Below are 115,343 nucleotides of genomic sequence, written 5' to 3'. Positions count from 1 at the left end.
TGACGCATGAATAGCGCCAGAACGATAGCCAGAACCAAGAACGGAACCATGTACATGAACACGGGAGCCAGCGAGTCGGCGTAAGCGTCCACGACGCCCTGCTTCATCTGCGCGGGCATGTCGCCCATTGCGGACGGCGTGACGTTCGCAGAAGCCTCAGCAATCTGCTCAGGTGTCAGGCCAGCAGAGGCGAAGACGTCGCCCAGGCGCTCGCCCAGGCGGTTGGTGAACAGCGTTCCAAAGATGGCCACGCCAAGTGCGGCGCCAACCTCGCGGAAGTAGTTGTTCGTGGCGGTCGCGGCACCGAGGTCGTGAGCATCAACCGAGTTCTGCACAACCAGAACCACAACCTGCTGGACCAAACCAAGGCCGGCACCAAAGAAGAACAGGTAGATGCTGAGCAGCCACAGCGGGGTGGAACCGGTCAGGGTCGACATCGTGACAAGCACAATCGTGGTGAGGATGGTGCCCACGATTGGGTAGACGCGGTACTTGCCGGTCTTGGTGATACGCAGACCGGACCAGATGGACGTGCCCATCACACCGACCATCATCGGAAGCATGAGCAGGCCGGAGGTTGCGGCGGACGCGCCGGACGACATCTGCATGAACGTTGGCAGGAATGCGAGGGCCGCGAACATGCCCAGACCAAGGACAAATCCGATTGCGGTCGCGTTGACGAAGATCGAGTTCTTGAAGAACTTGAGCGGGATGATTGGGTCCGCAGCGCGGGACTCGACCAGCACGAACAGAGCTGCGGCGACGATCAGACCAGCGCCCCACAGCCAGGTGTAGGTGGCGCCCCAACCGTGCTCGGCGGAGGATCCGGCGTCGGTGAAGAAGATGAGCGAGGTCGTAGCGATCGACAGCAGCACAACGCCCAAGAAGTCGATCTTCTTTTCGGCCCGGTGGCTAGGCAGCTTCAGCGTGAACCAAGCGATCGTGAACGCGGCGATACCCACAGGAATGTTGATCCAGAACGCCCAGTGCCAGGTCAGGTGGTCCACAAAGAATCCACCAAGAAGTGGGCCTGCAACTGCGGCAATACCGAACACGGCGCCCATAGGACCCATGTACTTTCCACGCTCGGACGCGGGAGTAATGTCCGCAACGATGGCCTGCGACAGAATCATCAGACCACCACCACCGATACCCTGCACGGCACGGAAGATGACAAAGCCCCAGAAGCTCGTGGTTAGCGCCAGAGCGAGCGACGCAAACGTGAAGATCGCAATCGCGGCCAGGAACAGGTTCCTGCGCCCGAGCACGTCACCAAACTTGCCGTAAATCGGCATCACAATCGTGGTCGCCAGCAGGTATGCAGTGGTGATCCACGCCTGGTGCTGAACCCCGCCAAGGTCGCCAACAATGGTCGGCATGGCCGTTGAGACGATCGTCTGGTCGAGGGAAGACAGGAACATTGATGCGAGCAGCGCCGCAAAAATGACCCAAATGGTGCGCTGTGTCAGAACCAGTTTCGGTTCGTCCACCGCGGCACCTGCAGGTGCGTGTGACATGTTGATCCTTAGTTACTTGTGGTCCCGTTCGCGGGAACGGGCAGTTCGTGGGGCGCTTCCGCTGCGTGGTTTCGGCGCTTTCGCGCCGTGGTGCGGGGCGCTTTCGCGCCGTGATTCACGACGACTGACTCGCCTTGGCTGGTGGGTCTCACGCCCGTGGGTGGTGCGGCGGGCAGGTTACTTCTCCGCACCAGATGGAGTGAAGAACAAGGTGAGGTGCTCGAAGTTGCGCTTGAGCGCCTCGCTGTAGACGGCGGTCTGTAACGTGCAGCTGGCATTGTGAAGGGCAGTGCGCGGTGCGTGCTGCGGAGTGTGGGACTTGTTGAGGTCGATGAACGTGGCCATCGTGAGTTGGTGGCAGGTCAGGGCCACGGTGTGCGCAAAGCTACTCGGGGTTGCGAGTTCCTCGCGTTCTACGATGAGGCTCTCCAACTGGCGTACCAGTCCAAATGCGTGCTCGTGGAGTCGGTCGATGAGAGTTGGCTGCTCAACCAGAACGCGGGACATGATGTCAGGCGTGAAATCCTCGGTCACCATGGACTGGAACGACCGGTCGAGCAAGACTCGGATTGCATCCACAAGCGCGAGAGTGCCCCGCGACGCGAGGAACTCCTCTCGGTGTTCCTCGTAAGGCGACTGGAGAGGAATGCCCAGTACCGCATCGTCCTTGGAAGCGAAGTAGTTGAAGAACGTGCGCCTCGAAACGCCAACCTGAGTGCAGAGCTCGTCTAGGGTGAAGCCGCCCAGACCCTTGTCCAGAGTGAGTGCGCGTGCCTGCGCGATCAGCGAGCTTTGGGTTCGGGCCTTGCGGGCCGCACGGAGTGAGCCGGAACCTTGCGTGGCTTCGGCGGGTGCAGCCTCAGCCGGTGCTGCACCAGCTGGTGCGCCCTTTGTTGCGGCGTTTCCGGCCGCTGCCGTACCAGCGGGTGCGTCCCCGATCGCTGTGTTTCCGGCCGCTGCGCCTCCAAAAGTTGGCGCCGGCAAAACCCTAATTGCACTCTCGCTCATATAGTGCATTCTTGCACTCTTGCTGTCAAAGTGCAAACACGTGTCGCGCCGCACCCTACCTCGCACTCGCCCCACCTCACCAATGTGTGACCGGGCGTCATGCATCGGTGAGATAGCCATACATCGACGGGGGAAGAGGAGCGGGAGGGGGAGGAGGAGCGGGAGGAGGAGTGGATGGCCAGGAAGATCTGGAGGGTCAGGAGGCAGGCGCCACATTTGGCGTCGCTCACGTTTCCCGCGTGTGCCCGCCGCGCGTGAAACAATGGAAAAGATGTCTGCTTCCAAGAACGCCCCAAATAAGCCTGAGTCGTCTCAGCCGCTCGAGCGCGCCACCTCTGGCCAGCGCTCGCGGTCGAACACGCCCGCAATCTCGTCGATCAAGTCCGCTGGCGCGGCCTCGCGCCCAGCCGGCACCACCGGACGCCCCGTTCGTGACGTGATCCGCGGCAACACGGCCCGCCGCAACGCGCGCTCGAACTCCGGCTATGAGGACCGCACCCAGCGCTCGGACCGCAACGACCGCACGATTGCGTGGATCGAGACCAAGGACGCCGAGCGTCGCCTAGCCGAGGAGCGCAAACTCACGCAGGAGGGCCGTGTCTCAGAGCTGCGCGCACGCCGCGAGGGCCGTGAGCAGGTCCGCCCGACCGCAGAGGGGTGGAAGCAGGCCATGGGCGCCGATGGGCGCCCGGAACTCCAGTTCGCCACCAAGAAGCGCGTTACCCAGCCGCCCACACACTTCGCCGACCTCACGCTTGAGGAGCGCCAAGCCAAGCTCAAGGAACTCGGCCTTCCGAGCTTCCGCGCCAAGCAGCTTTCGGTGCACTACTTCCAGCACTACACCACGGACCCAGCCCTCATGAGCGACCTGCCTAAGAATCGCCGCGAGGAGCTCGCCGAGGCTGCTTTCCCAACGCTGCTCACAGAGGTCAAGCGCCTGACCACAGACGATGGCGCGACCATCAAGTTCCTGTGGCGCCTGTTCGATGGCTCCACCGTGGAGTCGGTCCTCATGCGCTATCCCGGACGCATCACGCTGTGTGTGTCATCCCAGTGCGGCTGTGGCATGAACTGCCCGTTCTGCGCGACCGGCCAGTCGGGTCTGACCCGCAACATGTCCACGGCCGAGATCCTCGACCAGATCGTCCAGGCCAACCGCGTCATCGCGGAGGGTGGCCTCGGCGGCCTGCGCCCCGGCGATCACGCTCCTGAGCGCGTCACCAACATCGTGTTCATGGGTATGGGCGAGCCCCTTGCCAACTACAAGCGCGTCATGCGCGCCGTGCACCGCATGGTCGATGAGGCCCCTGAGGGCCTCGGCATGTCCGCCCGCAACATCACCGTCTCCACGGTTGGCCTGGTCCCAGCGATCCGCAAGCTCGCTGACGAGAACCTTCCGTTCACCTTCGCGCTGTCGCTCCACGCCCCTGACGACGAGCTCCGCGACGAGCTCATCCCCGTCAACTCGCGCTGGAAGGCCGACGAGGCCATCGACGCCGCCTACGAGTACTACGCCAAGACCGGCCGCCGCGTGTCGATCGAATATGCCCTTATCAAGGACATGAACGACCACGCTTGGCGCGCTGACCTCCTTGCGGACAAGCTCAACGCTCGCGGCAAGGGCTGGGTCCACGTCAACCCGATCCCGCTGAACCCGACCCCGGGTTCCGTGTGGACGAGCTCCGAACCCGCCGTCACGCGCATGTGGATCGATCGCCTGGAAGCCAAGGGCATCCCGACCACGCTGCGCGACACTCGCGGCAAGGAAATTGACGGTGCCTGCGGCCAGCTCGCAGCCTCCGAGGCCTGATAGACACACAGAAGCGGCTCACCCTGAAGGGTGGGCCGCTTTTGATTTACGACGATTCACCTGCGTTCCGTCCGTGCTGCGGCTTCTCAGCGTGGTGCGAAAGCCACGTCGCTCAAGTGCGCCGTGCGAGAGCCTCAGGTGGTGGGCCCATCCACGGGGAGCAGGATCACGCCGCTACGGACGCCGATGAGTTGAAGTTCCCTGATCGCCTCGTCCTTGGTCTGACCGGTGTATCGAACCACTAGAACACCATCTTCGAACGTGGCTCCAGCCCACTTATCAGGGCTGTGTAGGAACAATGAGCCCACGAGGAGTTGGTAGTTGTGGCTGGCTAAGTCAATGGGAGACATCTGGCTATGGGCGTTGAGGAAAGCAACGCCAGGAATGGAATCACTGTTGTCTGCGCGTCTTATCTGCCCGATGACAAGAGCACTGAGGAGCAGCGCCGCGCAGATCGCAAGGAGAAGGAACGAGCGTTGTGCTGTCCGCGCGTCTTTCACGATGCTTCCCTTCGTTAGGTTTGTTTCCTACTCTCTACTGTTCCCGGTGGGCTGATTGTTACACGATGGATAAGGGGACCCGTACCCAAGCGGGCAAAGCGCGACGAGATGGCTGGGACTTCCCGGCCATCTCGTCGTTAATCAGGTTTTAGCAGTCCCGCGTAGCGGGGCGGCCCACTACGAAGCGGACTCCGTGTCCAGGCCCAAGTTGGCGCGCTCAGCGAGGCGGGCGGCTTCGCGTTCCTCAGCCTTGCGGGTGCGGCGCTGCTCGCGTGAACCCTCGATCAGTTCGTATAGAACGGGGACAAGAACGAGCGTGAGAAGCGTCGAGGAGAACAGGCCGCCGATGACCACGATGGCGAGGTCCTTGGAGATGAACCCGGTACCGCCCGTGACGCCCAGCGCCATGGGCATGAGCGCAAAGATCGTCGCCGCAGCGGTCATGAGGATCGGGCGCAAACGTTGGCGAGCGCCGTGGAAGATTGCGTCAGGCACGTTCATGCCCTGCTCGCGGTACTGGTTGATCAGGTCGATCAGCACGATCGCGTTGGTCACCACAATTCCGATGAGCATGAGAGCACCGATGAGGGGCGCTACGCCGAGCGGAGTACCCGTGATGAGCAGTGCGACGATCGCTCCGATCGCGGCGAACGGGATCGAGACCAGCAGGATGAGCGGCTGCACCAGCGAACGGAATGTGGCCACCATCAGCGCATACACAATGAGGATTGCGATGAGCATCGCAAGGCCAAGCTGACTGAATGCCTCGGACTGCTGCTGGCTGACACCACCGATTGTGGTGGTCACACCCTTGGGTAGATCGAGACCATCGAGCGCGTCCGTGATCTCGGCGGTTGCCTTGGACAACTCACCGGCCGCAGGCGTCACCGAGATCGTGGCGGAGTACTTGCCCTGAACGCGGCGGACGGTGGTCGGGCTCTTCACGATGTCGATCGAGGCCACGTCAGTCAGAGGGAGGCTCGTGAACCCGAGCGGAAGTTGGGTGCTCTTGAGCTGGTTGAGGGTCTTAATTGTAACGCCGTTATCGATGTAGATCTTGGTGTCGATGTTGTCCATGCGGATGGATCCGGTGGCCTGCGGGCTCAGGAGCGACGCCACGATTCCGGACACCTGGATCTCGCTCAGTCCATACATGGCTGCCATCTCACGGTTCACGGTGACCTCGACGTGAGGCTCAACGGTGGACCGGTCGTTCTCAACATCGCCCGAGTACTTGAGGGAGGAGACCTTTTCGGCAACGGCGTCAGCAGCCGGTGCTAGAGCCTTGGGGTCCTCCGCCGAGTCAACCCGAATGTCGATCGTGGACCCAGACATGCCCATTGCTTCGGCGCCGACCTTGATGGTGTCAGCTGCCTCGAGTTTGGCAAGTTCCTGCTCGAGTGTTGCTACGACCTCCGCGGAATCTGCGTCATCCTCCGTGGTGATCTGGAAAGTGGCCTGAGTGGTTCCAGTTCCCATGAGCATGGCCATGGAGTTGGCGCCCGTGGACACAGTGAAGAGCGAGGTCTTGACGCCGTCGGTGTCGGCGATGACCTGCTCAGTTTCTGCTGCGACCTTAGAAATGTTGGCGAGTGATTCGCCTGAGGAGAAGTCCTGAGTTACCGAGATCGTGTCCTGGCCGGTGTCGCCCAGGAAGTCGGTCTTGAGTTGGGTCGCCAAAGCGACCGTTCCGGCGAGAAGCGCCACTGCGGTGGCTACCGTGATGACGGGGTGCTTCTGGGTCTGCCGTAGGACGGGAACGTAGGTGCGTTGGAGCCAGGACTTCTGCTCCTTGGCCTGCGCCTCTGCCTCGATCTGTTCGCGGTCCAGGACACCCTTCTGTTCCGGAAGGAACCAGTAAGCGAGGACAGGAACGATGGTCAGCGAGACCAAAAGCGAGGACAGCATTGCGATGGCAACGGTTAGTCCGAACGGCCGGAAGAGTTCCCCAACCATGCCGCCAACGATGATGATCGGCACAAACACCATGATGGTGGTCAAGGTGGACGCGGTGATCGCTCCAGCGACCTCGCGAACACCTGTGAGAATGGCTTCCTTCTTGGGGGTGCCGTAGGACAGGTGGCGCTTGATGTTCTCGATGACCACAATCGAGTCGTCAACCACGCGGCCAATAGTGATGGTCAGCGCGGAGAGCGTCAGGAGGTTCAGAGAGTAGCCGGAGACGTACAGGCCGATGAAGGCCATGAGGATCGAGAGGGGGATCGATAGCGCAGTTACCAGGGTCGAGCGTACGGAGAGCAGGAACACTAGGATCACGAGGACAGCGAAGAACAGGCCGAGGACACCCTCGATTGCGAGGTGCTTGATCGAGTCGGCAATGAACGGTGCTTGGTCGAACACGACCGTGAACTCGGTGCCTGCGCCGGCCTTGGTCGCGATTCCGGGCAGAGCGTCCTGGATGGCCTGCGAGAGCGCGACGATGTCTGCGTCCTTGGTTGCGGTCACGGAAACCGACAGGGAAGGTTCCCCATTGGTGCGTGTGATGGAGGTGGGGTCCTCGTCCTTGAGCTTGACCGTAGCGACATCGCCGATGGTGGCGGTGGATGTGCCTTCGACGATGAGGGGGAGTGACTCAATGTCCTTGACGGACGTGATGAGGGATCCGGTCTGAACGGCAAGTGCACCATCAACGGAGGTCACCGTTCCGGCAGGGAAGGCGGTGCCATTGGCTTCGAGAGCGTCCTTGATGTCCTGGCTCGTGGCATTGGCCCCTGCGAGCAGGGTCTGGTCAGGGGTGATGACAATGCGCTGGGTCAGTCCACCCTGAGCTGTGACGTCGCGAACTCCGTCGATACGGGAGATCTCTGGGACCACGACCGTGTTCAGGGTTGATGTGAGAGCGGCGATGTCCTCGTCGGCTGTGACGGTGAGCGCAAGCACAGGAAGGTCCGTTGAGGAGCCAAAGAAGATGTTCGGAGTGGTTGCGGACTCCGGGAGGGTCGTGACCGTGTCAATCGCGGCCTTCAGATCGGCGCGCAGGGTGCTCTGGTTGATTCCGTACTCGGTGGTGAGTGATATCGAGGACAGGTTGGTGGCTGAGGTCGTGGCGACTTCGGTGACGCCGTCCACGTTCTCTAGTGCCTTGGCGAGGGGAGCAGAGACCTGGGCATCAATCACCTCGGGGCTGCCGCCGGGCAGTGCGGTGACCACGGATGCGATCGGAAGGGAGATGCTTGGGATGAGCTCTTGTTTGAGCTTGCTCATGGAGAGCAGGCCGCCGAGAGCGATGATTATTGTGAACAGCGCGATTGCGGCGCGGTTCGCGAGGCTTAGGTTGGCTAGTTTGCTCACGCGGGGTCCCTAGTGCTCTTTTTTCGGTGGGTCGTCGACTGGGGTGAGTGCGGCGGTCGATTGCTGGTCACGAGGCAATGCCCGATTGAGGCGTGCCGTGTGGTGCACTGTGTGTTGCATTCCGTGGTGCGGGAACGAGCGCACCATCTCTCAGTGGATGCGTTCCCACAGTAGGAGGAACCGTGTCTAGCGCGCAAAAGTTCCCTGCTTCCAGGTTTTGCGCTGTGTGCCAGCCTACATTGTTTTGCAGTTGTGCAAACTTGCACAACTGCATAAAGTGAAACGGTGGAAAAGTCAGACTTAACTCGCCGTGAGCAAAACCGGATCGACGCATACCGTGCGATTCACCGGGCGGCGTACCGCATGACGGTCATTGAAGATTCGGAACCCACGGTGGAAGAGATCGCCGCCGAAGCTGGCGTCTCACAACGTACGTTCTTCAACTACTTTCGGAGCAAGGAAGATGCAGTTTTTGGGCTGCGCTCCCCTCGGCTCACTGCCACACAGGCTGAGTGCCTCACGCAACAGGAAGTCGAGAATCAACTCGACACGGTCGTTGTTGTACTTTTTGGCGTGATCAGGGAATCCATCGTTGATCGCTCGGCTTTCCTTGAGCGGGCCAAACTCCTCAAGGCGCATGCGTCATTTCGGCTCAACATCTCGAGGCATATTGGTGCGTGCGAGGGCGTTGTGATTGAAAGTATGGCTGTGGAGAAGGGGTTAGACCCCCAAGGCCCTCACTATTACTCCAGCCTCGATGAGCGTACGCGCGCGATGATCATCCTTGCTGGCTCAGTTGCCCGATACACGTTCATCACGCACCCAGACGCAATAACCAAGGAGTCTTCGGAGCATGTCCGCGCTGCTCTCGAGGTGTTCCGACAGGTAATGAAGGAAACTAAGTGACCAAACAAAAGAACTCCATCAAGCTGCTGTTTGCGGGCTTGATGGTGACGCAATTTATGTCCTCGCTGGGGCAGACTGTTCTGTCGAGTGCGCTTCCCACCATTGTGGGCGAGCTTAACGGCGTTGAGCACATGACCTGGGTCATTACAGCCTTCATCCTTGCACTGACGATCATGATGCCTATCTACGGCAAGTTGTCAGACCTCATGGGTCGCAAACCGCTGCTGCTGTTTGCGATTACCCTCTTCATCATTGGTTCAGTCCTTGGTGGCCTGTCTGATTCGATGAATGAACTCATTGCCGCGCGTGCCGTGCAGGGTATCGGTGGTGGTGGCCTCATGATCCTTTCTCAGGCTGCAATCGCTGACGTGATTCCTGCGCGTGAGCGCGGCAAGTACATGGGAATCATGGGTGCCGCGTTCGCTGTGTCGTCCGTGGCTGGACCGCTTCTCGGTGGCTGGTTCACTGAGGGGCCAGGCTGGCGTTGGGCATTCTGGATGAACCTGCCGCTCGGTATTCTCGCGATGATCGCCACGATCTTGTTCCTACACATTCCAAAGCGCACCTATGACCAGCGTCCAAAGATTGACTACGCAGGCATGATGCTCATGGCAGTTGCGACTGCGTCTCTCGTCCTTGCTCTTACGTGGGGCGGTAACACGTACGCGTGGTCCTCGGTCCAAGTGCTCGGCCTCTTCGCGGTTGCGGTTGTTTCGGGCGCTGCATTTTTGTTTGCAGAGTCCAAGGCTGCAGAGCCAATCATGCCGCTCTACCTGTTCCGGGACCGCAACTTCAACTTGGTTACGCTCGCGGCACTCTTCACGTCCATAGCCATGTTTGGTGCGGTCGGGTATATGCCTACTTACCTCCAGATGGCGGGTGGGTACTCGGCCTCGGTGGCAGGTCTGCTGATGGCGCCGATGATGATGGTTCTGCTCGTGGTTGCTACGGCATCCGGAGTGTTCGTATCCAAGACTGGCAAGTACAAGCCGCTGCCCATCATTGGTTCCCTGATTGTGGCGCTCTCGCTGTTCCTGTTGTCCACCATCAAGGTGGACACTCCTGTGTGGCTCATTGCTACGTACCTTTCGGTTCTCGGGCTGGGCCTTGGTACTTCGATGCAGCTCCTTACTCTGATCGTGCAGAACTCCTTCCCTGTGCGCGTCGTGGGAACGGCTACTGCGGCCACGAACTACTTCCGTCAGGTTGGTTCCACGCTGGGCTCCGCGATTGTCGGATCGGTATTTGCCTCCCGGCTCATCGACTATGCCAACAAGAACCTTGCGCAGTTTGGGGACGCCGCAGTGGGATCTGGTGGTGCGAACTCGTTCACCCCTGCGCTCGTCCATGGGCTTCCTGAACCGGTGCGTGAGGCCGTAGTCCTCTCGTACAACCAGGCGCTCATCCCGATCTTCCTCCGGTTCATCCCGCTGCTGCTGATTGCTGCGGTACTTCTCTGCTTCATCCGGCCGAAGGCTCTTGCTACCTCGGTGGAGGACGTTATCTCAACAGCAGATGAGAGCGCGAGCGGTCAGGTCGATTCTCGCCTTGAAAGCGCTCCACATGTGGTGGCGCATGAACGCTCGGTCTGAGCGAAAACCTCAGCAATAAACTGAACAACAAGCCGGAGCATCCGCGTGTGGCATGGGCCACATTTGCGGAGGCTCCGGCTTCTTTTCTGCAGGCCACCGGCATTTCCCCGCAGTGACGTTTCAACACTGTGTTGCAGGTCATTGGCCTTTTGTTATCGATATGTGACACTAGTCGAGGCTCAAAGGGCACTGCATACCGGATAGAACTCCCCATGGAGTCCGACGGGCAGGGCCACTGAACCACCAAAGTTTGACCAACCTGTGCGCACCAAAGCCTGGACAGCCTTGCGGCCGCACTCCACGGGACCCAGCGTTACCATCGCGTTGCTGTGCCGTGTGCCCCAACCCCCAGGGCGGATCTCCGCCGCAAGGACCAAGGTGATATTTGATGGCTGCAGTACGAGGAAAGCGCGTTGCGCCTAAATCGAGTCGTAGCGCCGTGAGTGCTCCGTCTCCGCTTTCAATGGTCGACGCACCCGAGGGCGCTTACCGTGCCAGCTCCCGCAAGGCTCCAGTGGAGTCCAAGCCCGGCGTGCTGCGGAAGCCAGCGGCTGCCGCGGGCGTTGCGCTCGCGGGAATCATCGGTGCCGGCATTGCACAGGGCGCGAGCGCCACATTCGCTGATTCCGCAATTGCTGACGGTGCTTCGGAAGAGGCTCGCGCACTGCCAGATCAGGCAGAGATTGTCGTTGCCGAATCCGCTGCAGACGAAGCCGTCATGCGCGCCGCTGAGGTCCTGAACAACGCGGACACCATGAACGTCAGCGACAGCCCGAAGGTTGCAGCTGCCACAAAGGAACTCAAAGCCCTGCTGGCTGGTATAGAGCAGGAAGCTGAGATTGTCAGTGGCCGCAGCCAGGACAAGGCGTCGCGTTCGGCATCCTCGTAGCGCTCCGCGCTCCCCGCCACTGATGACAAGACTTCCGACGATTCTGGTGCGTCCACCAACAAGTCCAGTTCCGCGGATGAGGACGTTGAGAAGGCTTCAGATGAAGCCACTGCAGCAGCGATCGAGACGCTCACTGCTGACGAGCCTAATGGCGCAGACGAAAGCACGGGCGAGCCGGCGAGTGCGACCGCAGCCCTCATCCTTGTTGGCAACGAGCCGGTTTCTGTTGAACTCGAAGAGTCCGATCTGGACCGGGTTGTTGCAGCCACCGCTCGGCTCGAGAAACTCCTCCAGGGCGGCGCCCTCAAGGTGACCGCAGTCAAGGAGGTCGAGGAAGCTCGCTTCCGTTCCGCGTGGGAAAGGGCTCTCTCGGCAAACCTGAGTTCCTCGGACTTCCAGAACGGTCGCATCCCGATGTCGAAGATGACCGAGATCGCGACGGCAAAGGGCCACTACCTCCGCAACGATGCCGCGATCATGTTCGCCGAAATGAGCAAGGCCTTCAAGGAGCAGTTCGGTCGTCACATTACGATGACTGACTCCTATCGCTCGTATGCATCGCAGGTTTCAACCAAGGCTGCAAAGGGCTGGCTCGCAGCCCCTCCGGGATACTCCAACCACGGGTGGGGACTTGCACTCGACCTCAGGGGACCTGAAGCTCAGTGGAACACCGCAGAGCGTAACTGGCTCGTTAAGCACGGTCCGGAGTACGGGTGGATCTCTCCTGATTGGGCTCAGCGTGAGAAGCCTGAGCCATGGCACTTTGAGTTTGCAGGGGCAGAGGTTTCCAAGACCGCCAAGGCGGCAAAGTAATCCCGCGTGGGATGAACTTCCACCACCGAAACTAGTTTCTTGGCACGAGGCTGAAAGTAAAGTTGACCTTTACCTTCAGTCGCGTGAGTGGTTGTGGAACCTGCCGTGAGGCGCTTTCCAACGCGAAAACTTGGCACGTGGTCAGAAATGACAACAGCGTCAAAACTTAGTAAAGTGAGTGCCAAATGTGGCGGGCGTCATGTGGCTCCCGCACCAACATCACGATGCAATGACGCATGCACAGCTGAAAGCACTGGTCAGGGCATCACGGTAAACTTCGGAGAACTCAATGTCCACGTTGGGAATGGCATGAACAAGGCACTAATGCTTGTTATCGCCATTGTCATGACATGCGGGATGGCACTCGCGGCCGGCCTCGGCATTTTCTCAGCGTCCTCCTCGGACATCGTCGCAGTCCAAGAAGACACATCAAGTGACGCAACTACGAGCAAACTTGTTGAGCTCGAGCTTGAAGTCTCCGATTCCGCTACGCAGGCGGCACAATCCGAGGCAGAATCGCAAGAGAGCGAAGCCCGTCAACGGCAGAGGCACCTTGAACTCACAGAAGACCTCAAGCTGCAAGAAGTTCGCGATACCTACCTAGCCTTCCCGGCTGCGTTCGATTCCGTCATCGTGAACTACTCAGACGAAGCCCTGTGCGAGGAGCAAAACACCTGCGCCGTGGTCGAATCTGACGGCGAGATTTCGGTGGATCGAGCATGGGTCGTGGACGCAAGCTACCAAGAGATTGAGTACGCCCTTGCGAGAGCCCACGCTGAACTAGCTATCCGCCGCTCTTGGCCTTCAAAGAGTGCAGCCCAAATTGATCTCGAACACGTGATTTCATCGTGTGAGGTCGGACAGGGCAGGAGCCTTCTCAACAGCGTCGCTGCCGCACTCGGCACCTCCCCACAGGCTCGCACTACGTCCTATGACGCTGTTGAGGCCATGGAGGACGTCATCGTTTACACGATGGTCGGGGCCGAGGCTCCGTCAAGGATTTACCCGAGCGCCCTGTACACCAAGGTGCAGGAGCGCATTGCGGAAGAAATCGCGTTTGGAAAGGTGCCAGAGATCGTCGTTCAGGTCTCCGACGCGAACTGCAACTGAGTCTCCGCGTAGAGCCCACGAGCCAACAACGCGAAGACTTAGCAAAGAATACGGAACGTGGTACGCACGCCCCCAAATTAGTGAGAGACTCGAACCATGTTCGAACTCGATCAGGACCTCGATGAAGCCCACATCATTCCGATGTACATCGCGCTTGCCCCACGGGATCCGCGAGATAGCGCACCACGGACCGCGGACGCGGTTCCATACATTGATCCAGTTGCCCCGGACGAGCTTGCCGAACAACTCCTCAACATGTCCATCCCCGCCCAAGTCATTGACGGCAAACTCATTGGGTCACCGGGCTGGGTTATCGCGCGTACTCTCGGCTTTGATGACGGGCGCGCCCTGCGGTGGGCTCCAGAGGAGAACACAACCAAGGGCAGGCTTCCTTCGATCGGGTTCGAGGACGTCGCGTCGCAGTTGGCAAACACCCTGAACACGCACTGCCACATCTCCGATTCTCCGGCTGTCCCGTCCGTCAAAGCTCACGTGGGCGATGTTGTACTCGACCTTGACCGGCGTGCAGAGGCTGTGATTGGTCGCTTCCAGTCGATCGACGGACCACTCCTCGCACACACTGCGGGAGTGAACCTGTGGTTCGCTCACCGCAGCGAGTGGTCGATTGTTGCTGGCGCGGCTGAAGACGGCCCCGAAGGTGGTGACCTCGACGTAGACATGCTTCTGACGTGGCCCAATGTCCAACCAACTGTCGCCTTTGAGCGGGACGGACAATATCGTCGAGTGTCAGTAGCCGTGCACGGCACCATTGTGGTTACACACGAGTGGGGGCCACTGTGGGACATGGTCGATCCGAGGATCGTGGCTGGGGAGGAACTCACCAGCCTGATCGATCTCGGTGAAGAGAACGCAGCCGATATGGTAATCGACTACTTTGAGTCAGCGACCGCCCGCGCGCGCGACTTCGCGCCGTACTTCGACCTCGACGAGGTCGCGCTGGACAGGCTGGACCTCGTGCTGGATTCCCCAGACATGGACGACCCGCTCACCGCTTTTGCGCGGATCCTGGGGCTTCCGGAGGAAGCCGCAGAGGTAGCCGAAGGATGGCGCAGTGGCGCCTCCCTCGAGGGCGCGGCACTGGTTGAGTCCAAGCCGCTGCCACAGGCTATGTGGAACGCGGTAACGACTCTCCCCACGGAGTCGACCTGGACCGCTCGGATGACCCGGCTGTGGCTGACCCGACCCATGTCCTACTACGTGATCAACGGGGCCGAGGTGGCGGCGCTCGCCGCCGGAGCCCGTATGGCTAACCAGCGCGGACACAGGAAGACCGCGATATCGTTGGGTGTCCTTGCGGCAGTTACATGTGCGGACTTCTTTGTTCCAAAGAAGTGGCGCGGCCAGGGGCCGCGCTAGGACCAATCGGCCCGGTTCTCGCGACCCACAGGGGCTTAGACTCAACCGTGATGTTGGTCTGGCCTTTTGGCACCAGCGCACGGCAGTTGACCGTGCACGACACTCGAGAGATAGAGTCACAACCATGAATCCGCATCTCCCTCCCTTCAGCCTCCAGGGACACAACCTTGAGAGTTTGAACGTCGAGGAGTCCGTGGTGTCTGCGCTGTCGCAGTTGCAGGTGGACACCATCGCGCAGATGCCTTGGCTGCACGCGGTTGACGGCATGCTTCCGCCCACGAACCGGTGGTTCTCGCCGCTTGCGTTTGGCTCGCCTGACCCGGTCTTCCCCATGCCGCTGTCCTACATTCAGACGAACCAGGGGTTCGTTTTTGGGCTCCCGCGGGTCACGAGCTCGCGCCACACAGTGTCGAGCCCCGCCGCCCCCGATATCGACGTGAATGTTGGTGCGAGCTCGTACCGCATTGCCCGCCACGATCTGGGGTCCATTACGGTTGAGTTCCTCAACTCCGTGGGCCGCGTGCTGGGCCATGCCGTGATCGCCGAGGGCGTCCCCTACGTGTCGTACACGGCAGACGTGGCACATGATGTCTCGCTGTCGGTTCCGTTCACCATGAAGTACGAATCGTGCGCGATCGCCGAGGTCGAGGGCCAGTCCTACGGACTGGTCACTTCCGGTGCCTACTCGTCACGGTCCATCCGCTTGGTTGCGGGCCAGTTCCTGTCCCTCATCGCATTCCCACGGTTGGCTGATTCGGCCACGCCGGCTGAGGTTGAGCGGTCGGTGCTGCGCCTTGCGCAGCACGCCTCGTTCCCTGTGTCTCACGTGAGTGTCGCGGCTGGTTCGATTTCCGACGATATTGTCACCACAGTCCGTTACGTTGCGGCAGAGAATGGCCCTGTGGCGGTGGTTCGGATGCCGCACCATTTCGGCGCTGCGGGTGACATTCTGGGGGAGTACGAGACGGTCGACGGCACACTACCGTTGATCTCGGCCAAGGTCTTGGAGTGGCGTACACCGCGAGTCTCTCCGGCAGCGGGGCTGGACTTGGACGGGGTTCCTGCGGATGTGTTGGAGGAGATCCGTGCGCAGGTTGTGCTCGATCTCGCGGTTCCGGAGCGCGCCCCTGTTGATTCTTACTTTGGCGGTAAGGCACTTGTGCGCGATGCACAGCTTGCTCGCCTTGCGGACCAGCTTGGGGTTGCCGGTGCTGACGAGTTTCGTGCCGGGTTTGAACGCCGGCTCACGGCCTGGGCTGCCACGGATATGGACTCTAGAACCTTCTTCTTTGATGACGTGTGGATGGGCGTTGTGGGACGCGAGCCGTCGTTCGGCGCCGAGGAGTTCAACGATCACCACACCCAGTACGGGTACTTCATGTACGCGGCGGCGCTCGCCGTCGAGGCCAATGCGGCTCTCCTTGAGGTGCTTGAGAGCCGTATTGATGCCCTTGCGTTCGACGTGGCCTCTCCGGTGCTCACGGATTCTGTTCCCCAGCTCAGGGTGTTCGATCCGTACAAGGGCCACTCGTGGGCCAGCGGACGTGCTCCATTTGACGAGGGTAACAACCAGGAGTCGATCTCCGAGGCGGTTAACTCCTGGAACGGCCTCGCGCTGTGGGCGAAGGTAACCGGGCGGGAGTGGCTAGCGGACCTCGCGCAGTGGCTCCTGTCCCTCGAAGCGGCTTCCGCCCAGTCCTACTGGCTCAACTTCGACCGGAAGGATCCGGTTCGCTTGGCATACAAGCACTCGATCGCTCCGCTGGTGTGGGGAGCCAAGCACGACTACGCCACGTGGTTCTCGGGGGAGAAGTCCGCGATGCTCGGCATCCTTCTCCTTCCGATGTCTCCCGTATCGGTGTACCTCGCGCAGGACGCCGAGCGTATCCTCGACAACCTTGAGGAGGTCGTGGGTTACTACGACAACTATGCGGTGACCTACGGCGACTACCTTGTCATGTACGCCGCGCTCGCCGGCGGGGCTACGGCAGAGAAGGCCTGGCAGATTGCGCGGGACTTCGAGCCGGAACTGGTGGATGACGGTAACTCCAAGGCCTACATGATGGCGTGGGTGGCCTCCCGTCGCTCTTACTGACGCGCCTCGGCTGAACCTGCATATTCGCGCAACGTGACGTAAATCTATGCCCCACGTTATCCGTTTTTAGTAGGTTTTCCCATCCGCATATTGAGATGACTTCGTTTACCTCAGTGATTCTATGCGGCTCCTAAGAGTATTCTCCCCTAGGGCCTGTTCGGGCTGCCCCCGCATCAGGGGCGCATTACGCGGGGCACACGCGCACAAAAACATAGGAGAAACTGTGAGTTTCGGTTGGAAGCTGTTCGGCGATGGCAAGACCATCGGGCCGAAGGACGTTGTTGGCCCAGGAGAGCGCCTGACGTGGCCTCGCACCATCGGAATCGGTCTGCAGCACATCGTCGCGATGTTCGGTGCAACCTTCCTTGTTCCACTGCTTACGGGATTCCCTCCAGCAACCACGCTGTTCTTCTCCGCAATCGGAACCATGCTGTTCCTGCTCATCACGGGCAACCGGCTCCCTAGCTACCTGGGATCGTCCTTCGCGTTCATCGCACCGCTCGCTGCCGCAACCAGCAGCCACGGCCACGCCGGCGCAATCTTCGGTGTGTTGTCCGCCGGTATCCTCCTCGCGATCATCGGTGTCATTGTGCACTTTGCGGGTGTGCGTTGGATCGAGGTGACCATGCCTCCTGTCGTGACAGGTACCATCGTGGCCCTGATCGGCTTCAACCTTGCGCCAGCTGCATGGGGTGGCACCGCCCTCCTAAAGGACGAGAACGGCAACGTCATCCTCAACGAAGCTGGCCAAGTTACTGAGATCGTCACCGGTGGTTTCCGCGCAGCGCCAGTCACTGCATTTGTCACCCTCGCCGCGATCATCCTGATCACCGTTCTGTTCCGCGGCTTGATCGGCCGCCTTGCCATCCTCCTCGGCGTGCTCGTCGGATATGCATTCGCTGCATTCCGTGGAGAGGTCAACTTCCAGGCGATCTCGGACGCTGCCTGGGTCGGTCTGCCTGAGTTCACCACCCCGGAGTTCTCGCCCGCGGTCCTTGGCTTGTTCCTCCCCGTTGTGTTCGTCCTCGTTGCTGAGAACATCGGTCACGTGAAGTCCGTGTCCGCGATGACCGGCCAGAACCTCGACAAGGTCACCGGCCGCGCACTCATGGCTGACGGCCTGGCAACCACCCTCGCGGGAATCGGCGGTGGTTCCGGTACGACCACGTATGCCGAGAACATCGGTGTCATGGCTGCAACCCGCGTGTACTCGACCGCCGCATACTGGGTGGCCGGCGTGGGTGCGCTCTTCCTCAGCCTCTCGCCAAAGTTCGGCGCTGCGATCTCGACTGTTCCAGCCGGAGTCCTCGGCGGAGCGGCAACCCTGCTCTACGGAATGATCGGAATGCTCGGTATCCGTATCTGGATGCAGAACCGCGTTGACTTCTCCAACCCAATCAACCTGACCTCCGCCGCAGTGCCGCTCATTATCGGCATGGCAAACTTCACGTACGCCAACGGAGACCTCAAGTTCGAGGGCATCGCAATCGGCTGCGCGGCAGCACTCGTGATCTTCCACGTGATGACGCTGCTCGCAAAGTGGCGCGGCACCTACGCCGAGCCAGCTTCGCCAGCATCGGCACCTGCGGGCTCGGAGCTTGAAGGTAAGTAGTCTTCGGCAGGTAGTGCGGTGGCCCGCTAGAGCAGGCTCTGGCCTGCTTTAGCGCGACTGAACTTGGTGCCAGTGGCACGCGGTGCGTGACGGAACGCGGTGCGTGACGGAACGCGGTGCGTGACGGAACGCGGTGCGTGACGGAACGCGGTGCGTGACGGAACGCGGTGCCTGACGCACACAATGCAACACGCACGCATCGCAAGACGCACGCAAAGGGCGGTGTGGTTCCTGTGGGAACCACACCGCCCTTTGCGTGTTTGGTAACTGGGCGACCGGGGGCTGACTACGCGCCAGTGTCCTCTTCGGTCGCCTTGTCGTCGGGGGCATTCTCTTCAGCGCCCTTGTCGGTTGTGGAAGTGTCTTCTTCCTCGTCCTTGGCTTCAGGGGCTTCGACCTTGTCAGTGAGCTCCCAGAGGTCCTTGCAGCCTTCACGGGTAATCATCGGGGTCTCTGCCTCAAGTTCCACGTTCTCGGTTGCCACAAGCCCGCTGAAGCTTTCGCCAATGTTGACCGTAATGGTCTTGTTCTCGATGGTGTCATCCAGAATGATGGCGGAGGTTTGGAAGTGCGCGGCGAGCGTATATGCGCGCGAAAGCGCTCCTGGACCATAAACGATCGAGGTGACCATTCGTGGAGAGGTGGAGTTGCCTGTCTTTCCAATCTTCATGCCACGGTTGGAGAGTTCCTTGGCCACGGCAGCAGCGACGCCGCCTTGCTCCGAGGCGTTTAGGACGTTGACCTTAATCTTTCCTGCGGCCACGGGCATGGTCTTGGCTGGAAGGCAGGCTACGTCAGTAACCGGGTCCACGACCTTCTGCTTTGAACTGAATCCAGAGTCAAACGGCAATGCGATCGCGCCGTTGTACACGCCTATTGCCCACAGCCCGATGATTCCGAGTATTGCGGCGAGCACGCCAAAGACAATCGCCTGACGTTCACGTACACGGCGCCGGCGAATCGACCGGGCTCGTGCGATGTTTTCCTGACTCACGTGGACTGCTACCTCGGAAATGTTTTGGGATATTGAGACCAGATTAACGGACTTTCCCCGCGAATCTGGGCCTATTCCGGTGTGGGTTTGGTCTGGCGTAGTTAACTAGGCTCTACGGTATGAACGCGCGCGTGCAGCATGAGTCGTTGCTGCAGGGCTGCGCGCACTGCACGGTGCAGGCCATCCTCGAGGTAGAGGACACCCTGGTACTCGATCACGTGGGCAAACAAATCGCCATAGAACGTGGAGTCGTCAGTAAGCAGTGTGTCCAAGTCGAGGGTCCGCTTTGTGGTGACCAGATCCGCGAGTCGCACCTGGCGCGGCGGTACAGATGCCCAGTCGCGCGGGGTCTTGAGCGCGTGCTCTGGGTATGGGCGGCCGTCGCCTACGCGTTTGAAGATCATGGGGACAGTCTACTAATCCGCACCTTTCTTTGGTGTCCGCGGGAACGGGAGCCTCGTGAGGTTACGTAGGTGAAATCGTGAAGGCGCCCATCGGCGCCACAAATTTAGATTGCGCTGCCCGCTTTCGCGGGCGAGCATTGTCGTACGACTCCCGTGGAAAGGCTTTACCTGTGATGACCTCGACTTTTGTGGAAACGTGGCGTGGTCCGTTTACGTCTGGTGACTACCTTATTAACGACGATTCACTGACCCTCGTGGTGAACACCAGTCTGCGGGAAGGCCGTAGCGCCGCGATCCTCGTCGAAAGTTCAGGAACTACTCGCGTTGTAGTGCGCCCTGAGGTCGCCCGGTCCTGCGGGTGGGACGCGGCGAATGTGCCCTCCAGCCTCGATCAGGTACGGGAGGGCCTCATGGCAAACGGAGTGATTCTCAACGATCCTGACTGCATCTTTGGATTCGCAGGATTGGACCTCTCGAGCCGAGCTGGTGAGGCGGGAGGGATCATCATCCGAGAGTTGAACGAGAACGACGCAGCAGCCTTCTCACAGTTCGTTTCGCATTCTAGTGAGGATGATGTGGACGAGGCGTATGTCGAGCTCGACCACTGGCTTGTGATGGGCCTCTTCGCGGGGGATCAACTCGCGAGCGCCTCGAGCGCCTATCCATGGGGCGAGACCAAGGCCGCAGACATCGGAATCTTGACTTCGGAAGATCAGCGCGGCAAGGGCTACGGAACACTCCTGGTGAATGCGATCTCCCATGCAATCCGGCAACGTGGCTACGAGCCGCAGTACCGCTGCCAGCTGGAGAACGTGGCCTCGGCGGGGACCGCGAGGGCATCCGGCTTCGAGCTGTTCGGTATGTGGGAGATCGCTGAGTTGGCACAAAACGACTGAGGGGTGGATGGCCGTTGCCACATGCTTCCCCTCAGGGCAGGGCCCGGCGGTGCAGTTTGAGCGCAGCACAAGGCTGGCTGTTTGTGGAATGCAGAACTATCGGCATCGTGCACGGCACGCAATCCGCTGTATCGGGAGCACAGCACAGGGGGTCCTGATGCAACGCAAAAGCCCCGCTCTGTTGAGCGGGGCTTTTGCTTTGTGGCGGAGGATGGGGGATTCGAACCCCCGAGGGCTTGCACCCAACCGCCTTTCCAAGACGGCGCCATAGGCCACTAGGCGAATCCTCCTAGTCGGAAGCTTCCGGAACAGGTTCCAGTAACTTGCCAGCCAGAAAAGAGTATCGAACTTTTTCCGAAATACCGAATCCAGAGCCCCAAGGTGATGCACCCCACGTTGGTGCTGTATGCCTGAGGCGAACTGGTTTGGGTTTGGCGCGGTCGGTGGGTTAATCTGGAGACCGACTCCTCGTGTGGCGTCATCTCACTGAATCCCCAGGGCAGGAATGCAGCAAGGGCAGGTGAGCTCTGGCGGGTGCACGAGGAGTCTTTTTTGTCCCTTGGCGCTGGCGCTGTGGGATACCGAGTTTCGGGTTTCGGGATGGCCTGTGCCCCAGTTCCCCTCCCATTTTCCGTGAGTGCCGTGTTTCTGCATCGAGTGCCGTCGCGCGGGGACGGCACTCGATGCTGTTGAGCGGCACTCGCGAGAGGTGCAGCACGACCAAGGCGGGATACCGAGTTTCGGGTTTCGGGATGGCCTGTGCCCCAGTTCCCCTTCCGTTTTCCTTGAGCGTCCAGAATGGGGATCGCCCGACGTCCGCAATGTGGAACGATGGGACCTTGTTCTGAGGGTTGCATCCACTTTTGCACCATTTAGCAATCCAAGAATTGTCCGAAATTCGAGACGATCGCTATCTCGCTGGTGCCGGGGGAGTCGAACCCCCATGATGGATACATGATCAGTTCACAGCACTCAGAGATTTCGCGCCAGGCATTCATGCCCCGTGCGATGTGCTGTGGCATGCGCTCGATGCTCTGCGGGTGTAACCGCTAACAAGCGGTTCGCCCGAATCGAGGAATCACTCGATACGAGCTGTAGGGACAGGAGTCGACGTCCTTACACACAGGTTGCGCTGTGACTGCCCAGGTCTTGGGAGTCACTGACTAGAATCCCCGTTGTTTTCCGCCTTTGGCGAGCCCCTGTGCTCGAAAGGCATGCGAAGAACCAGGCAACGAGGGTTCGCATGGCTGGTAAGCCATTCAACGTTCCGAGGGCTCACGCCCAGCAGGTGACCCCTGCAATCCTCATGGAGAAAACACAATGTCACGCAAGTCCGTACTTAAGTCCGTAGCTGCAGCAGCACTCACCGCCACCCTCGCTTTCTCGCTCTCCGCTTGCGGCGCAGACGACAAGGGTTCCGCCGAAGAAGGCGCGGACACTAAGGGCACCAAGGAAAACCCCGTCACTATCGGTGTCGTTGGTGCAGAAGACTACTGGGCCACTTTCGAGACCGAGGCTGAAAAGCAGGGTCTGTTCGTGGATATCAAGGATCTTGGTGACTACCAGCTCCCGAACAAGGCTGTGACCGCAGGCGAACTCGACCTGAACCAGTTCCAGCACCTGCTCTTCCTCGCCAACTACAACGTTGATGCAAATGAGGACCTCACCCCAATCGCCGGAACCGCCGTGTATCCGCTGGGTGTGTACTCCAAGAAGCACACCTCCGTTGACTCGATTACGGGCGGCGAAGTTGCTGTTCCAAACGACCCAACTAACCTGTCCCGCGCACTCCTCGTGCTCCAGGACGCTGGCCTGATTAAGCTCAAGGATGGCGGCTCCGCGTTCTCCACCGAGCTTGACGTCCTCCCTGAGTCCAAGGTCAAGGTCACCCCGGTTGACGCCACCCAGACCGTGCTCGCTCTCGACTCCGTTGAGGCTTCCGTGGTGAACAACGACTTCCTCGCAGACGCAGGGCTGAAGGCGACGGACGCGATCTACAAGGACTCCGCTGAGGCTGAAGGCGCTCGCCCTTACATCAACATCTGGGTAACGCGTGCCGAGGACAAGGACAACGCGGTGTACAAGAAGGTCATCGACGTCTACAAGTCCCAGACTGTTCAGGACGGCGTTCTCGCAGCTTCCGGTGGAACCGCAGCTTTTGCAAACCAGAGCGGCGAGGAGCTTACTGGCTTCCTCAAGGACATCGAAGAGCAGATCAAGGCTTCGAAGTAACACACGTACATCAGGCGAGGCGGCTACCGCGCAATCTAGGATTGCGGGTAGTCGCCTTGCGGCGTAGCGGGGCACCAGGCACGCCCCACGAAGCTGCGTTCCACAGCAACCGTTCTGATGATCGGAGCCACTCATGAGCCAGTCCACAGCACCCATTGTGGAATTTCGAGGTGCCAGCAAGCGCTTCAAGGCTAAGAACAGCGATGTCAAAGCTGTCGACAACGTAAGCCTGTCCATCAACGCAGGCGAGATTTTTGGTGTCATCGGATACTCGGGGGCGGGCAAGTCCACGCTCGTGCGCATGATTAATGCGCTCGAACCGGCATCCAGCGGAACTGTGATCGTCGATGGACACGACCTGTCCACTCTCGGTGAGCCGGGTCTGCGAACGCTGCGCCAGGAGATCGGAATGATCTTCCAGCAGTTCAATCTGTTGCAGTCGCGCACCGTTGCACGCAACGTGGAGTACCCGCTCGAGGTAGCGGGTGTGGCTAAGCAGGAGCGCAAACGCCGCGTGGCCGAGTTGCTCGAGTTCGTTGGCCTATCTGACAAGGCCAAGTCGTTCCCCTCCCAACTTTCGGGTGGACAGAAGCAACGCGTCGGCATCGCCCGCGCGCTCGCCACCAATCCCAAGATCCTGCTTGCGGACGAGTCGACCTCGGCGCTGGACCCTGAAACCACCCGTGACGTCCTCGAGCTGTTGGCCAAGGTCAATCGGGAGCGTGGCATCACCATCGTGGTCATCACGCACGAGATGGACGTAGTGAAGCACATCTGCGACCGCGTCGCAGTCATGGAACTAGGCAAGGTCGTGGAGGAGGGCACCGTATTCCAGGTGTTCTCCCACCCTGAGCACCCCGCCACCAAGAAGTTCGTCTCAACCGCGATCAAGGACAAGCCGGACCCCGAAACCCTCGCCCGGTTGCGCGGGCGTCACACCGAGCGCCTCATCACCGTGTTCGTGCACGAGGACGGAGGCTACGGACGCCGCATCACGGATGTCTTGCACGACCACAATGTCCGCGGCGGAATCGTGTACGGCGGTATCTCCGAAATCAAGCAGCGTCCGTTCGGCTCACTGACCTGGGGCCTTGAGGGAACTGACGCAGACATTGCCGCAGTGATTGCGGAGCTGAGCCAGTACACCCAGGTTGTTGACCTGGGGACGTCTGCGAATCCGCTCGATGGGTTCGGCTATGACATCTTCACCCAGGAAGGTGAACCCGCCGACTATGTAGACCACTACGCGCAGGCAGAGAACCAAGACTCAGCGAACCCGTTCTCGCGCTTCTTTGGAGGTAAGAAGAAATGATCACCTTCCAAGGCGGGCTCGCCGCCGCAACGGACTGGTCGCAGATGGGTCCGAAACTCATCGAGGAGTTGGGCACCACCCTGTACATGGTGGGTGCTTCTCTGCTTATTGGTGGGCTCCTAGGTCTCGCGATGGGCCTAGCGCTTTACCTGACTCGGCGTGGAAATCTCTTTGAGAACGCGTTCGTGTTCAATCTACTCAACGTGATCGTGAACTTTATTCGCCCGATCCCGTTCATCATCTTCATCACCGCGATGGGCCCAATTACGCAGGCGCTTACCGGCACGATTCTTGGACCCAAGCCCGCGATTGTGGCGATGTCGGTTATGACGATGATGGCGTTCTCGCGATTGGTCGAGCAGAACCTCGTCTCTCTGGACCCCGGTGTCATCGAAGCGTCTCGTGCGATGGGTGCGTCCCGGTGGAGGGTCATTCGCACCGTCATCATTCCCGAGGCACTCGGCCCGCTGATCCTCGGCTTCACATTCCTGTTCATCGGCGTTGTGGACATGTCCGCGATGGCTGGCGCCGTGGGTGCCGGCGGCCTCGGTGACTTGGCGCTGCGTTGGGGCTACCAGCGCATGAACTGGGAGATCACGTTCGTTACTCTGTTGGTGATCGTCGCTATCGTGCAGGCCGCCCAGTTCCTGGGCAACTGGCTCGCACGCCGCGTCATGCGCCGCTGAAACCTCACAAAATTATCGACGATCGAGGCCGGTACCTGCGCAGGTACCGGCCTCGATCGTCGATAATAAGTAAAAGCGCGAGATTTCTCGCAGCGGACCGAGCCCACAGTGTCAGTGATCTCCACTAAGGTTGCTGTGTGAGCACAGCACTTTATCGCAGGTACCGCCCGGACACTTTCGGGGACATGATCGGGCAGGAGCACGTGACTGAGCCTCTTATGCAGGCTCTCCGCTCCAACCGGGTCAACCATGCCTACCTGTTTTCGGGTCCGCGAGGCTGCGGTAAGACCACCTCGGCGCGCATCCTCGCACGCATTTTGAACTGTGCCGAGAACACTGAGGCAAACCCCACGGACACTCCGTGCGGCGTGTGCCCATCGTGCTTGGAGTTGGCGACCGGCGGCTCTGGGTCGCTCGACGTGGTCGAGATCGACGCTGCGTCCCACGGTGGTGTGGATGACGCCCGTGATCTGCGTGAACGCGCCACGTTCAGCCCAACTCGTGATCGCTTCAAGATCTTCATTCTCGACGAGGCCCACATGGTCACCGCGCAGGGCTTCAATGCTCTGCTCAAGATCGTGGAGGAGCCGCCACCCTACCTGAAGTTCATCTTTGCTACGACCGAGCCCGAGAAGGTCATTGGGACGATCCGCTCGCGCACCCACCACTATCCATTCAAGTTGGTCGCGCCGGACACGATGCACCGCTACCTCGAGCAGTTGTGCCAGGCCGAGGGCATCAGCGCAGGAGAGGGCGTGCTTCCGCTGGTCGTGCGCGCCGGTGGCGGCTCGGTCCGTGACACCCTGTCGGTCCTGGACCAGCTCATCGCTGGCGCCCAGGGCGGCCAGCTCCAGTACGATTCGGCCGTTGCGTTGCTCGGATTTACCCCTTCAACGCTTCTCGATGATGTGGCTCAGTCTCTTGTGTCACGTGACGGTGCCGCTCTGTTCGGTGTGATCGAGCAGATCATCAACACCGGTCATGAGCCTCGCAGGTTTATTGAGGACTTGCTCGAGCGCTTGCGTGACCTCGTGGTCATCTCCCTGTCGGGCGACGGTGCGCGGTCGATCTTCTCTACGGTGCCTGCCGACCAGTTCGAGCGCATGGTGGCGCAGGCCCAGTCGTTGGGCTCTGCGGAGCTTTCGCGATCCGCGGACGTAGTCAACAGCGCGTTGTCCGAGATGAGCGGGGCGACCTCGCCTCGCCTGCACCTCGAACTGCTGTGCGCACGCCTACTCTTGCCCGCAGCAGACGGATCGGCATCCGGTCTCGGCGCGCGAATCGATGGGATTGAGCGTGCGCTTGCTGGCGGCGCTGTACCTAGTGGTGCGGTACCTAGTGGCGGGGTGTCCGGCGGCGCTGTTTCCCGTGGCGTGAGCGGCCCAACGGTTGCAGGATCTGCGGATGGGGGACTTGGTGGTCACACACCGGTAGAGCCTTCCCAAGCGACCCCGGTTTCCTCCGCCCCCGTTGCGTCAAGCGATGGCACCCGCAGGGTTTCGCTGCGCCCAGAGTCGACTCGCCGCAAGCCTGCTGATGCTCCCGCCTCGGCGCGTCCACAGCAGACCGAAGCCTCGAGCGTCCCCACCGGGCTTGGCCAATCCACTGCGCCGACGGGCATCTTTGCGCAGTCCGCGCCGTCGCCAGAACGAGCCGCACCTCGCGTTCAGGAGACTGTTTCACAAACCCAGTCCGAGCCAGTTGCTGCTGCACCGCAGGCGGAGCGCGTAGCGGAGTCGGCACAGCGCGTAGCGGAGCCGGCACCGCGCGAGCCCGCGGTGGCTCCTGTGCCAGTGTCCGAGCAGGTCGCGCAGGCGGTTCCCGCAGCCCAGCCGGCAACTGCCATGCCAGCAGCACCCACGGTTGAAGCTCAGCGTCCCGAGCCTGCTGCTCCAGTGACCCAAGCCGAGCAGCCTGACCCACGTGCGGCGGCTACTGCGAGTGCAGCGCCGGCGCAGGCTTCAGCCCCTGCCCAGGCGCAGCCGTCGGCAAGTGCTTCTTCCGCAGAGTCCGAGGCGTTCAAGGCACGTTGGCCGGAGGTCCTTGAAGCGCTTGCCGGCCACTCCCGTGCACTCTGGGCCCTTGTGAACCAGTACGCCAAGGTTGAAGGTCTGGACGCCAACGCCGCGTACATCTCGATGCCCAACGCGCAGCTACTAGGAACTCTTGCGCAGCGCTCGGGAGACCAGCAGATCTCGGCGGCAATCAAGGAGACACTCGGGTTCGACGTCCAGGTGGTCATCGACCTGGAGGGCTCACCCAAGTTCCCAAAAGCAGGTAGCAGCCCTGCACCAGCAGCGGCTGCGCCAGGAAATGCCAAAGCACACCCTGTAGCGCACACCGCACCGCACACCAACGAACCCGCCCGAGTGCAGGCGCCTGCGGCACTATCTGAGCCTGTGACGCCTTCGGAGCCTGTGTTGCCTCACGCGCCGGCGGCTACCCAAACGGGCCCAGGTGCACCGGAGGCGCACCTTTCGCCGCTCGCGCAGACGCCGGAAGGCTCACAATCACCCGCAACTGCACACTCTCCAGCAGACGCCCACAACCCAGCGGCAGCCCAGAATGCCGACGGTTCTCACTCGCCTGCTGGCCACCACGACCTCGCCGGTTCCGAATACATCCCGGAACCTGAGTTCGATGGCGCGCACTACGAGGAACCTGCCGGTTACCCTCAAGAGCCGCAACACCCGGCCGAGGAGACACCAGAACCGGAGCCGGCACCCCGCAAACCATTCGATGCGTCCTCCGCCGTCGGCGTGTTCGGCGGTGCGATCGGGGCGCTCGCGCAGGCGCGCAAGGTCAACACATCGAACATCTCGAGCCTCAGCAACGCCACGCAGGCTGTGGTGTCCAAGCTCAGTTCGCGGGATACATCGGGCGCTAGCGCCTCGTCCGGGTCGTCAACCCGCTCGCCGATCTCGGCCGCGACCCCGCACGAGTACTCGAACTCCGGGCATCAGCCCGTGCACGCGCCAAACGGACCGGTGGACGACCACCATGCTCCCGAGCCGCCGTCGGACTACGGTGATCCGTACCCGCACGACGACTACAACACCTACGATGCTGGCCACAACCGCACGTCCACGGGCGCACCGACCACGGTCCCACCGTGGGAGGAAGCTCCGCAGGGAAGCGCCGTACCAACAGCGGTGAGCCCGGCAACGGATACCGCGGCCTCCGCGCACCCCGTTGCGCCACGCCCAAGCTACTCGTCGAGCCAAGCCACGCCGGTAGCCCCAAGCGGCCAGGATTTCGCGGCCGGCGCTGTTCGGGAAACCCCGCGCCAAGCCGCACAAAGGCGAGCACTCGAGCAGGCGAACAGGGAAGCGGAACGTCGCAAAATCGTCGATGATCCGCAGCCTGATGATGAAGACCTCGAGTCCACCGGACTCGTTGGGGTTCCTCTGGTCGTCGCTATGCTCGGCGGGGTCATCATCGAGGAAATCACCGACGAAGTCTAGGCACCCACTCAATGCAGGAAGGCCGCGCGTCACACCGACGGGCGGCCTTTCTTGTGCCCCGAACCAGTAGGCTAGAGGCGTGTATGAAGGCGCAGTCCAAGACTTAATCGATGAACTCGGACGACTCCCAGGAGTCGGCCCCAAGAGTGCCCAACGCATTGCGTTCCACATCCTTGCCTCGGACAAGGATGACGTGATGCGGCTAGTTTCGGCGTTGACGGAAGTCAAAGCACGCGTGCGCTTCTGCGAGGTCTGCGGAAACGTCTCCGAGGAGGAACGCTGCCGAATCTGCATGGACGCACGCCGCTCGGACGTGGTCATCTGTGTGGTCGAGGAAGCTAAGGACGTCGTTGCCATTGAGCGGACCAGGGAGTTCCGCGGGCGCTACCACGTGCTCGGCGGAGCGATCAATCCGATGGACAACGTCGGGCCGGACGATCTGCGCATCAAGGAACTCCTCGTACGCCTCTCGGATGGGGTGGTCCAGGAGATCATTCTCGCCATGGACCCGAACGTCGAGGGCGAAGCAACCGCAACCTACCTCGCACGCCTACTCGGACCTATGGGGATTCGGGTGACTCGCCTAGCGTCCGGCCTGCCCGTTGGGGGAGACTTGGAGTACGCCGACGAGGTCACGCTAGGCCGAGCCTTCGAGGGCCGCCGACTCATGGGAAGCTGAACATGGACAAGGACCACGCAGTAGTAGACGACACGGAGACCCCACTCATCTCAATTGAGGCGCTGGGGGAGCTCTCAAAACTTGTTGTGCCACGAGTGCGGGGATTCATTCAGACGGTTGTAGACGTTGCCACAGCCGGCGACCCGGAGGCGTCGATTTCTCTTTTGGTCCTCGCGCTCTCCGACGTCCTCAATGCGGGCGCCCACCTCGGCGCAACCACGGACATCATCCCGCCCAAGCGGTTCGAGCCCGACCTCGGGGACGACCTGGACCTCGACCCTCTGCGTGAGGCGTTGAGCCGGTTGTTTGAGGGGCTCGACACCTACCCGGAGGTCATCGACCCGGTGGTTGGCCCGGAACTCGGGGCGGCAGAGATCTCCTCCGACTTTGCATCGATCATTGAGAGCCTGACGCACGGTCTCCACCACTACGATTCCGGGCATGAGATTGAGGCCCTGTGGTGGTGGCAGTACTCGTACATCGCTTCATGGGGTGAGCGCGCTTCCGCGGTCCTGCGTGTGCTTCAACTGATCCTCATGCACCTTCGTCTTGACATCCCGGATGATGTTGCACAAGCCGCGACGTTTGACGCGCTCTTCGGAGACGAAAACTAGTTCACACAACGACTTGGGGCCCACGTTCAAAAGAACGTGGGCCCCAAGTCGTTGTGTGGTGGTTGCGCACCAAACAATGCGTCACGAGCATCAGGCGATGCGGACGCCCTTGGCGAGTTGCTTGTAAGGCACGTTGAGGCGCCTGTAGGTGCCGTAGACAGCGGCGCCACCAATGAGAATGTTCAGCGCGATACCCCACGGCCATACTGGTCCGCCGAGTTCCGGATTGGACATAAGCCTGTTGGCCTCTTCCGCGCTGCGGGTAGTGCCGTCTTCCCTGCACCAGGCTTCGTTGTACGAGAGATTATCGCCGCTGCGGGCTACCCGCACTGCAGAAGAGACTGCCATGAGCGGGTCCTCTGAAGAGAACCCATCGGTGACGTGTTGGCCGATCATGGAGCTATCTGCCACGATCACAAACGGGTTGGGCGCGAGTAGCCACCACAACTTGTCGAGGTTGGAATCGCTCCTGTATGAATCCTGCACGGTGCACGCGATGGGATCGCCAGTGGTTTCGCTGTACTGGCTCGGCGACATCTCCAGAACTTGATTATCCTCGTAGAGGACAGCAGCGCCTAGACCGACGAGCAGAACCGTGATGCCGGAAATGAACGCCACGTAGAGGTAGCTCATCACCGTCGATGCGGAGGTTTTGGTCATGCGGGCGGACATGTAGAGGCTGACCGCGCAGACAACCAGCAGCACGAACGACATGCTGAGTAGTACCCACAGGATCGAAGCGAGGCTCACTCCTCCGGCGGCAAGCGACCAGATGATGAACGGGATCGAGACCACCAGGAAGGCCATTGCCGACGTCCAGCTGGCAAGGAGCTTACCCAGCGTGATGTCCATTGGGCTCAGGAGGCTTGCCTGCAGGATCGCCAGCGTGCCCTGGTTGCGGTCCCCGTTGATCGAGGTTGACGCCAGTGTGGGTGTAATCAGCAGACCCATGAACAGGATGAAGTACACGTTCATGCCGAACATGACCGGGCCGAGCGGCGTGGTGCTGACGTAGCCGTAGGAGGTTGTGAGCGCACCCGAGATGAGCAGGCAGATCGCGCCAACCCCGAGGAACCAGAGCACGAGCGCGATCTTCCAACGTGATGACCTCAGGCGCTGGATGAGTTCGAGTCGCGCAACTGTCTTGACACCGTGCCACGTGACGAACTTGCCGTGTGGGGCCGGCTGGGGGTTTGCGTCGGGTCCTAGCGTTTCCGCTGTGATGTGTGTAGCCATTAGCGGCGCTCCTCGTTCAACGACAGGTAGGTGCTCTCGAGCGCTCCACCCTGGGGCCTAAACTCAACAACTGGGACACCCGCTGCGACTGCGTCCGTGAGGAAGCGTGAAGCGTTCGGCTCGCCGGCAATGTTGACGAGTACCGAGCCGTCGGTGTTCTGTGCAAAGGGGACGTGAACTTGGTCGAGCCACGCGATCAAAGGCTGACGCTCAAGAGCGCGCATCTGCCAGGTGGTGCGGGCTGCGCGCGCCTCATCAACGGTTTCGCGGGCGACAGTTCGACCGCCCGAGATGAATATTGCGTCATCAACCATCTCGTCGAGCTCTGCGAGCACGTGGCTTGAGATCAGGATCGTGGTGCCTTGTGCGGCGAGTTCGCGGATGATTGCGCGCAACTCGATGCGTGAGCGTGGGTCCAGGCCGTTCGCAGGCTCGTCAAGGATCAGGAGGCGTGGCTTGTGCATGAGCGCACGAGCAAGGCCGAGGCGCTGCTTCTGGCCACGCGACAGGACGTGCGCCGGCTGCTTCTCAAACTCTGTGAGGTGCACGAGTTCGAGGAGTTCATGGGCGCGAGCTAGGGAGTCCTTTGCGCTCATCCGGTAGGTAGCGCCGGTCATGGTCAGAGCTTCGAGTGCGGTGAGCGAGTCCCACATCCCGAACTGGTCTGGCATCCAGCCGATCTGCGATCGAACTTCGTAGTTCTGTGTTGCAGGGTCGTACCCACACACGCTGATCGAACCGGAGTCGGGAGAGAGAAGGCCCGCGAGCATGAGCATGATCGTGGTCTTGCCGGAGCCGTTGGGTCCAATGAGTGCCGTAACGCTGCCCTCCCATACGTTGAGGGTGGCGCCGTTGACCGCGACGAACGAGCCAAAGGACCGTACGAGGTCCTTGGTGGTGATCACTGCGCGACGCTCGATGGAGCCAGACACCGGAGCGTTCGTTCCGGGAATGACGTCCACCGGGTCGGGCTGATCGGTCGCTGCCTTGTGGTCGGCATCCGGCAAGGAGGTTTCCGGGACAGCATTAGCACCAGTTGCGGTGGCGGAGTCAGTCACGGACTCCGCGGCCGGGGGAGTGGACTCGCTTCCACCCTGTGGCTCCGGTGCAAACCGTGAGGACGCATCTAGTTCATTGGACATGCTTTCGACACTACTTGCTGAACGCGTGGGAAGGATCACCCCACGGTATGAAAGCCGCAGTCGCCCGCGTGATACCCAGGCATATCGCAGCTGTTGAGCCGTAAGAAATCAGGACCATGCCCAAGTGGAAATGCTGCGCCCAATCTCACTGGTAGCCGCTCGACTGCGCCATATCGAATGGCGGAGGGGTCTCGATTATCCAGCGCAACTGAGGCTAGTATGACTGTGTTCAATCACTGTCTGGTGGACGTTTAGATCAACGGGACCAGCTTAGGACGGAGCAATACCGTGGCCTTAATTGTGCAGAAATACGGCGGCTCTTCTGTATCTGACGCAGAGAGCATCAAGCGCGTAGCCAAGCGTGTAGCCGAAGCTAAGAAGGCAGGCAACGACGTCGTCGTAGTCGTCTCAGCAATGGGAGACTCAACCGATGAACTTATTGACCTGGCCCGGCAAGTAACCCCAATGCCTCCACAGCGCGAGATGGATATTCTCCTGACCGCTGGCGAACGCATTTCCATGTCGCTCCTTGCGATGGCTATCAACAACCTCGGCGTGAAGGCTAAGTCGTTTACCGGCCAGCAGGCTGGCGTCATCACGGATGCCGTGTACGGGAAGGCCCACATCGTTGACGTGGTCCCCGTGCGTATCCGCGAGACCATCAAATCGGGAACTGTGGCGATCGTGGCAGGGTTCCAGGGCGTGAACCGCACCTCGAACGACGTGACCACCCTTGGTCGCGGCGGTTCCGACACAACGGCAGTTGCGCTCGCGGCGGGGCTGTCCGCAGACGTGTGCGAGATCTACACCGACGTGGACGGCGTATTCACCGCTGATCCGCGTATCGTCCCGTCCGCCCAAAAGGTCGACCGTATTACGTACGAGGAAATGCTTGAGATGGCCGCGTGTGGAGCCAAGGTGCTCATGCTGCGCTGCGTTGAGTTCGGCCGCCGTTACAGCGTGCCGATTCATGTCCGGTCGTCCTACTCGGCCCGAACCGGAACTCTCGTCACCAATGAACCTGCCCCGTCCAGCTCAGAATCCGAGGACCAAGCCGTGGAAGATCCAATCATCACCGGTGTTGCGCACGACCGCTCCGAAGCCAAGATCACGATCGTCGGCGTCCCCGACGTGCCCGGAACCGCTGCCCGCATCTTCGAGGTCGTTGCGACCTCCGGCGCAAACATCGACATGATCGTCCAGAACGTTTCCGCTGCGTCCACCGGGCTCACCGACATCTCGTTCACCCTGCCCGAGGCAGACGGCCCACAAGCGCTCGCAGCTCTGCGCGCTGTTCAAGGTGAGATCAAGTTCGACTCCCTGCAGTTCGACGACCAGGTGGGCAAGCTCTCCCTGATCGGTGCGGGCATGAAGTCCTCCCCGGGTGTCTCCGCGCGCCTGTTCGGCGCGCTACGCGATGCGGGCATCAACATCGAGATGATCTCCACCTCGGAGATCCGCATCTCCGTGGTCACCCGCGAGGACTCCCTCAACGACGCCGTCCGCGCCGTCCACTCCGCCTTTGGGCTGGATGGCGAGAGCGAAGCTGTCGTCTACGCCGGCACCGGCCGTTGATCATTCACTTTCTGATTTACGACGATCTTGGTGCGACGCGTTATTCGCTCGCGCCGCCAATTGAAGGACTTTTACTATGAGTACCCAGGTAAACCTTGCGCTTGTTGGCGCAACGGGCCAGGTGGGAGAGGTCGTGCGCGACCTCCTCGTGGAGCGCAACGTTGAGTTCGGTTCGATCCGATTCTTTGCCTCCGCGCGCAGCGCCGGCAAGGTCATCGAGTTTGCCGGCCAGGATGTTGTTGTCGAGGACGTGGCAACCGCAGACCTCGCAGGAATCGACATTGCGATCTTCTCCGCCGGTGGTGGAACCTCCCTCGAGTACGCCCCCAAGTTTGCTGAGGCGGGCGCTTTTGTGGTGGACAACTCGTCCGCATGGCGCATGGACCCCGAGGTCCCGCTCGTGGTGTCCGAGGTCAACCCAGAAGCCATCTTTGACGCAGAGAAGGGGATCATCGCGAACCCAAACTGCACCACGATGGCGGCGATGCCAGTCCTCAAGCCACTCTCGGACGCGGCGGGCCTCAAGCGCCTCGTGGTGACCACGTTCCAGGCTGTTTCCGGATCGGGCCTCGCAGGTGCGCAGGAACTCGACGAGCAGGTGCGCGCCGGTGTGGAGCAGGACCTCCTCGGCTTGGTGCGTGACGGTTCCTCCGTCCAGCTCCCAGAGCCTAAGAAGTACGTCCACCCCGTTGCCTTCAACGTGGTGGCGCAGGCCGGAAACATCGTTGACGACGGCTCAAACGAGACCGACGAGGAGCAGAAGCTCCGCAACGAGTCCCGCAAGATCCTGAACCTCCCTGAGCTCAAGGTTGCAGGCACCTGCGTGCGCGTCCCAGTGTTCTCGGGCCACTCGCTGTCCATCAACGCCGAGTTTGAGAATGACATCACCCCGGCACAGGCCGCAGAAATCCTCGCTTCTGCGCCAGGAGTGGAACTGGTAGAGGTGCCTAGCCCGCTGGCGGCAGCCGGAGCTGACGCGAGCCTCGTTGGCCGCATTCGCCAAGACCAGTCCGTCGACGGTAACAAGGGCCTCGTGCTGTTCCTGTCGAACGACAACCTGCGCAAGGGCGCCGCGCTCAACGCTGTGCAGATCACTGAGATCCTCGCCGAGGCGATCCGCCGCGGACAGGAACTCGGGGAAGACGCAGAGGCAGGCGGGTCCGGCTGTGGCTGCGGAAACTGCGCGTGCGGTAACTAAACGTTTGTAGGGCCGAGTAGAGCGTGTTGCGTCCAACTCGCTCGTCAGATCACGGGGGTCGTGGCCTTGGGCCGCGGCCCCCGTTGCTCTACGGTCGGGGACGGCTGGAACTCGTGTTGGGGTGTAGAACGGAGCGGAAATCGTTGTAAATCATCCCATTTCTAAACGAACCTAGCGCCGCTATGATCTCGGGATGACGGACACCGATCTTCCTGCAGCAAACGAGCAAACATTCGCCTCACCAGGTGGGCCGCAATATGTGGTGGTGCACCTGTTTGAGGACATGCCCGGGACGCACCGCAACGAGGCGGCGATCGCGGGAAAACTTGGGGTCTGGGCAGCGTGCCTGTTTGCGGCTGCCCTGTTAGTTCCCCTCGGACTGGTGCAACTCTCTGAGCCGGACTCCAACGGGATAAACAGTAGCCGCGACCTCGCGCCTGTGCTCGGAACCTGTTTGTTCCTCGGTGGACTTATCCTAGCCGCGCTCGCGTGGAACGGGCTGTGCAAGCACCAGCTCAACGCCTATGTATTGCAGGTGGCGGTCGCTAGAAACAGCGGAGCGCTCGAAGGCTTTGACGGCGACTCGCTGGTAACCACTTCCCTCCGGATCGGAGGTGAACGAGACGCAGTCGAGGGACCGCGTGGGGACGAGGGCGATGTGACTGGTCGCGACGAGTAAAACCAACGTTGAGCCCTCGGGCTCTCTGTGCTCGGCGTCCCGCTAGGCGGGACAAAAGCGCCCAACGCTTGAGGTGCTCGTGGACACGGTGCTACCTTAATTTCATGACCGGACGTTGGTATTGGCAGTTTACGCAGGCTCCTGGTGGGGCCGAGCGGGCAACTGCCTGACCAATTTTCCACCCGGAGCCAGCATAGGGCTAAGACGCTTGCGCACTTGCAAGAATGTCTTGGCCCTTCGTCGTCAGTGACGGAGCCGCTCCGGTAGCAGGAGTGAGCGTGCGGTTCCGTCGATTCTTTGAGAAACCCACGGAGCCACCCACAATGTCGCTTGACCAAGCAATCGAAGCACCCAACACTTCCGACCTGCGAATCCGCGCGCTCGACCCGTTGCCGAGCCCACGAGCGATGCTCGCAGACCTTCCCCTCCCCGGACGCAGCGCCGAACTCGTAGCCCGCAGCCGCGAGGAGATCCGAAACGTACTCAACGGTCAGGACGACCGAGTTCTCGCTGTTGTAGGGCCATGCTCGATCCACGACCCAGCCGCTGCCCTCGACTACGCCCGACGCCTCTCAGCGCTCGTTCCAGAGCTCGAGGACGACCTGCTCGTGGTCATGCGCGTGTACTTTGAAAAGCCACGCACCACGCTCGGCTGGAAGGGACTCATCAACGACCCAGGCATGGATGAGTCGTTCGACGTCCAGCGCGGACTGCGCACTGCACGCGAGGTACTCCTCGACGTGCTGGAGCAGGGCGTCCCCGCTGCGACCGAGTTCCTCGAGCCCACCTCGCCGCAGTTCATTGCGGACGCCGTGTCCTGGGGCGCAATCGGTGCGCGCAATCCAGAGTCCCAGGTTCACCGCCAAATGGCATCCGGGCTCTCGATGCCCATTGGCTTCAAGAACGCTACCGACGGCGACGTTCAGGCAGCAGTGGACGGCTGTGTGACAGCGGCAGCCGAGCACACTTTCTTTGGGATCCACCCAGACGGAATGGCTTCCGTAGTTGCAACTACCGGAAACCCTGACTGCCACGTCATCCTGCGTGGGGGACGTCTTGGACCAAACTACGACGACGCCTCCGTTGACGCGGCCGTTGAGGTCATCTCCAAGGCGGGCATGGAGCCACGCCTCGTCATCGACGCATCGCACGGAAACTCCGGCAAGTCCGAGGTGCGCCAAGCAGAGGTCGTCCGCGAGATTGCAGGCTCCATCGCAGCAGGAAACTCCAAGATTTCCGGAATCATGATGGAGAGCTTCCTTGTGGCAGGAAACCAAAAGCCAGCACCTAGTGGACTCGAGTACGGCAAGTCCGTCACCGACAGCTGCATCGACTGGGACACTACCGCAGCCCTCCTGCGTGAGCTTGCGGCAGCGGCACGCGCACGCCGCGCTGTGTAACCTAGGGGTACGTCTGGACTGCGGTTTCTGACGGAGTGCGACCGATCTGAGTAGAGCGTCCTGGCTCCAACCAAGGGACGACAAAGGCCCAGGATCCTTATGGATCCTGGGCCTTAACTGTCGGGGTGACAGGATTTGAACCTGCGGCCCCGTCGTCCCGAACGACGTGCGCTACCAAGCTGCGCTACACCCCGATTGCTGCTGAGCAACCTTATTCAGAGTACTCCTGCTTGGCCGATGAGAAAAACAAAATGACACGGTGTAGGAAAAATGTGCCAGACCAGACAACCCTCGATACGGAAAAACACCCAGTGCACCAGTGCACATGGGTGTTCGCCGCGAACCTTGAGATTGGGCGCCGGCTTACATCATCGAGGTGATGGTGCGGATCGCAGTGCCCTCGTTACCACCATCGTGGACACCGAACTTGGTGCGAGTCTCCATTGCGTCAGCTTGTTTGGCGCTGATTGCCTTGTTCTCACGGCGGACCAAGAACCACACAACCGCAATCACGGCGAGTACTACGAGAAGAATCAGGTAACCCCACATGTGTTCGTCTCCTCTGATCGTGTTCCTACAAGTATCCGGGACTTTATCAGAGGGTTCAAGAGGTACCTGAGCGCGTAACGCACGATGAGTGCCGGTCTTCGGCATCGAGTGCCGGCTCCTCGCACCGGCACTCGACACCAACAACCGGCACTCGCGGGAGTTGGTGGGAACGTGGAGAGGGGAGCGAGGCGATGGGGATGTTGAAGTGGGGGCTGTAATGGGGATCTTGAATGGGCCGTGACGAGGACGCTGAAGTGGGGGCCGTGACTGGGACACTGAGGGGGGAGGCAACCTGCAGTCTGGGCAACGAAAAAGGTCCGACGCGATGTGCGTCGGACCTTTTCACTCGGTCGGGGTGACAGGATTTGAACCTGCGACCTTCCGCTCCCAAAGCGGACGCGCTACCAACCTGCGCCACACCCCGAGTTGTTGTTGCAACGGGATTAACTATATCTGATTCTGAGGGCACCGACTGACCAATTGTGGGCCAGTGTGATCAACAGCGCACCGAGCGAACCGGAGGGCTAGCCCTTGGGCACCAACGTCATGAGTGTTGCCTCGGGCCTGCACGCAAACCTGACTGGCGTGTACTTGGCTGTGCCGAGACCCGCGCTGACATAGAGCCACGAGGAGTCCTCGCCACCAACCTGATCGGGGCGAGCCCCGGGCCATCCGTGCAACCCCTTGGCGCGCTTGCGGTCGAGGTCGCAGTTGGTGACAAATGCGCCATAACCGGGCAGGCACAACTGACCGCCGTGTGTGTGACCGGCGATGATGAGTGCACGGTCGTCTTGGTGGAACTGGTCGAGAGCCCGAGTGTATGGGGCGTGGACAACGCCCACTTTGAGCTCGAGCGCTCCTTCCGGAACCTGGGCGTCAGGGCCCGCGGGGTACACATCCAGATCGATGTGAGGATCGTCCAGCCCCGCAAAGCTGATCACCGTTCCGGCCAGAGTTACCTGGGCACGCGTGTTTGACAGGTCTAGCCAGCCTCGCTCGGTCATGTGCCGCGCGAATGCCTCAGTGGGCAGGTGCACAGGCTCGCTCTTGTGCTTGACCCGTGAGTCAGGAAGCAGGTAGCGGATTGGGCTCTTGAAGCGTGGACCATAGTAGTCATTCGACCCCATGACAAAAGCGCCAGGCATGTCGAGCAAGGGTTCGAGCGCCTTCGTGATGACTGGGAGCGCAGCCGCATCGGCAAAGTTGTCGCCTGTGTTGACGACAAAGTCGGGGTTCAGGGATGCGAGTTTGCGCACCCACTCGACCTTCTTGGTCTGTCCTGGGATCATATGCAGATCGGAGATATGCAGGATCCGGATGGGCTGGGCGCCCGCTGGCAGCACAGGAACTGTGACACGCCTAAGTACGTAGGCCTGGGCCTCAAAGAGGGCGTATCCAAGTCCGGCCGCAGCCAGCACTGTACCGGCCGCCGCAGTCTTGAGCAGGATGGACTTAGCCATTAGTCGTCAGACGCTCCGGGTGATGGGTTGGCTGGAGGCGTGCTGTTTCCGCCGCCATTTCCGCCACCGTTGTTGCCGCCGTTAGGGCGCCCGCCCGGGCGACCGTTGCCGTTCTCGGTGGAGGATTCGGACGATCCCTCGTCTCCCTCTTCCTTCTCAGCTGCTGGTGGCTTCTCGACCACGCCGAGCTGGGCCTGCGCGATTGGGTTGAAGCGCTCAACCGGCTCCCCTTCGAGGGCGTAGGTCATGAACTGCTTCCACATTGGGGCAGCAACTGTGGAACCGTACACGTTGCGGTGGTAGCGGCCGTTGATCATGATGTTCTGCATCTTGACCTTGTTGCTGTCTGGGTTACCTACCCAGATCGCAGTGGACAGCTGTGGGGTGTACCCGATGAACCATGCGGCGACGTTGTTGTTAGTGGTACCAGTCTTACCGGCAACCTGGCGTCCAGGAATTCCGGCCACTGGGGCACCTCCGCCTGGGGATACAACCTTGGTCAGCGCGTAGTTGACTGCGTTGGCCACCGAAGGTTCGATGACCTGCTTGCACTTGGACTTGGGCACCTTGTACTTGTTGCCGTTGACGTCAGTCACCTTAGTGATTGCAATGGGATCGCAGTACACGCCGTCGTTAGCAAACGTGGCGTACGCGTTCGCCATGTACAGAGGTGTGGAGTCCTGGGTTCCCAGAACCATTGCAGGGGTTGGGAAGGTTGGGTACACGCCCTTCTCGTCTGGCTTAACCTGGCGTTCTCCGAAATCCTTGCTCTGCATCGGGTGCGTTGTTCCCTTGAACCCAATCGCGGTTGCGGTGTCCGCGACCTTGCACAGGTCTAGCTTGGACGTCATGTTCACAAAGGCGGTGTTAATCGAGGTGGCGACTGCCTGCTGAACTGTGCGACGTCCCGTTGCCTGACCGTCCGAGTTGCTAGGATTCCAGTCTTCTCCACCGAATCCGGTGCACGAGGCATGGAACTCGCTCAGGCGCCACGGACGCTTGGTCGCGTCAACGGATTCGAGCAGGGTGTGTCCAGACCTGAACCACTCGGCTAGTACGAAGGTCTTGAAGGTCGATCCGACCTGGAAGCCGTTGGAGCCACCCATGTCGGGGCCTGCGTTGTAGTTGACCGAAGTGGTGCCCTTCTTCTTCTCCGCTGAAGGGTTGTACTTGCGGTTCTGGGTCATGACCACGATCTTGCCTGTCCCGGGCTCGACCGTGGTCAAGGCGGTGGCGATCATGTTCTCGTTCTTAGCGGGAATGTTCGACTGGAGGACCTCGTAGGCCTTCTTCTGCTTATCCAGGTCCAGGGTGGTCACAATGCGCAGTCCACCGCGGTACAGGAGGTCCATGCGCTCCTTGGCGGTTTCGCCGAATGCTGGGTCCTTCATTATCGTCTTGGTGACGTAGTCGCAGAAGAACCCGTTGGCTCCGGCGCCTTCACAACCGTTCGCGATCGCGGACTTCTTCACCTTGAGGGTGTCCTCGAGCTTGGTAGCGATGGCCTCGTTGTACTCGTCCTGCGAGATGTAGTCCTGCTGGAGCATCAGGGTTAGCACGGTGTTGCGGCGACGCTCTGATTCCTCAGGGTTGATGGTGGGGTCGAACGTGGAGGGGCGCTGGGTGATTCCTGCGATCGTTGCAGCCTCGACCACTGAGAGCTTGCTCGCGCTTTTGGAGAAGTAGTACTGCGATGCGGCCTCTGCGCCGTAGACCTTGGTACCGAACTGCGCGATGTTCAGGTAGCCGGCAAGGATTTCTTCCTTGGACTTGGTCTTCTCTACGTTGATTGCGAGCTTGGCTTCCTTCAGCTTGCGCTCCATGGTGCCCGCGCGTGCGGATTCCACGGCGATGCTGTCGCCCTCGCGGCTTGCCTTGGTGATCAGCACGTTCTTGACGTATTGCTGGGTTAGCGTGGAACCACCACCCTTTTGGCTCACTGCGGCGCGGGTAATGCCCTGGATGTCAACGCCTCCGTGGGACCAGAAGCGCTTGTCCTCGGTCGCGATGACTGCGTTCTGCAGGTTCATGGAGATCTTGTCCAGGGGTACTACCGTGCGGTTCTCCGCATAATAGGTTGCCAGGACAGTCTTGCCGTCGGCTGCGTAGATTTTGGACACCTGCGATGGTGTGTCGATGTCGAGCTCAGTGGGAATCTCGTAAAACGTATCCGTTGCGGTCTTGGTGACCGTACTGACTCCTGCAGCCACTGGAACCACCATCGCGGCGGCGAGGATGCCACCGATGACAGCGAGTACAAGGAACATTAGGAGGAGCCCTGCAACCTGGAATGGGCTGAGGGACTTTCGAGACCTGTTGGTTCCAGCCAACGACGAGAGGCCGGACGCGCCCGAGTTTCCCGAGTTCGCGTTAGCCCACGAGCCATTAGAGCCCGAGCTTCCGTTGCCAGTTGGTCCCTGGTGAGCAGAGTTCGACATGCTCTCTACAGTACGCGAATACTTTGGCTCGATTCCTTAAGTCCGTCAAAGAAAGTGTGCGAATTTCGTGACTGAAAGGCTCCTGTGAGGGGCGCTACCCATGTGGGGAGTGGTTCTCCACGTAGAAACCGTCTCGTGGGGCACATAGGCACGCCCTGCGTGCCTGACCTAGTATGTCCCTATGGCTCAAAAGTGGGAATACGTAACCGTGCCGCTGATCATTCACGCGACAAAGCAAATCCTCGACAACTGGGGTTCCGATGGTTGGGAACTCGTCCAGGTCGTGACCGGACCGGATGGCAACGGACTCGTTGCCTACATGAAGCGCCCGTTGGGCGACTTCTAATGTCTCTTATCGACGATCGACTCACCGAACTAGGTATCTCACTTCCCAGCGTGGCAGCGCCCGTAGCGGCGTACGTCCCTGCTGTGACCGCGGGCAACCTAGTGTGGACGTCCGGGCAGCTGCCGTTCGTTGACGGTGCGCTTCCTGAGACAGGGAAGGTTGGCGTCCATGAGGGTAACGTTTCGCCCGATGACGCAGCCACCTACGCACGGACTGCGGCCCTCAACGCCCTCGCAGCGATCAAGGCAGAGATCGGCTCACTCGACCGCATAGTGCGCGTGGTCAAGGTCGTTGGCTTCGTGGCAAGTAATCCGGATTTCACGGGACAGCCTGCGGTCATCAACGGTGCAAGCACCGTAATCGGCGAGATCTTTGGGGAGCGGGGCGTCCACGCGCGCTCGGCCGTGGGCGTTGCTGTCCTTCCGCTGGACTCGCCGGTTGAGGTCGAACTGGTCGTGGAGTTCGCATGACCTAACATGGCGTGAGTGGACCGCGTAGGTGGGGCACAATCGTCGAAAATCAAAGACAAAACGCGTGTGGGGTGGGATTCCGAAGAATCCCACCCCACACGCGTTTACATTTGCGTGCACTGCGAACTGGCGGACCAGACTAGCGTGCGCGACGCTCCAGGCGGTCGATGTCGAGAAGGACGACGGCGCGGCCCTCACGGCGAACCCAGCCACGACCCGCGAAGTCGGCGAGTGCCTTGTTCACGGTCTCGCGCGATGCGCCGACGAGCTGAGCCAGCTCTTCCTGGGTGAGGTCGTGTGCAACACGGATGCCCTCGTCTACGCGCTCGCCGAAGCGGGTCGAGAGATCGAGCAGAGCCTTGGCAACACGGCCTGGCACGTCAGAGAACACGAGGTCAGCGAGTGCCTCGTTGGTGCGACGGAGGCGGCGTGCAAGTGCGGTGAGCAGGTGCTTAGCCACTGCTGGGCGTTCCTCGATGACGCGGACGAGTGCGCTGTGCTCGAGTTCGTAGAGAACCGAGTCAGACACTGCGCTTGCCGATAGCGAGCGGGGTCCTGGATCGAACAGCGAAAGTTCTCCGAACATTTCGCTTGGGCCGAGGATTGCAAGCAGGTTCTCGCGACCGTCTCCAGAGGAAGATCCGAGCTTAATCTTGCCCTCTTCGATGATGTAGAGGCGGTCTCCGTTCTCACCCTCATCAAAGAGAACTTCTCCACGGTTGAGCTCCACCTTGACCATGGAGTCGTACAGCGACTGGCGCTCCGACTCGTCCATGGTCGCGAAAAGTGGTGCGGAGAGAACGATGCTTTCGTTTTCCACGTGACACTTCCTTCACACGATATTGGTTATCCGCATTCAGTTTGCACTATGCATGTAGTTTCAAGGTACAGGCAAGAGCGCATTTGAGCAGGTTTTTCGACTTTTTTCACGGGCGGCGTAGGGCGCTTTGTCTGGAAAGCGCGGTTATGACAACGTTTAGCGCTGTCAACCGACCGGGCAAACTATGGGGCGGACTAGAGTTGGACGTCGGTATCTTTTCTCCCGCGCAGGATCAACGAGGTGCAACAATGCCCGCCAATAACAATAGGCCTCCACTAGGCAAAGTGCGACGAGCCCGCAAAATATTCCGAGAACTTGGCGAGATTCACCCAGACGCGCACTGCGAACTCGATTTCACCACGCCACTTGAGCTTCTCATCGCTACGGTCATGTCCGCCCAGTCCACCGACAAACAGGTCAATAAGGTGACGCCCGCACTGTTTGCCGCCTACCCGAACGCCCTTGCATACGCCCAGGCCGACGTGGCGGACATCGAGGAATACATCCGCACCACGGGCTTCCACAGGCAGAAGGCCAAGTCGATCGTGGGAATCGGCCAGGCGCTACTTGAACGACACGGGGGAGAGGTGCCCGCTAACCTCGACGATCTAGTGAAGTTGCCCGGGGTGGGACGGAAGACCGCCAACGTCGTACTCGGCGACGCTTTTGGGGTTCCCGGGATTACCGTGGACACGCATTTTGGCAGGCTCGTACGCAGGTGGGAACTCACGGAAGATGAGGATCCCGTCACGGTGGAACGCCAGATCGGCGAACTCGTGGAGCGCAAGGACTGGACGCTCCTGTCCCACAGAGTCATCTTCCACGGGCGCAGGGTCTGCTTTGCCCGGCGACCGGCCTGCGGGGCGTGTGCGCTTGCGCCGCTATGCCCCTCGTACGGGATTGGGGAGACAGACGCGGACAAGGCCGCCAAGCTCACCAAGTTCCCCTCCGATTAGTCAGCGAGCGACTCAACCGAGTCCTTTAGCCAATCAGTAATGATCGAGTTCACGGCCTGCGGCGCCTCCTCGGGCAGGAAGAACCCGGCATCGTTAATGACTTCATACCGAAGATTCATGCAGAACGCGGAGGCGTCAACGGAGGCGCTCTCCCGCCGCAACTGATGGTCATTAGCACCCTGGAGTTGGAGCGCCGGAATGGTCACGGGAGTGCGCACCGACTGCAGGAAACGGCGGCCGAGCGGGGTGGGCAGGGAGTGCTTGTACCAGCGCATCGGCTCAAGGGCGTTGTGGGCGGCGAAGGGGATGCCTAGTGCGTTCGCGTAAACGTCAATGTCCTGCTGGGAGAACTTCACGTGTGCCCACGAGTTCATCAACTTTGCCAAGGCTTCTGGCTTGACCAGGGTCTTCTCCGCGAGAGTAGGCACACGGAAAAGTGAGATCTGGGCGTACGCCGCGCGCGTGAGCGTGGAGCGAGTCGAGGTGTGGACGTGCGCCGGGTGCGGTGCCGAGAGTGCCGCGACCGCACGGGTCACCGATGGCTGAAGTGAGGCCATCGCCCAGGCCGTGGCGCCGCCCAGTCCGTGTCCGATGATGACCGCGTTCTGCTCGCCGAGGGACCGGATCACTCCGGCGACGTCGCGCGTGCGGGTCGCCATGTCATAGCCGGTTGGCGGCTTATCCGAGGCTCCCGTTCCGCGCATATCCATTGCCGCGACCCTGTATCCGGCGTCCACGAGTGCAGGGATCTGGTTGCGCCAAGCCCACCAGAACTGGGGGAATGCGTGCAGCAGGATGACGAGTGGAGCCGGCTTTTGTGCTGGTTCTGCCAACGCGACATGGAACCGGGCTCCGTTTGCGGAAACAAACTCGTGCTTCCATGGGCCATCGGTCAGGACATCGTTAAAGTCTCGGTTCACGTGCCGAGTCTAGTGAAGTCCGGGGCCAAAGGGCGAACATACGAGGACTCCGGACAGCAAATCCTCCCAGAGGCCTACGTATAAACGCCCGCTACTACTCGGCGTGGTCCTGTAGGTCGAGGTCGTCCACAATGGCCGCTTCCGCTGAGGAGTCCTTCATGCGGCGGTCCTTGGGTGGGTCGAACCTGTAGCCGACGTTACGAACCGTGCCGATGATCTGCTCGTACTCCACACCCAACTTGGCGCGGAGTCGCCGCACGTGGACGTCGACGGTGCGTGTGCCACCGTAGTAGTCATAGCCCCATACTTCTTGGAGGAGTTGGGCGCGGGTGAAAACTCGACCCGGGTGTTGAACGAGGTACTTGATGAGTTCGAATTCTTTATACGTGAGGTCGAGCGGCACGCCTCGAAGCCTCGCAGTGTAGCCGGAGGCGTCAATGAACAGTTCTCCAGAGGTGATCTCCTCTGGGCGCTCAACCTGCTCCACCCGTGTGACTCGCTCTCGAGCAAGGCGGAGCCGGGCCTCAACTTCAGCGGGGCTCGCAGTCTCAAGGAGGAGGTCATCTGCACCCCAATCGGAAGTGACCACCATGAGCCCGCCCTCGGTCATGATGAGGAGAACCGGCACGTCAGAACCGGTCGCGCGCAGCATCCGGCACGTAGACCTTGCGCCGACCAAGTCCCGACGGGCGTCCAAGAGAACAATGTCGGACTCGGGTGCGTCCACGAGCGCGGAGGCTTCCATGGGGAGTACGCGCACCCGGTGGGAGAGCAGCCCGAGTGCGGGGAGTACCTGTATCGAACCGTTTGTGGTTGATGTCAGCAATAGGAGCTCAGCCACCGGTCCACCTTCCAATGTTTTGTGAGGCTCAGATTACAACGGATGCGCTATGCGCCCGGGCACATTCCACGGGTCGAATCTGATTTTTTAGTTGCCCAAATTATTGCAGGTCACGGCACGCCCGCTCCAGAACTTAGGCGAGATTCGCCGAGGCTGTTACGAATCTGGGAGACTGTTAGGCGTGAAGCTCTCGACCCGGGCCGTTCTAGCGGCCGTCCTGTCCGCCGTCACGGCAGCTGCAGCCTACCTTGGGCTCATCCCGCTCATTGTTGTTGTGGGCTTGTTGGGTATCGTGTTCGCGGTGGGTTGGCCGAGCCTCCTGCGCCTTCCGGCCAAGGGTGGGACAACCCTCGTGGTCATCCTGTCGGGCTTGGGTGCGCTGGCGAGCCTCGCGGCCACACTTGACGAGCCGTGGCTGCGCTACCTGCCGATCATCCTGGCGATGTCGGTGTTCCTCGCCTTCATCAACGAGATGCTGCGCGCATACCCACGCAACAGCCTCGTGGACTCCCTCGTGGGAACCGTCTCCGGAAGCGTGGTGTCCATCAGCGCAGTGGGCTGGGTTGCCAGTTACAAGCTTGACGGCGGCGTTGAACTCGCTGTCGCGGGTGCTGCGGCGCTCGCAGTTGCCTCCGCACTGTCCGCCGCAAAGTTCCCCACCGCCCTGTCCAGCGTGATCGTGATCGGGGCGTCCACCGTAATTGGCTGGCTCTCGACCTTTGTGCTCGCCGACCTTTCGGCCCTGTCCGGCGCGATTATCGGCCTGGCCGCAGGTGTCATCGTGGTGGCCCTGCACTCCCTGTTTGGCAGGCTTCCGGCCGTCAAGGGGCGCACCTCGTGGATGTCCGTGGTAACCCTGCCGATCGCCGTCATGGGCATTTTGACGTACGTGATCGGGCGTATCGTCCTCTGACCCGACCCCTTCCCAAGTGGGCGTGGCGTACTAAGGCGACCAAGATCGTCGGTAATCAGTACACGATTGCCTGGGTGCCGTCCCGCAGGATCTCCTCTACAAAGGAGGTGGAGCCGGCGATCCGCACGCCCGGCAGTAGGTCAACCTGGGTGAGGTTGCGGCGGGCGGCGCACTGGGTGCACACAGTCAGCGAGCCCTCGGCGATGATCAGGGAGACCATGTCCTCGAACGAGTTTCCGTGTTCGAGTTCGATGTCGGCGGCGTAGCGCGGAACCGCGAGCAGCACGGAGTCTCCCGTGAGCCACACGGACGTCTCGACTCCTGCTGCCAAGGCGGTGGTTGCCACGGTGAGGGCTTGGTTCACGGTCTCGATGCGATCGGTACCGTTGGTTGATTTGATGACGAGTCGCGAGTAGGTCATGATCCTATGTTCCCTCACGCAGGTTCGCGGCGGGACCTGCACTGAGATTCCCGCCCACGCCACAGTGAGCGTGGGAATACTACCCACGTGCCTTCGGGTTATGCCAATGCGTTAGATATGGCAGGTAGGATTGCCTCATGGACGTAGACGTACAGATTCTTGAGGCCTTCTTTCTCACCCTGCTCGTAGCCGTTTCGGTCACCATTGTGTGGTTCGCCGGCTACGCCGTGTACAAGCTTTTTAAGGGACAGCGATAACAGTGGCTTTTACGTTTCCTCAGGGACTAGCTCCCGAACTTTACCCGCTCGCGTGGTTGGTTGGATCGTGGCGAGGTGAGGGGGTGCTGGAGTATCCAGGGTTGGAGACTTCCGGTTTTATCCAAGAGGTGACGTTTGACCACGATGGTGGACCGTACCTGCGGTACGAATCCACGATTCGTTTGACCCCCGAGTCAATGCCAGAGGTCCCCGACCAGATGGCCGAGTTTGACAAGTTGGACGCCAAACTCGCGGGCGATGACGCCCCCGAACTGATTTCCGACGATTCTGCGCACGACCCAGCGGACCCCGAGTTGGTCGTGTGGTCGACTGAGACGGGCTACTGGCGCATTGCTCCCGAACCGCATCAGGGCGTGCCCGCGGGGCAGACCTCGCTTGAGGTGCTGCTTTCCGACCCTGCGGGCCGTGTGGCCGTGTACCTTGGCGCCGCTGGCGACGGCAAGGTACAGCTGGTCTCCGACCTGATCGCACGCACCGGAACTGCCGCGGAGGTCACCGCCTCCAAGCGCATGTACGGCAACGTGAACGGCAACCTCATGTGGGTTCAGTCGCTCGCGGCGTTCGGTAATCCGTTGCAGGACTACGTTTCGGCAACGCTGACTCGCGTAGAAGAGTAGGCGGCGGCGCATTGAGTGAGCAGAAATACTCGAGTCCCCTTCTATCTCGCCACGGTGCTGTTGCCGCGGCCGGCCCTGATGCAGGTGTGGCGTGGCACTATGGCGACCCCACTGCGGAGCAGCGCGCACTTGTGCGCGGGGCAGCGGTGGTGGATCAGTCGCACCTTGGTGTGGTCTCCGTAACCGGGCCGGAACGGCTCGAATGGCTGCACTCCATCACCTCGGCACAGCTTGAGGGCTTGGAGCCTCGTAGTTCACGGGAACTCCTGGTGCTGTCTCCACAGGGACACATTGAGCATGCCGCCGGAGTTGTAGACGATGGCAAGACCACCTGGCTGATCACCTCGCGGCCCAAGGCCGTGGAGTTGAACGCGTGGCTCAACCGCATGAAGTTCATGAAGCAAGTGGACATTGCCGATGTCACCGACCAATGGGCCGCAATCGGTGAGCCCATCTCTCACGAGGGCAAGGATTCTGAGCCCGTGACGTGGCTCGACCGGTGGCCTGAGGTGCTCGAGGGTGGAACCCGCTATGCGGCCGACTCTTCCGAGCACCCCGGCACGCAGCGCCCGTGGCGTCTCGTGCTGGTTCCCCGCGAAGACCTTGCGGCGCAAGTGGCACGGCGGGAGGCCGGCGGGTGGAAACTCGCGGGCACCTGGGCCACGGAGGCTCTCCGCATCGAGGCATGGCGTCCCCGTATCGAGAACGAGGTCGACCACAAGTCGATCGCGCACGAGTTGGACTGGTTGCGCACGGCTGTCCACCTGCACAAGGGCTGTTACCGCGGCCAGGAAACCATTGCGCGTGTGCACAACTTGGGCCGGCCTCCGCGCAGGCTCGTGATGATCTACCTCGATGGTTCCGGTCACCTGCTTCCAGAACGCGGAGCGAACATTTACGTTGGCGAAAAGGTCGTAGGGCAGGTCACGTCGGTGGCACGTCACCACGAACTTGGCCCGATCGCGTTGGGCGTGATCAAGCGTTCTACCCCCACAGATGCCGAGTTTGTAGTGGACTGCGATGGCGGCGCTATCTCCGGTGGCCAAGAGGTCGTCGTGGCCGGTGAAGGAGTGTCCGCCGACCGTCCCGGTGCACGTGGCGAGACGTCTCGTGCTGCGCGTGGAGCAGTCAACCTGAGCAACGCAATGGGCGGGTATCTGTAAGGTGGCAACGGCTATAGCCCCAGCCCAAGTCCTGTGGAACAGAATAGCCACGTGGTCGCGCCAAGGGGTTGGACGAGTGCGGCGAGCCTTTGGGCCAACGCTTATCGCCGCAATTGCGTGCGGGCTTGCCCACTTGGTGGCGAACAAGGTCTTTGGGCATCAGTATCCCTACTTCGCTCCCGTCGCTGCGTGGGCGTGCCTTGGCTTCACCGCCGAGCGCAGCGTACGCCGGGTTGCGGAGACCGGTGTAGGCCTCTCCTTTGGCATTTTTGCCGGTGAGTACTTCGGCGTGTTCTTTGGCCACGGACCGATCCAGATTGCTGTGGCAATTTTCCTCGCTGTCATGATCGCGCGGTTCGCGGGATCGGGCGCCACCCTTGCCAGCCACACTGGCACCCAGACGGCAGTTCTTATTGGCCTCCCGGCTGGACTGCTCAGCCCCGCTTTGGGCGGGAGCTTTGGACGTTGGTCTGATGCGGTCATCGGCTCGGTCGTCGCGGTCCTCGTGGCGCTCCTAGTGCCGAGCGATCCACATCGTCGAGCACGGGCTACAGCAAGGGCGGCCTGCCGAGAACTCGCGGAAACCCTAAAACTCACGGCACGTGGACTTCGGACCGGTTCTGCCGCCGATCAAGATGTGGCGATGTCCCGTGGACGAGCCTCCGAAGGCATCCTCGAGGACTGGCGCATCACCTCGCAGGAGTCCCTGAACACAGCACGGATTGCGGCATCTGCACGCAGACACCGCGGTGAAATCACCAGAATCGAGAACGTTCGAGTACTCGTAGACCGGGCAATGCGGTCCGTTCGCGTCATCGCACGCAGGGCGAGCAGCACCCCGCACTCGGAGGGCTCCGAACAGGTGGCGCAGCTCATGGACCGAATGGCGGAAGCCGTGGTCGAACTGGGTACCTCGCTCGCGTTGGGCAAGGAACCCAAGGTGGCGCTCAAGATGCTTCGCGAGATCGGAGCCGACGCGGCTCCCGGCGCATTGGGCGAGACCAACTGGCACGCTCAGTCCCTCATCCTGATCCTGCGGTCCGCGATCGTGGACCTTGCGGAAGCGAGCGGCGCCACTGAGAGCGAAGCCCGCGAACTGCTGGCTCCGCTATGATTCGTCGAGATCCTCCAATCCAGCGAATCGGCTCCGCACCCGCCCCTTCGAACGAAAAGTAGGCACCATGTTTGGTCCACTCCAACAGCTCATCATGTTCGCGCTCACCGCTGGCTGCTTCGCGGTCGAGGTGTTCGCGCTGGTTGATTGCCTGCGTAGGCCAGCACGGGCGTTTACCAGTGAGGGCAAGAAGACCAAGCAGTTCTGGTCTCTTCTCCTGGGCGGTACGGCGCTCGTAGGGTTCCTCGGCTTACAGCCACCGCTCGGTTGGGGCTTCCTCGGGCTCAGCGCACTTCTGGTGGCGATTCCCTCCTTCATCTACCTCACCGACGTACGCCCGGCGGTAACCCCTTACGGCTATGGCAGCGGGAACTCAGGCTCAGGAAACAACAAGCGCGGAGGCTGGTGACTTGTGCGGGCTGTACTGCAGCGGGCGCGCAACGCATCCGTGACCGTTGATGGTGAAGTCGTCTCGTCGTTCACAGACCAAGGCCTCGTGGTGCTCGTTGGAGTGACCCATGGAGACGGCCAGGCCGAGGTCGACACGATCGTCCGTAAGGTAGCGGAGCTCCGAGTCTTGGATGACGAGAAGTCGGCCAGTGACGTGAACGCACCCATAATCGTAGTTAGTCAGTTCACGCTGTATGCGGACGTGAAGAAGGGCCGTAGGCCCTCCTGGAACGGCGCCGCCAAGGGCGACGTGGCCGAGCCGCTGGTAGCGGCTGTGGTGGACGGACTGCGTGCGCGAAACCTGACCGTGGGTACCGGCGTATTCGGCGCCCACATGGACGTGGCGTTCACCAACGACGGACCGGTAACGATCCTCCTCGAGACGTAGGCCGAGCGGCGCGCCGCGCGCCGCCACTGAGCGTTCCTCCCACAGCGGGCCCGCCCCCACACGCAAGACAACGATGGAAGTGCAGCACTGATGACCCAAGACTCCACCAGGTCCCTCACTATTGGCCTCGTCATTGACGACTCACTCGACAGCACGGACGGCGTGCAGCAGCATGTGCTGACGCTCGGACGGTGGCTGACCGGCAAGGGGCACACGGTCCACTACCTGACGTCGACCACCAAGCGCACGGACCTACCTCGCATGCACTCGCTCGCCAAGAACCTACGCCTTAAGTTCAATGGGAACCGACTGGGCATCCCGCTTCCGGCGCCCACGGAGCCGATCAAGGAACTGCTCGATACCGTTGACTTCGACGTCCTGCACATCCACATGCCGTACAGCCCGCTCATGGCGGGGCGCGTGATCGCGCATGCCAAGCCCTCCACCGCGATCGTGGGCACGTTCCATATCCTGCCGTGGTCGTGGCTGACCAGGGTAGGCACCAAGGCGCTCGGCTGGGTGCAACGCAAGCAACTGCGCCGGTTTAAGCAGGTCATCGCGGTGTCCTCGCCTGCTGCGTCGTTCGCGCGCGAGGCGCTCAAGGTCGCTCCCGTGGTCATTGGGAACCCCGTGCGAGTGCTCGGGTACGAGAACGCGCACCGCGCGGAGATGGCAAGGCTTGCGGAGCAGCCGGCGGCTTCTGGTGCGCCTGTGAAGATCTTCTTCCTTGGCAGGCTGGTCGAGCGCAAGGGCGCTCGCGAACTGCTGGCGGCGTGCCGCCGCCTCGTGGACATCACCGATACGCCGTTCGAGATTGTCATCGGCGGCAAGGGGCCCCTTCACGACGATCTACTCAGCTATGTGGCGTCGGCCGGTTTGGATAAGATCACCTCATTCATCGGCTACGTGGCCGAGGATGACAAGGCCGAACTGTTGGCTGGCGCGGACATTGTGGCGCTGCCATCCACCGGTGGCGAGAGCTTTGGTATCTCCGTGGTCGAGGCTCTGGCTGCGTGCCGCGGAGTGGTCATCGCGGGGGACAACCCCGGATACCGCACGGTCATGGAGGGCCTCGAACGGAACCTCGTGGACGCAACTGACACCGAGGCCTTTGCGCAGATGCTCAAGCGGTACGTGGAGTCCAAGGAACTGCGCTCGGCCGAAAGTGAGGCTCAAATCAAGCAAGCAAAGTCCTTCGACGTGGACTACATCGGGCACCGAGTGCTGGACATCTACACGGCCTGATCGCTCGTTTGAGGTGGCTGTGATGTGCGCGCAGGGCTGAACAGTCACGCCGCTGGCGAACATGGGCATATGAGTGAGACTCGGCGGGTTTGAACCTACTAGAGTCATACCTAAGCCAACCTGAGATCCGCGGCGCCCCGACTGGATCGAAGGGTAGCACTCGTGAGGAGCGCACATGTTTGAGAGATTTACTGACCGAGCCCGTCGGGTGGTTGTCCTTGCCCAAGAAGAGGCACGGATGCTTAACCACAACTACATCGGAACTGAGCACATCTTGCTCGGCCTCATCCACGAGGGTGAGGGCGTAGCAGCCAAGGCACTTGAGTCCCTTGGCATTTCGCTCGATGCCGTGCGCTCGCAGGTCACAGAGATTATCGGTGAGGGACAGCAGGCACCATCTGGCCACATCCCATTCACCCCACGCGCCAAGAAGGTCCTGGAACTCTCGCTCCGCGAGGCCCTTCAGCTTGGCCACAACTACATTGGCACGGAGCACATCCTGCTCGGCCTCATCCGCGAGGGTGAAGGCGTTGCAGCTCAGGTCCTGACCAAGCTTGGTGCGGACCTCAACCGCGTCCGCCAGCAGGTCATCCAGTTGCTCTCCGGCTACCAGGGCAAGGAGCCAGTCTCCGCTGGTGGCCCTAACGAGCCAACCCCCGCAGGTTCCGCAGTCCTTGACCAGTTCGGCCGAAACCTCACGCAGGCCGCACGCGAGGGCAAGCTTGACCCTGTGATTGGCCGCGGCAAGGAAATTGAGCGCGTTATGCAGGTGCTCTCCCGCCGTACTAAGAACAACCCAATCCTCATTGGTGAGCCAGGCGTTGGTAAAACTGCCGTGGTTGAAGGCCTCGCACAGGACATCGTCCTCGGTGACGTTCCTGAGACCCTCAAGGACAAGCAGCTCTACACCCTCGACCTCGGTGCCCTCGTGGCAGGCTCCCGCTACCGCGGTGACTTTGAAGAGCGCCTGAAGAAGGTCCTCAAGGAGATCCGCACTCGCGGCGACATCATCCTCTTCATCGACGAGATCCACACCCTTGTTGGTGCGGGCGCCGCAGAGGGTGCAATTGACGCCGCTTCGATCCTGAAGCCAATGCTCGCCCGCGGTGAGCTCCAGACCGTTGGTGCAACCACGCTTGACGAGTACCGCAAGCACATCGAGAAGGACCCCGCGCTCGAGCGCCGCTTCCAGCCGATCCAGGTTGCCGAGCCAACGCTTCCTCACGCGATCGAAATCCTGAAGGGTCTGCGCGACCGCTACGAGGCACACCACCGTGTATCGATCACGGATGACGCACTCGTCGCAGCAGCAACCCTCGCGGACCGTTACATCAACGACCGCTACCTGCCAGACAAGGCGATCGACCTGATCGACGAGGCCGGAGCACGTCTGCGCATTCGCCGTATGACCGCTCCACCAGAGCTGCGTGAGATCGACGAGCGCATCGCTGAGGCTCGACGCGAGAAGGAATCTGCCATTGACGAGCAGGACTTCGAGAAGGCCGCCGCTCTGCGCGACAAGGAAAAGAACCTGACGCAGGAGCGCGCCGAAAAGGAGAAGGCGTGGAAGTCTGGCGACCTCGACACCGTCTCTGAGGTTGACGAAGACCTGATCGCTGAGGTTCTTGCGATGTCCACTGGTATCCCAGTGACCCGCCTCAACGCTGAAGAGTCCTCGCGTCTGCTCAAGATGGAAGACGAACTGCACAAGCGTGTGGTTGGCCAGGACCGCGCCATCAAGGCCCTGTCCCAGGCGATCCGCCGTACCCGTGCAGGCCTCAAGGATCCCAAGCGTCCTGGTGGCTCGTTCATCTTCGCCGGTCCAACGGGTGTAGGTAAGACCGAGCTCGCCAAGGCGCTTGCCGAGTACCTGTTCGACGACGAAGACGCACTGATCTCGCTCGACATGTCCGAGTACGGCGAAAAGCACACCGCTTCGCGTCTGTTCGGCGCCCCTCCGGGATACGTCGGATACGACGAGGGTGGCCAGCTGACCGAGAAGGTCCGCCGCAAGCCATTCTCCGTGGTCCTGTTCGACGAGGTCGAGAAGGCACACGCCGACATCTTCAACTCGCTTCTCCAGATCCTTGAAGAGGGTCGTCTTACCGACTCCCAGGGCCGCGTTGTGGACTTCAAGAACACCGTGATCATCATGACCACGAACCTTGGATCCAAGGATGTAGCAAAGGGCGTCCAGGTTGGATTCAACGCCTCGAACGACCCAACCACGTCGTACGAGCGCATGAAGGGCAAGGTCAACGAGGAACTCAAGCAGCACTTCCGCCCAGAGTTCCTCAACCGTGTTGATGACGTCATCGTCTTCCCACAGCTCTCGCGCGACGAGATCCTGCAGATTGTGGACCTCATGATTGCCAAGCTCGATGGACGCCTCGCAGACCAGGCGCTGGCAATCGAACTCTCGCCAGCCGCAAAGCAGTTGCTTGCCGACAAGGGTTACGACCCTGTACTCGGAGCGCGTCCGCTGCGTCGTGCGCTGCAGCGTGAGATCGAGGATGTGCTGTCCGAGAAACTCCTGTTCGGTGAGTTCCACTCCGGTGAGGTCATCATGGTGGACGCACAGGGCGAGGGCATCCTCGGCGAGTTCACGTTCCGCTCGGAGCCACGCGATGCCCGCACAAGCGTGACCGTTCCAGCCATCGAGGCCGGAGACGCCGTGTCCGTTGAGGACATGCCGCAGGTCACCGAGGGCTGAGCCTAGCTCCGCACACGTACAACGCCGAAGGGCGGCTACCCGGTTGGGTGGCCGCCCTTCGGCGTTTGTGGCTTGTCCTTGCGTGGGCAGTGCGTCTGAGCCTCGTGCTTGTGTCTCGTGCTTGTGCAGCGCGTCTGTGCCCCCGCGAGCGGGTCCGTCGCCGCCACCCTTGCCATCGAGAGTATTCCTGAGCCCACTCTCGACGAGGGAGGGAGGAGAGGGGGGGGAGGGTGAGTGCGGGGGTTACACGTGCGAGCGCACGCAGTCGGCGGCCTCGCTCACGGAGACCGGGCGGCAGCCCTTGGCAACCCACTTCTTGATCTGCTCGGCTCGTCCCGCATGAGTCCCCAGCCACGGCGGAGCAGCGTGAGCGGCGGTTTTCGCGACTCGGAGAGGTCCCGCATAAGGCGGAACCAGAAGGTTTGGAGGCGGGGCCTAGTGATGCACAGGGCGTCGGCGAGGACGCCGCGTTCCTTGAGCTCCTCAACGAGCTCGGCGGCAAAGATGCCCTCCGCAATGAATACGGAGGATCCGGTCATGTCGACATGTTCCGAGCCGGTGCGGCTCGAGGTCGAGATGTCGTAGATGGGTACCTCGGTGCGGCCGCTACGCGTCAGCTCTGTGACGGCTTCGAGCGCTGCTTCCTTGTTCCACGAAAGTGGGGAGTCCCAGTCGACGATCCCAAAACGCTGAGGCATGCCGGGGTAGTCGTGGTCATGGTAGTAGTTATCCAAGTTCAATGAAGGCAACCCCAAGAGTCGCGAAAGCCGTGACTTCCCGGAACCAGAAGGTCCCGTCAGCAGGATCATTTTCGAGGGCTTGTCATCTACCACCCGTCCATTGTCCTCCATCCAAAGGGTCAAATGGGCGGAAGTCGCTGTGGGATCAGCCTCAAGGCTGTGCCGGCGCGCGGACTGCCTGGCCCTGCATAAGCGCCAGTCATCGTCCCATAGGTTGGATGACTCGCCGGAAATGCTAGATGTTTCGCAGGGTGTAAGGCCTAGAATGAACTAAACATTGGATGACTGGGCAGAATCAGAGAGGATTCCGCGTGTACATCATCGACACCCATGTCCATGTGTGGGCACGGGCTGAAGTTCCGCAGCCGTGGATTGATCCCGACACCATGGCCGCGATCGACCGGGACTTCTCGCCCACCAACTACACGGAGGCGCTCGAGGAATCGGGCCACGCCGAGCGCGTCAAGGGCACGGTCCTCGTCCAGACCGTGCACAGCACCGAGGAGACGGAGTACCTGCTGTCTGTAGCCGCGGGTAGTACGAGAATCCGCGGGGTCGTGGGCTGGGTAGACCTGTTGGACCCCGAGGTGGACGCCGAGGTCGCGCGACTGCGCGCGCTGGCCGGAGGTTCCAAGCTGGTTGGGATACGCCACCAAATCCAGGAGGAGGAGGGGGACGGGCTGCTCGCTCACCCCCGGGCGGATCAGGCGTTCGATGCGTTGGAGCGCTCTGGCCTGGCGTTTGACCTCGTGATCCGCGCCGACCAGATCGAGGCGGCGGCCCGAGTTGCGGCCGCGCACCCGCGCGTCACGTTTGTGCTCGATCACCTGGGCAAGCCTCCGCTTGCCACAAAGAAGCAACTGCTTCTCGACGAGTGGGCTGGGAACCTACGGCGTTTTGCTTCCAGCCCCAACACGTTTGCCAAGTTGTCTGGGCTATCAGTTGAGGCGAACTGGAGCACGTGGGAGGCGGTGGACATGGCATTCCCGGTGGCCACCGCGGTGGACGCGTTCGGTGCCGAGCGCCTTATGTTTGGCTCGGACTGGCCCGTCCTGCGGCTCGCGGGCGACTTTAGGCGCTGGTTGGCGACTGTGGAAGCGCTTACCGGCCATCTCGTCGAGAATCAAAGAAACGACATCTGGTGCGGGTCCGCGCAGCGGGCCTACCAGTTGGACATGACGGACTGCGAGGAAGGACAAGGTCATGCAGGAGTTTGAGGGAATCAAGGCTGTAGTCACAGGCGGCGCGAGCGGCATCGGCGCCGCGATCGTGGTGGCGCTCATGGAGCGCGGCGCGGCGGTGGTGTCACTGGACAAGAACACGGAGGGGACACCAGAAGGCGCGCACGCGGTGGTAGCGGATCTCGGGTCGGACGAGTCGGTGCGTGCGGGAATAGCGGACGCGGTGGACGTACTCGGGGGCTTGGACGTGCTGGTTAACAATGCGGGCATCGGCGCTCGGGGGAGGGTTGAGGATAACTCGGACGAGGACTGGGCCAAGGTTTTGGACGTCAACGTCATGGGAATCGTGCGGACCAGCCGCGCGGCCATCCCATACCTGCGCCGGTCCGAACACGCCGCGATCGTGAACACGAGCTCGATCGCTGGCTGGGCGGGAATTCTGGACCGGGCCGTCTATCAGACCTCGAAGGGCGCAGTTCAGGCGCTGACGATGTCCATGGCCGCGGACTATGTGGGAGAGGGCATCCGCGTTAACGCAGTGAACCCAGGAACCGTGGACACCACGATGGCGCGCGGCCACATCAACGCGGCAGACAACCCGCTCGACGGGCTGCGACTCATGGAGGAACGCCAGGCCACCGGACGTATGGTGAGCCCCGCGGAGGTCGCACACGCAGTCTGCTACCTGGCCTCGCCGCTGGCGACCTCAACCACTGGAACGTTCCTAGCCGTGGACGGTGGAATGTACGGGCTGCGGGTTGCGGGCAAGTCCCAATCACTGTCCAGCGGAAACCTGCCCGAATGGCTGGTGACCGATTGAGGTATTTTGACGCTCTAGGGTCGCTCACAGCCACTGCCCTGCCGCGCCAAGCCCGAGTGCGCCTGAGCGCACTGGGGTTCGGCGCAGCGCAACTGGGAAACCTGTATCGGGAGACTTCAGAGCAGGACGCACAGGAAGCGGTTGACTCCGCGTGGGAGGCCGGGATCCGGTACTTCGACACAGCGCCGCACTACGGGCTCGGGCTCTCGGAGCGGCGCCTTGGTGCCGGCTTGGCTGGGCACCCGCGAGGCGAGTACGCGCTGTCCACAAAGGTCGGACGCATCCTTGTGGATTCCCCTGAGACCGCCACCGAACAAGACACACAGGGGTTTGCGGTGCCCGCCTCCCTGCGACGAGAGCTGGACTACACGCGCGATGGAGTGCTGCGCTCCATAGAGGACTCACTCGAACGGATTGGCACCGACTACATCGACGTTGCATACATCCATGACCCGGACGAGCATTATGACGACGCGTCCACGGGAGCCGTCAAGGCGCTCACGGAACTGCGCGACCAGGGCGTAATCCGCGCTTGGGGCGCGGGCATGAACCAGTCCGCTATGCTCACGAGGTTTGTGCGAGAGCACGGCGCAGACGTGGTCATGTGCGCGGGGCGCTACACACTGTTGGAACAGCCCGCACTGACGGATCTGCTCCCCGCCGCCGCTGAAACAGGAGCGGGCGTGGTCATCGCAGGGGTTTACAACTCGGGGTTACTCGCACGAGACCACGTTGCACCGGACGCCACTTATAACTACGAGGCAGCGCCCGCGGACTTGGTCGAGCGAGCACGCGCAATCTCGCAGGTGTGCGGTGAGCACGGGGTGACGCTTCCACAGGCGGCGCTCGCGTTCGTGCTCGGTCACCCAGCGGTGGTGTCCACCGTGGTTGGTCTGCGTACGCGCTCGCAGGTCCAAGACACAGTGGAACGCGCAACAGCCCCAGTACCTGATGCCCTCTGGGCAGAACTCAAAGCACACGGTCTGCTCGCGCAGGACGCTCCTACGCCTACGACCATCTGACGCCCACGATCACTAAAGGAAGACAATTGAAGTTTGCACGCCTCGGCCCACTTGGCCACGAGACGCCCGTCGCCATCATCGAGGGCACCACGTACGACATCTCCTCGCTCACTGGTGACATCACGGGAGAGTTCCTCCACGATGGTGGGGAACTGGTCCAAGGTGCACTTGATGCTGGGACTCTGTCTATCGTCGAAAATCCGGAAGAACTGCGCGTGGGCGCACCCATTGCGCGCCCGCAGGCGGTCATCTGCATCGGGCAGAACTACGCCGCGCATGCGGCGGAATCTGGTGCGCAGCCACCGAGCACGCCGATCGTGTTTATGAAGCACCCCAACACGGTGGTCGGCCCGAACGACACCGTGCCACTGCCACCCGGTGCGGAAAAGGTGGACTGGGAGGTCGAACTCGCGATCGTGATCGGCCGCCGAGCATCATACCTGGGCTCGATTGAGGAAGCAGCCGCCCACATAGGTGGGTACACGGTTGTGGACGACATTTCCGAGCGGGCGTGGCAGATGGAGCAGTCTCTTGGCCAGTGGTCCAAGGGCAAGAATGGCGAGAGCTTCGCCCCCACTGGGCCGGTTGTGGTGACTCCGGACGAGGTGGACCCCGGGAATCTTGGGCTGCGATCCTGGGTGAACGGCGAGCTGCGCCAGGACTCCACCACGAGTGACATGATTTTCAGCGTTGAGTACATCGTGTGGCACCTGTCCCAGTACATGGTCCTCGAACCGGGCGACCTGATTTGCACCGGGACTCCCGAGGGCGTCGCGTTCTCTGGGAGGTTCCCATACCTCGTGGATGGGGACGTGGTGCGCCTCGAGATCGACGGAATTGGGACGCAGGAGCACGTGTTCCGCAGCAAGTAGGCAAAACTTCGGGTTGTGCGCGGTGTGCGCACAACCCGAAGTCGTTTTGGTGCAGCAGGGCTGCGGTAGCAGCCGAGATGAAGGAGATGCTGGGCCGCTAGGCCCAGCGGGCGTTGTCGGGCTCGCGGCGACGATACTCAGCGTCAGCCTCCGTAAGTTCGCGCAGAACACGGGCGGGGGAGCCCACGGCGATTACGTTCTCGGGGATGTTTGAGGTGACCACGGAGCCGGCGCCAATGACTGAGCCTGCACCAATGGTGACTCCGGGCATGACCACGACGTTTGCGCCGATCCACACGCGGTTGCCAATGGTGATGGGCATGGAGAACTGCTCACCCGTGGTGCGCAGCGCTGGGTCGAGTGGGTGCCCAGCGGTGGCGAGCGTGACGTTGGGGCCAAACATGACCTCGTCGCCGATGTGAACGTCGGCGTCGTCAACAACGGTCAGGTTGAAGTTCGCGTACACGCGGGCTCCCACATAGGTGTGGCAGCCGTAGGATGCGTTGAACGGCGGCTCGATGTAGGTGTTCTCCCCAACCGAGCCGAGGAACTTGGCCTGAAGGTCGGCGCGCAGTTGGAACTCGCTCGGGTGGGAGCGGTTGAACTCGTAGATGAACTCACGCGCGCGGAGCCTGTCCACACCGAGGAAAAGGAGATCGGGGTGCAGGTCCGAGTACAGTTCGCCGCTATTGAGAATGGCGATCCCGCGCTCGCGGTGTTGGACGCTGACCTCTGCAATGTCGCCAGAGAATGCGTCGGTGTAGTTGTCTGCGGTCATAGCTCTTCCTTGAGTCAGTGGTGCACAAGCAAGACAAGCGTATGGTGGCCGCTAGGCCTCGTGTTGGACGTGAGCGAGTGCGAGTTCGAGTAGTTCGCGGACGTGCTGGTCCGCCAGTTCGTAGTGTGCCTCACGGCCGCTTCTAGTTGCCGTAACTACGTGGTGCGCGCGCAGGAGCCTTAGTGCGTGGGATACGGAGGATTGGCTTTGGTGCGTCACCGCAGCGATGTCACGTACCCGAAGGGATCCGCCCAGGAGTGCGGTGAGGATCCGGAGGCGACCTGAATCACCAAGGAGCGAGAACACGTCGGCCATATGGCTGACAGTGTGCGGGTCCGGGAGGGAGTCGTGGACTTCATGGAGCTGGGCGGGTTCGACTGCGCTCATCAGATCTTCGTTTCGTCATGACCGCACAGCGGGTCGATGGGCTCGCACTGGAAGGTGGCGTGGTCGATGTGGTACTCCGCGCGCAAGAGCTCGAGGATACGAGGGAGCACCTCGGAGGGTTGCGCGCCAGGCTCAGTCACAACGTGCCCGGATGCGCTGACCATTCCGGATGTGATGGTCCAGACGTGGAGGTCGTGTACTTGCGTGACACCCTCGAGGGCGCCGATCCGAGCCTTGAGAGCGTCGATGTCCATCCCCTTGGGGGCCGCCTCGATGAGGATGCGCAGGGCTTGGCGCATAAGGTTCCAGGTCCTGGGCAGGATAAACAGGCCGACTGCCACACCGATGGCCGGGTCGATCCAGTTCCAGCCCGTGAAGTACAACAGGATCGCACCGAGGATCACACCGATCGACCCGATGAGGTCACCGAGGACCTCGAGGCTTGCGCCCTTTAGGTTGATCGACTCCTTGGAGCCGGCAGACAGCAGGCGGAAGCTGATGATGTTGACGATCAGGCCGAGCACCGCGGTGATGAGGAGGGGGATGCCTGGGATCTCAGCGGGGTGTTGGAACCGCTGGACGGCCTCGATGAGGACGTATCCGGCAACCGCGAACAGTAGGACGCCGTTTGCCAGCGCGGCGAGGACTTCGAGCCGGTAGAGGCCGAAGGTGCGGTCCGACGAGGTGGCCCGATTTGCCAGAGTGATTGCAACGAATGCCATGGCGAGCCCCAGCACGTCCGTGCCCATATGGGCGCCGTCCGAGATCAGAGCGAGAGATCCGATGGAGAAGCCGACAACCAGCTCAACAATCATGAACGTGGCGGTGAGGCCGAGCGCGATCGCGAGCGGTTTCTTGTGCGCGGCACCCGCCGAGATGGAGATGTGGGAGTGACCGTGATCGTGTGACACCGAAGCAGCCTTTCCTAAACGCTGAATATATGAACATCTTTTCATATATTTCAGTTCCGGGGTAGCCCTAGGCGATCCGCTCCTATTGTCAGATTTCATGCGGTGCAATAGCGTTACTCGTGATATTTGCGAAGAATTGTTTACTCGACCAACGGAGTGCGAAGTGGCTGTTCAGGAACGTATCCAACCGGCACTGAGGTCGGAGCGAAAGCCCAAGGTCCCCAAATGGATTCCGCTCTCCGTGGCGCTCACTATTACGGCTGCTGCTGTCCTCGGCGCTCTCCTCTGGTGGACGACATCCCCGTGGTTCCTCTCCTCGAGTTCGCTCGACATCTCGATGCCCACCGTTGAATCGACAGTGGAGTTGGAAGCGGGATCACCCGGAGAATGGCGCTACTTCGGCATCGACATTGTGAACACGACCGACAAGCCGCTCCCTGTTGGTGAGGCCAAGATGAGCAACACCTCCCAAGCGCGCTACTCGCTGGACATCATCTCTCTGGATGGGCCGCAAGGATCACCGGACGGCTCAGGGGTTGGAGCGGTTGCGCTCGAAGATCTGCACAACGACTTCGCCTTAGCCTGGGCTAACAGGCAGAATCCGCGTGGCTTCGTGCTGGAACCGGGCCAACGCTACCAGCTCATCCTCGGATTGGGCGTCACGCAGCAGGAAAGCACGAACGCGGCGTTTGGCGTCGACGTTACCTTCACAGACGGCACCTTCAGAGGAACCACCTCAGGGACCGGGACGGTGCAGGTCCGGCTGGGCCAGTAGCAACTCGGTCCCTCTCAAATGTGACATGCGCTGGTAGGCGCGGGAATCGTCGAAAATCAGATTAACGACGATTCACGCACCTACCAGCGCATTGTTGCGTGAGAGGAGGAGGCGCTAGCCGACGATGATCACGTGCAGGTTGCGCGGACCGTGGACGCCCTCCACGCGGTTGAGCTCGATGTCCGATGTGGCGGAAGGGCCGGAGATCCACGTGAGTGGACGCTCGGGGTGCTCGTCCAGTAGCGCAACCGCCTCGGGCACCAGGTGGACCACCTGGGACGCGAGCACCACGCACACGTGCGTGTCCGGGACCAGCGTGATCGCACGGCGCCCCTGGTCGCTCTGGCCATCCAACACGATCGTGCCGGTGTCCGCAATGGACACGCGAGAGGCCGTTACCACGGCGTCAATCGCGTCGAGCTCATACGGGGATAGGCCCTGGGAACCTGGGCGCGGCGCATCCGTGGTGACAGTTGTGGATGGCGGGAGCATGCTGAGCCAGGACTCGGGCAGTCCCGCAGGGCGAACCACGGAACTGGCCTCCGAGAGGATGTCGCGCACCGCCGCGGGGATGTCATCCGTGGACGACACCTGGTGCACGTGCGCCTTGTAGTCCTCGAGGCGGTCGATCAGGATGTCGATGACCTGCGAGGAACCCGGCAGCAGGTCTGAAGTGCGGCGATAGGCTCGGGGGACCTCGGCCAGCTCGCCCTGCCCGATTCCGGATGGGACGCCGTCGAGCGCGCGAGCGATGCTTCCCAGGATCTCAGTGCGTGCGGTGCTCATGCGTTGTCCTCTCGATCGGTAGGGAGTGGTGACTCCTGCGGAGCATCTGGGTGCGTCCGCTCCCACCACTCGCGGAACGTCTCCTTGGGCGCAGACGGGAGGTCGCGGGACTGAGTCCAGCCCTTGATGATCGGCAACGGGACGTTCTGGACGTACCCCTTCTTGCCGGCCATGAGGCGCAGCGCGCCAGCGCCCTTCGAGGCCGCAGCGAACCTCTTGGAATCCGACATGACAAAGGTCGCGGCGGACATCGCCGCACCCCATGCCGTGGGCATGTGCTTGGCTTTGTCTTCCTCCGCCACACGGTTTCGCAGGTAGACAAGAAGGGTGGGGATGTCGATCTTGACAGGGCAGGCCTCGTAGCAGGCACCGCACAGCGAGGATGCAAAGGGCAGCGAGGCGTTGGGGTCGCTGTGGCCCGTGGTGCCTGTGAGCTGTGGGGTCAGGATCGCGCCGATGGGTCCGGGGTACACCGAGCCGTAGGCATGTCCGCCAACCCGTTCGTATACGGGGCACACGTTCAGGCAGGCCGAGCAGCGGATGCACTTGAGTGCCGCGCGCCCTACGTCGTCCGCGAGCGCTCGTGTGCGCCCGTTGTCCAGCAGGATCACGTGGACGTTTTGTGGGCCGTCACCAGGGGTGACGCCCGTCCACATGGAGGTGTAGGGGTTCATGCGTTCGCCGGTTGAGGAGCGGGGGAGGAGCTGCATGAACACCTCGTAGTCCGAGAAGCTCGGGATGATCTTCTCGATTCCCATCACCGTGATGAGGGTTTCGGGAAGTGTCACGCACATGCGGCCGTTGCCCTCGGACTCGACCACGGTAAGCGTCCCGGTTTCGGCAACGCCAAAGTTGGCACCTGAAATGGCGACTTTTGCGCGTAGGAACTTTTTGCGCAAGTGTTCGCGGGCTGCCATGGCCAGTTCGCGAGGGGCGTCGCTCATGCCCTCAGGGAGGGACTCCATCCGGCGTTCGAAGATCTCCTTGATCTCCGCGCGATTGCGGTGGATGGCGGGCACGAGGATGTGCGAGGGCAGGTCATCCCCCAGCTGTACGATGAGTTCGGCGAGGTCGGTTTCGAATGCGTCGATGCCCTGTGCAGCTAAGTATTCGTTGAGGCCGATCTCCTGGGTGGCCATGGATTTGACCTTGACCACCTCGGTGGTGTCCTGCTCTTTGACCAGGCGGGTGACGATCTCGTTGGCCTCCTGGGCGTCTCGTGCCCAGTGCACGTGCCCGCCACGCGCGGTGAAGTTCCGTTCAAACTGCTCGAGCAGCGCTGGTAGCGAGGCGAGCACATTAATCTTGGTCTGGCTCCCTGCATCACGCAGGTCCTCCCAGTCCGGAGCCTCGGCCACGACGGCGGCCCGCTTGGAACGGATGGTCTTGGTGGCAAACCCGAGGTTGTGGCGCAACTGGTCATTGCTCAGCGCCCGCTGCGCGGCCTCGGGGAAGGACGTGCCCCAGCGCAATGGCTCTGTGGGGATCGTGGTTGGGTTGTGGGCAGCCTCGCTGGCGAGATGCCCGCCGCCTGTGTCACCCTGAAGGGTTGTGGCGTGGCCCGGTTCCGACTTGTATGCGGTCCGGCTCTCACTTGGGCGGGCCAGGGGGATACCGAGGAACGTCTTCATCGCCGCGCCCCCTTTGCCGCGCCAGAATGACCCGCGCGTAACGGCGCAGGCGGGGTAGCGGGGTCCTCGCGGGTGGAGGCCAGGATCTCCGCCAGGTGCATGGTTGTGGTTGCGGAACCCTTGCGGTTGAGCCCTCCACCGATGTTCATGAGACACGAGTAATCGCCCGCGCTCACCACGGTTGCGGCCGTGGACTCAATGTTGGCCACCTTATCGGCGAGCATCGCCGAGGACGTGTCCGCGTTCTTGACTGCGAACGTCCCGCCGAAACCGCAGCACTGGTCGGCGTCCGGGAGTTCAACGAGTTCAATGCCCTCGACCGCTCGCAATAGCTGGTACGGCTTGTCGCCCACTCCCAGCATGCGCATCGAGTGGCAGGTGGGGTGGTAGGTCACGCGGTGCGGGAAGTAGGCGCCCACGTCCGTGAGTCCGAGGACGTCAATGAGCAGCTCGGACAGTTCGTACGTCTTGGCGGCAACGGCGTTTGCAGTCTTGGCAAGGTCGGGCAGCCCCGCGCGTTCGCAGACCATCGCCTGCTGGTGCTTGATGGAGCCGGCGCACGAGCCCGATGGGATCACGACCGCATCCCACTCGTTGTCCAACACTGGCTCGAACGTTTTGACGTGGTTCTCGATGACTGGAACTGCCTTGTCAAAGTAGCCGGTGTTGACATGCATTTGTCCGCAGCAGGCCTGTCCGCCGGGGAACACAACCGTGTGTCCAAGCCGTTCGAGCAGCTTAACGGTGGCGATGGGGGCTTGCGGGAACAAGGCGTCTGCAATGCAGGTGGCTGCGAGTGCTATGCGCATGATCGCTTTCCTTGTGGGGTCGGGGCGGCGCGGGGCGCCTTGACACTTTGTCACATTACACCTGTGGTCTGACCACAAGACAAATTGGCGACGATTCTGCTTACGTGTGTCTGGTTCTTACGTCCCATTCAAGCGCTAGTTCCGCCGGGTTGCACTCCAGAAGTACCTTCGCGGCGCGAGTTGGCAGGTGGGCCTACAGTTGAGACATGCAAACGTATGAGTCCGTCTTGGCGCGGGTTGAGTCGGGGCTTCGTAGTGGTCGGTGGACGCTCGGCGATAGGCTCCCCTCCGAGCGCGCCCTGAGCGAGGAGTTTGGGGTATCCCGCGCCTCCGTGCGCGAGGCGCTACGGGTGCTCGAGGCGATGGGGATCATCAAGCGATCAACGGGCTCCGGCCCCGACGCAGGCGCGATCCTGATTGATAAGCCCGCCGCGGGGCTCGGCTCTGCGATCCGGCTCCACGTGGCGTCCGGTGCGATGCCGGTCCGGGACGTGGTGGAGATGCGCCTCCTGATCGAGTCGTGGTCCGCGAGATCGGTGGCAATGCGCTGCGCGGCGGAACAGCTTCAGCAGGCTGAAGTAGTCAACGAGTCGAACGACGTGGCTGCTCGGGGAGTTGCAGGCTGCCTCGACGCGGCGTTCGAGATTCTCGAGCAGATGGAAGATACCGACATTGAGATTGAGGAATTCCAGCGACTCGACGCCCAACTCCACGTCGAGCTGGTGTCCCTCGCCGGAAACTCGCTGTTTGAGGCCACGATGTTGGGGCTGCGCAAGGCAATCGAGGAGTACGTGGCGCAGGGTGTGAGCCGGGAGCCGGACTGGCCGGGCCTGGCCGCAACCCTGCGTGGAGAGCACCGGGCAATACTTGAGGCGCTGGGACGGGGAGAAGCGGCGGAAGGGGCCCACCTCGTCGAAAAGCATATTGAAGGTTTTTACCGCAGGGCGCTCGGCTGATCCCAGCCGCACCCCGTAATGGCAATGGGCCGGGCCGCGATGAGAATCGCGGACCGGCCCATTGGGCTTCCTTTTAGTTAGACGCGCGTGCGCGGCTTGGCGCGGACTCGTTGCCGAGGCGGTCCAGAGCCGTGACCACGTAGGTGTACTCGCCCGAAGCGGCAGAGGCGTCCACGTACGTGTTCACACGGCCGGTCGAGCGCTCTGTCGCGATCAGGTTGCGGGCATCCGTAAAGTCAGCGGCCGTAGGCGTGACTTTCCCGTTGAAGCGCCAGATCGCAAATGAGGTCGCTCCACCGTTGCCGGGCACGTGCCACTCGAGCGTGACACCCTTGGCGGACTGCTTGGACCCGGTCAAGACCGGTGGGCGAGGAACAGTGCCACCTAGGTGTGGGATCAGCGGAAGCAGCGCAGGACGCGTGTAGTACGTGTCCACGAGGCGCCGGGCCCATTGGCCCTCGCCGAGGGCCAGGCGTACGGAGTCGCCGTTGTAGAACACGGAACCCGCAACCTCGGGAGTCGCGCGGTCGATGTCGATGTGCTTGAGCATCTCGTCCGGGTCGGTGAAAACACCGTCCGTCGCCTTGTACGCGCCCTGACCAATGTACAACTGCACGTCGGTGTCCCGCACAACGTCAGCCCACCACGGCACGAGCTTGGCGTAGTTCGCCGCAGCCTGACCGATGAACCAGTAGATCTGTGGGTTGATGTAGTCGAGGTAGCCTTCCTTGACCCACTTGCGGGTGTCTGCGAACAGAGCCGAGTAGGACTGTGTACCGTTCGTCTCCGAGCCGAGAGGCTGGTCCGCAGTCTTGTTCTGCCAGATGCCGAACGGGCTAATACCAAACTTGACCCAAGGCTTGACTTCCTTGATCTTCCGGCCAAACTCGGACACCATCAGGTCCACGTTGTTTCGGCGCCAGTCTTCGATGTTGTCGAAATCGCCGCCGTACTGTGCGTAGGTCTCCTGGTCAGGGAGAGTCAGAGTGCCCGATGGATACGGGTAGAAGTAGTCGTCGAAGTGGACCCCGTCGAGATCGTACTTAATGACTGCGTCGAGCATTGCAGTCTGGACGAACTCGCGAACCTCTGGAATTCCCGGGTTGTAGTAGAGCTTGCCCGCAAACGGGAAGATCCAGTCTGGGTTCTTGCGTGCGGGGTGGTCCGGGTGGAGCTTGCTTGGGTCTGCCTGCATCGACACGCGGTACGGGTTGAACCAAGCGTGGTACTCGAGGTTGCGCTTGTGCGCCTCCTCGACCTGGAAGGCCAGTGGGTCGTATTCCGGGGCCTTGCCTTGGGTCCCCGTCAGATACTGCGACCACGGTTCATAAGGTGATGGCCAAAATGCGTCTGCCGTGGGTCGCACCTGCGAGACCACAGCGTTCAAATTGATTTCCCTGGCCAGGTCAAGCCATTCGATGTAGTCGCTCTTTTGCTTCTCCATCGAATCGGAGCCGGACCGTGGCCAGTTGATGTTGAGCACCGAGGCCAGCCAGATGGCGCGAAACTCGCGTTTTGGAGTCATGGTGCCGTCCGCCATGTTGGCGGCGGGAGAAATTCCCGAGGCAAGCGCCGGGATGGCGCCGCCCATGCTAATTCCGACTGCCCCTGCCGCAGCAAGCGAAGAGAGTCCAAGGAACCCTCGACGTGAGATTGACTGCGATGTCATTGATTTACCTCCGCATCAGCGCTGATGAAAGTTGTTTACGCAATTTCCCATTGTAGCCCCTGGTGTGCACCGCGCCACAGTGGGGAGATGTCCCCACAGGGTGAATGCTGATCTGGGGAAATGGCATGTGGTCACAAAGTATCTGGGTGGGGCTGTGAGAGAATTTCCGGACGGAACCTGCTTCACCCGCCCGCCCCCACATGCAACGAAGTCGAGAACCACGATGGACCAGGCTACGAGCCACGGTGTCTTTTCCGACACCACTCAACCCATGCGGTACGCCATCACCTTCAGTGATGGAAACAGGTATGCGCTGACGGCTCCCACCCTGGTCGGACGGAACCCGCAACCGGCAGCACACGAGCACGACACCAACCTGATCGTGCTCAACGACCCATTGAGAACTGTGTCCAAAACCCACATGCTCGTTGGTGTCGATCCAGCCGGTCCGTACGTGGTCGATCGACACTCAACGAACGGAACGGTCGTGACCCTTCCTGACGGCCAGCAGATCATCTGCGGGCCCGAACAGAAGGTTCGCTTCACCGTGGGCTCAACCATCATGTGCGGAGCAATCACGGCGAAGGTTGACCTCCAGTACTAGGAGAACCTCATGGAGCAAGTGTGGGGAGCAGCCACGAGCGCTGGACGCCGCCGACCCATCAACGAAGACTCATACCTGGCAGCACTGCCGATCTTCGTGGTTGCGGACGGCATGGGCGGACACCAGCGCGGTGACCTCGCAAGTGCCATAGCAATCGACGAGTTCGCGAGCCTCGCGGAGCGATCCGTCATTCTCCCGCAGGATATTGACGTGTGCTTTCGAAACGCTGCGCACCGGCTGCGAGACGCGCTGGCGGAAGGGGTCGGCGGAACCACCGTGTGTGGCGTCGCGCTGTCACTGCAAGACGGAGTGCCCTACTGGCTCATCTTCAACCTGGGAGACTCCCGCGTGTACCGTCTCAGCAAGGCAAAGCGCATCATGGAGCAGGTCAGCGTGGACCACTCGGTTGTCCAGGAGTTGCTCGAGGCCGGGGTGGTGGACAGAGAAGGCGCGACACGCCACCGCGAGCGCCACGTCATCACCAAGGCCCTCGAGACAGTGTCCGTGCCGGAGCCCGACTACTGGATGATCCCCATCGAGCAGGGCGACGAAATCCTGCTGTGCTCGGACGGCCTGTGTGACGAGCTCAGTGACCAAGACATCGCCCAGACCTGGGCGTCCGGAACGGGCCCTCAGGACAGTGCCACGCTACTCGTCGAAGCTGCCGTTGCTGCAGGTGGGAAAGATAATGTCACGGCCGTTGTGGTCAGTGCGCAGGCGGTGGGATTCGTTACGGATGGTGTCTCCGAGACCACGGCTTCCATGGTTAGGGTAGAGAGAGCGGGTGAAACTCACGCAGATTTGCATGGGTCACTAGAAAACACGAGCCCCCGCACCTCAAGGAGCTAACACATGATGCTGTGCAGAATCAGTCACGGAGACCTCGTGACTGTTGCACGCGACAACATTTTTGTTGTTCTGCGTCCGCTCCCAAACACCTCCGTCATGGACAAGGACATGGGCGTCCACCTGTGGCACGCCCTAGGATCCGAACGGGGAATCCACAAGGCAATCGCGCACCTCGCTCAGAACGGTCTCGAGGTCATGCCCGAGTTTGTGATGCTCAAGGTCAATCCTCGCGGGCTGGACGTGGTTGTGCGCGGCGGGTTCACAGTTCTACTGCTCAACCATGACGGCAAGTACGCCACCGTGGGGTCTGACGACGTGGCGACGTGGCGCGAACACACGGGCCTGGCCGCCTCGGAGTTCTGTGTGCGTGCTGAGCCTGGCAAGTCAATTCAAGGCGAGGATGAGTTCTACCTCGCCTCCGGCGTATCGAGCATCTCTGTCCTGTGCTCCCTCGGGTGGGACGACCCGGACCAGCCGGTCAACGCCGTGGAGCTTGTGGAGACCGGAGCGATCCCTGAGGTCGAGTTGTACGCCGATGCCGATGCGCACTCGCTCTCGCAGGCTGTGGCCCAGCGCATGAGGGAGGCCCGAAGGGCGGCAGAGGCGGCCACACCTTCTCATGCCTCGTTCTCCGTGCCGGCCTCGCCATCTTCACCCACTTCGCCTGCCTCACCCACGTCACAGCCGGTGCCGCTTCCACCGCAGCCCACCGCTGATCTTCCGGTGTATCCGGGATCGCCGGACTTCCCTGCACCCGCCGCGGCGCCTACTGCCCCAGCAGCACCAGCGGCCCCGGCGGCTCCTGTGGCCCATGCCCTGCCGGTTGTTCCGGACCTCCCCGATGAGCGCGTTGTGCAGGCCAATCTGTCGACCTCGATGAATCGCGTGCTCCAGCCGCTTCCCCCCGTCCCAACGGGAGAGTTCGACCTGCACGAGACCTCAGGCTATTCACTGAGTGAGGCGCCCACGGAGTTCATCCCGGCTTACGGCGACTACCAGTTGGGCGGAACCGCGCCGTACCAGCAGTACGCGGATGATGAGTCCTCAACGGTTCTCACCAACGACGTGGTGGAGTATCGCGCCGCCATGGAGAGCCAACCCGATCTGCCTCTACCTGCCGAGCCGATCGAGGTGAGCCTGCCTGCACCGGCTCCTGCGATCCGCCTGTCCAACGGTGTGCGGGTATCGCTGGATCGGCCAGTGCTCATCGGCCGAGCGCCCGAGGCCTCGCGCTTCCCCATGCGCGACCTCCCTCGCCTGATCTCCGTGCCCAGCCCCACCAACGATGTGTCGCGCACGCACGCCCAGGTGCGCGTGGAGGGCGAGGTCGTGCTGGTGACGGACTTGAACTCGACCAACGGCGTGCTGCTCATTGAGCCTGGCGCTACGCCGCGCCGCTTGCACCCGGACGAGCCCATGCAGCTCAAGCCGCAGGTTGTTGTTGACCTGGGCGACGGCGTGACCTTCGAGCTCGAGGCAGGTTCGTGACGAGTCGCAGAGCGCCCTCCCTGCCCCCACAGATTCTTGGTTTTGAGTATGTGGGGCTACTTGGCATGGGCGGATTCGCCGACGTGTTTGAGTATCGCCAGGACTTCCCGCGCCGTTCGGTGGCCGTCAAGGTCCTGCTGTCCACCTCGATTGAGGGTGGCGCTCGCGATGCCTTCTTCGCAGAGGCGAACATCATGGCCGCGCTGTCCCAGCACCCCTCGATCGTCACGATCCATCAGGCCGCTATTGCCTCGGACGGACGCCCCTACTTTGTCATGGAGTACTGTGGCAAGCCGAGCCTTGGTGCGCGCTTCCGCAACGAGCGCATCTCGGTTGCGGAGACCCTGCGCACCGGCGTCCGCGTGGCCTCTGCGGTGGAGACCGCGCACCGGTCTGGTGTGCTGCACCGCGACATCAAGCCCGCCAACATCCTTGCGACCGACTTTGGCTGGCCGGCGCTGACGGACTTCGGTATTGCCGGGACGATCGGCGACACCCTCATGGCTTCGGGTATGTCGATCCCGTGGGCCCCGCCCGAGATGCTCGCGGATGACCCCTTCGGGGACGCCCGCTCGGACGTGTACTCGCTCGCGGCGACCCTGTATTCGCTGGTCGCGGGCCGCTCCCCGTTTGAGATTCCCGGCCGTTCCAACTCTCCGGTAGACCTCATCACCCGCATCGAGCGCGATCCATTGCGCCCAGTGGACCGTGTCGATGTGCCGCATGAGCTCAACATCGTGCTCGCGCGGGCCATGTCAAAGGATCCCGAGCAGCGTTTCTCCAGCGCGTACGCGTTCGCGCACGCGCTCCAGAACATCGAGCGCGAGATGCAACTGCCCGTCACCGGCATTGACGTCACCGACCTGCGGCCGGTACGTCCGACTGCGCCGGCCGATCTCCCTCGCGTTCCCAGCCCGGCCGGGGCCAGTGAGCGGTCGCTGACCGTGGTTCGTGGCCAGGACGCGGACAAGATTACCGACGATTCTGCGTACGTTCCAGCGTCCTTGCGCCCCTTGATGGGCCGCGTGGTGCGGGGGCGTCCGCGCCGACGGGTGCAGACGACGACGCCACTAACCTGCGGTCGATCACAACGATCGAGCCCGAGGCAGCCGCGCAGGGCAACGCAAGGGGCAGTGGGGTGGATGAGGGTCCAGCGCCGGCCGACATCGAGACCCGGCTGAGGCCGGTTACCACAATCCACAATGCTCCCGAGCCGGCCACCACGCCACCCAAGTGGTCCGCGCGCCGGGCACTGGCTGCCCCCACGCCGACCCAGATGCCGCAGTTCGACGATGCGCCCGGGACTCAGAGCTACTTTGTTCGCAAGCGCCAGGAGGCCGACTCCAAGGAGTCACGCAAGAGTAAGAGGCTGACAGCACTGGTGTCCTTGGCGAGCGTACTCGTGCTAGTGGGAGTCGTCCTCTACGTGGGGCTCAACGCCGTAAGCAATAGGCCACTGCCAGTGGAAACCCCGACGGCTTCTCCCGAGGACACTGCGATCCAGGACTCGGTCAACGCCGTTCCTGCGATCACCACCCTGAGAGTGGTCAAGGACGAGGGCGGCATGGTTGAGTTCTCGTGGGAAAACCCCGATCCACAGGAGGGGGACGCATACGTGTGGAGAACCACCAACTCCACGGATCCCCAGCCACTCGCACGCATCACCGAGACATCCATCGACGTCCCGCGCGAGGGAAACGAACGAGTGTGCATTGAGGTATCTCTCGTGCGCGCCAACGGCAAGATATCGAGCAGTGCAACAAAGGAGTGCTCGCAATGAGGTGGGTCCAAGGGCTGCGGGGCAAGAAGACCCAGGCGGAGACTCATCCCAACACAACCCGATCCCTCGCCGGTCTCAACCGGAGTAAGACAACCTCGATCGTTGCAGGAATCGCGGTTCCCGCGATCCTCGGCGCCTTGGCTATAGTCAACCCCGGCGTTCCCGTCTCAGAGGTCGACCTCAACGACGGTGGCGTATGGGTCACCAACACGAACGACCTCAAGGTCGGGCGCTACAACGCTAAGGTGCGCGAGCTCAACGGCGGGGTCATCACTACCGGAACCGCGTTTGACGTCATGCAGGACGCGGACGATGTCTATGCGGTGGAGCCTGCGCTCATCTCCAAGATTGATCCCGCAACGCTGAGTTACGAGTCTGCGGCAACGATTCCGTCGCGCTCGCAGGTGGCGATGTCGAACGGAACCATCGCGGTCACCGACCCCAGCGGAAAAGTCTGGGTCATGAATGGCGCCGAGATTACCTCGATCGACGAGGCCGCACCCACGGAAGTCGACCTTGCGGACGGCGCGGTATCTGCGGTCTCCCCATCCTCCCTCGTGTACTCCTTCGACCCAGCGTCCGGCTCCGTCTTCACCACCAAGAGCGAGGGCGGCGCGCTCGTCCCCGTGGGCGAGATCCCCCTCAAGGACGCTAGCGGCATCGCGCTCTCAAGCAACCCCGCTCAGGCGCCAGCAATCACGCTCGTAGGCGAGACCCCGGTGGTCGTTGCTAACGACATGCTCTACACGCCGAAGGCAACTGTCTCGCTCGCCGAGTACGGCAACCAGTCCGTGCTGCAAGCACCGGGGCCGCAGACCGGCCAGGTATTGGTTGCGCACGACTCTGGAATGATCGCGGTGGATCTCGCGTCCGGTGACGTGACCGTTCTGGTCACGGGAGCGAGCGGGCGACCCGCGCAACCAGTCCTCCTCGGTGGGTGCCTCTACGGGGCGTGGGCAAGCTCGTCGCAAAACTATGTGCGCTCCTGCGGACATACCGGCGGCGACTACACGGTACTGAGCCAGGGCCTTGCCACGATCGACGACGTCACGGAGCTCTCCACCCTGACGTTCCGGATCAACCGCGCGGTGATCGTGCTGAACGACACCAAGGCCGGAAAAGTCTGGCTCCCCGAGAACATGCCGCAGAGCGAGGCCCTGAACTGGCGTGACATCGAGGCGCCGGACCAACACGAGTCGACCACCGACGAACAGGACGACACCGACCCCGAGACCAACCGCCAAGCCGAGTGCGCGGCGGGTGATCGTCCACCGCGGGCTAAGGATGACGAGTTCGGCGTTCGGCCAGGACGCTCCACCACCCTAGACGTGCTGGGCAACGATTCAGCAGGGACCTGCGGAATCATCGCAATCACGAACATCCAGGACGTGCCGGATTCCTTTGGTACGGTGCAGATGGTCTCGAACGGCAGGCTCATCCAAGTCGACGTGGAGCCCGACGCCCGCGGCACCATCACGTTCGATTACACGATCACCGACGGGCGCGGCGTGAACCCGCCCTCCACCGCGACCGCAACACTCCAGGTCAAGGCGCCGCAGGAGAACCAGGCGCCCGAGGAGACGCGCAAGGCAACCGCGCAGATCGAGCAGGGCGCGACCCTTAAACTCAATGCGCTCGCGCACGTTCGCGACCCGGAGGGCGACCCTCTCATCCTCGAATCCGCGGAGATCCGGGGAGCCGATAAGCAGGGTGCCTCTGCGAAGGGCTCCGTGCGCGTCCGCAAGGACGGGATGCTCACCTACGTTGCGGATACCAACAGCCCGGGCCGCGTAGACATCGAACTGACGATCTCTGACGGAACCGACTCCATGACCTCGGTCCTTGAGGTTGAGGTCCGGCCCTCCGCGACACTGCCTCCGGTTGTGGACCCGCTGTTGCGCACCGCGTACGTGTCCCAGACCGTGGAGGTTGACGTCCTCGGAGCTGTTAAGTCGCGCTCCACAGAGGAGGTGCGGCTTGCAGCTGTTGACGAGGTCGCCGGAACCACAATCAACGCGGACCTCGAAGGCGGCACGTTCACGTTCTCGGCGCCAAGCGCCGGAAGCTACTACGTCAACCTCACCCTCGTCTCAGCTCCCCACACCGTGACGGCACTCGCGCGCATCGACGTGAGCGAATGGCCCACCGACATGTCCGGGCCCGTAGCGGTGTCCGACGTGGCGCTGCTGCCGGGCGGCTCCGAAGTGACTGTGGCCCCGCTCGCCAACGACTACGACCCCAACGGCGGGGTGATGGTCCTGACCGGCGTGGGAACCGAAGAGGGCTCGCGCCTGAACGTGGGCGTGATCGAGCACAGGTTCATCAGGATCTCCTCGTCCGTGACGATCAGGCAACCGGAGGTCATTCACTACCTCGTGGACAACGGCTACGACACTGCGCGGGGCACAATCTTGGTGCAGCCCGTGGAACCGTCCTCTCAGCAGCGTCCGCCAGAGATCAAGCCGATCAACGTCTCCGTGCGCGCCGGTGGCGTGGTCACCATCCCCGTGCTCAACGCCGTGACCTCCGCGGACAACTCAACGGTCTCCCTGGTCCAAGAGCTCCCATCCCAACTCGCCGCCGACGAGGGGCTGCTCTTCGTTTCCGGCGACGTACTGCGTTACCACGCGCCCGAGAAGCCACGCACAACTAAGGCGACGTTCCAGGTCACCGACTCGGCGGGCAACATCGCCACCGGCGAGGTCCAGGTGAACGTCCACAACTCGACGCCAGAAACCAAGGGCCCAACCAAGCCCAAGGTGATCACAGCGCGTGCGTATGCGGGGGAGACGATCCGCATCCAAATTCCGCTCACCGGAATCGACCCTGACGGGGACGGCGTGACGCTCCTTGGCCAGGGGGACACCGTGCCCCAGCAGGGCTACGTCAGCGCGGTGGGCGCCGACTGGATCGAGTACACGGCTTCAGATACCGGGCGTGCAACGGACACCTTCAGCTACGCGGTCGAGGACTGGACGGGGCAACGAGCACTCGGAACAATCCGGGTGGGAATCGTGGAGAAGCCACTCAAGCCGCTGCCCATCGTGGCCGCAGATGACGAGGTCACTGTCGCGCCAGGAACCAGCGTCGAGGTCCGCGTGACCCGCAACGATATGGACCCCTCGGGCCTCGAACTGACGGTGGCCCCACTTGGTGCGGTCACAGGAGCGGAGACCGAACTCAAGGACAACCGAATCGTGGTGACCGTCCCACGAGACGCGGCCGGCACGATCCTGATTCCCTACTCCGTGAGCAACACCGTGGGCGCCACAGCCCAGGCAGTGCTGCGTGTGATCGTCAACGAGGAGGCCCTGATCGCGGCCCCTCGCGCAAAGGACATCGTGGTGGCCCCCTATGAGGTGGTGGACAAGACCAGCGTTGAGGTCGACGTTCTGGCAGTTGCAGAGAACCCGTCCGGGCCGCTCAGCGACCTCGAACTCGCCATCCCTGACACCCACGCGGCAACGGCCTCTGTCACGGGTACGGGTAAGGTCACGGTCGCGCTGGACAAGAGCGCGCAGATCATCCCGTTCAAGCTGACAAACACCAAGGCGCCCGCCGCCTACACTTACGCGTTCATCTCCGTGCCAGCTCTCGGCGACTTTCCGCCTGTTCTGCGCCCTAAAGCTCGCGCGCTCGAGGTGGCAAGCGGGCAGTCACTCGAGATCCCGCTTGCGGAATTTGTGCAGGTGGGGCCCGGCAAAACTGCGTACATCAGGGACGCCCAAACGGTCTCCTCCGGACAGGGTGACGGCTCTCCGCTGGTGATTGACGATCAGACTCTACGGTTCACCTCCCGCCCCGATTTTGTGGGCACGGCCTCGCTGACCTTCCAGGTCTGGGACTCGTCCACCGATGAGGGTAAGTTCTCCGTACTGACGATTCCGATCAAGGTCTTTGCGGAGAAGGACTACCCTCCCACGTTCTCACCAACCCTCATTCAGGTACCGCAGGGAGGCGAGCCCGTGCCTGTGGACCTCCGGGAGTTCACAAGCACGCCGGGGCGAGATTCCACCTCCGGGTTTGGTTACAAGTTGTCCGGCGCACCGACCTCCGGGTTCAAGGCCCACATCGAGGACTCCGTCCTTCACATCTCCGCGCCCGTCTCCGTGGCACGTGGAACCTCCGGCAGCGTCGCACTGACGCTCACCTACGGGGTTGCGGGCTCCATGCCCGTCACGGTGCCGTTCGAGGCTGTGGCCTCAAACAAGACACTCCCAGTGGTGCGCAGCCACGATGTGCTTGCGAACGCGGGAGAGACCACGAGCGTTGATGTCTTGGCCGGAGCGGTTGACCCCGTGGGGCAGGGACTGAGAGTGCTCAGCGCAACCGTCTTGACCGCCACAAGCGGCGGGTCCGCAGCGGTCTCCGGAAAGACCATCAACGTAACCCCAGCCGAGGGCTTCTCGGGAACCATGAAGGTGGCGTTCACCGTGCGTGACGCCCTCAATGACCCGAGCCGTGAGGTCGAAGGTACGATCAACCTCACTGTGCGCAAGGAACCGGACGCACCGGGCCGCCCGCTAGTTTCGAACCCTGCAAACAAGTCAGTGACCGTTGCCTGGGACGCGCCAACCTCGAACGGCGCACCGATCCAGGGCTACCGGGTCACGGCAGCACCCGGTGGGACTACCACGACGTGTCCCACGACAACATGCGTGATCTCCGGTCTACAAAATGGCACCGCCTACACCTTTACGGTCGCCGCGTTCAACGAGGTTGGCTATTCGCCGGAGTCCCCGGCAAGCGCCGACATCACCCCGGACATCCTCCCAGGGGCACCGGCGCAGCCGCAGGTTGTCTACGGCGACCAGTCCGTTGCCGTCAATTGGCAGGCGCCGACCAACGAGGGATCGCGGATCTTGAGTTACACGGTCGAGATCTCCCCGGGCATTGGTTCAGAGGGTGTGTCGACCAGATCGGTGCAGGGCCTCAACACCACGATTGGCGGACTGAAGAACGGCACAGCCTACTCGGTGCGCGTGCGGGCTGTGAATGCCGCTCTGGTTGATGGTGGCGCAGGTCCGTGGAGTCCAATGTCGGTGCCCGTTCAGCCTGCAGGCGTACCCGAGGCGCCGAGCGTCAAGGCGAAACTCCCTGTGGACACGCCCCTGGGGCGCCAAATCAACGTTGCATGGACCCCCAACGGTTCGAACGGTGACGCCATCAGCGGATACACGCTGACCGTACTGGACGGCACCACGGAGGTGTTGACCAAGAAGTTCGACGCCACCGTGACCACCTGGGCATTCACCGAGGCCCAAAACGGCGTGGACTACAAGTTCGCAGTGAGGGCAAAGAACAAGGCGGGCCAGTCCGCTCCCGGAATCAGCGACCCGATCTCATCGTTCACCGCGCCAAGCAGCCCGACCTCTGGGCAGTCAGCGGTGGTGACGGGCAGATCGTATGCCCAGGGTGGCGCGGTCGAGTTGTCGTGGGGCGTCCCCGCAGAGACCGGTGGCAAGGGCGTGCGCATATCCCACTACGAGGTCAAGGAGGGTGGCGTCCAGGTCTCCGGAACCAAGCACGTGGTGGACCAACTGACGCCAGGTCAGTGGACGGGAGACTTCCACGTCCGTGCCTGCAACGATCGTGGAAGCTGCTCACCGTGGATGACAATTCCCGGGGCAACGCCCGTGACAACGCCGCAGTCGCCGGTGGTATCCGGACCGGAAACTGTCGAGGGCACCAAGTTCTCCTTCACCATCACGGGCCGCAACGACGGAGGGTCCAAGGTCACCGCATACGAGTACCGGGTGGACGGCGGCGCCTGGGTTGAGGCGCGCAAGATGACCAATACCGTGGACATCGAAGACCTTGGCGAGGCCGCGTCACGACCTGTCCTAGTTGAGGCGCGCGCAACCAACTCGCAGGGTGCGGGGAAGCCTGGCGAGCTTACGGTTACGGTGGTCAAGGAACCGATGCCGAGCGCGCCCACTGACATCACCTTCGGCCGCTTCTCCAGCGGCAGCGACCGTGACGTCCTCGTGCAATGGAAGGCTCCGACTGTTGGTGCCTCCAAGATCACCAAGTATGGATACTGCCTAGTGGACGGGCCGCGCAATCTGGCGTGCCCAACCTTGATCACAGAGAACTACAACGGCCTGACCACCCTGAATGCGAGCATGAGGAACACGATCCTGACTAGGCTCGAGCGGGGAACGTTCACGTTCAAGGTGTGGGGAATCACGGAGACCGGAATTGGTGAGATTGCGGAGCATGCAATCACCGTGCCCGTCCCATGATTCTGTGCTGAACAGCGGAAACACCAAGGGGTGCCGGGGTAAGAAGTTGGCCCGGAGTGGGTGAAATTCGCAAGGCTTGATAGATTTACCGTTTGCGGACAACAACGCGAGAAACGAGAAGTCAGATGAGAGATGGCAACGTGCCACTTCCTCCCCTTCCGGGAGACGAACGTGCAGGCGTGGACCTTACGCACACCAGCGGCGATGCGCTGTCAGCGCGTTCCTCGATCTCTCCCGACTCCGCAGCCTACGGGTCGCTCGATTCCGCGATGAGCCATCCCGCGGCGCAGGTGCCTGCACCGGCAGCCAGCAGCACGCAACACGACCTCAGCTCTGCAGCACCCGCGTCCCTTGCCCTCCCCGATGCCACGGCTCAGGCGGGCACGTCCGTCACCGCGCAGGACCAGCGAGTCGCCTCCGCCGCCGAGGCCACCCAGTTCGCACGAGTCTTCAACGCACTCGTGGACAACGTGGCCCAGGCGGTTCTGGGTAAGACACCGGCGATTCGCTTGGCGTTGACCGCACTCTTCACCGAGGGTCATCTGCTCCTTGAGGACGCTCCCGGCACGGGTAAGACGAGCCTGGCCAAGGCCATCGCCGCCTCGATTGACGGGACGCACTCGCGCATCCAGTTCACGCCCGATCTCCTGCCCTCCGACGTCACGGGCGTGACGATTTACGACCAGAAGACGTCCAGCTTTGACTTCCACCGCGGGCCGGTCTTTGCCTCAATCGTGCTCGCTGATGAGATCAACCGCGCCTCGCCTAAGACCCAGTCCGCGTTGCTTGAGGTCATGGAGGAATCCGCGGTGACGGTGGATGGTGTGACTTACCCAGCCGGGCGCCCGTTCATGGTCATTGCAACGCAGAACCCCATCGAGCAGGCGGGAACCTACCGGCTCCCTGAGGCTCAGCTCGACCGCTTTCTCATCAAGACGTCCATTGGCCACCCTGACCGCGAGTCCGTGGTGGAGATCCTCGCGGGTGCCGCGCAGCGTGACCGCACTAAGGGGCTGCAGCCACTCGTTACGTCACGGGACGTGGTGGGTCTTGCGAGCGTTGCCGCGCGTGTATACATGGACCCCGTGATCGCTGACTATGTCGCGCGCATCGCTGAGGGCACACACGAGCACGAGTCCGCCCGCGTGGGGGTATCGGTGCGTGGAAGCCTCGCGCTGGCCCGTTGCGCCAAGGTGTGGGCTGCGGCCCAAGGCCGCAACTTTGTTATTCCCGACGATGTGAAGTCGTTGGCGCCGCATGTCCTGTCCCACCGTGTCGTGGTTGATGTGGACGCCGAGTTCAACGGTGTGACGGGACGGGACGTTGTTGAGTCCGTTCTTGTGCAGGTTCCACCACCCACCTCGAAGAAGTAGTCCATGCCGCTTTCCACCCGAGTAGGATCGGCGCGGCCCACGCTGAAGGCGGGGAGGCGTTCCCTTTCCGTGTCCCCGGTCGCCTATCTCGCGGCTGGCCTGGGCGTGGTTGGCCTTGTAGTAGGCAGGACGCTCGGCTGGGTGGAGTTCGTGGCGGCGGGTACGCTGCTCCTCGTTCTCGTCGTGATCGCTGGTCTCTCTACGATCGGGCGGTCAAGCTACCAAGTGGATCTTCGCTTGGGCGAGTACAACGTCAAGGTTGGTGAGCGCGCGTTTGGCTCGATCGACGTGCACAACGTGGGCCGACGCAGCGTACTTCCGGCGCGAATTGAACTGAACGTGGGGCGCGGCCGCGCGGAGTTTGCGCTGCCGATGCTCGCCCCTGATGCCACGCACACCGAGCTCTTTGCAGTCCCCACGACGCGCAGGTCCGTGATCGGTGTGGGTCCGGTCAAGTCGGTGCGCGCGGATGCCTTGGGTCTCGTGCGTAGGGAGGTCACGTGGACTGACCGCGAGGAACTATTTGTCCACCCGAGGACGGTTTCGCTGGCGGGCGCGGCGGCCGGAGTCATCCACGACCTCGAGGGGCAGTCTCGGAACACCCTGTCCGAGGACGACATGAGTTTTCATGCGCTGCGCGAGTACGTGCCGGGCGATGACAAGCGCACCATCCACTGGAAGTCCTCGGCGCGCGCCAACAAGCTGATGGTCCGCCAGTTCGAAGACACTAGGCGCACGCATACCGCAGTGTCGCTCGACGTGTTCGGGCCACACTGGGACACCGAGCAGTCGTTCGAGCTGGGGGTCTCCGTGCTCGCCTCGTTCGGCCTCCAGGTACTGCGGGACTCCATGGACGCTTCCCTTTTTGCGGGGGCTCGCACCCTACGGACCCACAGCGCGAGAGCGCTACTCGATGACTCGTCGAGAATCGAACTCCCCAACGACCAAGGCGAGAGGCTGGAACCACGGAACCGGCGTTCGCAGGCGACCGATCCGGCAAGCCGGATCGCCATGGACGCACCCACCTGCTCACTCGCAGTGGTGATCACAGGGACCACGCAGTCGCGCGCCGAACTCAGCGAGGTGGCAAAGACCCTGCCGGTGGGCGCGAGAGCGCTGTTCCTGCTGTGCGAGGACGGCGCTAAGTCAGTGGTCGCCTCCCGGGGCCAAGTGTCGTTTGCATCTCTTGGCGCGCTTGAGGACCTCGGTAGGGTGCTGCGCATGGCGGTGGTTGCATGACCGCATATTCGCCGGTGACGCCCGCCCGCGAGGCAGGCCAGGGCAGAGGACCGGGCGTGAACACGGGTACTCAGCAAGGCACGGACCCAAGCGAGTCCAGCCTCGGCAGCAAGCCCTCGGGGGTGACCCGGGCACGACTGCGTCAGGAGGTCGCGGACTCGACCGATTGGGGTGTGGTGCGCGCTGTCCTCGACGTCGGGATCATCGTGCTCTGTGTTGCTCTCGCGCTTGTCCCGATGCTTCCGGCGTATGACAGCCCCTGGGCGCTCGGCGCGATCATCGCGGGTGCGCTGAGCGGGGTCGCGCCAGTGGTTATGGGGGTCCGACTGCGGTGGCCGTTCGTGCTCACTCTCGTGGTGTTGTTCTTCACCTACGTGGTTGTGGGCGGTGCTCTCGCATTCCGGAGCGAACTCGTGGCGGGGTTTGTGCCTTCCGGACGTTCGATCTCGGCGATGCTGAGTGGGCTCGTCACCAGCTGGATGGAGGCGCTCACCCTTGAGCCGCCACTGGGGGCGTCGCATGGCGTCCTGATTCTCCCGTTTCTCATGGCGCTGCTGGGCGCGGTTGCGGTGACCTTCTTGGTGCTGCGCCGCCGTTCCTGGCCGACCACGCTCGTGGCCGTGTGTGTGCCGTTTGTGCTCTTTGCTGCGGCCATTTTGTGGGGGACTGCGCAGAGCGTGATCCCGCGCGGGCTGGGCATTTTGCTCGCCCTCATCCTGGTGGTGTGGGCATCGTGGCGGATGAACACGTGGCGGCCGTCGCGTGCGCTGTCTCTCGGAGGGCTTCTGGCCACCGCGCTGGCCGGTGCGCTCGTCCTGACGCCCCTTGTTCAGTCTGATCACCAGCGCACAGTTCTGCGTGCCGTCGTGGTGCCGCCCTTTGACCTTGAGGACCAGATCTCGCCGTTGTCCACGTACCGTCAGTTCATCAAGGACTACTCGGAGACCCCACTGCTGACTGTGTCCGGATTGCCCCAAGGAACTCCCGTGCGGCTTGCCACCATGGACCAGTTTGATGGCGTGGTGTGGGACGTGTCGAGTGACGGAAACCGTGCAGGCTCGGGTTCGTTCCGCCGGATCGGCGACGAGGTCCCGCAGAGCCGCACAGGCCAGAAATACTCCGTGTCCCTGCAGGTGGGCTATCTAAGGGGCGTGTGGACGCCGACGATCGGGTATCTGACCTCCATCGCCTTCGACGACGCCTGGCTGGGTGCCGACTTCCGTTTGAACGACGCCACCGGCGCGGGCGTGATGCCGGGCGGGCTGAGCCCCGACCTCCGCTACACCCTGACCGGCGTAATCCCTGATCAGCCCACGGACGAGGAACTCGGGCAGGCCGGAGTGGGCTCGATCGACGTTGCCCCCGCGACCCAGATCCCCGAGATCGTCGCGGACCGCGCCTCCGCGATCTCCCGCGAGGGCGCCACGGTCCCGCTAGTGGTGCGCAAGTTCGAGGAGTACCTAGCCAACGGCGGCTACTTCAGCCACGGCGAGCAGGTGGACGGCTTCCCGTCCCTGTCCGGCCACGGGACGTCCCGCATCGCTGACCTGTTTGCCGAGGACCAGATGATCGGGGATGCGGAGCAGTACGCCTCTGCGATGGCGCTCATGGCTCGCTCGCAGGGCATCCCGTCGCGCGTGGTCATGGGGTTCCTTCCGGAACCCGATCAGGGTGGTGACGTGACGTTCACGGGTGCGGATATGACCGCGTGGACTGAAGTGTTTTACGACGATTTTGGCTGGGTATCGTACTTCCCAACGCCTGACGAGTCGCGGACTCCCAGCAAGAGCCAGGAGACCGCCAAGCCTTCCCCGCAGCCCGAGTCCATCCAGGACCCGCCAGACCCACAGCCTTCCGTGAGCCCTCCTGCCGTTGACACCGAGGAGACCAATGTTGCCGCGGACGACGAACAGTCTGGCACGCCCATCGACTGGGCCCGCGTTCTGAAGGTTTCGCTCGCGGTGGGCATCCCCGTGTTTGTCCTGTTGCTCGGTCCGCTGCTTGTCGTGGCGGCGAAGGCGCGCAGGCGGAACTCACGTAGGTCGGCCGAGGGCCGTGAGCAGGTTTTAGGGGGTTGGCAAGAGTTTGTTGACGCCGCCCATGATCTGGGAATTCGTCCTCCCGCGGAGCTGACGCGCAGGGAGACCGCCCGATTCATCGAGGCAGGTAACCCCGAGGCGCACGTGCTCCCGCTCGCAGACGGCGCCGACGTGGCCCAGTTCGGCTATGACGAACTGGAACCCACGCACGGCGCCGACTATTGGAGCAAGGTGGACCGGGCGATCGTTCAGATCGGGGCACGCACTTCACGGTGGCGCAAACTACGGGCCAAGCTCTCGCTCGGTACGTTCCCGTTGACCCTGCGCAGGAAGCGCGCCTCGTCCTAGCGGGCGGTTCCGTCGATTGCGAACTCCTCAATGGCCTCGATCTCGGAGGCGCTCAGCGGAGCCGCAGTGGTGGCCTTGAGCGAGTCCTCCAACTGGGCCACGCTGGAAGCGCCCACTAGGACTGAGGTGACTCGATCGTCGCGAAGAATCCAGCTCAGCGCCAGCTGAGCCAGGGTCTGCCCGCGCGACCCGGCGATCTCGTTGAGCGCGCGAGCGCGTGTCAGGTAGGTGTCCGAGATCTTGTCGGCCTTGAGGAAGTGACCTACTGCCGCACGCGAATCAGACGGGACACTGCCGTCGAGGTAGCGGTTGGTGAGTAGCCCCTGGGCGAGCGGCGAGAAGCAGATCATGCCCACGCCTAGCTCGTCCACGGTCTCCAGCAGGGACTTGCCCGTGAGGTCTGAGCCTTCGGTGGCGCCGGCGTCGGGCAGTTCAACATGGCGGTTGAACATGGAGTAGCTCGGCTGGTGGATCAGAAGCGGCGTGCCCAGATCCGCGAGGATCTGAGCGGCGCGCTTGGTCTGCGCTGGCGAGTAGTTGGAGACACCTGCGTACAGGGCGCGGCCGCTCTGTACTGCGGTGTGTAGCGCGCCCATGGTCTCTTCAAGTGGGGTGTCTGGGTCGAAGCGGTGCGAGTAGAAGATGTCCACGTAGTCGAGGCCCATGCGGTTCAGGGACTGGTCGAGCGAGGCCAGCAGGTACTTGCGCGAGCCGCCGTCGCCGTACGGTCCCGGCCACATGTCATACCCGGCCTTGGACGAGATGATCATCTCGTCACGGAAGGGGCGGAAGTCTGCGGCCATGTGGCGGCCAAAGTTCTGTTCGGCGCTGCCATAGGGAGGGCCGTAGTTGTTGGCGAGGTCGAAGTGTGTGACACCCAGATCGAACGCACGGCGCAGCACTGCGCGCTGGGTTTCGAATGGAGCGGTGTCGCCGAAATTGTGCCAGAGGCCCAGCGACAGCGCTGGGAGTTGGAGGCCGCTCGCACCGGTGCGGCGGTAGGGCATGTCGTTATAGTGCTCGGGCGCAGGGATGTAGATGTCCATGCCCGAAGTCTTTCACGAAAGAAGCGTTTTGCGGTGGGACAGCGGCATCGTGTGACGGTGCGTCTGGACTCGCTAAGGAGCACGCCGAAACGTTAGAGAACCGTAATCAATTTTGGCCAGGGTGACCTGCGTTACGTGGGTAAGGTATCTAGTGCGGGGTTCAACGGCGAACCTCGCGACACTCAAAGCATAGGCCCGGTCAAGGATGACCGGGCCTTTTTGCGTTGTTGGCTAAGTTCGAGCTAGTGTCCGAGCTTTGAGATGAGCCCAACAAACCAGCCAAACGGCTCCGCGGCCCTGTCCTTGGCTGCAGAGGCCACGTGGACCTGCTCGCTCACTGCTATCCAGCTCGGCAGCTCAAAATCTACCTTGGCGGAATCAAAGGCCGCAGCCCATTCCCGCTCAGCGTCGAACACCACCGCATAGGGGAGGTGAGTGTAGAAGAGGTTCGCGTCCGGGGTGGCATTGCCGGTCTGGGCTGACTGCTCCGTCGGGTCCGTCTTGGCCATCTTGGCCGTCGGGTCGGCGGGGTCCCACTGGACTCCAGCAGGCCGCGAGAACGCGGCCAGATCTGGGTCGACACGCAGCGCTTGGGCGTAGGCGTGTGCTTGCTCCGCATACGCTCGGCCGATCGGAGTGCGGCGCTTCCGGTGGGCGCGGCCGTTCGCTGCGTGGTCGAGGTCCCCGCGGGTCAGGCCGCGGCCTGAGAACTCGCGGCCAAGTTCGCTCAGGACCTCGAGGACCTGTGGCGCAAAGTGGGAGTGCAGGGTCGAGACAGTCACGGATGTGGCCTCTTCAAAGAGCACCTGGAGCAGCCTGCGCTCGTGGCGAGTGAGCTTCGTGCTGTCTAGCTCTGCGCCCGCGGCTCGTGTCAGGGTCCACGAGAGCGGTGAGGCCGAGCCTGTGTCCCGGGGCAAGGCGTGCCTGTCATCGAGGTCTACGGACACGGTGAAGTAGCCGCGTGAGGCCAGGTCGAAGAGTGTCGCAGTTGCCTCCCGCCACTGCAGGTCAAGTGAGAGCACCGCGCCGGCCTCACCCACCGTGAGGTCCGCCGGCGGTTCGAACCGGAGAGTCTCGGGGAACTTCTTGGTCACGCGAGTGGTACCTGGAATGGGGAGTGGGAGTCCAAGGCGGGTGGCCACCGAGGTGGACATTTTCCCGGCAGATTCGCGAGCCGCAGCGGTCCTAGCGAACGCCTCGGTGACGTCACCTGCAGCCAAGCCTGCGAACGTTGCGTCCGACCTCCTGCGGCCGAAGTAGACGGCAAAGGCCCCAAGGATCGCTGCAAGGACTCCGGCCATGATGGGCAGGGTGTTGCGACTCGTGGCCTCAATACCTTGGTCGATGGAGTCGGTCAGGGTGGGGTCGTTCTCCAATGTGCCGTCGCCCTCGGTGGCGGTGCCGTCAGGATCGGGGTCCTTGATGAGGATCGCGCTGCTGGAATCGAACGTGCGCGCGGGGTAGTCAATCCTGACGGAGATGCCGCGGTACTCGCTGAGGTTTTCTCCCTCGAAGGTGACAGCATCAGGCCTGAGAGCGGAGGTGGCGCAGGCCGCGTCCGTGGTGGTGTCTGGCGCCTCTTCCTGGGTGTCTTCCTGCGAAAGATCCTCCAATGCGCTCAGATCTAGCGATCCTGGCGTTAGGACGGTGCAGTCCGCCGTGACCGGTGCCGTGGGGGAGTGAACTGTCAGGGAAACCGCATCAAATGCGTGTCCAGTGGGGGACAGAGCTCCCCAATAGAACTCGTCGCGGCTACCGGTAATCGTAGTGAGGGCAGCGAGGGAGCCCTCGATGTCGTAGGAGAGGGTGGCGGTGGTGCGCTCGGGTACTTCTTCTTCCTCGCCCGCTGAAGAAGACTCAGTGGTAGGTGTTGAGGGGCCGACCGGAGCACGCATGATTTTGACGGCAATGTTCTTAGTGTCGTCGAGCACCTGGAAGGTAAGGTCCTCCTGTTCCGACTCCACACCAAAGTTGGAATACTCGAACTTGCGCCACTGCGTGCTCGTGTACGGCAAGAACGTGAGGAGCTCGCGCTGGATGGGTGCGGAGTCGAGGGCGTCCTTGTCCCACGTCAGGGTCTCCTTCACGGAGACCCGTCCGTCCTTGTTCAGGGTGACATCAATGAGGAGTTGGTTTGTCTCCTCAACTACGTCGACCGGAGCATCAGGTTCCGCGGACGCAGGCAGTGCGATGAACATTGGCGCGGCAAGGACCGCGCCGAGCGCGCCCAGCAGCACGATGCGGGTAGCAGAACCAGAGGATCGGCGCCGACGGCGCACTAGATGAGAAGCGAACACGCAACCTACTTCGGTGTTTTTAGGATCGCTCAAGTCTATCTGCCCCGGTGCGCACCGCTGTGGGTGAGACGAGTGCACCTCGTGGAGAAGCTGAGTTGCACGTGCGTGCGCTAATCGTCCTGCTCGGTGATCCAGGAGGCGGGAGACTCGTAGACCGCGCGGGTGACGTCCGTAGCGGCACCCAGAACGGCAGCTCCGGAGCCAACGGCACTCTCCAACACCTGGAACTCGGACCACTGCGCCGAGAGGACGTGAGCTTTGAGCGACTCCTCAACCACGGGAATTAGGTACGGAGAAAGCGCTTGATACACGCCGCCGAGGACCACCATGTGAATGTCGATGAGGTTGATGAAATCGGACAGCGCGGACCCGAGGGCCAGCCCGGCCCGCTGGATGACCTGCCCAGCCACCTCGTCGTTAATTTTGAGCTTTTCCACCAGGTCATCAACTGAGGCGTCCATGGGCAGGCCTGTGCCGCGCAGCAGCGCGGCCAGGCCTGCGTACTGCTCGAGGCATCCGCGCGACCCGCAGGTGCACTCCGGCCCGTTGGGGTCGACCTTGACGTGGCCGAGCTCGCCGCTCCACCCGCGGCGACCCAGGAACACATCCCTGTCCAAGACGATCGCGGAGCCGATTCCGACCTCGGCAGACACGTAAATGAAGGTCGATAGGCCGCTCGAAGCGATCTGGGCGAGGCCACCGAAGTTGGCCTCGTTGCCTATTGCGATCTCGACGCCGTAACCGAGGGCCTCGGAAAGCGCGGAGGAGATTGGGGTTGTGTCGACCGGGTCGAGGTCCTTCCAGCCGAGGTTTGGGGCTACTCGGAGGGACGACTTGTTTGGGTCGACGAGACCGGGAAGGGCGAGGTTCACCCCCGCCACGCGAGGTGCCTGCCGGCGGGGCTGGTGCACAGCCTTGGACGCCTCGTCTACGAGTGCGACCGCCATTGTGCCTAGTTGGGCCATCACCGCGGCGGGGTCAGAACCGCGGAAATCACCCGGCGTAATGAGTTCTGCCAGCACGTTTCCCGTCAGATCGACCACGATTCCACCCAGATGAGAGACGTTGACCTCGAGGCCCACCCCAAAGTAAGTGCCGGCGGCGGGGGTCAGCGGAACGGCCGGGCGACCGGCCTTTCGGGAGACCACGGGGGCAAGCTCGGAGACGATCTGGGCGTCTACCAGCAGATCCACCAGTGAAGACACCGTTGCACGGGTCAGGCCGGTGAGTCCCGCGATGGACGCGCGGGAGAGGGGCTCGGGCGCGGCGAAGATCTCCTTGGCTACGAGCGCGAGGTTACGTTCGCGCAGCGTGTGCTGCCCAGCTGCATTACTTACGGTCATGGTGTTGACCTTACCGAAAACCACGTATAAGTTTAACCACACAACAAATAATTTCTCTCAACGAGGAGACACGACAATGGCTCAGCACGACATCAACTTTTCATTTGGCCTCTGGACCACTGGCTGGAGCGGCCAGGACCAGTTCGGATCCGCATCGCGCGCACACCGCAACCCAGCAGATGACGTCCGCAAGCTCGCAGAACTCGGCGCATGGGGCTTCACCTTCCACGACGATGACGTAGTGCCATTCGGCTCCGACGACGCGACCCGTGCAAAGCTCCTCGGCGAGATCAAGGACGCAGCAGAAGAAACCGGCTTGACCATCGAAATGGTCACCACCAACCTCTTCTCCCACCCAGTGTTCAAGGACGGCGGCGTTACCTCGAACGACCGCAACGTCCGCCGTTTTGCACTGCGCAAGGTGCTGCGCAACGTTGACCTCACCGCTGAGCTCGGCGCCAAGACTTTTGTCATGTGGGGCGGCCGCGAAGGCTCCGAGTACGACGGTGCCAAGGACCTGTACGCAGCACTCGACCGTTACCGCGAGGGCGTGGACACCGTAGCTGCCTACATCAAGGAAAAGGGCTACGACATCCGGATTGCTCTTGAGCCAAAGCCAAACGAACCACGCGGAGACATCTTCCTCCCAACCGTTGGCCACGCACTCGGCTTCATCGCTGAACTCGAGCACGGCGACATCGTTGGCCTGAACCCAGAGACCGGTCACGAGCAGATGGCTGGCCTGAACTACACGCACGGCCTCGCACAGGCACTGTGGGCAGACAAGCTCTTCCACATCGACCTCAACGGCCAGCGCTCCATCAAGTTCGACCAGGACCTTGTGTTCGGTCACGGCGACCTGACCTCGGCATTCTTCACCGTTGACCTCGTGGAGAACGGCTTCCCAGCCCTTCCAAACGCAACCCGCTACACCGGCCCACGTCACTTCGACTACAAGCCAAGCCGCACAGAATCCGTTGAGGGTGTGTGGGACTCGGCAGTTGCGAACATGGAGATGTACAACATGCTCGCTGCCAAGTCCAAGGCATACCGCGAGGACCCAGAGGTTCAGGAGGCAATGAAGACCGCTGGCCTGTTCGAGCTTGCGACCCCCACCCTGGCCGAGGGCGAGACCGTGGCGGACATCCTCGCGGACACCACCACGTTCGAGGACTTCGACGCAGACGCAGCAGCACAGCGCGACTTTGGCTTTGTCCGCCTGAACCAGCTTGCTCTCAAGCACCTGATCGGCTGATTTCATGGCACGTCTTGTCGCTGGAGTCGACTCGTCGACGCAGTCGTGCAAGATCGTCATCCGCGACGCGGAGACCGGAGCGCTCGTGCGCTCCGGCTCCGCCAAGCACCCTGATGGCACCTCGGTCCACCCCAAGTTCTGGTGGGCCGCGTATCAGGAGGCAGTCGCACAGGCTGGTGGCCTCGACGATGTCGAGGCCATTGCCGTTGGCGGTCAGCAGCACGGCCTTGTTGCATTGGATGCGGATGGCGAGGTCATCCGCGACGCTCTGCTATGGAACGACACGCGTTCCGCTGGAGCCGCACTGGACCTGATCCGCGAGCTCGGTGAGCTACGCGGGCGCGACGGCTCTACTGCCTACGCCGAGGAGATTGGCGTGGTTCCTGTTGCGTCCTTCACGGCCACCAAGTTGCGCTGGTTGAGGGACAACGAACCCGAGAACATGGCCCGTGTTGCGGCAGTCGCGCTGCCACACGATTGGCTCATGTGGCAGATCATTGGCGCGGGTGGGGAACCGGGCGCTGCCCGTGATCTGTCCGCGCTGGTCACCGACCGTTCTGATGCGTCTGGAACCGCGTACTTCAACTCTGTGACCGGTGAGTACGACCGCGTGTTGTTCGAACTTGCTGCTGGTGAGGGCACGTTTGAACGCATCACTTTGCCACGTGTGCTGGCTCCATCCGAGTCTGCCGGAATCACCCCATGGGGTGCGCTGGTTGGTCCCGGAGCCGGCGACAACGCCGGTGCCGCGCTTGGTTTGGGTGCGTCTGCTGGGGACATCGTGCTGTCCGTTGGGACGTCCGGCGTGGTCACTGCTGTGTCGGCCACCCAGGTGGCCGACGTGACCGGAAACGTGGCCGGATTCGCGTCCGCTACGGGCGACTTTCTGCCGCTAGTGTGCACCATCAATGCCTCGCGGATCCTTGATGTTGCGTGCCGTATTTTGGGTGTGACTTACGACGATCTGGCTGAGTTGGCACTGTCCGCCCAGCCGGGAGCGGGCGGGCTCGTGTTGGTTCCGTACTTCGAGGGTGAGCGCACCCCGAACCGTCCGGATGCCACGGGTACGCTGCACGGCATGACGCTCGAAAACACGACGCCCGCGAACATCGCGCGAGCCGCTGTTGAGGCGTTGTGCTGCTCGCTGGCCGATGGCATCGACGCTCTGCGTGAGCTGGGTGTTGCGGTGGAGCGTCTGCTGCTCATTGGTGGTGGGGCGCAGTCGCCTGCGACGCGTGCGATTGCTCCGGCTGTGTTTGGCTTGCCGGTGACTGTACCTGCCGCTGGCGAATACGTTGCGGATGGCGCAGCGCGCCAGGCCGCATGGACCTTGCTGGGCGGCGACACGCCTCCCTCATGGCCGCTTGCCGGGGTCGAGGTGTTCGAGGCGGAGCCTGCCCCGATCATCCGCGAACAGTACGCAGCGGTACGCCACTTGGTGTAGTGCGCCGTTGATCGAGGACTAGGCGCAGGTTGATGGCGTCGACGTGGGCCCGAAGTTCCAACGGAACTTCGGGCCCACTGCTGTCTATAGATGTCTATGGGGCTGTGGGTGCTGCCCCTGCGCGAGTGCCGGTTTTTGGAATTGAGTGCCGTATCCGCGCGCCGGCACTCGACCCCAAAACCCGGCATTCGGGGACGGGAACGCAACGAGGGAGCGCGGCCCGCAAGGGTGGGCTGGGAGCGGCGTGAATCGTCGAGAATCAGTTGGACCAGACCGTGCTGAGACGGGACGTTCAAACGAACGCGTCAGCAAAGGTCTTGATGATCAGGGCGCCAACGACCACGATAAAGATCCAACGGACAAAGCCCGAGCCTTTGCGTAGGGCCATGCGTGCGCCGATGAGCGCGCCAGCGATGTTAAGGACCGCAAGTGGCAGGGCCAGATGCCACCACACGTGACCCGTGGCGGCAAACAGGATCAGGGCGGCGGCATTGGTGGCGACATTCAGGATCTTGGAGCTCGCGGATGCGTTGAGGAAGTCGTAGCCGAGCGCGCGTACAAACAAGAACACAAAGAAACTGCCGGTTCCGGGGCCAAAGAAACCATCGTAGAAGCCGATCGCTACGCCAATCACGCACGCAATGAGGACTTCGGCACGGCCCACAAACCGCGGCGTGTGGTGGGAGCCGAGGTCCTTTCGCGCGAGGGTGTAGAGCAGCACCGCCAGAAGGACAAAAGGTAACGCCTTGCGCAGCGCATCTCCCGACACGACCGTGGCAAGATAGGCGCCAAAGAATGCCGCTGCGAAGGCCGCGCCCGCCGCTGGCAGGACCGTGCGCCAGCGAATCTGAACCCGGCGAGCAAACTGCGTGGCAGCGATGCCGGTGCCCCACACGGCCGTGGCCTTGTTGGTGCCAAGCATCGTGGGCGCGGGAGCCGTGGGGAACACGGAGAACAGGGCGGGCAACAGAATCAGCCCGCCGCCGCCCACAACCGCGTCAATAAACCCGGCAAGCAGTGAGGCCGCCCCCGCAATGATCCACTCCACGGGTTGACCTTACAGGCCTAGGGGAGGATCTGCGAGGTGCGTCGGGGCAAGCTGGAGCGGGTGTGCTGGGAAGGTGACTCGGTGCTGGACGGTGACGGTGTGCTGAGGGGGCTGGCGTGCCGCGAAGGGACTCAGACGCCGGCCGTGTAGCCGTTCTGGCGCCACGCCTCGTAAATGGCGATGCTCGCGGAGTTGGTTAGGTTCAGCGAACGCAAGCCCGGGAGCATGGGGATGCGCAGCTCGTCCGTGATGCGCGGGTGGCTTAGGACGGACTCGTCGAGGCCGGTGGGCTCCGGCCCGAAGACCATGAGATCCGTGGGCTCGAACTGAACGTCCGCAAAGTTGGTGGTGGCGCGGGTAGTAAACGCAAACACGCGAGACGTTGGGTACAGGTCCAGGAGCGCATCAAAGTTCTTGTGCACGTCCATGACTGCCAAGTCGTGGTAGTCCAACCCGGCGCGCTTCAACTTGGGCTCGGAGAGGTCAAAGCCCAGTGGCTCAACAAGGTGGAGGCGCGCTCCCGTGATTGCAGCCAAGCGAATGGCATTGCCGGTGTTGCCCGCGATACGCGGCTCGTGGAACACGATGTGTGGGAGTTGGGTTGGCCCAGGCTCGATAGCAACGGGGGTTGGGAGTTCAGGTTGGGTAGTCACGGTGTTCCATTATCCTCTCTTTCGGGAGGGGGCATGCAAAGGGTGAAAAGCAGCGGCCTGGCCTGCGCTTTTACTATTTTGGCACAGATTCTCGTAACAGAACGGGGGTGAGCGGGTCCTTATAGGTAGGCGGCCGTTGCCGATCCGTTGGGATAGCGACGCGCTGACACGAGGCCTTGACCGACCGATGCTGTGCCCAACGAAGGAACTGACATGACTATCGCCCGCAATTACGTACTTCGCCCGATGATCCTCGTCGGAGGCATCCTGCTCGGCTACCTGTACGTGCTCAACATCTGAGTCGCTCCTGCCAGTAGGGCCCTACGAAACCGCCTGAGTCACTGCTTGAGCAATAGGGAGTGACCCGTTGATGGCTTCCCACTGTCTACCAATCGTGCGGTCGTCGTGTAGTACCTCGAGAATGAGAGCAGCAACGTCTGCGCGGGTGATGGCACCTGGGTCCACCGTTTCTCCCAAGAGAATGGCCCCTGATGGCTCTTCATCAGTGAGCCGCCCCGGCCGCAGAATTGTCCAGGCCAGTTCGGACTCTCGCAGGGACCTGTCTGCGTGGGCCTTGGCATCCACGTACGCCTCCCAAACCGCCGTGGAGTCGGGCGCTACGGGATTGTCCACACCGTGCGCGGAAACCTGGATGAACCGAGAAATACCTAGGTTTGCCGCAGCAAGTTGAGCGTTGAGGGACCCTTCAAGGTCGACTGTGCGCTTACGCTCAATGTTCCCGTCAGGGCCGCCACCTGCGGTGAAGACAATAGCGTCCACGCCTTCCAGCGCTCGTTCGAAATCAGCCAAACCTGCGCGCTCGATATCTAGCACTCTCAACCCGGCACCCGCGCTTGCGATCTCCTCGCGATACGCCTCAGACCGTGCAAGCGCGATCGAGGTGTACCCCGCCTCAACGAGCAGGGGATGCAGCTTCATGGCGATTTTTCCGTGTCCGCCCACCACGGCAATTGTGCTCATCGTTCGACGGTAGCAGTGCTCCCACACGACTTCACCTTGAAACTATCGGTGCAGTTCACGCTAGGGAAGCGGCGCCAGGAGCACCGCTCCTTACGGGTAGCTGAGCTATTCTGCCCAACCCGCACTGTTTGAGAATGACTCCCGCGACTTCCCCGTTCCGTGCTGTGGCCAGGTTCCATAGAGTTCTTCATGCAGTTCAGCGGGGAAGTAGCAAAATTCTTCACATTCGGTGTCTTCGACCGCGGCCTGTGGATTGACCAAAACTGAGTCGAAGTACGCCTGCCCCATTGCAACCACGAATCCTCGGGCATAAAGGAAACCATCATCGGAGCCATCCAAAACTTCGTGAATACTTTGGCGATCCAGTTCGAACAGCTTTTCTTCGAGGATGCGATCGAAAGCTGCCAAGTTTCTTGGGGTGAGCCGTGCTAGGGACGTTCTCAACTGGGCGAGCATGCTAGGAAGTAGATCTTCAAGGCTGCTTGCTGCGTCCTGTGAGAGCGAAGGAATTGCGAGGGAAGCCCTAGTGTTCTCTGTGTCCACGCTCTTCCATGCAGCCTCAATTAAGTGCCAAAACTGATCGCCGTCCAGAGACTCTGGAGACGACCGCTCTGCGCTGGAGGTGTGGAGAGAAGCTGCTGTGGCATTTGTCGTGGTGGCTACCGAGTTACCCTGACCTTCGTCGTGAGAGTCGCGGGGCTCGGACGGGCCGGGTACGCCCCTTTTTGGCCCGACGAGTGGCCACACGATGTGCCGAATAGCTTGGATGGCAACCACGAGGGCCACCACGATAATGCCGATCTCGACAAAGGCCATTGGTCAATCTCCTCGTAACTCAGTTGTGTGGGGCCGCTTCATTGTGGTCCCCATGATCAGCGAAAGCGCTGGATCACCTCACGATTTCGGATCCGTGTACGTGGAATTTACCGCCGCGGTGATGGGGAACTCTACATCGCTCTCCCCAAACAATAGGCGGCCGGCCTCGCGCGCCGCGTCCTCTACGATTTTCGCGACCGCAGGAGCAAGGTGCGATGGGGTGTGAACCAGTATCTCGTCGTGAAGAAAAAATACTAGGTGAGGACCTGCCGTGACCAGCGGCGCGGCACCGTCTGCGCCAGCAGACTCCTTCAACGAGAGCCGCCACAGCTGCTGGCGGACCGAGGCCATCCAGCACAGGGCCCACTCAGCGGCGGACCCTTGGACAATGAAGTTCCTGGTGAAGCGGCCATAGCCACGGGCTCGCGCACGACGGTCCTTGGCGCTCGCGGCGTCCTCGCCCTCGCCTCCTCCATCAAACGATCCGGGCGCGGAGGTGCGGCCAAGCCACGTATGGACAACTGCGCCCTGTTCCCCCGCACGCGCAGCCCGCTCTAGCATGCCCATTGCACGCGGGAACGCCACCTTAAACTTGGGCAGCACCTGTGCGGACACGCCAGTGGTCCCGCCGTACATTGCGCCGAGCATGCCGTACTTGGCGTGCGACCGATCCTCTGTAATGCCTGCGTCCGCGATGGCCTGATACATGTCCAGCCCGCGCCCTGCACTCGCCATGGCGCGATCGCCGGACATCGCCGCGAGGATACGTGGCTCAACTTGTGCGGCGTCCGCGATCACGAACGACCACCCCTCGTCCGCCACAACCGCCGGTCGCACAAAGTGCGGGAGCTGCAAAGCCCCGCCGCCGTCGGCGCCCCACCTACCGGTGGCCGCGCCGCCGGGCACGTAGATTGGCCGGAACCGACCATCTTTGATCCACTCGTCCATCCACGTCCAGCCGTTTGCGGTCATCATTCGCGAGAGTTTCTTGTACTCCAGGAGGGCCGGCACCGCAGGATGGTCCACGTTCTTAATCTCCCACTTGTTCGTGGATTTCACCGCAAACCCGGCCTGGTTCAATGCCTTCAGCAACTCGCGTGGGGAGTCCGGGTTCAGTCCCGGCGCGTCCAGCAGATCTCTGATCTGCTGCGCAAGTGATTCAAGACGATTGGGCCGGGTTCCCGGAAGAGGGCGCGGTCCCAGCGCCTCGGCCAGGATGGAGTCGTGGATCTCCCGGATCCAGGGAATGCCGGCGTGGGACATCTCGGCTGCGATGAGTGTCCCCGCGGACTCTGCAGCAAGCAGGAAGTTGAGGCGGCCGCGCAGGGCGGGCTCCGCGGTTCTTAAGACAGTGAGCTGGCGGCGGAGTTCGGTCAGGGGCTCGGGCACTGCGCGCGGCTTGGTTGTGAACAGCGCGTCGGAGCGGGCAGCGGGAGGGAAGTTCCAAGCATTGGACTCCAGCATGTTAGGAGCCTCGCTGAACGCCCTAGAATCGGTCCACGCCGCACCGCGCAGGATCGCGCGCGACTTTCGCAGGTCGTGGCAGCGCTCAACGCGGACGCCGTGGGAGAGCAGGAAAGCATACGTGATCGACGTATCCGCCCACACCCAGCGGGGGTGAGGTTCTTCGGAGAACCCGGACTCGCGCTCGCGGACAAACTCAACTAGTTCCTCGGGGGAGAGTCGCGCAGCGTCGAGTGCTTGGACGTCGCCCGAGCTGTGACCCACCTTGATGGTGGTCACCTCAAACTCATCCTCGTTCACTGGATCGACTACGAACTGCACATTTCTATTGTGCCTTTAGTACTCAGGTTTTCAAACATACGTTCGAACCGTGTTGGAGGGTGCAGGGGGTTGTGCGAGACGGATGGGACGAGTTGGTGAGTTGAGGCAGGAAGGTGGGCACGATCGTCGAGAAGCAGTGGATTTTTTGAGCCCGGAACGGGCGAGGCAGCGAAGGGCTGGGTGCCTGGGGCGTTGCTGGAGTCCCAGGCGTTGAGGGCTTTTCAGGGACTTAGAGCGCTCCAGCGAGGAATGCTCCCACGACGCCGCCGATCAATGGGCCGACCACGGGGATCCAAGCGTAACCCCAGTCGCTTGAGCCCTTATGGCGCAGCGGCAGGACGGCGTGCGCGATACGTGGGCCGAGGTCGCGAGCGGGGTTGATGGCGTAGCCAGTTGGGCCACCGAGGCCCATTCCGATCGCAACAATGACCACGGCAACAGCGAGCGGACCGAGGCTCGACTCGGTGTAGTTGGAGACGAGAAGCCACAGAACGAGGACGGTGGTCGCGGCGATCTCGGTGAACAGGTTGGAGGCGGGGCGGCGGATCGCGGGAGTCGTGGCAAAGATGCCGAGCGATGTTTCACGCGTGACGGAGTCAAAGTGCGGGAGGTAGACGAGGTAGGCGATGCAACTGCCCACAAACGCGCCGAGGAGTTGGCCGGACATGTACATCGCCGCATTTGACCATGTCACGGCGATGCTAGGTGCGAACTCGGAGCCGTGTAGAGCAAAGCCGAGGGTCACAGCTGGATTGAGATGTGCGCCGGACTTGAAGGCGATGTACGCCGCAGTGAATACCGCAAACCCCCAGCCAAAAGTGATGCCTATCCAGCCGGCATTGAATCCCTTGGTCGTGCGCAGGGTGTTGTTTGCGCACAGGGACGTTCCAATGGTCAGGAGGACTGCCGTGCCGAGAAACTCGGAAAAGAAGACGTGCCACAGGGAAATGGTGCTCATGCTGGGTGTCCGTATCGGTGAGAGGGGTGGGCGCGACCGTGCGCCCGAAAACCGTATGTGCAGGTTGCGGGATCCTTCCGCGGCGAAGGGCCCAGAGCGGTGTTTAGGAAAAAGTTTCGTTGGAGTTCAAAGTCGAGCAGCTGGTACCGCTGGGAGTTGCGTGGTTGCGCATGCGGTTGCGCCTAGCGGGGCGTAACCTCCGAGGAATCGGGCAATCGTGGCCCAGATGTGCGTCACGGGAGGAGTGGAAATGAAGTTCCTGATCAACGTTATCGATACGGTTAACGGCAGAGCCACGGGCACAGCCACAGCTGCGGAAATGGCTGATGTTGATGAGTTCAGCGTCAAGCTCAAAGAGAACGGGCACTGGATCATTGCGGCAGGACTGTGTGCACCTGCGAACAATCTGGTGATCGACGGACGGCCAGCCGAACCATCCCGCAAGAATGGCCCCTTGCACGACACCACGGAGTTCGTCTCGGGTTTCTGGATCATCAACGCGGAGGACAGGGACGCGGCAATCGAGCTTGCAACGCAAGGATCCAAGGCCTGCAACCGCAAGGTTGAATTGAGGGAGTTTCTCTAGCCCTGTTCGGCCAACAACCCTGGCTCGAGCAACGGCGAAACCACCCCGTGAGGGACATGGTGCTGGGAAGTGGGCACGATCGTCGTGAATCAGAAACAGGCAGGAGGGCCGCCTCACCAAAGGTGAGGCGGCCCTCCTGCCTATCTAACGAGCCCTACCCAACGGCGGGGTAGGAAGTCGCACTAGTTGACGTCTTCGTCGACCCAGTCGAGGGTCTTCGAAACTGCCTTCTTCCAGTTGCGGTACTGACGTGCACGCTCGTCCTGGGTTGCAGCTGGCGCCCAACGCTTGCCCTCTGCCCAGTTGTCGCGGACGTCCTGCTCGCCGTTCCAGAAGCCAACCGCGATACCTGCTGCGTATGCAGCACCGAGTGCGGTGGTCTCTGCAACCTCTGGACGGATGACCTCAACGCCAAGCTGGTCGGCCTGGAACTGCATGAGGGTCTCGTTGGCGACCATTCCACCGTCAACCTTGAGTTCGGTGAGCTCCACGCCGGAGTCGGCGTTCATTGCGTCAACGACCTCGCGGGTCTGGAATGCAACTGCCTCGAGGGCTGCGCGTGCGATGTGGTTCTTGTTCACAAAGCGGGTCAGACCAACGATTGCGCCGCGTGCGTCTGGACGCCAGTGAGGTGCAAAAAGCCCGGAGAACGCTGGGACGATGTATGCGCCACCGTTGTCTGGAACCTTCTTGGCCAAGTACTCGACATCTGGTGCGTCCTCGAACATGCCGAGGTTGTCACGCAGCCACTGGATTAGCGATCCGGTCACCGCGATCGAGCCCTCGAGTGCGTAGACGGCTGGTGCGTCACCGATCTTGTAGCAAACGGTGGTGAGCAGGCCGTTCTCCGAGTGGATTGGCTCGGTGCCGGTGTTCATGAGCATGAAGTTACCGGTGCCGTAGGTGTTCTTGGCATTGCCCTTGTCAAAGCAGGCCTGACCGAAGGTAGCAGCCTGCTGGTCGCCGAGAATACCGGAGATTGGCACGTCTGGGACGAGTCCGCCCTTGCGGCCTACGCCGTAGACCTCGGAGGAGGACTTGATCTCTGGGAGCATCGACTTTGGAATGCCGATTGCCTCGCACATGGCGTCGTCCCACTGGAGGGTCTCGATGTTCATGAGGAGGGTACGCGATGCGTTGGTGACGTCGGTGACGTGCACGCCGCCGTCTACGCCACCGGTCATGTTCCACAGTACCCAGGTGTCGGTGGTTCCGAACATCAGGTCGCCAGCTTCTGCTGCCTCACGAGCGCCTTCGACGTTGTCTAGGATCCAGCGGACCTTTGGTCCGGAGAAGTAGGTTGCGAGAGGGAGGCCGGTGACCTTCTTGTAGCGGTCTGCGCCTTCTTCGCCGCCAATTTCGTCAACAATCTTCTGGGTGCGGGTGTCCTGCCACACGATTGCGTTGTAGACAGGCTTGCCGGTCTTGCGGTCCCACACAACAGCGGTTTCACGCTGGTTCGTGATACCTACAGCTGCGATGTCTTCGTGTGTTGCGTTTCCGCGGGTGAGAGCGAGTCCCACGACCTCACGCACATTGTTCCAGATCTGGTCTGCGTTGTGCTCGACCCAGCCTGCCTGAGGGAAGATCTGGTCGTGTTCGAGCTGGCCTACTGAGTGGATGGTTCCGTCGTGCTTGAACAAAATTGCACGCGAGGAGGTAGTTCCTTGGTCGATTGCGAGAACATACTTCTTTGTCATGAGTCTTGCTTTCTGCAGTGTTTGGACTGAAGTTTTGGTTCGGGGGATGAGCTGAGAATTTTCGACGATAGTGCGGGTCGGCGCCCGCGCATTCGTTGGGAGGACCTGGGCTTGGAGAAGATCCGCTACGCGGATCTCAGTGCGGCTGGGCGACCATTGCTAGCGCCGCCCAGCCACCTGTGAGTTTGAATCAGGAGACGGGGATCCAGTTGAGGCCGTTGGCCAGGAGGCCAGCAATGACAGCACCAACGATTGGACCTACTACTGGGATCCAGGAGTAGCCCCAGTCGCTTGAGCCCTTGCCCTTGATTGGGAGGACAGCGTGTGCGATACGTGGACCGAGGTCACGAGCTGGGTTGATGGCGTATCCGGTTGGTCCACCGAGGGACATACCGACTGCAACCACGATGAGTGCTACAGCGAGTGGACCCATCTGGGATGGGCTTCCTCCGTTGATGAGAACCCAGAACACGAGGATAAAGGTACCGACGGCCTCAGTGAGGACGTTCCACAGTGGGTTGCGGATTTCAGCGCCGGTTGCGAAGACTGCGAGCTTGAGGCCTGGGTCTTCGGTTGCGTCAAAGTGCTGCTTGTAAGCGAGGTACGCGATGACAGCACCAATGAATGCACCCACCATCTGGGCACCCAAGTAGGTCAGGGTGCTGGTTGCGTTGACTTCGATTCCGGGAACGTAGTTCTCAGCTCCCGACGCTGCGATACCGAGGGTTACTGCTGGGTTCAGGTGTGCACCCGACTTGTACGCTGCGTAAACACCAGCGAAGACTGCAAAACCCCAGCCGAACGTAATGAGAACCCAACCGGTTCCATTACCCTTCGTCTTGCCGAGCACCTGGTTTGCCACAACGCCTGCACCAAGGATGATGAGGATTGCAGTACCGAGGACTTCGGAGAGGAAGATGTCCCCGAGTGTAATTGCGTCCATGTGATTCCTACTCTCTTGACTTCGTTGTCGAAGGCATCTGTGGCCCCCACAGCCTTTGTGGGGGCGGACTTGAGCTTTTACGCCCTATCCGAGCGTACGTGACGTGCGCCGATCTACTCCATAGGAGAGAGATCGGAAGCCTGAAGTCGAACTTGTTCAGCGCTTGCGTCGTCCTGTTCGGCTGCCGCGGCTTCTTCTGCGGCAGCACGGTCACGGTAGTTCTTGAGTTCAACGGAGCGGGTTTCCGCATCCCAGCCAAGCGCGTTGGCTGCGATGTCGGCGATTTCCTCGAGGGCGCTCAGTCCTCGATCTGCGAACTCGTAGTTAATGCGGGTGCGGTGAAGCAGGACATCTTCCAGGTGGATGACGCCTTCGCGGGTCACTGCGTAGTGGATCTCTGCGCGGAGGTATGCCTCTGCGCCCTTGACTGGCTTTGCCATGGTTGGGTCTTCGTTGCAGATAGCGACGATCTCGTTGATCATCGATCCGTAACGGTGGAGCAGGTGCTCGACCATTTGCTTGGACCAGCCAAACTTTTGTTGGTACGCGCGGGTCTGGTTCTTCATTGCCGCGAGTCCGACCGCTCCGAGGAGCGGGATGTTCGTGGTGACCGAAGGCTTGGATGCGGCTTCGGCGCCGAGCGCGAAGTCCACGGCGTCCTCTGCCATGACTCGGTAGGTGGTGAGCTTTCCGCCAGCGATGACCGTGAATCCCGGTGTTGGAGAGGCAACAGTGTGCTCACGCGAGACCTTGGCGGACGAGGTGCCCTCCTTGACCTCTGGCTGGAGGAGCGGGCGCAGGCCTGCGAACGTTCCAATGATGTCTTCGCGGGTGATTGGGTCCGCGAGTACTGCGTTGGCGTGCTCGATCACGTAGTCAATGTCTGCGGAGGTAGCTACAGGGTGCTGCAGCTCTTGCTTCCACGGGGTATCGGTGGTTCCGATGATCCAATAGCGGGACCATGGAATCACGAACAGCACCGACTTTTCAGTCTGCAGGATAAGTCCCGAGGTGCCCTTGATGCGATCGCGTGGCACCACGATGTGGATGCCCTTAGAAGCGAGAACCTTGAGCCCTCCGGTACCACCCGCGAGGGCTTCGGTCTCCTCAGTCCACACGCCGGTCGAGTTGATGACGTGACGAGCGTGAACAGTGAAGGTCTCGCCGGTCTCGAGGTCCTTGAGTACTGCGCCGTTGACGCGGCCAGCAGGGGACTTGGTCAGTTCCTTGACCTGGGTGCGAGGAGCGGCGTGCGCGCCGTAGCTAGCTGCCGTGCGGACCAGCGTCAGCACGAGCCGAGCATCGTCAACGGATCCGTCCCAGTATTCGATGGCTCCGACCGCTGCATCGTGGCGCAGGCTTGGGAACTTCTTTTGCATTCCCTTGCGCGAGTAGTGGCGGTGGAAGGGCATCGCACGCTTGCCGGGGGCAAGTGAAGCGAGGATGTCGTAGAGCATGATGCCGGCCCCGATGTATGGGCGCTCGTACTGCTTGATGAGCGGGAACAGGAACGGCACAGGCTTCACCAGGTGTGGGGCCAGCTTGTTGAGCAGCAGATCGCGCTCGGTCAGGGCCTCGTGCACCAGGGAGAAGTCGAGCATCTGCAGGTAGCGCAGGCCACCGTGCACAAGCTTGGATGAGCGGCTCGAGGTTCCGGAAGCCCAGTCCTGGGCCTCAACGATTGCGGTGTCGAGTCCACGGGTCACCGCGTCGAGCACAATTCCAGCGCCGGTGACACCACCACCAATCACGAGCACATCGAGCGGTGCTTCTGGGGTAGTAGCCTTCATTGCTTCTAGTGAGCGCGAGCGTGACTCTGGTGAGAGAGTGGAGTTTGGGCTTGTGGCAGACATCGCTGTCCTTTCAGAAAATGGCCTCGACGTATTTACAAAACTTCCACGACCTAGAACGGTTGCGCAACTCGAATGCACATACGTGCAAAACTAGAGTATGGCTTACCGAGACCAGGACATCCTCCGCGTTGCGTCTATGTACTACCTGCAAGACGTAAAAATGGAGACAATCGCACGTCACATGGGGACTTCGCGTTCGACGGTTTCCCGCATGATTAAAGAAGCAAGGGACTCCGGTCTGGTGGAAATCACACTGCGACCAGCGCAATCCCGTGCACCCGGCCTGCGCCAGCATTTTCGTGAAACATGGGGTGTCGAGGCATTTGTTGTGCCAGTCATGGACAGCCACTCGGACGAGTCGAGGCACGAGCAAGTCGCACTTACGTGCGCAAAATTGGTTGCAAACTGGTTCCAGTCAGAGATGGTTTTGTCTGTTGCGTGGGGTACGACTCTGAGCGCCATCGCACGGCACCTGCCCAAGAAGCCCACCCAGGGCGGGGCGATCGTCCAACTGAATGGGGCTGCAAACACCCGAACTTCCGGTGTCGCCTATGCCGGTGACCTGATCGCAAGCTTCGCAGAGGCATTTGATGCGCACGCCGTCTACTTCCCGGTGCCGGCCTTCTTCGACTTCGACGAGACCAAGGAGGCGATGTGGCGTGAACGCTCGATCCGGCGTGTCATCGAGATGCAGCGGGCTGCCGACATCGCGCTCTTCTCGGTGGGTGCTCTGACTGGTGGACTGCCCTCCCATGTGTACTCTGCCGGGTATCTCGAGCAGGACGACGTGGAGACCCTTGACCGCGAGGGCGTGGTGGGTGACGTGTGCACTGTGTTCCTTCGCGAGGATGGAACCTACGCGGACATCCCTATTAACAGCCGGGCCACCGGGCCCAACCCGATGCAGCTCAAGAACATTCCGCGCCGCGTGTGCGCCGTTTCCGGCGATAACAAGGTCACGCCGCTTCGGGCTGCCCTGCGCGCGGGCGTCATCACTGACCTCATCATTGATGAGATTACGGCGACCAAGTTCATGATCAACTCCGACTAGTTTGCGACGCATCGTGGTCGTATCCTCACTCAGCGGTGAGAAAGGCGTACGTTCTAAGTGTGAATAGTGACTTTCCTTTTGAGCTTCGTCCCGCACGCCCCAAAGACGTACCCGCCATCCGAGCGCTCGTCGAGCCGTATGCGGCGGAACGCATCCTCATTGCTAAGGAAGCAGTCACGTACTACGAGTCAGTCCAAGAATTTGTGGTGATCCATAAGGTTGGCGAACCAAACAGTATTGTGGGCTGCGGTGCGCTCCACATCATGTGGGAGGAACTGGGGGAGATCCGCACGCTCGCGGTGGACAAGGAATACCTCGGCCACGGCATCGGCGGGACCATTGTTGAAGAGTTGCTGCGCCGGGCTCGCGAGTTCGAACTCAAGCACGTTTTCTGCCTGACCTTTGAGATCAAGTTCTTTGAGCGCCACGGCTTCAAGCAGATCGAGGGCACACCAGTGGGCGTGGACGTGTATGCGGAACTCCTACGCTCACACGACGACGGCGTGGCCGAGTTCCTCGACCTCGCCCGCGTGAAGCCCAACACCCTGGGCAACTCGCGCATGCTCCTCGAGCTCTAGTAGCGCCTAGCGTTAACGCTGGGGCAAGCACCTGGAGCCAACACCTAGTGCTGGCTCCTAGGACGCGGGCAGCGAGTACGCCTCGCCGTCCTGCTCAATAAGACCGTCCTCGATCAGCGAGCCCACGCACCGCTCCAGCTGGGCAGCGTCCGGCCACACCAGGTCGACCTGCGCGCCGAGCACAGGTCCGTGCGCCTCCCTAAGTAGCTTCATGACCTTGCCTCGGACCTGGCGGTCCGTGCCCGTGAACTTTTGCGTGGTGCGCTTGTGCGCGTGCTCATCCTCCGGATACCCCGCAGCCCGCCAAGCGCAGAGCGCCCTAATTGGGCATTGCTCGCACAGCGCTACCCGTGCCGTGCATATGACGGCACCGAGTTCCATCGAAGCCGCAGCCCACAGGGCTGCGTCCCCAGAATCGTCGGGAGTAATTTTGCGCGCAAAAGCGCGCTCCGCCGCCGAGTACGTGGGATGCGCGAGCGCATCCCCGTCAATCGCCCTGGCCAACACGCGCCGCACGTTCGTGTCCACCACGGTGGAGCGCTCGCCGTAGGCGAACGCGACCACGGCCGCCGCCGTGTAGTCGCCGATGCCGGGCAGCGCTAGCAGCTCCTGATAGGTGCGTGGCACCTGTCCGTCATGATTTTCGACGATTGACCGGGCACAGTCCGCAAGGCGCAGCGCCCGGCGCGGATAGCCGAGTGAGGCCCACTCTCGTAGCACGTCTGCGGTGGGGGCGGCGGCAAGATCGGCCGGAGTTGGCCACAGGTCGAGCCAGCGCCGCCAGATCGGTTCCACGCGGGAAACCGGCGTCTGCTGGGACATGACCTCGGACAACAGCACCGCCCAAGCTGACGTCTGGGGATCGCGCCACGGAAGCGGCCGCTGGTGTTCTTGGAACCACTCGCCCACGAGGCGTTGGATTTTGCTGATCCGGGGATCAAGCGAGCGCGCATCGCGGGTGGAATCTGTGCTGTTCACCCGCCGTCCGAGGGGCGGTTTTTGGGTTGCTGAAGCTGCGGAAACCGGAGTTGGAATGGAACGACGCACACCCCATTGTGGCATGGGGAGTCCAGCCGAACGGCGGCGCGCCAGCGCGGAATTCGGCAAGATTCCTCAGTTCTCGCCGTACCGTATGGATATGGAGCCACGCACCCCTGGTCGCGAACAAGGCGACCCCTCAGCGCCGAGGCAACGTAACGCGCCACGTCCAGACCCGACTCCCCAGTATGTGTACTGGATCAGACGGGCAGTCGCGATCTTGATTCTCCTCGCCCTAGTCGCCATCCTCGTGTTCGCGATCAAGGGCATCGCGGGGATCTTCACCAAGGATGAACCGGACACCCAGAATTCGGCGGAAGGTACGGCGGGCTCCGGTAAGACCAAGGATCCGGCGCCCTCCAAGAGTGCGAAGGACGACTCTGCCGTGAGCACCACCAAGGATGGCAAGACTGACGAGCCCAAGAATGCGGACAAAGACACAGACAAGGGCGAGGACTCCGGCAAGGACGATCTCAAGGACGGCAAGGCGGGCGCTCCTGCCGCGTGTGACCCCAGCGCTATCGTGCTCGCCTTGAGCAGCGGCTCGAAGAGCGTGGTGGAGGGCAAGGGAAATGCCTTCAACGTTGACCTGACGTATCAGGGACAAGAGGACTGCCTCGTGGATCTGAACGCGAGCGAGGAGGTCCTTACGATCTTCTCGGGCTCTGACCGTATCTGGTCCAGTGCAGACTGCGAAACCGACTCGAGCCGTCCGTACTACATGGAGGCGGGCGCCAAGGCGAAGAACACGATCAACTGGAGCGGCGACCGCTCGAACGCCTCGTGTGCCAAAGACATGCCGACCGCACTACCCGGAACCTATAAGGCAGTGGCCAACTACAAGGACGTCAAGTCGAACGAACTCGTGTTCCAGATAACGAAGGACTAAACGTAGCGCTCGAGGATGCTTGACTCAGCGAGGCGGGACAGGCCCTCGCGGACTGCTCGTGCACGCTGTTCACCCACGCCGTCAACGGCCATGAGGTCTTCAATGGTTGCTGCGAGGAGCTTTTGGAGGCCACCGAAGTGGTTGACCAGGCGGTCCACAATTGCTCCGGGGAGGCGTGGCACGCGGGCCATCATGCGATATCCGTGCGGCGCAACGGCTGCATCGAGTGCATCGCCACCGCCAGGAAGGCCCAGGACACGGCCAATCGCGGAGAGGTCGAGGAGTTCGGTCGAGTTTAGCTTGCCGAGTGAGGCCAGAATCTCAGGGACGGACTGACCCTTGCGGGTGGTGTCCACGTAGTCGCGCAGTACGAGTTCGCGGTCGGAGACGATCGCTCCGATGAGCTCGTCGTGTTGGAGGGCGAGCAATCGTCCTTCAGTGCCGAGCTCGACCACGTAGCCGGCGACTTCATCAGAAATACGGCCGACCATTTCGAGGCGTTGGACCACGATGCATACGTCACGAACCGTGACGAGGTCCTCGATCTCAAGGGCGGAGAGAGTGCCTGAAACTTCGTCGAGGCGCGACTTGTATCGCTCAAGTGTGGCGATTGCCTGGTTTGCCCGGCCCTGGATGGTGTCGGGGTCCTCGAGCACGTAGCGGGTGTCGTTGATGTAGAGCGCAATGATGTGCATCGACTGAGACACGGAAATGACCGGAAGGCCGGTCTGCTTGGCTACTCGCTCGGCAGTACGGTGACGGGTACCCGACTCGGAAGTCTCGATGGTGGGGTCTGGCAAGAGCTGGACGGCCGCGCGGCGAATGTGTCCGCCGTACCCCTCCATGACAACGGCGCCATCCATCTTGCAGAGCTCACGAAGACGCGTTGAAGCGAACTCGACGTTCAGGTCGAATCCACCGGTTGCGATTGACTCAACCAGGTCGTTGTATCCGAGCACGATGAGGGCACCGGTGCGTCCACGCAGGATGCGTTCAAGGCCGTCACGTAGCTCCGTACCAGGAGCAACGGCGGCGAGGGTATCGCGCAAAAGTTCATCGTGATTCACGGGGGTATTGGCCACACCCAAATCTTACGCGGGAAAACGTTCAAGTTCCGCGAGAAATCAGGTGTGTTTGTTACCGAAGTGCGAACAAATGGTGCTCACCCTGCGGTTATTCACGAATGGGCGGCGGCAACTGCTTCATACACGGTTTGCGCTTGGAGGAGTTTCATACCCGCGGGGGCCTTGAGCGTTGCGTTGGCGGGCACGATTGCACGCTTGAAACCGAGGCGTGCTGCCTCCTGCAGGCGCTGCGCGATGCCTGTCACGGAACGCAGTTCTCCTGCCAATCCGACCTCCCCAAGGGCGATCGTTCCGACAGGGAGGGCCTTATCCTCAAGCGCAGAGATAATGGCCAAGAGGAGTGCGAGATCTACTGCGGGCTCGGTGATCTTGGCGCCGCCGATGGTGGACACGTATACGTCCGTTTCCATGAGCTTGGCGCCCAGATGCCTGTGCGCTACGGCGAGAATCATGGCAAGGCGGGAGTTATCTATTCCGCTGGTAGTGCGGCGGGGGTTGGCCAAGGGGCTTGGGACCACGAGCGCCTGAACCTCGAGAGCGAGCGGGCGGCGGCCCTCAATTGTCACGGTTACGCAGGTGCCCGGGACAAGCATGTTTATGTGGGACAGGAACAGGCCAGAAGGGTCGGAGAGTCCGACGATGCCGTCCTCTGTGAGCTCAAAGCAGCCAACCTCATCCGTGGGGCCAAAGCGGTTCTTGGCTGCGCGAACCATGCGTAGGCGAGAGTGGCGATCACCTTCAAACTGGCAGACCACGTCCACGAGGTGCTCGAGGGTTCGGGGGCCGGCGACCGATCCATCCTTGGTCACGTGGCCGACCAAAACAACTGGTAGGTTGCGGTCTTTGGCGCACTTGATCAGGGATGCTGCGACCTCTCGAACCTGCCCAACGCCTCCTGGAGAGCCCTCTACTTCCGCGGATGCGATGGTCTGCACGGAGTCCACGATGAGTAGATCTGGGTTGGTTGCCTCGACTTGCCCAAGCACCAGTCCAAGGTCAGTCTCTGCGGCAAGCAGCAGGTTCCCATCCAACGCATGGATACGCTCGGCGCGGAGTCGCTCCTGCCCGGCCGATTCCTCTCCCGTGATGTAGAGAACCCTGCGGCCATTGCGAGCCGCGGTAGCCGCGACATCGAGGAGGAGTGTGGACTTTCCCACGCCGGGTTCTCCCGCGAGCAGGACTACGGCCCCTGGTACTAGGCCGCCGCCGAGAACCCGGTCAAACTCCGAGATGCCAGTAGGTACGGCGCGCGCAGAGTCCACCGAGATGTCGGCGATGGGGCGCGCTGGGTTTGCCGAAGGGTTGCTCGCGGAAGTCTTTGGGCCGGTTGGGGCGGTTCCCGCCTCCGAGACAGTGCCCCATTCCTGGCATTCCCCGCAGCGGCCAACCCACTTGGCAGTGGTCCATCCGCACTCGGTGCAACGAAAAGCGGGGCGGACCTTGCCGGTCTTGGTAGCTGTAGCCATGGAACAAACCTAGACGGAGCCACTGACATTGAACGAATGCTGGGGCGTGAGTTGGGGCTGGTACAGGACCAAGATCGTCGAAAATAACCTGCCGAGAAGGGTGCGAGGACTGCGAAATGCACGTTAGGAGCGTCTATTTCGCAGTCCTCGCACCAATCTCGGCAGGGCTTTCCCTCCTCTCCCCGCGAGATTGCACCTGGGGGTCCGAGATGTTCCGGCCGCCGGAACATCTCGGACCCCCAGGTGCAATCTCGGCGTATGTGAGCGGCGGAGAGGTGCCGGGCGCCAGGACGCGGAACGGTTACAGTGGAGTCACCAGACCAACCCGCCCACAGGAGCGCGACTATGACCACAGGCCAGGACGACAAAAAGACACCTAAGCCGCCATCGATGCAGCGCAAGCTGATCTGGCTCGGTGCGGCGCTCGTAGCGCTGTACTTCATTGCCGACGGCATTATTGGCCTGCTGAAGTAGGGACAAGAATGGCTGCAGGGCGCCCACCGGGCATGAACGACGTGGCAAAACTGGCTGGGGTGTCCCACCAGACGGTCTCGCGCGTCCTGAACGGCCATGATTCAGTGCGGCCAGAGACCCGCGAGCGGGTCCAGGCCGCCATTGACGAACTGGGATACCGGCGCAATTTTGCGGCTCGGGCCCTCGTTACACGACGATCTGGGACCATTGGCGTCATCACGACCGGGCGGTCCTTGTTCGGCCCGCAGCGGGCGGTGGTTGCGATCGAGGAGGCTGCGCGCGAGGCCGGGTACTTCATCTCGATGGCCACTGTGAAGCGCGCGTCGTCGCGCGTGATGAAGGAGCTTCTGGACCACCTGCTTGGGCAGGGTGTGGACGGGATCGTTGTGATCGCACCAGAGACTGAGGTGGTAGAGGCGCTGCACTCATTTGTGGCGCCAGTACCGGTAGTTGTGTTCGCGGACGCGGAGCTCGTGCCTGACTCGATGCAGTCGGTTTCCTTGGACCAGGTGCAGGCGGGGCGAATCGCCGTGCGGCACCTCGCGGAGTTGGGACACCAAGACATAGCCCACGTGTCTGGTCCGCTCAACTGGACGGACGCTCGCGGACGGCTCGAGGGGTGGAAACTTGAGTGCACCGAGCGTGGGCTCAATCCAGTGCCGTTGGTCCAAGCGGACTGGTCGCCTGAGCGCGGGTACGAAGTGGGCGTGCACCTCGCGCGAGCCGGAGTGCCGAGCGCGGTGTTTGCCGCCAACGACATGATCGCTCTGGGTCTGATCCGTGCGTTCACGGAAGCTGGCCTGCGAGTTCCGCAGGACGTCTCGGTAGTTGGAGTGGACGACCAGCCGGGCGCGTCGAACTTCATCCCGCCGCTCACCACCGTGCACCACAAGTTTGCAGAGATGGGCCGGATGGTCATCGAATCGCTCCTTGCCGTGATTGACGGGGGAGAGGCGCGCAACTCGGTGATTGAGCCCGAGCTGGTGGTCCGTTCAAGCACGGCGGTGCCGCGGGCGCTGGCCGGCTAGGCGCTGCGCCGAGTCCGGCGCGCTTGCACGCAAGAAATCTGACTTAACGGGTCGGCTTGATTCCCACAAATGTGAACGCTAACATTCTGAGTATCAAACCGTGCCGCGCCCTGCGTTCCCGAAAGTGTGAACGCTAACAAGCCGCGCACGTGGACCATCAGAACCCGCACAGCGTTGTGGCAGAGAGAGGCAGCGATGACCACCGCATCCCCGTCAGTTGAGCAGATCCGCGCGGCAATCACTTCAGGCGGCACCGCCCTCGGCATCGAACTCGGCTCGACTCGAATCAAGGCCAGCCTCATTCTGACCGACGGCACCCCGATCGCCGCGGGGGCCCACGACTGGGAAAACGAGTTGGTGGACAAGCGCTGGACTTACTCGCTCGAGTCCGTGGAGCGTGGAATGCAGGACGCCTACGCAAGCCTGGTTACTGACATCGAGAGCCAGTACGGCGTGCGTCCCACCACGTTCGGCGCGCTCGGCATCTCCGCCATGATGCACGGCTACCTCGCGTTCAACGCTGACAACGAACTGCTCGTGCCGTTCCGCACCTGGCGCAACACCTCTACCGGTCCGGCCGCCGCTGAACTTTCCGAGCTTCTGAACTACAACATTCCTCTGCGCTGGTCCGTGGCGCACTGGTACCAGGCGATCCTTGAGGAAGAAGCGCACGTACCTGAGATCGCATTCCTGACTACGCTCGCCGGATACGTTCACTACAAGCTCACCGGAAACAAGGTCCTCGGCGTTGGTGATGCCTCGGGAATGTTCCCTGTTGACCCTGCCACCCGCAACTACGATGTGAGCCTCCTCGAACTCGTAGACCAGCGCGTAGCGACTCGCCATCAGGGCCCGGCGCTCGCGGACCTCCTGCCCACGGTCCTCGTAGCCGGACAAGATGCGGGCCGCCTCACTGAGGCGGGTGCTGCCTGGCTCGACCCAACCAGAACCCTGACCCCTGGAATCATCACCGCCCCACCCGAGGGCGACGCGGGAACCGGAATGGTTGCCACAAACGCAGTAGCCCCGCGCACCGGAAACGTCAGCGCCGGAACCTCCATCTTTTCCATGGTTGTCCTTGAGCAGCCGCTGGCCAGCCGCCACCACGAGCTCGACCTTGTGACCACGCCGGTAGGCGACCTCGTGGCGATGGTTCACTGCAACAATGGCGCCTCTGAACTCAACGCTTGGGCGGGTGTGTTCGGCGAGTACGCCAAGGCTCTCGGCTTGGACATCAGCCCCGACCAGGTATTCGAGGCATTCTTCCGCGCGGCACTCGGCGGCGAAGCCAACGGCGGCGGATTGCTCGGCTACAACTACCTCTCGGGTGAGCCCATTACGGGCCTTGAGGAAGGCCGTCCACTGTTCGTGCGTACACCAGACTCCACTCTCAACCTCCCGAACTTTGCGCGCACCCAAATCAACGGCGCGTTCGCCACCCTCGCGCTCGGCATGAAGGTCCTGGCAGGTGAGGGTGTGGCAATCGAGAACATGTTTGCCCACGGTGGCATGTTCCGCACCGCCGGGGTCGCCCAGCGTCTGCTCGCCGCAGCCATCAACGCACCCGTCTCTGTGGGCCACACTGCCGGCGAGGGTGGGGCGTGGGGTATTGCGGTTCTCTCAGCATTCACCAAGGCTCGTGCCGCGGGCCTGGAAGCAGATCTGTTTGAGTACCTGACCTCAACGATCTTCGCGTCCGCGGAGATCAACACCGTCACCCCAGCCGCAACCGACGTCGCGGGGTTTGCGACCTACCTCGAGCAGTACACGGCGGGACTGGACATCGAGCGAGCGGCCGTAACCGCACTCAACACGACTATCAGCCAGGCGTAACCGGCGAAGATCGCCAGCGAGATCGCTGATAAGCACTCAAAGAAAAGGACAACAATGTTTGGTGACGCCCAAGTAGACGCCAAGGAAGCCCGCGGAATCGGCGAGGCCACGGGCCTCGACGCCTACAGCCAGGAAGTGCGCGACGAGATCGCGGCTGTGCGCAAGATCGTGTGCGACCTGCACGCGGAGCTCCCACGCTGGGAGCTCGTGGTTTGGACTGCGGGCAACGTGTCGCAGCGCCTCAAGAGCGCAGACCTGCTGGTCATCAAGCCTTCCGGTGTCACGTACGACGAGCTCACGCCAGAGAAGATGGTGGTCACGGACCTCGACGGCAACCTCGTAGACGGCGACCGGCTGCCCTCCTCAGACACCGCGGCTCACGCATATGTCTACCGCAACATGCCCAACATTTACGGCGTGGTCCACACTCACTCCACTTACGCCACGGCGTGGGCGGCGCGCGCGGAACCTATTCCTTGCGTGTTGACCATGATGGCCGACGAGTTTGGTGGCGACATTCCTGTGGGTCCATTTGCTCTGATTGGTGACGACTCGATTGGGCAGGGCATCGTGGACACGCTCAGGGACTCGCGCTCGCGCGCGGTTCTGATGCGCAACCACGGCCCGTTCACCATTGGCAAGGACGCGAAGGACGCCGTGAAGGCTGCGGTCATGGTCGAGGAAGTTGCGCGTACCGTGCACATCTCGCGCCAGCTGGGCGAGCCGACGCGCATTGCGCAGTCGGATATTGACTCGTTGTATTACCGGTACCAGAACGTGTACGGCCAATAACAAGCCATGAAATCGAAGTTGAGATCTCCGCGAAGCGAGATCTCGGCGGAGATGGAATGGGCGTAGTTATTGGCCAAAGAAAGTACGGCCAATAAGCGCAGGAACGCAGCGAAGTTGAGTTCTCCGCGAAGCGAGATCTCGGCGGAGATGGAATGGGCGTAGTTATTGGCCAAAAAGTACAGTCAAAACGTAGGCCGCCGCTGACAGCTGCTGAAGCTATCGCAACCCCACAATTTTCCGACGAATCGGCTGGTACCCAGCACAATCGTCGATAATCACAACGTATTTCAGAGCAAGGGATAGCAATGAAGAACCCATTTGAAGGTAAGGAAATTTGGTTCCTGACTGGATCGCAGAACCTCTACGGCGAGGAGACGTTGATTCAGGTTGCGGACCAGTCCAAGGAGATCGTCGAGCTGATTGCGGCGTCGTCTGATGTGCCGGTGAACGTGGTGTGGAAGCCGGTCCTGAAGGACTCGGACTCGATTCGCGCGCTCATTCTTGAGGCGAATGCGAACGACAACTGTATTGGTCTGATCACGTGGATGCACACGTTCTCACCAGCCAAGATGTGGATTCGCGGCCTGGACGCGCTGAAGACTCCGCTGCTGCACCTGCACACGCAAGCCAACGTGGAACTGCCTTGGGCGACCATCGACATGGACTTCATGAACCTGAACCAGGCAGCACACGGTGACCGTGAGTACGCGTACATTCAGACTCGCATGAACATCCCTCGCAAGACGGTTGTGGGGCACGCTTCAGACTCCGCTGTAACCGCGCAGATCGGTACGTGGGCTCGTGCGGCTGCTGGCTGGAACGCTGCACAGAACATGAAGCTCGCTCGTTTTGGCGACAACATGCGCAACGTTGCCGTGACCGAGGGCGACAAGACTGAGGCCGAGATTTCGCTTGGTGTTTCGGTGAACACCTGGTCCGTGAACGAGTTGGTTGAGGCAGTAAACGCTGCGACCGACGAGCAGATCGACGCTCTGGTGGCCGAGTATGCGGACCTGTACGAGGTGGATGCGGAACTGCTTCCTGGCGGCGCGAAGGCTGACTCGCTGCGTTACGGCGCTGCGATCGAGATTGGTCTGCGTTCGTTCCTTGAGGCCGGTGACTTCACGGCGTTCACCACGAACTTTGAAGACCTTGGCGAGCTTCGCCAGCTCCCTGGCCTTGCCGTGCAGCGCCTGATGGCGGACGGTTACGGCTTTGGCGCAGAGGGCGACTGGAAGACCGCCGTCCTGATCCGCATCGCCAAGGTTATGGGCTACGGCCTGCCGGGTGGCGCCTCGCTCATGGAGGACTACACCTACGACCTGACCCCGGGCAACGAGCTCATCCTCGGCGCCCACATGCTTGAGGTTTGCCCAACGCTGACCGCGACCAAACCAAAGTTGGAGATCCACCCGCTCGGCATTGGCGGCAAGGAAGACCCGGTTCGTCTGGTCTTCACCGCGGACTCCGGTCCTGCCGTTGTGGTTGCGATGTCCGACATGCGCGAGCGTTTCCGCCTCGTAGTCAACGTGGTCGAGAACGTGCAGCCTACCGCTGCGCTGCCGAACCTTCCCGTAGCCCGTGCCGTGTGGAAGCCGCAGCCTTCGTTCGCAGTGTCCGCTGAGGCCTGGCTGATGTCCGGTGCTGCTCACCACACCTGCATGTCCACGCAGGTTGGTCTGGAGGCGTGGGAAGACTTCGCACGCATGGCCAAGACTGAACTGGTCATCATTAACGAGGACACCAACATCCGTCAGTTCGCTGACGAGTTGCGTTGGAACAAGTCCTACTACCGCCTCGCGCAGGGCCTCTAGTCCCACTCCATGCAGGGGTTGGCGTGTGCCTCCCTGAGTAGTCAAGGAAGATAGGAGCCCGCTCGCCCATGGTGGTGGGCGCTCGGGTTCTGGGTTGGCGCGTGGTTCGGCCGGCTCGATGCTGATGCATC

Annotated in this window: 95 protein-coding genes, 3 tRNA genes and 1 other RNA gene (1 of these 99 running past the window's edge); 58 read left to right on the top strand and 41 right to left on the bottom strand. The window is 61.9% G+C overall.

The window, feature by feature from the left end:
- Positions 1-1,517 carry the 5' portion of an MDR family MFS transporter gene (locus tag HGSM_RS01445; RefSeq protein ID WP_019146959.1) on the bottom strand. It extends 202 nt beyond the left edge of the window, so only the first 1,517 of its 1,719 coding nucleotides appear in the window; its start codon is at positions 1,515-1,517; its stop codon lies beyond the left edge, outside the window.
- Between the two features lie 177 nt (positions 1,518-1,694).
- Complete coding sequence (locus tag HGSM_RS13485) at positions 1,695-2,525, bottom strand: TetR/AcrR family transcriptional regulator (protein WP_019146958.1); 831 nt, start codon at positions 2,523-2,525, stop codon at positions 1,695-1,697.
- 670 nt (positions 2,526-3,195) lie between these two features.
- On the opposite strand from HGSM_RS13485, the gene rlmN reads away from it, so the two are divergent.
- The gene (gene rlmN, locus HGSM_RS01435) at positions 3,196-4,335 is read left to right on the top strand and encodes a 23S rRNA (adenine(2503)-C(2))-methyltransferase RlmN (RefSeq protein WP_040594442.1); all 1,140 of its coding nucleotides are present in this window, start codon (positions 3,196-3,198) and stop codon (positions 4,333-4,335) included.
- Positions 4,336-4,469: 134 nt separating this feature from the next.
- Here rlmN and HGSM_RS01430 read toward each other — a convergent pair whose 3' ends face one another.
- Both HGSM_RS01430 and HGSM_RS01425 read right to left on the bottom strand, forming a co-directional pair.
- Complete coding sequence (locus tag HGSM_RS01430; protein WP_019146956.1) at positions 4,470-4,835, bottom strand: hypothetical protein; 366 nt, start codon at positions 4,833-4,835, stop codon at positions 4,470-4,472.
- Positions 4,836-5,012: 177 nt separating this feature from the next.
- Complete coding sequence (locus HGSM_RS01425) at positions 5,013-8,147, bottom strand: efflux RND transporter permease subunit (RefSeq protein WP_019146955.1); 3,135 nt, start codon at positions 8,145-8,147, stop codon at positions 5,013-5,015.
- A 285-nt stretch (positions 8,148-8,432) separates the two neighbouring features.
- Here HGSM_RS01425 and HGSM_RS13480 point away from each other — a divergent pair, with 285 nt between their 5' ends.
- The 8 genes from HGSM_RS13480 to HGSM_RS01385 all read left to right on the top strand — a co-directional run bounded on the left by HGSM_RS13480 (position 8,433) and on the right by HGSM_RS01385 (position 18,541).
- Positions 8,433-9,053, top strand: coding sequence for a TetR/AcrR family transcriptional regulator (locus HGSM_RS13480; RefSeq protein ID WP_019146954.1), 621 nt, complete (start codon positions 8,433-8,435; stop codon positions 9,051-9,053).
- The gene (locus tag HGSM_RS01415) at positions 9,050-10,645 is read left to right on the top strand and encodes an MDR family MFS transporter (RefSeq protein ID WP_019146953.1); all 1,596 of its coding nucleotides are present in this window, start codon (positions 9,050-9,052) and stop codon (positions 10,643-10,645) included. Before HGSM_RS13480 ends, HGSM_RS01415 begins: the two co-directional genes overlap by 4 nt.
- Positions 10,646-11,033: 388 nt before the next feature.
- On the top strand, positions 11,034-11,534 hold the full coding sequence (locus HGSM_RS01410; protein WP_154646202.1) for a hypothetical protein: 501 nt from the start codon (positions 11,034-11,036) through the stop codon (positions 11,532-11,534).
- A gap of 309 nt (positions 11,535-11,843) precedes the next feature.
- Positions 11,844-12,347, top strand: coding sequence for a M15 family metallopeptidase (locus tag HGSM_RS01405; protein WP_019146951.1), 504 nt, complete (start codon positions 11,844-11,846; stop codon positions 12,345-12,347).
- Between the two features lie 309 nt (positions 12,348-12,656).
- A complete protein-coding gene (locus HGSM_RS01400) occupies positions 12,657-13,457 on the top strand; it encodes a hypothetical protein (protein WP_040594221.1) in 801 nt (266 codons plus the stop codon).
- Between the two features lie 96 nt (positions 13,458-13,553).
- Positions 13,554-14,834, top strand: a complete 1,281-nt coding sequence (locus HGSM_RS01395) for a hypothetical protein (protein ID WP_019146949.1) — start codon at positions 13,554-13,556, stop codon at positions 14,832-14,834.
- Between the two features lie 124 nt (positions 14,835-14,958).
- Positions 14,959-16,929 (top strand): glycosyl hydrolase, encoded by a 1,971-nt coding sequence (locus HGSM_RS01390; protein WP_019146948.1) that lies wholly within the window; start codon positions 14,959-14,961, stop codon positions 16,927-16,929.
- Positions 16,930-17,152: 223 nt separating this feature from the next.
- Complete coding sequence (locus tag HGSM_RS01385; RefSeq protein ID WP_019146947.1) at positions 17,153-18,541, top strand: uracil-xanthine permease family protein; 1,389 nt, start codon at positions 17,153-17,155, stop codon at positions 18,539-18,541.
- Between the two features lie 286 nt (positions 18,542-18,827).
- On the opposite strand, the gene HGSM_RS13475 is transcribed toward HGSM_RS01385, so the two are convergent.
- Both HGSM_RS13475 and HGSM_RS01375 read right to left on the bottom strand, forming a co-directional pair.
- Positions 18,828-19,535 (bottom strand): LytR C-terminal domain-containing protein, encoded by a 708-nt coding sequence (locus HGSM_RS13475; RefSeq protein WP_019146946.1) that lies wholly within the window; start codon positions 19,533-19,535, stop codon positions 18,828-18,830.
- A gap of 101 nt (positions 19,536-19,636) precedes the next feature.
- On the bottom strand, positions 19,637-19,939 hold the full coding sequence (locus HGSM_RS01375; RefSeq protein WP_019146945.1) for a type II toxin-antitoxin system VapB family antitoxin: 303 nt from the start codon (positions 19,937-19,939) through the stop codon (positions 19,637-19,639).
- Between the two features lie 173 nt (positions 19,940-20,112).
- On the opposite strand from HGSM_RS01375, the gene HGSM_RS01370 reads away from it, so the two are divergent.
- On the top strand, positions 20,113-20,835 hold the full coding sequence (locus HGSM_RS01370) for a GNAT family N-acetyltransferase (RefSeq protein WP_019146944.1): 723 nt from the start codon (positions 20,113-20,115) through the stop codon (positions 20,833-20,835).
- A gap of 202 nt (positions 20,836-21,037) precedes the next feature.
- Here the strand turns inward: HGSM_RS01370 and HGSM_RS01365 are convergent.
- Positions 21,038-21,125, bottom strand: a tRNA-Ser gene (locus HGSM_RS01365).
- A gap of 169 nt (positions 21,126-21,294) precedes the next feature.
- On the opposite strand from HGSM_RS01365, the gene ffs reads away from it, so the two are divergent.
- From ffs to HGSM_RS01335, 7 genes are all read left to right on the top strand, one after another.
- Positions 21,295-21,389, top strand: an RNA gene (gene ffs, locus HGSM_RS13985) — signal recognition particle sRNA small type.
- A gap of 766 nt (positions 21,390-22,155) precedes the next feature.
- Entirely contained in the window at positions 22,156-23,067 is a 912-nt protein-coding gene (locus tag HGSM_RS01360) for a MetQ/NlpA family ABC transporter substrate-binding protein (RefSeq protein WP_019146943.1), read from the top strand.
- Positions 23,068-23,200: 133 nt separating this feature from the next.
- Positions 23,201-24,379, top strand: coding sequence for a methionine ABC transporter ATP-binding protein (locus HGSM_RS01355; RefSeq protein WP_019146942.1), 1,179 nt, complete (start codon positions 23,201-23,203; stop codon positions 24,377-24,379).
- Positions 24,376-25,065 carry a methionine ABC transporter permease gene (locus HGSM_RS01350; RefSeq protein WP_019146941.1) on the top strand — a complete coding sequence of 230 codons (690 nt, stop codon included), beginning with the start codon at positions 24,376-24,378 and terminating at the stop codon, positions 25,063-25,065. Before HGSM_RS01355 ends, HGSM_RS01350 begins: the two co-directional genes overlap by 4 nt.
- Before the next feature lie 137 nt (positions 25,066-25,202).
- Complete coding sequence (locus HGSM_RS01345) at positions 25,203-28,529, top strand: DNA polymerase III subunit gamma and tau (protein WP_040594219.1); 3,327 nt, start codon at positions 25,203-25,205, stop codon at positions 28,527-28,529.
- 79 nt (positions 28,530-28,608) lie between these two features.
- Complete coding sequence (gene recR, locus HGSM_RS01340; protein ID WP_019146939.1) at positions 28,609-29,208, top strand: recombination mediator RecR; 600 nt, start codon at positions 28,609-28,611, stop codon at positions 29,206-29,208.
- Between the two features lie 2 nt (positions 29,209-29,210).
- Complete coding sequence (locus HGSM_RS01335; protein WP_019146938.1) at positions 29,211-29,822, top strand: DUF5063 domain-containing protein; 612 nt, start codon at positions 29,211-29,213, stop codon at positions 29,820-29,822.
- Between the two features lie 90 nt (positions 29,823-29,912).
- Here HGSM_RS01335 and HGSM_RS01330 read toward each other — a convergent pair whose 3' ends face one another.
- Entirely contained in the window at positions 29,913-31,058 is a 1,146-nt protein-coding gene (locus tag HGSM_RS01330; protein ID WP_019146937.1) for an ABC transporter permease, read from the bottom strand.
- Positions 31,058-32,200, bottom strand: a complete 1,143-nt coding sequence (locus HGSM_RS01325) for an ABC transporter ATP-binding protein (RefSeq protein WP_019146936.1) — start codon at positions 32,198-32,200, stop codon at positions 31,058-31,060. Before HGSM_RS01325 ends, HGSM_RS01330 begins: the two co-directional genes overlap by 1 nt.
- Before the next feature lie 288 nt (positions 32,201-32,488).
- Between HGSM_RS01325 and HGSM_RS01320 the strand changes: the two genes are divergently transcribed.
- The 4 genes from HGSM_RS01320 to HGSM_RS01305 all read left to right on the top strand — a co-directional run bounded on the left by HGSM_RS01320 (position 32,489) and on the right by HGSM_RS01305 (position 37,052).
- Positions 32,489-33,775 carry an aspartate kinase gene (locus HGSM_RS01320; protein ID WP_019146935.1) on the top strand — a complete coding sequence of 429 codons (1,287 nt, stop codon included), beginning with the start codon at positions 32,489-32,491 and terminating at the stop codon, positions 33,773-33,775.
- A gap of 76 nt (positions 33,776-33,851) precedes the next feature.
- Positions 33,852-34,973 (top strand): aspartate-semialdehyde dehydrogenase, encoded by a 1,122-nt coding sequence (locus HGSM_RS01315; RefSeq protein ID WP_019146934.1) that lies wholly within the window; start codon positions 33,852-33,854, stop codon positions 34,971-34,973.
- A 193-nt stretch (positions 34,974-35,166) separates the two neighbouring features.
- Complete coding sequence (locus tag HGSM_RS01310) at positions 35,167-35,652, top strand: hypothetical protein (RefSeq protein ID WP_019146933.1); 486 nt, start codon at positions 35,167-35,169, stop codon at positions 35,650-35,652.
- A 323-nt stretch (positions 35,653-35,975) separates the two neighbouring features.
- Complete coding sequence (locus HGSM_RS01305; protein ID WP_019146932.1) at positions 35,976-37,052, top strand: 3-deoxy-7-phosphoheptulonate synthase; 1,077 nt, start codon at positions 35,976-35,978, stop codon at positions 37,050-37,052.
- A 120-nt stretch (positions 37,053-37,172) separates the two neighbouring features.
- Here HGSM_RS01305 and HGSM_RS01300 read toward each other — a convergent pair.
- From HGSM_RS01300 to HGSM_RS01280, 5 genes are all read right to left on the bottom strand, one after another.
- A tRNA-Pro gene (locus tag HGSM_RS01300) sits at positions 37,173-37,246 on the bottom strand.
- 169 nt (positions 37,247-37,415) lie between these two features.
- Positions 37,416-37,601, bottom strand: a complete 186-nt coding sequence (locus HGSM_RS01295; protein WP_019146931.1) for a hypothetical protein — start codon at positions 37,599-37,601, stop codon at positions 37,416-37,418.
- Between the two features lie 350 nt (positions 37,602-37,951).
- A tRNA-Pro gene (locus HGSM_RS01290) sits at positions 37,952-38,025 on the bottom strand.
- A gap of 100 nt (positions 38,026-38,125) precedes the next feature.
- The gene (locus tag HGSM_RS01285; protein ID WP_019146930.1) at positions 38,126-39,061 is read right to left on the bottom strand and encodes a metallophosphoesterase; all 936 of its coding nucleotides are present in this window, start codon (positions 39,059-39,061) and stop codon (positions 38,126-38,128) included.
- On the bottom strand, positions 39,061-41,499 hold the full coding sequence (locus HGSM_RS01280; protein WP_019146929.1) for a transglycosylase domain-containing protein: 2,439 nt from the start codon (positions 41,497-41,499) through the stop codon (positions 39,061-39,063). Before HGSM_RS01280 ends, HGSM_RS01285 begins: the two co-directional genes overlap by 1 nt.
- Positions 41,500-41,680: 181 nt before the next feature.
- Between HGSM_RS01280 and HGSM_RS14265 the strand changes: the two genes are divergently transcribed.
- Both HGSM_RS14265 and HGSM_RS01275 read left to right on the top strand, forming a co-directional pair.
- On the top strand, positions 41,681-41,845 hold the full coding sequence (locus HGSM_RS14265; protein ID WP_019146928.1) for a DUF4177 domain-containing protein: 165 nt from the start codon (positions 41,681-41,683) through the stop codon (positions 41,843-41,845).
- Positions 41,845-42,315 (top strand): RidA family protein, encoded by a 471-nt coding sequence (locus tag HGSM_RS01275; protein WP_019146927.1) that lies wholly within the window; start codon positions 41,845-41,847, stop codon positions 42,313-42,315. Before HGSM_RS14265 ends, HGSM_RS01275 begins: the two co-directional genes overlap by 1 nt.
- Before the next feature lie 139 nt (positions 42,316-42,454).
- Here HGSM_RS01275 and HGSM_RS01270 read toward each other — a convergent pair whose 3' ends face one another.
- Positions 42,455-43,090 carry a Crp/Fnr family transcriptional regulator gene (locus tag HGSM_RS01270; protein ID WP_051009606.1) on the bottom strand — a complete coding sequence of 212 codons (636 nt, stop codon included), beginning with the start codon at positions 43,088-43,090 and terminating at the stop codon, positions 42,455-42,457.
- Between the two features lie 293 nt (positions 43,091-43,383).
- On the opposite strand from HGSM_RS01270, the gene nth reads away from it, so the two are divergent.
- Entirely contained in the window at positions 43,384-44,091 is a 708-nt protein-coding gene (gene nth, locus HGSM_RS01265) for an endonuclease III (RefSeq protein WP_040594423.1), read from the top strand.
- Here nth and HGSM_RS01260 read toward each other — a convergent pair.
- Both HGSM_RS01260 and HGSM_RS01255 read right to left on the bottom strand, forming a co-directional pair.
- On the bottom strand, positions 44,088-45,011 hold the full coding sequence (locus HGSM_RS01260; RefSeq protein WP_019146924.1) for an alpha/beta fold hydrolase: 924 nt from the start codon (positions 45,009-45,011) through the stop codon (positions 44,088-44,090). The two genes, nth and HGSM_RS01260, sit on opposite strands and share 4 nt — an antisense overlap.
- 94 nt (positions 45,012-45,105) lie before the next feature.
- Complete coding sequence (locus HGSM_RS01255; RefSeq protein ID WP_019146923.1) at positions 45,106-45,852, bottom strand: response regulator transcription factor; 747 nt, start codon at positions 45,850-45,852, stop codon at positions 45,106-45,108.
- Positions 45,853-46,033: 181 nt separating this feature from the next.
- Here HGSM_RS01255 and HGSM_RS01250 point away from each other — a divergent pair, with 181 nt between their 5' ends.
- Positions 46,034-46,765: a hypothetical protein gene (locus HGSM_RS01250; RefSeq protein ID WP_019146922.1), complete on the top strand. Its 732-nt coding sequence runs from the start codon at positions 46,034-46,036 to the stop codon at positions 46,763-46,765.
- A 55-nt stretch (positions 46,766-46,820) separates the two neighbouring features.
- Here the strand turns inward: HGSM_RS01250 and HGSM_RS01245 are convergent, their stop codons facing one another.
- The gene (locus HGSM_RS01245; RefSeq protein ID WP_019146921.1) at positions 46,821-47,186 is read right to left on the bottom strand and encodes a DsrE family protein; all 366 of its coding nucleotides are present in this window, start codon (positions 47,184-47,186) and stop codon (positions 46,821-46,823) included.
- A 259-nt stretch (positions 47,187-47,445) separates the two neighbouring features.
- Here HGSM_RS01245 and HGSM_RS01240 point away from each other — a divergent pair, with 259 nt between their 5' ends.
- From HGSM_RS01240 to HGSM_RS01210, 7 genes are all read left to right on the top strand, one after another.
- Positions 47,446-48,081: an FABP family protein gene (locus tag HGSM_RS01240; protein WP_019146919.1), complete on the top strand. Its 636-nt coding sequence runs from the start codon at positions 47,446-47,448 to the stop codon at positions 48,079-48,081.
- Positions 48,082-48,092: 11 nt separating this feature from the next.
- Positions 48,093-49,244, top strand: coding sequence for a CAF17-like 4Fe-4S cluster assembly/insertion protein YgfZ (gene ygfZ / locus HGSM_RS01235; RefSeq protein ID WP_040594217.1), 1,152 nt, complete (start codon positions 48,093-48,095; stop codon positions 49,242-49,244).
- A 76-nt stretch (positions 49,245-49,320) separates the two neighbouring features.
- Positions 49,321-50,358, top strand: a complete 1,038-nt coding sequence (locus HGSM_RS01230; RefSeq protein WP_019146917.1) for an FUSC family protein — start codon at positions 49,321-49,323, stop codon at positions 50,356-50,358.
- A gap of 67 nt (positions 50,359-50,425) precedes the next feature.
- The gene (locus tag HGSM_RS01225; RefSeq protein WP_019146916.1) at positions 50,426-50,767 is read left to right on the top strand and encodes a DUF2516 family protein; all 342 of its coding nucleotides are present in this window, start codon (positions 50,426-50,428) and stop codon (positions 50,765-50,767) included.
- 3 nt (positions 50,768-50,770) lie between these two features.
- Positions 50,771-51,196, top strand: coding sequence for a D-aminoacyl-tRNA deacylase (gene dtd, locus HGSM_RS01220; RefSeq protein WP_019146915.1), 426 nt, complete (start codon positions 50,771-50,773; stop codon positions 51,194-51,196).
- A gap of 90 nt (positions 51,197-51,286) precedes the next feature.
- The gene (locus HGSM_RS01215; RefSeq protein ID WP_019146914.1) at positions 51,287-52,441 is read left to right on the top strand and encodes a glycosyltransferase family 4 protein; all 1,155 of its coding nucleotides are present in this window, start codon (positions 51,287-51,289) and stop codon (positions 52,439-52,441) included.
- 175 nt (positions 52,442-52,616) lie between these two features.
- The gene (locus HGSM_RS01210) at positions 52,617-55,154 is read left to right on the top strand and encodes an ATP-dependent Clp protease ATP-binding subunit (protein ID WP_040594216.1); all 2,538 of its coding nucleotides are present in this window, start codon (positions 52,617-52,619) and stop codon (positions 55,152-55,154) included.
- Positions 55,155-55,432: 278 nt separating this feature from the next.
- Here the strand turns inward: HGSM_RS01210 and HGSM_RS01205 are convergent, their stop codons facing one another.
- Positions 55,433-55,987 (bottom strand): uridine kinase family protein, encoded by a 555-nt coding sequence (locus tag HGSM_RS01205; RefSeq protein WP_230197460.1) that lies wholly within the window; start codon positions 55,985-55,987, stop codon positions 55,433-55,435.
- A 188-nt stretch (positions 55,988-56,175) separates the two neighbouring features.
- On the opposite strand from HGSM_RS01205, the gene HGSM_RS01200 reads away from it, so the two are divergent.
- Genes HGSM_RS01200 through HGSM_RS01185 form a run of 4 tightly spaced genes read left to right on the top strand, consistent with a single transcriptional unit; the run spans position 56,176 to position 59,789 of the window.
- Positions 56,176-57,111, top strand: a complete 936-nt coding sequence (locus tag HGSM_RS01200) for an amidohydrolase family protein (protein WP_019146912.1) — start codon at positions 56,176-56,178, stop codon at positions 57,109-57,111.
- Complete coding sequence (locus tag HGSM_RS01195; RefSeq protein ID WP_019146911.1) at positions 57,098-57,895, top strand: SDR family NAD(P)-dependent oxidoreductase; 798 nt, start codon at positions 57,098-57,100, stop codon at positions 57,893-57,895. The genes HGSM_RS01200 and HGSM_RS01195 overlap by 14 nt, the downstream gene beginning before the upstream one ends.
- Entirely contained in the window at positions 57,877-58,917 is a 1,041-nt protein-coding gene (locus HGSM_RS01190; protein ID WP_019146910.1) for an aldo/keto reductase, read from the top strand. The genes HGSM_RS01195 and HGSM_RS01190 overlap by 19 nt, the downstream gene beginning before the upstream one ends.
- 26 nt (positions 58,918-58,943) lie before the next feature.
- Positions 58,944-59,789: a fumarylacetoacetate hydrolase family protein gene (locus HGSM_RS01185; RefSeq protein WP_019146909.1), complete on the top strand. Its 846-nt coding sequence runs from the start codon at positions 58,944-58,946 to the stop codon at positions 59,787-59,789.
- Between the two features lie 97 nt (positions 59,790-59,886).
- On the opposite strand, the gene HGSM_RS01180 is transcribed toward HGSM_RS01185, so the two are convergent.
- From HGSM_RS01180 to HGSM_RS01170, 3 genes are read right to left on the bottom strand one after another with little or no spacing between them, the layout of a single operon-like run.
- Positions 59,887-60,567 (bottom strand): sugar O-acetyltransferase, encoded by a 681-nt coding sequence (locus tag HGSM_RS01180; RefSeq protein WP_019146908.1) that lies wholly within the window; start codon positions 60,565-60,567, stop codon positions 59,887-59,889.
- Positions 60,568-60,618: 51 nt separating this feature from the next.
- Positions 60,619-60,954: an ArsR/SmtB family transcription factor gene (locus HGSM_RS01175; protein ID WP_019146907.1), complete on the bottom strand. Its 336-nt coding sequence runs from the start codon at positions 60,952-60,954 to the stop codon at positions 60,619-60,621.
- Entirely contained in the window at positions 60,954-61,865 is a 912-nt protein-coding gene (locus HGSM_RS01170; protein WP_019146906.1) for a cation diffusion facilitator family transporter, read from the bottom strand. The genes HGSM_RS01175 and HGSM_RS01170 overlap by 1 nt, the downstream gene beginning before the upstream one ends.
- 163 nt (positions 61,866-62,028) lie before the next feature.
- Here HGSM_RS01170 and HGSM_RS01165 point away from each other — a divergent pair, with 163 nt between their 5' ends.
- A complete protein-coding gene (locus HGSM_RS01165) occupies positions 62,029-62,640 on the top strand; it encodes a hypothetical protein (protein ID WP_019146905.1) in 612 nt (203 codons plus the stop codon).
- Between the two features lie 114 nt (positions 62,641-62,754).
- Here HGSM_RS01165 and HGSM_RS01160 read toward each other — a convergent pair whose 3' ends face one another.
- The 3 genes from HGSM_RS01160 to HGSM_RS01150 are packed head-to-tail and all read right to left on the bottom strand — an operon-like array spanning position 62,755 to position 65,866.
- Complete coding sequence (locus tag HGSM_RS01160) at positions 62,755-63,426, bottom strand: LutC/YkgG family protein (RefSeq protein ID WP_019146904.1); 672 nt, start codon at positions 63,424-63,426, stop codon at positions 62,755-62,757.
- Positions 63,423-65,057 (bottom strand): LutB/LldF family L-lactate oxidation iron-sulfur protein, encoded by a 1,635-nt coding sequence (locus HGSM_RS01155; protein ID WP_019146903.1) that lies wholly within the window; start codon positions 65,055-65,057, stop codon positions 63,423-63,425. The genes HGSM_RS01160 and HGSM_RS01155 overlap by 4 nt, the downstream gene beginning before the upstream one ends.
- Complete coding sequence (locus tag HGSM_RS01150; RefSeq protein WP_019146902.1) at positions 65,054-65,866, bottom strand: (Fe-S)-binding protein; 813 nt, start codon at positions 65,864-65,866, stop codon at positions 65,054-65,056. Before HGSM_RS01150 ends, HGSM_RS01155 begins: the two co-directional genes overlap by 4 nt.
- Before the next feature lie 206 nt (positions 65,867-66,072).
- On the opposite strand from HGSM_RS01150, the gene HGSM_RS01145 reads away from it, so the two are divergent.
- The gene (locus HGSM_RS01145; RefSeq protein WP_019146901.1) at positions 66,073-66,822 is read left to right on the top strand and encodes a FadR/GntR family transcriptional regulator; all 750 of its coding nucleotides are present in this window, start codon (positions 66,073-66,075) and stop codon (positions 66,820-66,822) included.
- A gap of 73 nt (positions 66,823-66,895) precedes the next feature.
- Here HGSM_RS01145 and HGSM_RS01140 read toward each other — a convergent pair whose 3' ends face one another.
- Positions 66,896-68,491 carry a glycoside hydrolase family 10 protein gene (locus HGSM_RS01140; RefSeq protein ID WP_040594214.1) on the bottom strand — a complete coding sequence of 532 codons (1,596 nt, stop codon included), beginning with the start codon at positions 68,489-68,491 and terminating at the stop codon, positions 66,896-66,898.
- 271 nt (positions 68,492-68,762) lie between these two features.
- On the opposite strand from HGSM_RS01140, the gene HGSM_RS01135 reads away from it, so the two are divergent.
- From HGSM_RS01135 to HGSM_RS01095, 9 genes are all read left to right on the top strand, one after another.
- Positions 68,763-69,095: an FHA domain-containing protein gene (locus HGSM_RS01135; protein ID WP_230197459.1), complete on the top strand. Its 333-nt coding sequence runs from the start codon at positions 68,763-68,765 to the stop codon at positions 69,093-69,095.
- A 9-nt stretch (positions 69,096-69,104) separates the two neighbouring features.
- Positions 69,105-69,944, top strand: a complete 840-nt coding sequence (locus tag HGSM_RS01130; protein ID WP_019146898.1) for a PP2C family protein-serine/threonine phosphatase — start codon at positions 69,105-69,107, stop codon at positions 69,942-69,944.
- 36 nt (positions 69,945-69,980) lie between these two features.
- Positions 69,981-71,432 (top strand): FHA domain-containing protein, encoded by a 1,452-nt coding sequence (locus HGSM_RS01125; RefSeq protein WP_154646200.1) that lies wholly within the window; start codon positions 69,981-69,983, stop codon positions 71,430-71,432.
- Positions 71,429-72,613, top strand: coding sequence for a serine/threonine-protein kinase (locus HGSM_RS01120; protein ID WP_081581249.1), 1,185 nt, complete (start codon positions 71,429-71,431; stop codon positions 72,611-72,613). The genes HGSM_RS01125 and HGSM_RS01120 overlap by 4 nt, the downstream gene beginning before the upstream one ends.
- Positions 72,571-73,212 carry a hypothetical protein gene (locus tag HGSM_RS01115; protein ID WP_040594213.1) on the top strand — a complete coding sequence of 214 codons (642 nt, stop codon included), beginning with the start codon at positions 72,571-72,573 and terminating at the stop codon, positions 73,210-73,212. The genes HGSM_RS01120 and HGSM_RS01115 overlap by 43 nt, the downstream gene beginning before the upstream one ends.
- Entirely contained in the window at positions 73,209-79,457 is a 6,249-nt protein-coding gene (locus HGSM_RS01110; protein WP_019146896.1) for an Ig-like domain-containing protein, read from the top strand. Before HGSM_RS01115 ends, HGSM_RS01110 begins: the two co-directional genes overlap by 4 nt.
- Positions 79,458-79,918: 461 nt before the next feature.
- Positions 79,919-80,830 carry an AAA family ATPase gene (locus HGSM_RS01105; protein WP_051009600.1) on the top strand — a complete coding sequence of 304 codons (912 nt, stop codon included), beginning with the start codon at positions 79,919-79,921 and terminating at the stop codon, positions 80,828-80,830.
- Positions 80,831-80,833: 3 nt separating this feature from the next.
- Positions 80,834-82,069, top strand: a complete 1,236-nt coding sequence (locus HGSM_RS01100) for a DUF58 domain-containing protein (protein WP_019146894.1) — start codon at positions 80,834-80,836, stop codon at positions 82,067-82,069.
- The gene (locus HGSM_RS01095; RefSeq protein WP_081581248.1) at positions 82,066-84,456 is read left to right on the top strand and encodes a transglutaminase family protein; all 2,391 of its coding nucleotides are present in this window, start codon (positions 82,066-82,068) and stop codon (positions 84,454-84,456) included. The genes HGSM_RS01100 and HGSM_RS01095 overlap by 4 nt, the downstream gene beginning before the upstream one ends.
- On the opposite strand, the gene mgrA is transcribed toward HGSM_RS01095, so the two are convergent.
- The 3 genes from mgrA to HGSM_RS01080 form a co-directional block, all read right to left on the bottom strand.
- Entirely contained in the window at positions 84,453-85,502 is a 1,050-nt protein-coding gene (gene mgrA, locus HGSM_RS01090) for an L-glyceraldehyde 3-phosphate reductase (RefSeq protein WP_019146892.1), read from the bottom strand. The two genes, HGSM_RS01095 and mgrA, sit on opposite strands and share 4 nt — an antisense overlap.
- A gap of 242 nt (positions 85,503-85,744) precedes the next feature.
- The gene (locus HGSM_RS01085) at positions 85,745-87,799 is read right to left on the bottom strand and encodes a DUF2207 domain-containing protein (RefSeq protein ID WP_154646199.1); all 2,055 of its coding nucleotides are present in this window, start codon (positions 87,797-87,799) and stop codon (positions 85,745-85,747) included.
- A 110-nt stretch (positions 87,800-87,909) separates the two neighbouring features.
- Positions 87,910-89,142: an ROK family protein gene (locus HGSM_RS01080; protein WP_040594402.1), complete on the bottom strand. Its 1,233-nt coding sequence runs from the start codon at positions 89,140-89,142 to the stop codon at positions 87,910-87,912.
- A gap of 76 nt (positions 89,143-89,218) precedes the next feature.
- On the opposite strand from HGSM_RS01080, the gene xylA reads away from it, so the two are divergent.
- Together xylA and HGSM_RS01070 are read left to right on the top strand one after the other, a co-directional pair.
- Positions 89,219-90,397 carry a xylose isomerase gene (gene xylA, locus HGSM_RS01075; protein WP_019146889.1) on the top strand — a complete coding sequence of 393 codons (1,179 nt, stop codon included), beginning with the start codon at positions 89,219-89,221 and terminating at the stop codon, positions 90,395-90,397.
- 4 nt (positions 90,398-90,401) lie between these two features.
- A complete protein-coding gene (locus HGSM_RS01070; protein ID WP_019146888.1) occupies positions 90,402-91,841 on the top strand; it encodes a xylulokinase in 1,440 nt (479 codons plus the stop codon).
- Between the two features lie 292 nt (positions 91,842-92,133).
- Here HGSM_RS01070 and HGSM_RS01065 read toward each other — a convergent pair whose 3' ends face one another.
- From HGSM_RS01065 to HGSM_RS01040, 6 genes are all read right to left on the bottom strand, one after another.
- Positions 92,134-92,889 (bottom strand): sulfite exporter TauE/SafE family protein, encoded by a 756-nt coding sequence (locus HGSM_RS01065; RefSeq protein WP_019146887.1) that lies wholly within the window; start codon positions 92,887-92,889, stop codon positions 92,134-92,136.
- 131 nt (positions 92,890-93,020) lie between these two features.
- A complete protein-coding gene (locus HGSM_RS01060) occupies positions 93,021-93,506 on the bottom strand; it encodes a tRNA (cytidine(34)-2'-O)-methyltransferase (protein WP_040594401.1) in 486 nt (161 codons plus the stop codon).
- Between the two features lie 357 nt (positions 93,507-93,863).
- Complete coding sequence (locus HGSM_RS01055; protein ID WP_019146885.1) at positions 93,864-94,523, bottom strand: SDR family oxidoreductase; 660 nt, start codon at positions 94,521-94,523, stop codon at positions 93,864-93,866.
- A 105-nt stretch (positions 94,524-94,628) separates the two neighbouring features.
- Positions 94,629-95,339, bottom strand: coding sequence for a DUF4240 domain-containing protein (locus tag HGSM_RS01050; RefSeq protein WP_019146884.1), 711 nt, complete (start codon positions 95,337-95,339; stop codon positions 94,629-94,631).
- A 78-nt stretch (positions 95,340-95,417) separates the two neighbouring features.
- A complete protein-coding gene (locus HGSM_RS01045; protein WP_019146883.1) occupies positions 95,418-97,124 on the bottom strand; it encodes a bifunctional 3'-5' exonuclease/DNA polymerase in 1,707 nt (568 codons plus the stop codon).
- A gap of 229 nt (positions 97,125-97,353) precedes the next feature.
- Positions 97,354-98,073 (bottom strand): MIP/aquaporin family protein, encoded by a 720-nt coding sequence (locus tag HGSM_RS01040; protein WP_040594396.1) that lies wholly within the window; start codon positions 98,071-98,073, stop codon positions 97,354-97,356.
- 259 nt (positions 98,074-98,332) lie between these two features.
- On the opposite strand from HGSM_RS01040, the gene HGSM_RS01035 reads away from it, so the two are divergent.
- Entirely contained in the window at positions 98,333-98,668 is a 336-nt protein-coding gene (locus HGSM_RS01035; protein WP_019146881.1) for a YciI family protein, read from the top strand.
- A 182-nt stretch (positions 98,669-98,850) separates the two neighbouring features.
- Here the strand turns inward: HGSM_RS01035 and glpK are convergent, their stop codons facing one another.
- The 3 genes from glpK to HGSM_RS01020 all read right to left on the bottom strand — a co-directional run bounded on the left by glpK (position 98,851) and on the right by HGSM_RS01020 (position 103,164).
- Positions 98,851-100,368: a glycerol kinase GlpK gene (gene glpK, locus HGSM_RS01030; protein ID WP_019146880.1), complete on the bottom strand. Its 1,518-nt coding sequence runs from the start codon at positions 100,366-100,368 to the stop codon at positions 98,851-98,853.
- Positions 100,369-100,558: 190 nt separating this feature from the next.
- Entirely contained in the window at positions 100,559-101,311 is a 753-nt protein-coding gene (locus tag HGSM_RS01025; RefSeq protein WP_019146879.1) for an MIP/aquaporin family protein, read from the bottom strand.
- Positions 101,312-101,424: 113 nt separating this feature from the next.
- Complete coding sequence (locus tag HGSM_RS01020) at positions 101,425-103,164, bottom strand: glycerol-3-phosphate dehydrogenase/oxidase (RefSeq protein WP_019146878.1); 1,740 nt, start codon at positions 103,162-103,164, stop codon at positions 101,425-101,427.
- A 97-nt stretch (positions 103,165-103,261) separates the two neighbouring features.
- On the opposite strand from HGSM_RS01020, the gene HGSM_RS01015 reads away from it, so the two are divergent.
- The gene (locus tag HGSM_RS01015; protein ID WP_019146877.1) at positions 103,262-104,215 is read left to right on the top strand and encodes a sugar-binding transcriptional regulator; all 954 of its coding nucleotides are present in this window, start codon (positions 103,262-103,264) and stop codon (positions 104,213-104,215) included.
- Positions 104,216-104,274: 59 nt separating this feature from the next.
- The gene (locus tag HGSM_RS01010; RefSeq protein ID WP_019146876.1) at positions 104,275-104,793 is read left to right on the top strand and encodes an amino-acid N-acetyltransferase; all 519 of its coding nucleotides are present in this window, start codon (positions 104,275-104,277) and stop codon (positions 104,791-104,793) included.
- Between the two features lie 57 nt (positions 104,794-104,850).
- Here the strand turns inward: HGSM_RS01010 and HGSM_RS01005 are convergent, their stop codons facing one another.
- Complete coding sequence (locus tag HGSM_RS01005) at positions 104,851-105,771, bottom strand: HhH-GPD family protein (RefSeq protein WP_019146875.1); 921 nt, start codon at positions 105,769-105,771, stop codon at positions 104,851-104,853.
- A gap of 160 nt (positions 105,772-105,931) precedes the next feature.
- Here HGSM_RS01005 and HGSM_RS01000 point away from each other — a divergent pair, with 160 nt between their 5' ends.
- Entirely contained in the window at positions 105,932-106,720 is a 789-nt protein-coding gene (locus HGSM_RS01000; protein ID WP_154646197.1) for a hypothetical protein, read from the top strand.
- Here the strand turns inward: HGSM_RS01000 and disA are convergent.
- Complete coding sequence (disA, locus tag HGSM_RS00995) at positions 106,717-107,802, bottom strand: DNA integrity scanning diadenylate cyclase DisA (protein ID WP_019146873.1); 1,086 nt, start codon at positions 107,800-107,802, stop codon at positions 106,717-106,719. The genes HGSM_RS01000 and disA overlap by 4 nt on opposite strands.
- Before the next feature lie 95 nt (positions 107,803-107,897).
- Positions 107,898-109,271, bottom strand: a complete 1,374-nt coding sequence (gene radA, locus HGSM_RS00990) for a DNA repair protein RadA (protein WP_019146872.1) — start codon at positions 109,269-109,271, stop codon at positions 107,898-107,900.
- 345 nt (positions 109,272-109,616) lie between these two features.
- On the opposite strand from radA, the gene HGSM_RS14900 reads away from it, so the two are divergent.
- The 5 genes from HGSM_RS14900 (at position 109,617) to araA (ending at position 115,212) form a co-directional block, all read left to right on the top strand.
- Positions 109,617-109,745: a hypothetical protein gene (locus HGSM_RS14900; RefSeq protein WP_019146871.1), complete on the top strand. Its 129-nt coding sequence runs from the start codon at positions 109,617-109,619 to the stop codon at positions 109,743-109,745.
- An 8-nt stretch (positions 109,746-109,753) separates the two neighbouring features.
- The gene (locus HGSM_RS00985; RefSeq protein WP_081581246.1) at positions 109,754-110,773 is read left to right on the top strand and encodes a LacI family DNA-binding transcriptional regulator; all 1,020 of its coding nucleotides are present in this window, start codon (positions 109,754-109,756) and stop codon (positions 110,771-110,773) included.
- A gap of 195 nt (positions 110,774-110,968) precedes the next feature.
- Positions 110,969-112,606 (top strand): xylulokinase, encoded by a 1,638-nt coding sequence (locus HGSM_RS00980; protein ID WP_019146869.1) that lies wholly within the window; start codon positions 110,969-110,971, stop codon positions 112,604-112,606.
- A gap of 54 nt (positions 112,607-112,660) precedes the next feature.
- Entirely contained in the window at positions 112,661-113,398 is a 738-nt protein-coding gene (locus HGSM_RS00975; RefSeq protein ID WP_019146868.1) for an L-ribulose-5-phosphate 4-epimerase, read from the top strand.
- A 305-nt stretch (positions 113,399-113,703) separates the two neighbouring features.
- Entirely contained in the window at positions 113,704-115,212 is a 1,509-nt protein-coding gene (araA, locus tag HGSM_RS00970; RefSeq protein ID WP_019146867.1) for an L-arabinose isomerase, read from the top strand.
- Positions 115,213-115,343: the final 131 nt, after the last annotated feature.

Origin of the sequence: Timonella senegalensis JC301 (genome assembly GCF_000312125.1) — a bacterium.
Classification (GTDB): domain Bacteria; phylum Actinomycetota; class Actinomycetes; order Actinomycetales; family Cellulomonadaceae; genus Timonella; species Timonella senegalensis.
Note: the sequence above shows the minus strand (reverse complement) of the source record. Positions and strands in the feature narration are given on the sequence as shown.

What these genes read in the sequence shown, in the direction of transcription:
- HGSM_RS13485 (WP_019146958.1), bottom strand. Translation starts at nt 2,525, where the DNA reads ATGAGCGAGAGTGCAATTAGGGTTTTGCCGGCGCCAACTTTTGGAGGC.
- rlmN (WP_040594442.1), top strand. Translation starts at nt 3,196, where the DNA reads ATGGGCGCCGATGGGCGCCCGGAACTCCAGTTCGCCACCAAGAAGCGC.
- HGSM_RS01410 (WP_154646202.1), top strand. Translation starts at nt 11,034, where the DNA reads ATGGCTGCAGTACGAGGAAAGCGCGTTGCGCCTAAATCGAGTCGTAGC.
- HGSM_RS01400 (WP_040594221.1), top strand. Translation starts at nt 12,657, where the DNA reads ATGAACAAGGCACTAATGCTTGTTATCGCCATTGTCATGACATGCGGG.
- HGSM_RS01395 (WP_019146949.1), top strand. Translation starts at nt 13,554, where the DNA reads ATGTTCGAACTCGATCAGGACCTCGATGAAGCCCACATCATTCCGATG.
- HGSM_RS01390 (WP_019146948.1), top strand. Translation starts at nt 14,959, where the DNA reads ATGAATCCGCATCTCCCTCCCTTCAGCCTCCAGGGACACAACCTTGAG.
- HGSM_RS01375 (WP_019146945.1), bottom strand. Translation starts at nt 19,939, where the DNA reads ATGATCTTCAAACGCGTAGGCGACGGCCGCCCATACCCAGAGCACGCG.
- HGSM_RS01370 (WP_019146944.1), top strand. Translation starts at nt 20,113, where the DNA reads ATGACCTCGACTTTTGTGGAAACGTGGCGTGGTCCGTTTACGTCTGGT.
- HGSM_RS01360 (WP_019146943.1), top strand. Translation starts at nt 22,156, where the DNA reads ATGTCACGCAAGTCCGTACTTAAGTCCGTAGCTGCAGCAGCACTCACC.
- HGSM_RS01355 (WP_019146942.1), top strand. Translation starts at nt 23,201, where the DNA reads ATGAGCCAGTCCACAGCACCCATTGTGGAATTTCGAGGTGCCAGCAAG.
- HGSM_RS01350 (WP_019146941.1), top strand. Translation starts at nt 24,376, where the DNA reads ATGATCACCTTCCAAGGCGGGCTCGCCGCCGCAACGGACTGGTCGCAG.
- HGSM_RS01335 (WP_019146938.1), top strand. Translation starts at nt 29,211, where the DNA reads ATGGACAAGGACCACGCAGTAGTAGACGACACGGAGACCCCACTCATC.
- HGSM_RS01330 (WP_019146937.1), bottom strand. Translation starts at nt 31,058, where the DNA reads ATGGCTACACACATCACAGCGGAAACGCTAGGACCCGACGCAAACCCC.
- HGSM_RS01325 (WP_019146936.1), bottom strand. Translation starts at nt 32,200, where the DNA reads ATGTCCAATGAACTAGATGCGTCCTCACGGTTTGCACCGGAGCCACAG.
- HGSM_RS01315 (WP_019146934.1), top strand. Translation starts at nt 33,852, where the DNA reads ATGAGTACCCAGGTAAACCTTGCGCTTGTTGGCGCAACGGGCCAGGTG.
- HGSM_RS01310 (WP_019146933.1), top strand. Translation starts at nt 35,167, where the DNA reads ATGACGGACACCGATCTTCCTGCAGCAAACGAGCAAACATTCGCCTCA.
- HGSM_RS01305 (WP_019146932.1), top strand. Translation starts at nt 35,976, where the DNA reads ATGTCGCTTGACCAAGCAATCGAAGCACCCAACACTTCCGACCTGCGA.
- HGSM_RS01295 (WP_019146931.1), bottom strand. Translation starts at nt 37,601, where the DNA reads ATGTGGGGTTACCTGATTCTTCTCGTAGTACTCGCCGTGATTGCGGTT.
- HGSM_RS01285 (WP_019146930.1), bottom strand. Translation starts at nt 39,061, where the DNA reads ATGGCTAAGTCCATCCTGCTCAAGACTGCGGCGGCCGGTACAGTGCTG.
- HGSM_RS01280 (WP_019146929.1), bottom strand. Translation starts at nt 41,499, where the DNA reads ATGTCGAACTCTGCTCACCAGGGACCAACTGGCAACGGAAGCTCGGGC.
- HGSM_RS14265 (WP_019146928.1), top strand. Translation starts at nt 41,681, where the DNA reads ATGGCTCAAAAGTGGGAATACGTAACCGTGCCGCTGATCATTCACGCG.
- HGSM_RS01275 (WP_019146927.1), top strand. Translation starts at nt 41,845, where the DNA reads ATGTCTCTTATCGACGATCGACTCACCGAACTAGGTATCTCACTTCCC.
- HGSM_RS01270 (WP_051009606.1), bottom strand. Translation starts at nt 43,090, where the DNA reads ATGGACGAGTCGGAGCGCCAGTCGCTGTACGACTCCATGGTCAAGGTG.
- nth (WP_040594423.1), top strand. Translation starts at nt 43,384, where the DNA reads ATGCCCGCCAATAACAATAGGCCTCCACTAGGCAAAGTGCGACGAGCC.
- HGSM_RS01245 (WP_019146921.1), bottom strand. Translation starts at nt 47,186, where the DNA reads ATGACCTACTCGCGACTCGTCATCAAATCAACCAACGGTACCGATCGC.
- HGSM_RS01225 (WP_019146916.1), top strand. Translation starts at nt 50,426, where the DNA reads ATGTTTGGTCCACTCCAACAGCTCATCATGTTCGCGCTCACCGCTGGC.
- HGSM_RS01215 (WP_019146914.1), top strand. Translation starts at nt 51,287, where the DNA reads ATGACCCAAGACTCCACCAGGTCCCTCACTATTGGCCTCGTCATTGAC.
- HGSM_RS01210 (WP_040594216.1), top strand. Translation starts at nt 52,617, where the DNA reads ATGTTTGAGAGATTTACTGACCGAGCCCGTCGGGTGGTTGTCCTTGCC.
- HGSM_RS01200 (WP_019146912.1), top strand. Translation starts at nt 56,176, where the DNA reads ATGACTGGGCAGAATCAGAGAGGATTCCGCGTGTACATCATCGACACC.
- HGSM_RS01195 (WP_019146911.1), top strand. Translation starts at nt 57,098, where the DNA reads ATGCAGGAGTTTGAGGGAATCAAGGCTGTAGTCACAGGCGGCGCGAGC.
- HGSM_RS01190 (WP_019146910.1), top strand. Translation starts at nt 57,877, where the DNA reads ATGGCTGGTGACCGATTGAGGTATTTTGACGCTCTAGGGTCGCTCACA.
- HGSM_RS01180 (WP_019146908.1), bottom strand. Translation starts at nt 60,567, where the DNA reads ATGACCGCAGACAACTACACCGACGCATTCTCTGGCGACATTGCAGAG.
- HGSM_RS01175 (WP_019146907.1), bottom strand. Translation starts at nt 60,954, where the DNA reads ATGAGCGCAGTCGAACCCGCCCAGCTCCATGAAGTCCACGACTCCCTC.
- HGSM_RS01160 (WP_019146904.1), bottom strand. Translation starts at nt 63,426, where the DNA reads ATGAGCACCGCACGCACTGAGATCCTGGGAAGCATCGCTCGCGCGCTC.
- HGSM_RS01155 (WP_019146903.1), bottom strand. Translation starts at nt 65,057, where the DNA reads ATGAAGACGTTCCTCGGTATCCCCCTGGCCCGCCCAAGTGAGAGCCGG.
- HGSM_RS01150 (WP_019146902.1), bottom strand. Translation starts at nt 65,866, where the DNA reads ATGCGCATAGCACTCGCAGCCACCTGCATTGCAGACGCCTTGTTCCCG.
- HGSM_RS01145 (WP_019146901.1), top strand. Translation starts at nt 66,073, where the DNA reads ATGCAAACGTATGAGTCCGTCTTGGCGCGGGTTGAGTCGGGGCTTCGT.
- HGSM_RS01140 (WP_040594214.1), bottom strand. Translation starts at nt 68,491, where the DNA reads ATGACATCGCAGTCAATCTCACGTCGAGGGTTCCTTGGACTCTCTTCG.
- HGSM_RS01135 (WP_230197459.1), top strand. Translation starts at nt 68,763, where the DNA reads ATGCGGTACGCCATCACCTTCAGTGATGGAAACAGGTATGCGCTGACG.
- HGSM_RS01130 (WP_019146898.1), top strand. Translation starts at nt 69,105, where the DNA reads ATGGAGCAAGTGTGGGGAGCAGCCACGAGCGCTGGACGCCGCCGACCC.
- HGSM_RS01110 (WP_019146896.1), top strand. Translation starts at nt 73,209, where the DNA reads ATGAGGTGGGTCCAAGGGCTGCGGGGCAAGAAGACCCAGGCGGAGACT.
- HGSM_RS01100 (WP_019146894.1), top strand. Translation starts at nt 80,834, where the DNA reads ATGCCGCTTTCCACCCGAGTAGGATCGGCGCGGCCCACGCTGAAGGCG.
- HGSM_RS01095 (WP_081581248.1), top strand. Translation starts at nt 82,066, where the DNA reads ATGACCGCATATTCGCCGGTGACGCCCGCCCGCGAGGCAGGCCAGGGC.
- mgrA (WP_019146892.1), bottom strand. Translation starts at nt 85,502, where the DNA reads ATGGACATCTACATCCCTGCGCCCGAGCACTATAACGACATGCCCTAC.
- HGSM_RS01080 (WP_040594402.1), bottom strand. Translation starts at nt 89,142, where the DNA reads ATGACCGTAAGTAATGCAGCTGGGCAGCACACGCTGCGCGAACGTAAC.
- xylA (WP_019146889.1), top strand. Translation starts at nt 89,219, where the DNA reads ATGGCTCAGCACGACATCAACTTTTCATTTGGCCTCTGGACCACTGGC.
- HGSM_RS01070 (WP_019146888.1), top strand. Translation starts at nt 90,402, where the DNA reads ATGGCACGTCTTGTCGCTGGAGTCGACTCGTCGACGCAGTCGTGCAAG.
- HGSM_RS01055 (WP_019146885.1), bottom strand. Translation starts at nt 94,523, where the DNA reads ATGAGCACAATTGCCGTGGTGGGCGGACACGGAAAAATCGCCATGAAG.
- HGSM_RS01050 (WP_019146884.1), bottom strand. Translation starts at nt 95,339, where the DNA reads ATGGCCTTTGTCGAGATCGGCATTATCGTGGTGGCCCTCGTGGTTGCC.
- HGSM_RS01035 (WP_019146881.1), top strand. Translation starts at nt 98,333, where the DNA reads ATGAAGTTCCTGATCAACGTTATCGATACGGTTAACGGCAGAGCCACG.
- glpK (WP_019146880.1), bottom strand. Translation starts at nt 100,368, where the DNA reads ATGACAAAGAAGTATGTTCTCGCAATCGACCAAGGAACTACCTCCTCG.
- HGSM_RS01025 (WP_019146879.1), bottom strand. Translation starts at nt 101,311, where the DNA reads ATGGACGCAATTACACTCGGGGACATCTTCCTCTCCGAAGTCCTCGGT.
- HGSM_RS01020 (WP_019146878.1), bottom strand. Translation starts at nt 103,164, where the DNA reads ATGTCTGCCACAAGCCCAAACTCCACTCTCTCACCAGAGTCACGCTCG.
- HGSM_RS01015 (WP_019146877.1), top strand. Translation starts at nt 103,262, where the DNA reads ATGGCTTACCGAGACCAGGACATCCTCCGCGTTGCGTCTATGTACTAC.
- HGSM_RS01000 (WP_154646197.1), top strand. Translation starts at nt 105,932, where the DNA reads ATGGAGCCACGCACCCCTGGTCGCGAACAAGGCGACCCCTCAGCGCCG.
- radA (WP_019146872.1), bottom strand. Translation starts at nt 109,271, where the DNA reads ATGGCTACAGCTACCAAGACCGGCAAGGTCCGCCCCGCTTTTCGTTGC.
- HGSM_RS14900 (WP_019146871.1), top strand. Translation starts at nt 109,617, where the DNA reads ATGACCACAGGCCAGGACGACAAAAAGACACCTAAGCCGCCATCGATG.
- HGSM_RS00985 (WP_081581246.1), top strand. Translation starts at nt 109,754, where the DNA reads ATGGCTGCAGGGCGCCCACCGGGCATGAACGACGTGGCAAAACTGGCT.
- HGSM_RS00980 (WP_019146869.1), top strand. Translation starts at nt 110,969, where the DNA reads ATGACCACCGCATCCCCGTCAGTTGAGCAGATCCGCGCGGCAATCACT.
- HGSM_RS00975 (WP_019146868.1), top strand. Translation starts at nt 112,661, where the DNA reads ATGTTTGGTGACGCCCAAGTAGACGCCAAGGAAGCCCGCGGAATCGGC.
- araA (WP_019146867.1), top strand. Translation starts at nt 113,704, where the DNA reads ATGAAGAACCCATTTGAAGGTAAGGAAATTTGGTTCCTGACTGGATCG.